The organism is Ruminococcus albus 7 = DSM 20455 (assembly GCF_000179635.2).
GTDB lineage: Bacteria > Bacillota > Clostridia > Oscillospirales > Ruminococcaceae > Hominimerdicola > Hominimerdicola alba.
In genome coordinates, this window is the sequence record NC_014833.1 from 3,303,569 (window position 1) to 3,418,911 (window position 115,343).

Consider the following 115,343-nt stretch of genomic DNA (forward strand, 5'->3'; position numbering starts at 1 on the left):
CCAAAAGGCGCGGCAATAAAAGAACTCGGAGCGCGGACAAACAAACGTTCACGCTCTAACTTTGTGCGTATATATTGCCGCGCCCGTCATCGGACAGCGAAGCGCTTCCGATGACTCGCCCCGTAAGGGGCGACCTTGTCCATCGCAGTACAAAGGATAAGAATGAAGCACTCCGGCTGTTAGTAAGCAGATGCCTGTATGATAATATAGCTCGGGGATTGCTGGCTGGTCGACGGTTTGGTTCTGGGACATAGCTTTGTGAGCTTTCGCCCCTCGTTCCTCGGGTCAAGCCGTCAAAGACGCTTCGCTGTTTGACGGCGTGCGCGGCAATAATTTACGGACAAAGTTTGTGCGGGTGGATTAGTTTTGCACACGCTCGGAATTTTGTTATTGCCGCGCATTTTTGACAGGACGGTTAGTTTGCTGTGCTCTTATAGATCGCTATGTATTTTTGTTTTGCGCCTTGATGCGAGGGCTCTGCCCTCGCGCTCCCGCAAGCTTTTCGCGAAAAGCTTGACCAAAAGCTCGGTTCGCGGCTCGGTTTGTCTGATGCGTCAGTTTGTTTCCGCGCCTATATCCGATAATTTATCCATCTGTGTCTTTACTTTTATAAAATAGTATGGTATAATAAATTTATCTGATGCCCCATGCACCTGTCAATTAGTTTTTTACAGTCATATGCATGGGTGTTATCGCGGTAAATATTTTTTCACCCGAAATTATTTGAAAGAGGTAATGACTATGTCAACTAACAGCTATGAATCCCCCTTCTGCACAAGGTATGCCAGCAAGGAGATGCAGTATATCTTCTCCGCTGACAAAAAGTTCACCACATGGAGAAAGCTCTGGGTAGCACTGGCAAGGGCTGAGATGAAGCTGGGTCTTAATGTAACTCAGGCACAGGTGGATGAGCTTGCCGCTCACATCAACGATGTTGATTACGCTAAGGCTGCTGAGTATGAAAAGAAGTTCCGCCACGATGTTATGGCTCACGTACATACCTATGGTGAGGTTTGCCCCAACGCCAAGGGCATAATCCACATGGGTGCGACTTCCTGCTATGTAGGTGACAACACCGATGTCATCATCATGCGCGATGCTCTGACTATCGTTAAGAGAAAGCTTGTTAAGGTAATTGACCAGCTGGCTAAGTTCGCTGACAAGTACAAGAACCTGCCTTGTCTGGCTTACACACACCTCCAGCCCGCACAGCTGACTACCGTGGGCAAGAGAGCTACTCTCTGGTGCAACGAGCTGGTAATGGACCTTGAAGACCTTGATTTCCAGCTCGGCAGACTGAAGCTGCTGGGTTCAAAGGGTACAACAGGTACTCAGGCTTCATTCATGGAGCTTTTCCACGGCGATACCGACAAGGTAAAGGAGCTTGAAAAGCTGATAGCTGAGGAAATGGGCTTTGATGCAGTTGTTCCCGTATCGGGTCAGACCTATTCCAGAAAGGTCGACTTCGCTGTATGTCAGGTACTGGCTGCTATCTCACAGAGCGCTATGAAGTTCGGCAACGATATAAGACTTCTCCAGTCCTTCAAGGAGATAGAAGAACCGTTTGAGAAGACCCAGATAGGTTCTTCCGCTATGGCTTACAAGCGTAACCCCATGAGAGATGAGAGAATCTGCTCACTGGCAAGATACGTTATGTGCGACGTACTGAACCCTGCATTCACAGCAGGTACACAGTGGTTCGAGAGAACACTGGATGACTCCGCTAACAAGCGTATCTCCGTAGCTGAGGCTTTCCTCGGTGTTGACGCTATACTCAACATCATGCTGAACGTTACTGACCCCGAGAACGGTCTGGTGGTATACGACAAGATCATCACCAAGAGAGTTATGGCTGAACTGCCTTTCATGGCTACCGAGAATGTAATCATGGACGCTTGCGAAAAGGGCGGCGACAGACAGGAGCTTCACGAGCATATCAGAGAGCTTTCCATGATAGCAGGTGCTCATGTTAAGCAGGACGGTCTTGACAATGATCTTGCTGACCTCATCGCGGCTGACCCGATCTTCAAGGTAACAAGAGAAGAGCTGGCTGAGATAATGAAGCCCGAGAACTACATCGGCAGATGCCCTCAGCAGGTAGATGAGTTCATAGCTAACGTTGTAAAGCCAATCATCGATGCTAACGGCGTATCGGACGATGTTGCAGAGATAAACGTATAATATAAAGACAAATATTCAAAAGCTGAAAGCCTCCCCTGCCGAGATAATGCTCACGGGGGACGGCGCTGCTTTTTATAAGATATGAAAGACAGTACTTATTTCGATAGTATAACTCCCTGCGGTGAGAACTGCACCGGATGCAAAAATAAGCAGAATGGCAGATGCAGGATATTTGCTTGTGCAACAGAGCACGGTGCCGTGTTCTGCGGTGTGCGGAAAGTTTCCGTGAGATAAATTTCTCACATGGAAACATGACCCCGTATCGGAATTGAAAAAACTTGCAAAAGAATACAGAAAATATACATGAGAACCAAAATGAGAAGAAGATACGATAACAACGGCTATTATGGCGGAAAGGTCTGCCCGAAATGCGGGTATCCAGGCTGTCAGATAGTAAATGAAACCACCACAACAGGTGGAGATTACGGCGTTTGCAAAGGTCTGTGCGGTTTTATGCTGCTTCACAATCCCGTGGGACTGCTGTGCGGTCTTTGCGGAATGAAAACCAAGACAACTACCCGCGCTTACTGGGCTTGCCCAAGCTGCGGAAAGAAATTCAAGGTATGACCGAGAACAGAAAGCAGGAACTCTGGGTGAAAGCCATGGAGTGCGGTGCGATGTACGGTTGTCATCAGCGGGCGGACAGAAGCTTTTTTCTGGGGCAGTGGCAGTTCCCTGTGTGTGCGAGATGCACGGGGGTAATGATAGGTCACTTTATCGGATTTCACCTTGCTTTGAAAAAGCGGAAATCCTCATGGGCGGCGGTATGCTTTTGCGAAGTCATGCTGGCGGATTGGGTATTGCAGGCAATGAAGATAAAGGGATCCACCAACACAAGGCGGCTGGTGACAGGTATTGCAGGCGGTCTCGGGACAGCTGTGCTGTACTTCAAGGTATGGCGGAGGATACTTTCAGCGGTACACATTCAATTTTCTACTAAAGAGTGATATAATGGATATAACTAAATATCAGAAAGCGGCGGACGAGATACTTGACCGCCTTATAAATGCCATGCGTGGCGGCAGGGCGGAGATACACCCTCAGTCGCTGATATGTGCGGTGGGCGCACTGGCGGGATACTCCTGTCAGAAAGATGTGCGCGTGATGTTCATGAAAAAGAACGGTCTTTCGGAGGACAAGGTGTTCATGATAATGACCGACAAGCAGGGCAGGAAATTCTATTTCGGAGACCTTATAAACGAACCTCTCGTCAACGAGAAGTATTCGGTGTGGTCGATGATAGGCGGCGCTGTAAAACAGCACGGCGGTAAACTGCCCGATGTGAACGACATATTCCGCTACATATCCTACACCGTGGGTGGCGAGAATTTCGGAAAGCCCCGCGCCTGCGAAATTGGCGATGATATGGGCATCTACCTGAAACAGCTGTGGCTCCCCCTTAATGAGATAGCAAGCAGGTATGCCGAGGACGGCGAGCTGCATATCATATACGGCATTGCTCTGCAAAAGGCGGTATACGCGGCAGGCAAGCAGATGGACGTCACCGAGGCGGCGCGGATAGCTATGGAGAGCGCCGTCAGCATGAGCAAGGTGGATTACAACAGTTATTGCAAGTAAAAAATTTCAGACCCGAACTTCGGGACTGACTTATTATAGTAAACGAAAGGACAGATACTAATGAAGATCGAAACTAAATGTTTGCATGAGGGATATACCCCCAAGAACGGAGAACCCAGAGTTGTGCCCATAGTACAGAGCACTACTTATGTGTATGACTCCACCGATGCTGTGGCTGCGGTATTTGATGACCCCACCCTCAGCCTTATTTACGGACGTTTTGAGAACCCCACTACTGACGCAGTTGAAAAGAAGATCGCTGCTCTCGAGGGCGGTGTGGCAGCTATGTGTACTTCTTCCGGTCAGGCTGCTTCCCTCTGCTCGATACTGAACATCTGCGAGAGCGGTGACAGCTTTATCGCTTCTACCGCTATATACGGCGGCACTATCAACCTGTTCAGCATAACACTGAAAAAGCTGGGCATCGAGTGCATATGGGTAGACCCAGACTGCACAGAGGAAGAGCTTATGGCTGCATTCAAGCCCAACACCAAGCTGGTATTCGGTGAGACAATCGCTAACCCCTCACTGACTGTACTTGATATCGAAAAGTTCGCAAAGGCTGCACACGCTAACGGCGTTCCGCTGATAGTTGACAACACCTTTGCTACACCTATACTTTGCAGACCTATAGAGTGGGGTGCTGATATCGTTATACACTCCACATCAAAGTACATGGACGGCCATGCAGTACAGGTAGGCGGCGTTATCGTTGACAGCGGCAAGTTCGACTGGACAGCAAGCGGCAAGTTCCCCTGCATGACTGAACCCGATGAGAGCTATCACGGCACTATTTACACCGAGAAGTATCCTTTTGCACCTTTCATCGTAAAGGCTCGTATGCAGCTGATGAGAGACTTCGGCTGCTACCCTGCTGCTAACTCCTCTTTCCTGCTGAACCTCGGTCTGGAAACACTGCCTGTACGTATGAAGCAGTATGTTGAGAACGCTAAGATCGTAGCTGAGTACCTGAACAATAACGACAAGGTCGAGAGCGTGTTCTATCCCGGTCTGGAGGGCAACAAGTACTATCCTCTGGTACAGAAGTATCTGCCTCTTGGTGCTTCTGGCGTTATCAGCTTCTCTATCAAGGGCGGCAGACCTGTTGCTGTCAAGTTCATGGATAGCCTGAAACTTGCTTCCAACGAAGTTCACGTTGCAGATATCCGTACCTGCGTACTGCACCCCGCTTCTGCTACACACAGACAGCTGACCGATGAACAGCTGGTAGCCGCAGGCATCGACGGCGGTATGATAAGATTCTCCGTTGGTCTTGAAAACGTTGAGGATATACTGGACGATCTGAAGCAGGCATTTGCGGCTATCTGATCGATAGTTTAACTTATTATTTTGGGGAGACCATGAAAGAATTGATATTCTATCTATTAACATTATCTTCTCTGCTATTATCTTTGCCCGGAAATTATAAGCACTATAAAAACAACAACAAAAATATGTACAGATATATAATTATTTTTCAGGTCATTTTTATAATAGTAAATATCTTGTTGATAATTAAGACTTTGTTTTCCCGAGCTTTTTGATGAGGAGATAAAATGAGATATTTTATTATGATTTTTATATTATCATATCCCCGTTATTTAATGTCATCTATAATACGTATTCTGTGCGTTGGCATTATTCACTATTTTGCGGCAAAGTATTTTTGGGGCATAGATAGTATTGTTTTTACTGTGGTCATAGCTCTGCTGGCAACAATTATTGTACACGGTGTTTCAACATTTCGCGGAGTGAAAAGTACCAAGAAAGAATATGAATTAATGACCAGAATAGAAGCAGAAGCAAAAAATGGCAGTTTATCCGCTGAAACAATGAAAGAACTTGAAGAACATCTGAATAATATGGAGCCCAGCGGCATCAATATACCTTTTATAAATACGTTTGTTGTCGTTCTTGCCGGATATTATCAGAAAAATGCAGAGTTTAACAAGGCAATGGATATACTGGATAAATTCAGCAAAGCCACACTTGATGACCCAAGCATCACCGATACGGGCATAATGGAGTACTATTCTTTTCGTATCACAGCTTGCAGTTATCTGAACGAAACAGATAAGCTTGAAAGCTACTATAACGATGCCATGAAGTTCATTGACAGCAAAAAGAAGAAAAATGATCTAATAAATGTATCCATAAAATGTTTTAAGATAAATCGTGCGATCGCAAACGGTGATATCGATGAAGCAGAAACTCTTACATCACCGCTGCTTGAAAGCGATAAAAGTGATGATGTTGCAGGGGCTTACATTTTTATGGCGCGATGCGCCGCAAAGCGCGGTGACAAGCAGAAAGTCTGCGAGTATTTAGACAAAGCCGCAGAACTCGCTGTCAAAGGTATGGACAAAAATACTCTTGAACTGCGCAAAGAGTATATCCTATCCCAAATGGACTGAGGGAACATGACCTCATCAAACATGAAAAAGGCTGTTGAGATCACTCAACAGCTTTTTTGTATACTGTGCACAGAAACAGCACAAGATATTTACACAGCTGTCCCAAAAAGCGAACATCAAATCTGAAAGTTATTCAGCGAATAACTGAAATAATGCGATGATACTTGAATAATCCGACAGAATATGATATAATGTTATTTTAGAATGTTATAAATTAACGATCAGATTCTATATAATAAAAAGGATGTCATATATTGGAAAATATCACTAAAAACCGCGAACAGTATAAGCGGCTGCTGAACTTTATCGCTGCACTTGTGATAATCCTGTTCTTTGTAATGGGCTTTTCATATGTGTGGTATAACCATTATAACAACAAGATGCATGACCCGTTCTGGAGGTACGGCAACTTCCTGATGATAGGCATCTACTGTGTACTGTACACGACATTCACAAGTCTGTTCAACGGGTTCAGGCTGGGATATTCAAAATTCATAGGACTTTTCGGCTCACAGGTGCTGGGCATAGTCAGCACCAATGCCTTGGAAATGGTGCTGATCGCACTTATAGGGCGTAACCGAATGGATCTATCCCCCATGGCGGTGCTTGCTGCGATACAGCTTGTATTTGCTTTTCCGTGGAGCTTTGCATTTACGATGATATACACCAAGATGTATCCGCCGAGACGGCTGCTGATAGTTTACGGAAATTCCAACGCAAAATACCTTGTAAACAAAATGGCGCAGCGTACTGACAAGTACAATATATGTGCGGCTGTAAGCTGTGATGAGAGCCTTGAGGAGATAGAACGGCGCATACTCAGGTATGAGGGCACTATAATAACCGATATCCCGGGTGATCTGAGAAACAAGCTGGTGAAATTCTGCTTTGAGCATTCCATACGCACCTATATCAACCCCAAGCTTTCTGATATAATAATCCGCGGTGCTGACGACTTCCACCTGTTTGATACTCCCCTGCTGCTTTCCAGGAATGACGGTCTGAAATTTGAACAGCGCATGATGAAAAGGTTCTTCGATATAGCACTGGCAGGAATAATGCTTATAGTGCTCATGCCCTTCATGCTGATAACCGCCCTGATCATAAAGCTGTATGACGGCGGTCCTGTGTTCTACTCACAGGTAAGGCTCACCACAGGGGGACGCAGATTCAAGGTACTGAAATTCAGGAGCATGATAACCGATGCTGAGAAAAAGGGTGGTGCAAGGCTGGCATCCGAAAACGATGACCGCATAACCCCCGTGGGAAAGATAATCAGAAAGATACGCTTCGATGAACTTCCGCAGCTGATAAACATACTCAAAGGCGATATGTCCTTTGTGGGACCCCGTCCCGAACGTCCCGAGCTGGCGGAGAGATATGAGCTGACAATGCCCGAATTCAAGTACAGGCTGAAAGTAAAAGCAGGGCTGACAGGCTATGCTCAGATAATGGGCAAGTACAACACCACCCCATACGACAAGCTGAAGCTCGACCTTATGTATATCGAACACCAGTCGATCAGGGAAGACCTGAGGATAATACTGAGTACAGTACGTACTGTATTCGTACCCGATGCTACGGAGGGCGTTGACGATGACAAGCCCATAGAAACAAGGCGTGATCTCATAGGACATGATTTCAGCAAGGATCTGGGCATGACCGAGGAAGAGGTCGTTGAATACGAGGAGGAGAACGGGCTCCCGAAAAGATAGACTATAAACGGCGGAACGCACTGGCGCTCTGCCGTTTTTGGAGGACAGATATGAAAGAACAGTATTCACGAAGCGAACTGCTGCTTGGCAGCGAAGCTATGGATAAACTTAAAAACAGCCGCGTGGCAGTATTCGGTGTAGGCGGTGTAGGCGGTTTTGCCGTTGAGGCACTGGCACGCTGCGGTGTGGGCACCCTTGACCTTATTGACAATGACACCGTAAGTATCACCAATATCAACCGTCAGATAATCGCACTGCACAGCACCATAGGCAAGCTGAAAACAGAAGTCGCCGCAGAGAGGGTGCATGACATCGACCCCGATATAAAGGTGAATGTCCACAGCTGCTTCTTCATGCCCGATACGGCTGACAGCTTTGATTTTACACAGTATGACTATGTAGTTGACGCAATCGACACCGTTACGGGAAAGATAGAGATAATAATGCGTGCAAAGGCTGCAGGTGTCCCTGTGATATCCGCCATGGGTGCAGGCAACAAGCTTGACCCTGCCGCATTCAGGGTGACTGATATATACAAGACCAAAGGCTGTCCCCTTGCAAGGGTAATGCGCCGCGAACTGAAAAAACGGGGTGTTGAAAAACTGAAAGTGGTATACTCCGAGGAAGAACCAATCACACCCCGTAAAAACTCCGAAGAACCGCAGAACGGCAGACGTTCCGTTCCCGGCTCGGTATCATTTGTCCCCTCCGTGGCAGGACTGATACTTGCAGGCGAAGTGATAAAGGATATCATCGGCTGAGAAAAAAATTCAAAAAAAGGCTTGCATTTTTTTTCGATATGTGGTATAATAATTAAGTTGATAAGTCGCTGTAGCTCAGCTGGATAGAGCGGCCGCCTCCTAAGCGGCAGGCCGGAGGTTCGAATCCTCTCAGCGACGTTTTCCCCGGAGTTTTTGCTTCGGGGATATTTTTTTGCCCACATAAAATGCCGGGGAAAACATCTTCCCCGGCATTATTTGCTATTTATTGAATTCTCCGTTCATAAACTCCACCCTGGCTGCCAGCCATTCATGGAGATAGTCGGCTGCCTCCTCCTGGGTCTTGCAGTTCTTTGCTCTGTCGGTGAGCTCGTTTGCAAAATCATCGTTGTGGACAAGATTGTCCCAGCGGGAGTAGTTGCGCACAAATGCATCCTTGTATTTTGTCTTATCACTGTTTATGGTATCAAGGGCATCGGTGAAGACCCCTGCATCATAGGCTGTCTTCCATTTCTCCTTTATGATATCGGTGAACCAGTCCTCGTACATCAGCACAGCCAGCCACGGATTTATGGTATCATACGCACCGCCGCCGCTTGCTCCGCCGTTTACATCGGGTACTATATTTGCGGCATAATAGCCTGTACCGTCAGCGCATCTGTCCTTATTGCCAAGCCCCGAATCGAAATCCCACGGTGCTTCAAAGGTCAGTTTCTTATCGCCCTTCTCTCCGAAATCAGCATCCATGAAAAAGCTTGACCAATAGATATCCGCATCGCAGGTAAGCTCGCTGACGATGTACATATCAGCAAGAGAATCCACATTGACAACCTTTTCTACAGCCTCGCGGGGAGTTAGTTCATCTGACTTTGTGATCTTGGAGAAGCTGTCATCGAACACCCATGCTTCGTCATCATAAGCAGCGCGGTACATTATGTTGTATACATTGTTGGTGAAATTTGCTATGAAATCGTGCTGTTCCTGAGAATAGATATCGCTCTTGATAGTGATGCCCACATCCTCCTTGGGATCCTCAGGATCTCCGCTGCCGAGTGCCTGCATGGTCCTGCCGCTGCCGCCTTTGCCGTCATAGGGTGTGAGCGGCGCGTTATCGTTGTAGTCAACAAAGAAGCTGTGCAGCTCGTCCTCGTTGTAGAAATAGCCGTCGAACTCCATAAAGTAGCCGATATCTGTGCCCTTGTAGTCCTTCTCGGCTTCGGTGATATCAACTCTTTCAGGTGATATCTGCTGCTGTTCGGTCAAAAGATACACGCCCCAGTAGGTACCGTTGATCATCACATCCACAAGCTTTGCATCAGCCGCATACAGCCCGTCCTTTTCAAGTATTCCTCTTGCCATTTGCAGCGATGCCTTGTCGCGCAGCATTGAGCCGTCCTTGTATCCTGCCATGAGGAGCCAGTTCTTCATTTCAGCACCGTCATTGAGCCCGAACAGGGACTGCTTTTCATCGAACTTTATCCTCAGAGGCTTTTTATCGTATGTGGTCGTCCAGTTGCCGCGAACCTTGACATTACCTCGAATACCTTCGGATACAGGCTTTGCATCTTCATCATACAGCGTTATGGTGCATTCCTTGTAATAAGGCTCGGGAGGTATCTTGTAGCCAGGTGTCCAGCTTGCTATCAGCTCGGAAACATGGGGTGCCACAGGGTCGGTCACGAAACCAAGTGAGCCTTTTTCATCACTGTCATCGGTGACTATGGATATAGTCGCTATACCTGCGGCAGCATCCACCTTCGGCTGCTCCTCGGCTGCCAGTGCAGCAGAAGATGGCTCTTTATCCTTTGCATCAATGCCCGAGCATCCTGCCATTGACATAACTATCATCAGAGCTGCAGCTGCGCTTATGAGTCTTTTCATTCCTGTTCCTCCGTTCTATCGTTATTTGTCAGCTTCCATAGTTTACTGCGGGAGCGTTTTCCGCATTCACTTATGATATCCAGTACCGCCAGAGTGCGTATGCATTTTCCTGCGGTATCTTTATTTACACGGCATAGCTTTGCAAACTCAGCCGATGTAAAGCTTTCGGGTAGTCCGTCGGGCAGAAGGGGCATTATATCCCCGGGGCAGGATATGACTATCTCATCTGTCATATCCACGGGAAGCTTATCCAGCTTTTTCACCCGTCTGCCTGCGGCGGGTATGCGCGTTTCCTCAACAGTCAGCACTGGGAAACGCACTGTGATATTTTCATCTTTAAGATATTTGCGTATACCGTACAGCTCGGCTATGCCATGCCATACATTCTGCTTTTTAGGGGATAGCCTGCGGGATATGAGTTCACCGCTTTCGGGGTCGATAGCCATAAGGTACTTCCTTTCCTCAATGGGGTATACCACCGTTACCCTGCACAGGGGCAGAAAGGCTTCCAGCTTGCGTTCAAGACGGTACAGCGCCCTTGTCTGTATCTCGATGACTCCGTCCTCGGAAACTGCATCTGCCACAAATCCGCCGATAGGTATCTCCTTGCTTTCATCACCGCCGCCGTAGTACTCTTTGAGTACTGCATGGAGGGTCTTTTCCGAAAGAGTGCCTATACCGTCACGCCGATGTTCATCAAGAAGTTTTTTTCTAGCGGCGGCAAAGCGAAGCTTATCCACGATACTCACCGTTTATAAGCTTACGGTAAGCCCCGGGAGCTTTGCCTGTACGTTCCTTGAAACGGTGCATGAAGCAGACCTCGTTCTCATAGCCGCAGAGGTTCGCTATCTCACGCACAGTAAGTGCAGTGGAGGAAAGATAGTACTGTGCTGTCCTTATCTTGGCAGATAAAAGATCCTCATAACTGCTTATACCGAATCTGCTGCGGTACAGCTGCTGGAAATGTGAGGGGCTTAGTCTTACCCTTTCGGCAAGCTGGGCTACCGAGGTGAACTGCCCCGGATTTGCATACATATCGGCACGCAGACTGTCAAGCAGCTCTGCATGGGGATCAATCTGTGTGCCGCGGGGTTCATCCGACTGCTCGGATATCTTCATCAGCAGCATCTTTATAAGCGCAGAAGAATAATCATCCTTGTTCGGTGAGGTGGAAAGCTGCTCACGGCTCAGCATACGCAGCAGTTCCTCCGCATCCCCTATCCTGCGCGGAACAAGCAGCTTATCGTATATTATACGGCTGTCGCTGTCAATATCATCCATATCATAGTGAAGAAAATGATTGACATAGCTGCCGCATATCGCGCGGTAATACTGAGGGCTGCCCTTGCTGTAAATTATAGCGGTATCCGGAGATACGGTCATATCCCTGCCCCCAAGGGTGAGTAAGGCATCAGTTTTGAATATGATAAGTAAGCAATCCCCCGAGCCATTGGGGCGGTCTATTGAAAAATCAGCTGTGTGATGCATATCTAGTCCGATATTATGAAGTCTGTACAATGTGTGTCGCACCTTTCTGAATAAATACAAATAGTAGGATAAGTAAGTACAAAAATATTATACATCATTGAAATCATTTTGTCAATATGTTATATTGTAATTACTGAATACGATGCGCGGACGTTCGCGAATACAGATAAACAGGAGGTATACCGACATGAAAAACTTCAAGATGCTTATCAATGCCGACGATAAGACAGGTCATATCAAGCCCGAGATATACGGACATTTTTCCGAACATCTGGGAAGATGTATTTACGGCGGTATCTACGTGGGAGAGGATTCATCAATACCCAATATACATGGTATAAGAAAAGACGTTATCGAGGCTTTCAAGCAGATAAAGATGCCTGTTCTCCGCTGGCCCGGCGGATGCTTCGCTGATGAGTACCACTGGAAGGACGGCATAGGCGAGAAGTCTACCCGTAAGAAAATGGTAAATACCAACTGGGGCGGAGTCGTTGAGGATAACAGCTTTGGAACCCATGAGTTCATGGAGCTCTGCGAGCTGGTAGGCTGTGAGCCTTATATCGCAGGCAACGTAGGCAGCGGCACCGTTCAGGAAATGGCTGAATGGATAGAGTATATGACCTTCGACGGCATATCCCCCATGGCTGAGCTCAGAAGAAAGAACGGCAGAGAGAAGCCCTGGAAGCTGAAGTACTTCGGCATAGGCAACGAGAACTGGGGCTGCGGCGGAAATATGCGTCCCGAGTACTACCTCGACCAGTACAGACAGTACCAGAGCTACTGCAAGAATTACAGCGGCAACGAGCTGTTCAAGGTAGCCTGCGGTCCCGGAGGCGGCGGAGAAGACTGGTACCACTGGACTCAGGTGCTGATGAAGGACCTTAATCCCGATCAGGTACAGGGCATATCCTTCCACGCTTACAACGTGCCCAACTGGGTAGACAAGGGTTCGGCTACCGAATTCAACAATGACGATTACTATACCATACTCAACCTGGCAAACTACGTTGACGTTATGCTGACCAGACATACCGAGATAATGAACCGCTACGATCCCGAGAACAAGATCGGTCTTATCATGGATGAATGGGGCAACTGGTTCAATGTTGAGCCCGGCACAAATCCCGGATTCCTCTACCAGCAGAACACCATGCGTGATGCTATCGTTGCGGCTATACAGCTGAATATATTCAACCGCCACAGCAAGCGCGTCATCATGGCAAACATCGCACAGGTAGTAAACGTTCTGCAGGCTATAATCCTCACCGAGGGCGAGAAGCTGATAAAGACCCCCACATACCATGTATTTGATATGTTCAAGGCTCATCAGGATGCAGACTGCGTATACTGCTACACCGAGAACGAGAACTGCTGTGACGGCAAGCTGACACCTATGATCTCTTCATCCGCTTCCGTTAAGGACGGCGTTATGACCATCACTCTCGCAAACTGCTCTATCGACGGTGATGCTGAGATAAGCTGCGATATCTGCAACTTCGATGCTAAGAAAGCAAAGGCAAAGATACTCACCGAGGATGTACACGCTTTCAACACCTTCGACAATCCCGAAAAGGTATCTATCAAGGCTCACGATGTCAAGCTGGAAAACGGCAGGATAACTGTAAAGCTCCCTGCTTGCTCGGTAGTTGAGATCACACTGAACTGACTATTCTCCAAACTACATATAAACACTACACAAAAAAAGCAGGTGCATCAGGCATCTGCTTTTTTTGTAGGTAATGCTTTTTTTACAGGGATCCTCGGGAGCTTTGGCAGCTCCTTATCAGCCAGTACCTCCTCAAGACCCGAGATAACTGCCCTTTTGCCGTATGAGGCAAGCTGCGACAGCGCCTTCTTTGCCACAGAACGCTGCTCCGGGGGCAGACGTTTCAGTGCACCGAGTATAGCTGTAATGGATCTGCGCTTGTTGCTGCTGAGTTCGTTGAAAGTTTCACCCTCAGCCGCTTCAAGCACTGAAAATACTGCATCCACGAATCCGTGGCGTTCACTTTCATCCAGTGATGATATCCAGCCTGTCATGGTCTTGTTGACGAATACGCCCAGCTTGGACAATTCCTCGGCATATTCAAATCCGCATCGGTTGACCTGCCATGTATAGGCGATATGCTGTGAAAGTCCGCCTGCACTGCTTTTGACTATGCGGTTCTCGGAACTGCATGAAAGCAGCTGTCCCACCAGAGAGGACTGGGGTATCACGCTTATCACACGATCGGTGACAGCAAGGTATTCCTTTGAAGCTGCTACCTCCTCTACGAATCCGGGGCTGTCAAAGGCGAATATCGCCCTTACCCTTTTGCGCACAGTCTCATTACAGAAGGCGGTGGAATATATAGCGAGATTTCCTCCCTTTGAATGTCCGCCGAAAACGAGTACAGCATCACCGTCAGTAAAATTATCGTTGATATACTTTACCGCCATGCTCTGTGAAGCTGTTTCCTGCATAAAGCTGAAATTCATATCCTCCTTCCAGCCTGCAAGGGTACTGTCGGTACCGCGGAAAGCCACATAGGTGAAACAGTCAAATATACAGGTAAGGGCTGCAAACTGAAGATCACGCGAGGAGTCTACCTTGTTTACATAGCCGCACAGCCGCATACCATCGAATCTGCGTGAAGCTGCCAGTTTTTCAACAAGCTCCACGTCCTGATCGTAGCTGACTATACGAAGCTCCTGCGGTACCTTTTTTGCATCAAAGCTGTCACGCAGCTCTGCAATAGTTATGGTCTTATCTATACCCGCCGGGATGATACCCTCCGCGGGGAAATAGCTCAGCTCAGCAAGAATAAGGGCATCTACTGCATTGAAGGACGACGCCGAAAACGGCAGATCGCCGCGCCAGTCAAGATAATCAAGAATATTTGCCATGCCGATCACCTCCGTTATTATTATAACATATATTGTTCAAAATGTAAAGATAATATGTATAAAAAATCGCCTCCGAATTACCGGAGGCGAAATATGTAAATATTTTTTATTTCAGCGATTTTACTGCAGCTTTCCTGTCCTCAACCCCGAATATATAAGTACCCGAAACAAACACGTTGGCACCTGCCTCGCGGCAAAGCTTTACGGTCTGTCCGTTGATACCGCCGTCGACTTCAATATCGACCTGCGGACGTCCCATACTGTCGAGCAGATAACGTATCTCGCTGATCTTTTCAAGGGTATCGGGGTTGAATTTCTGTCCGCCGAATCCGGGTTCAACCGTCATAACAAGTACCATATCCACGCTTTCAAGATAAGGCTTTACTGCCGAAACAGGTGTCCCGGGCTTTATGGATATGCCTGCACTTTTTCCGTGGGCATGGATCTTGTCGATGACTGCCTGCGGATCGCTTGCAGCTTCAAGATGGAAGGTGATCATATCCGATCCCAGCTCCGCATAATCGTCGATATAGCGAATGGGGTCGGTTATCATCAGATGAGTGTCCAGCGGTATTCCTGCCGCTTTTTTTACACATTTCAGCACAGGGGTGCCGAAGCTTATATTGTTTACAAATACGCCGTCCATGACATCACAGTGGAGCCAGTCAGCGCCTGCCTTTTCAATGCTTTCTATCTCGTTTTTCAGGTCTGCCAGATCGCAGCCCAGAAGAGAAGCCGATACAAGATCTTTCATATTTACACAACCTTACCTTTTTAATTCGTTTTTTATAATACTCCCTTTTTACAAAAGTGTTCCTTCAGGATCTATCACAGAAAAACCATACGCTTTTAAAAATTTTACAACGCGATTGACTGCACTGTCTTCAGATCCGCTTGAATAACCCAAAAGTCCGCTTTTTCCACCGCTTGAAACAACTTCAACAAATATTTGATCGATAGTTTGTTCAACAATTACTGTCAAAGTAAGGGTAGAGCTTATTCTGTGATAATAATCTTCAGCTATAAAGATCATTACTTTCCGTTTTGGTTCAATGATCTTTTTTATAAAAACACCGTCTCTGGAATCAGTATTTGAATAAAACCAATCAGTCAAAGTTTTTTCTATGTCAATGCTATACTGTGAAATCAATTTAGTTTTTTTCATATTATCCTCCAAAGAATCCCAATGTCATATTAACGGCACAAAAGTCAAAAGGGAATTATATTACTTTCCAAAAGAGATGTCAAGCACCGAAAACGTCTGCTGACTTATCCCGAATTATTTTCTTATCTGACCGTTGCCTGTTACGATGTACTTGGTTGTGGTCATCTCACGCAGACCCATAGGTCCTCTTGCGTGGAGCTTCTGAGTTGATATACCCAGCTCAGCACCCAGACCGAACATCTCACCGTCGGTGAAACGTGTGGATACATTTACGTATACAGCCGCAGCGTCGATACGCTTGGTGAATTCCTGAGCGGAGAACAGGCTCTCGGTAACTATGCACTCAGAATGTCCTGTGCTGTACTTTGAGATATGCTCGATAGCCTCAGCCAGATCATCAACTACCTTTATGGATATGATGTAGTCAAGGAACTCGGTAGCATAGTCATCCTCATCAGCGGGAACTACGCAGTCGCCAAGTATCTGCCTTGTCATCTCACAGCCGCGTATCTCAACATTGTGCTCGTCAAGACGCTTCTTCAGCTTGGGCAGGAACTGTTCGGCAACATCACGGTGTACAAGACAGCTTTCCACTGCGTTGCATACCGAGGGGCGCTGTGTCTTTCCGTTATCAACGATATCAACAGCCATTTTCAGGTCAGCGGATGCATCAACATATACGTGGCAGTTGCCTGTACCTGTTTCGATAACAGGAACAGTAGCTGTCTGTACAACAGCCTTGATAAGCTGTGCGCCGCCGCGGGGAACGAGTATGTCGATGTACTTGTTAGCTGTCATCATATCGTGAGCGATGCCTCTGTCGGTATCCTCAACCAGCTGGATTATATCGGGATCGAAACCTGCCCTCTTTACTGCAACACGCATGAGGTCAGCCAGACATTTGTTTGAGTTTATAGCTTCCTTGCCGCCGCGGAGGATAACTGCGTTGCCGCTTTTAAGGCTGAGTATAGCCGCATCAACAGTAACGTTGGGGCGAGCTTCGTATATCATGCCAACAACGCCCATAGGTACGCGGACTCTCTCTATCTTCATGCCGTTGGGACGAGTGCTTCCGTCGATCACCTCACCCACGGGATCGGGATACTTTGATAGTGCTTCGCAGGCATTTGCCATGCTTTCTATCCTTGCATCGTTCAGTGCAAGTCTGTCCAGCAGGGATTCGCTCATCTTGCGTATCCTGCCGTTTTCAAGGTCAACTGCGTTAGCCTCGATTATCTCCTTCTTGCTGTTGCGGAGGATATGTGCTATCTCCAGCAGTGCATCATTTTTCATGTCAGATGAAGCGAAAGCGATAGTACCCTTGGCTGCCTGCGCTCTCTGACCCAGTGTGTCGATGTAACCCATAATTAACGCTCCTTTCAAGCATCATTTATTCTGTTTTTCAGCGATATCCGTATATACAGTACACGCCGTTTTCTTCTTCGTAAGGTATGGAATACTTTTTCAGTATATCTTCAAGTTCTTTCCCCGCATCAATTATCTCGGGGGCAATAAGTTTACCGCGCACCTTTTGGGTGCATGGTCGTATCTTCACCCATTCAAGTGCAAAGGCACCGTTGAACAAGCCTTCGTATAAATACGCTTCATACCAGTTTATTTCCTCGGTGCATGGCTCTTCATCTGTGATAAATTTCACTGTATACGGCGGCTGAAACGGCATTTCGTTCATCATAGCCTGCCGCAGTATATCCCACTTTTCCTTGCTCAGACAGTTTTCAAGACCTTTCGTCTGTGCCGCCCGAAAAGCTTCTGATTTAAGTTCGTCAGCAGTCATGATACACCTCGGTTCAAAGTCCCAGTATCGTAAAGCACCCGCAGTTCTCAAATGCGTCTTCCACCCAGATGGCAGCTTCATCGGTTATCTCTTTGACTATTCCGCCTTTCTTTTCGGCAAGACGGCAAACTTCCTCCCACTTTTCGGGATAGATAAGGTTCTCGCCGCAGTCATCGTAATCAGGCAGGACGTTTTTCAGTATCTCTTCCAGCCCGCAGGTATACATTATATCGTCATGCAGGAATATGGAACCGTCGTTATGGTAGCGGTCGCCCTTATCCCAGTCCCATTCGCCTTTGAAAAACTCATAATATACAGTGCTGACGCGCTCATTATTATGGACGAAATACTTCATGCTATCCCTCCTGTGCGGTGCTTTTTGTTTTTGTGTTCCCGCCGCGCTTCATATGCCGAAACAGTGCGTATATCCCGTAACCTGCCATAACGCCTGCGGTGTTCAGAATAAGGTCGTCGATATCGCTCGCCCTTACCGCAAAGGGCAGCTGCAATATCTCTATGCAAAGTGACATCCCTGCACCTGCCGCAGTTACTTTCCAAAAGCTGTCAAGACGTTTGAAAAGTATGGGCAGTATTATTCCGCTAGGTATGAACATCATAACGTTGCCTGCGATATTGAGAAGTATATCAACAGGGTCGATGTAATCGAGGATATTCACGAAAGGGATCATATTTATCCTCAGAGGTAGGATATTCGCGGTATCGAATTCCAGCGGCAGCACCCTGCCGTTATTTATCTGCATCGGAAAAAATGTTATCCTCAGCAGCACAGCTAAATTCACATACATCAAAAGCATCATAAGTTCGCGCTTGATACCGAACTTCTTGTTCTTTAAAGCCAGCACCGCTCTTATGATGACCCACAACACCGCGAATACTGTCTCGGTTGGTATAAACGGTATGTATATCACTATTCTTCAACTATATCGCTGTCACTGCTTTCATCGACAGCAGGCACTTTTTTCTCGTCAGGTGAACCCTTAGCCTTGAACCTTGTGCCCAGACTACCTGTTTCAAACAGGTAGTACAGATTATCGGGGTTCTTGCCGTTTAAGATTATCATATCTATGCCGCTGTTCACAGCGATCTCGGCTGCATTTATCTTAGTTATCATACCGCCTGTACCCATCTTGGTGCCTGCACCGCCTGCCAGTTTCCTGATATCGTCGGTCAGTTCTTCAACTACGGGTATCAGCTTGGCATCGGGGTCAAGGCGCGGATCGGCATCGTAAAGTCCGTCGATATCGGACATTATTATCAGCAGATCTGCATTTGCTATCTTAGCCACGGTAGCCGCCAGAGAATCGTTCTCGCCTACTTCGAGTTCAAGTTCGTCTATAGCAACAGTGTCATTCTCGTTGACTATCGGTATAGCGCCCAGCTGTATAACTCTTTCCAGAGCGTTCTGAACGTTCTGTCTTCTGTCCTCTAACAGCACGAACTTTGTCAGCAGAAGCTGTGCCACATTTATGCTGTATTCAGCAAAAAGCTTGTCGTAAAGATACATCAGCTCGCACTGACCCACAGCCGCACACGCCTGCTTTGTGGGGGTATCCTTTGGTCGTTCCACCAGACCTATCTTGGACATACCCAGACCGATAGCGCCGCTTGACACGAGTATTATCTCATGTCCCGCATTCTGCAGGTCTGCCAGATTCTTTACCAGACCTTCCACACGCCTTATGTTAAGTCTTCCCGTACGGTGTGTAAGTGTGGATGTCCCCACCTTTACGACAACTCTTTTCTTATCTTTTAAATATGACATTTATCTCTACCTCTTTCGTCGGTATACTCAAAGTATCTCCCCAAGATTCTCGTATACGAATTCCTGTGCCGTCCTCGGGAAAAGAACGGTCTTGTAAGTCCTGTTGAGGGATGAGATCTTCTCCCTCTCGATTATACCTGCCTCATCGGAAAGTATGGTGGCAGCCAGACGCTTCTGTCCGTTCTCCACCTTTTCCGTCAGGTAGTTCTCGTTTATCAGCCAGCTTTTTATAGCCTCACTGACAGGCTTCTTATCGGCGCTTAGTCCCAGCTGAGTGAGTATCTCATCACACATCTGCGGCAGCGATAACTCCTCATCGGTGCCCTGCAGACCTTCTGCGCCGTTCTTTATCATATCAGCCAGACTGCCTCCTTCGGCATTATCTGACTGCATATCTTTTCTTTCAGGGTGTTCGCGGAGGTACTTCTGTATCTCTACGATGAAGTACATACCGTACCTTTCCTGCTTTACCTTGCCCACACCGGGCACTTCAAGGAAATCGCTCTGCGTTACGGGCATCTTCACGCACATCTCACGCAGTACGGAATCTCCGAAAACTATGTATGCAGGCACAGATATCTCCGCCGCCAGTTTCGCACGCAGCTTTCTCAGACGTTCAAACAGCTCTCTGTCGAAGGCTGTAACACCGTGTTCCTTCTTCTTTATAACAGGTTCTTCCTTGCTGTGCTTAGGCAAACGCATACTTACCTTTTTATTCTGCATCAGCACCTCGGCTGACTTTCGTGTAAGCACAAGGGTATTGTGCTCGCCCTCAGTGAGATAGCCCTCAGCCTGTAAATACTGTATCTCCGAGCGTATCTGCGCTGTGGATACATCTTTCATTATCGAATAGGTGGAAAGGGTATCCAGTCCGAACTGCTTTATCTTTGCATTTGCTGAACCCTTCAGCACCGCCGATACCACCACCGCACCGAAGTGCATATTCCTCTGGTGCAGTCTGTATACGCAGGAAAGTATCTTCTGCGCATCAACGGTTATATCCGTAAGTTCTGTCTCTCCCAGACAGTTAGAGCAGTTTCCGCAGGTACACTTACGCTTTTCTCCGAAATAATCCAGTATGAACTGACGCAGGCATCTGCCCGTGTTGCAGTAGTCCGTCATACTGCGCAGCTTCTGCAGGTCACGCTTGCGGACAAGTTCACTGGTATCATCATCAAGCTCTGAATTATCCCTTGAATTTTCTATAAGAAATTTATTTGTTACTATATCCTTTGCGCTGTAAAGCAGTATACACTTTGCCTCGCTGCCGTCACGTCCCGCACGTCCTGCTTCCTGATAATAATTTTCAATATTCTTGGGCATATTATAATGCAGTACAAAGCTGACATTGGATTTATCTATACCCATGCCGAATGCATTGGTCGCCGCTATGAGGTCTACGCGGTCATAGATGAAATCATCCTGATTCTTTTTTCTCTCCTCCGCCGAAAGCCCTGCGTGATAGCGGGTGCATGGTATGCCGTCAGCAGTGAGTTTTTCACTGACCTCATCCACCGCTTTTCTGGTGGCGCAGTAGATTATCCCGCAGCTGCCCTTGTTTTCAAGCACTATCTTTTTAGCGGCAGCATACTTGTCCTTAGCGTGTGTGACCCCGAAATACAGGTTCTCACGGTCGAAGCCCGTGGTCACACATACGGGATCGTCAAGTCCCAGCAGCCTTGATATATCAGCCCTTACCTGGTCCGTCGCCGTCGCCGTGAAAGCGCCTACCGTCGGACGGTACGGCAGCTGTGAAAGAAACTCCGATATCCTCAGATAGTGTGGTCTGAAATCCTGTCCCCACTGTGATACGCAGTGAGCCTCATCAACAGCCACAAGGGATATCCTGACATTTCTTGCCAGTTCCATAAAAGAAGGCGTACACAGCCTTTCGGGGGCAACATAGATAAGCTTATACATTCCCCTTGAAGCATTGGCAAGAGCAGTATTGTACTGCTGCATCGTCAGGGAGGAATTCAGATAAGCCGCCCTTACACCGGATTGTATAAGGCTGTTGACCTGATCCTTCATCAGTGATATCAGCGGAGATATGACAATCGTTATGCCGTCAAGCATCAGCGCGGGTATCTGATAGCACATGGATTTTCCTGCACCTGTAGGCATGATACCGACAGCATCATGTCCGCTGAGGAGCGCATCTATAAGGGGAAGCTGTCCCCCGCGGAAATCCGTATGTCCAAAGAAGTCGCGCAGCACGCTGTATTTATCCGAAAAATCGGTCATTGTATCATCAGCTCTTTCCGGGATTGGCTATAGTGCCGCCTGCATTAACAGGAGCAGCTATACTTATAAATATACGTACACAGTATATTATATCACAATCAGAATAAAAATGCAAGATATAAGAAAGCACAAGGAAAGGTATCGTAAATGCTGATAGTTTTTATACGTTCATTAATACTTTATTTTGTCATCATGGCGGCTGTCAGGCTGATGGGCAAGCGTCAGATAGGTGATCTTCAGCCGTCCGAGCTGGTGATAACCATGCTGCTGTCAAATGTGGTAACACTTACAGTAGAGGATATAAGCATACCCATGATGATGGGCATAGTCCCTGTATTCACTCTGGTCAGCATAGATGTGATAATATCCTTCCTGTGCCTGAGGTACCGCAGGATACGGCGCACTGTCAGCGGTTCGGCAAAGCTTATCATAGCCGACGGAAAGATAGACCAGAAAGTCATGCGTGAGCTCAGGTTCACCACAGACGATCTTATGGCGGCACTTCGCGCCCAGCAGGTGTTCGACCTGAAGGATGTCCAGTTCGCTGTCGCTGAAACTACAGGCACTATATCTGTGTGTCCGAAGAAGACCGCCTCGCCACCCACAGCCGAGGATATGGGCATACACCTGAAAAACAGCGACCCTCCCGTTATGGTGATAAGCGACGGTGAGATATCAATGTCAGCGCTGGATCATCTGGGGCTTGATGAGGTATGGCTTGACAGAGTGATAAAGACACAGGGTACAGATATGGGAGAGATATTCATAATGACAGCTGAGAGCGCCTCGGATTATACCATCATAAAAAAGGAGATACCGAAATGAAAAGACTGGTGATAAGCATACTGCTGCTCACACTGATACTGGCAGCAGGGATATCCTCCGCAGTATATGTAAACAGCTTCGATAAGAGCATTCAGCTGCTTTGCAGCAAGATCAGAGCAGAGGCAGTCATGGGAGAGGACACCGTAAATGATACGGCAAAACTTTGCAGTATGTGGGGAAGCCACAGTAAGGTGCTCGCTTTTATAGATAATTCCTCGAACGTCACGGCAGTATCAGCTGAGATATCAAAACTTCCCGCCCTGGCAGAAACAGGTTCCGAAGACCTTATCGTGCAGATAGATAATGTATCAGAACTATGCCGCCGGCTTTCTGAAAGACAGATACTCCATATACGATCGCTGCTGTAAATTTCAGAAAAACAGAATATTTCAAATTAAAACACAAATCTATCACATAATTGTTTTATAATGTATCATGTGTTATTGCATAATTATTTTGAATCAATAGGTTTTCAGACCCGGTGAGGAAAGGATAGATAATATGATAAAAAAGATGACAGCCCTTCTGCTGGCACTGGCTATATGCACAAGCGCTATGGCAGGATGCAGCAATAAAAAGGATAAGGACAAGAAGTCCGCAAACGATGCCGATACTACCGCAGCAGAGGATGAAGCAGCAGGTCCCGCAAAGGAAGAGGTACTGCCTGAGCCTTCGCTGACCATAGACGGCGAGAAGATAGATACCACAGATTATGTTATGTGCAATATCGCAGGTATTGATGTTACCTTCGATGAATTCAGGTTCTACTATTTTACGAACCTGGCTCAGTACAAGCAGTTCGGTATAGATGAGAATGACCTGAAAAGCAATCCCGAAACTTATCAGAAGTTCCTGGATTACGTCATAAGCGCTATCAAGAATGAACTTGTTACCGATAAGCTTGCTGCAGACAACGAGATAGTTCTTGACGAAGAGGATCAGCAGGTAATTGACGGAAACGTAAACAAGTGCAAGGCAGATTACGGCAACGAGGAGGAATTCCAGAAGGAGCTGAAAAGATCATACCTTACCTATGATGTTCTGCAAAAGATGTTCGTAAGAGCACAGACCTACAACAAGGTCATGGATACACTGTTTAAAAATGGCGGAAAGTACGCAACTACCGAGGAGGATTTCCTGAAACTGGTACAGGATCCCGAGCAGTATGCACATGAAGTTCATATCATGATACCCTTCTATTCACAGGTAGACCTTGATGACAGCACAGCTGCCACCTTTGATGATATGACACTTTCCCAGAAGGTAAACGCCAAGAACTCCGCATACAACGCACTCGACGCAGAGGCCAAGACAGCTGCCAACGAAAAGGCAAAGGCAGTAGCTGAGGAAGTTCTGAAGCTTGCTCAGGACGGTGAGGATTTCACCAAGCTGGTAGAAGAGTACAACTGGGATAGCGGCATGGAGGAAGATCCCAAGAGGGGCTACTACATGAAGCGCGACAACACAGGAGATTTCCCCAAGGAGTTACTTGAAGAAGCTTTCTCCCTCAAACCCGGTCAGATATCTGACAAGGTGGTAGAAAATCCTACTTACGGTTATTTCATAATAAAGCGCCTTGAGCCTGATATGAACTATATAAAAGAAAACATCGACAGCCTCATAGCAGCCAACGATAATCCTGCTATACAGGCGAAGTTCAGCGAAGTGCTCGAAAGCATGAACGTGACCTACTGCGGTGTATGGGACAAGCTCACATTTGACAGCATAACCTGATGATACTTTACCGCATAAGGCGGTACTTATACATAACTTTATAACATTGAACGGGGGATAGCTTTTCTGAAGAAAGGTTATCCCCCGTAAACGTATCCGCCAGAAAAAACAGGGGGCAGCCGTGTTTGCTGACACAGCTGTCCCCTGTCGGTAATTATATACGTATCAGTACCGCCCCTATAGTCTTTATCAGTGATAATAGGAATCTATTCCAAGATATTCTTCAAGGCAAAGTCCCGATTTTGTGATCTTCTTTGCAAGATCCTTGCCCACGTATCTTACGTGCCAGGATTCATACATAAAGCCCGTTTTCTTCTCCTTGCCCTTCGGGTAGCGCAGTATGAAGCCGTACTCGGCACAGTGGGCGGCTATCCACTTGGCTTCACGGGTACCGTTGAATGAGGTGCTCGCGTTGTTGATATCTATGGCAAGTCCCGACTGATGCTCGGAGTGACCAGGCCTTGCGGAGTATGTATCAGCAGCCTTCTGACCGTCGCGGTTCACATAGCTCCAGTAAAGATCGTACTGTGTATTGTAGCTCCGGAAGCCCGAGCATATCCACAGAGTTATGCCGTCATTCTTGGCACCTGCCTGCATGGCATTGAATGCTTTCTGTGTTGCAGATGTAAGACCGTTCCCATAATTTCTTGGCAGTGCATAGCTCTTGTTCACTATGAGTATGCCGTCAACATAGGTAACACCGTTTTTCACCGTGATAACAGGGCCCTTCGGCTCGGGCTCGGGTTCAGGCTGCGGCTCGGGCGGCACGTAACCGCTAAGTGAGCGTTTTCCCTTTATATGTGCCGCCAGCTTGGTTATGTCTGTTGCGGTGATACTTCCGTCACCGTTAACGTCTGCTGCAGCGGCAGCATTTTCCGAAAGGACGCGTTTACCCTTTACATGAGCACCTATGCTTACAACATCGGTGCTGGTCACCTTTCCGTCACCGTTAACGTCACCGTTGCCTGCTGCAAATGCGCAGACAGTGCCTGTGACGACCGCAGCCGCAACAGCAATAGCTGCGGATGTGATTTTTCTGATGTCTTTTTTCATTTGTTTTTCTCCTTTACAAATACAATGTTATTTATATCAGAAGACAGTATGTCCTCTGTATAGGCAATTTAACATGATATTTATCGTTTTTTGTTTCTTATGTTCTTTATATTTATGTTATTTTACAGCATTATAGCATAAGCCTCCGCCAATGTAAACAGTTGAGAACTTAATAAAATATCTATTGAAAAATTATTCAAAATGTGGTAAAATAAATCCAAATACAGATTACAGGTGGTAAAATATGGATCTTAATGATATCAGGGCGGAAATAAATGATGTAGACAAACAGCTTCAGGAGCTTTTCAATAAGCGCATGGAGCTTTGCGGGCAGGTAGCAGCCTACAAGATAGAGAAGGGTCTGCCTGTTTTTCAGAAAGACAGGGAAAAGGAAGTCATAGCACGTGTGACTGACAGTGCCCCCGAAGGACTCCAGGGTGCCACAAGGGTATACTTCCAGACCATGATGGATATATCAAAATGTCTGCAATACCGCAGAATGTTCGATAACGCAGGGTTTATCCCCTTTAAAAAGCTTGACCTCTCGGGCAGGCACAGGGTAGCTGTGCCGGGCACATACGGTTCCTATAATCATATTGCCTGCGGCGAGCTTTTTGAGGATGCCGATACCATGTTCTTTGACAGCTTCGAGGAGATATTCAAGGCTGTATCCGCAGGTGCGGCTGAATTCGGCATACTGCCTATAATCAATTCTACAGCAGGGTCTGTTGTACAGACCTACGAACTCATGCGTCAGTACGATTTCAAGATATGCGCACAGACCAAGCTGAAGATATCCCACTGCCTTGCCGCAAGAAAGGGCGTTAAGCTTGAAGATATCCGCGATATCTATTCACATGAACAGGCACTCAGACAGTGCTCAGACCTGATAAACAGAGGCGGATATAAATCCCACAGCTTCTCCAATACCTCACTGGCAGCCTGCTACGTTAAGGACAGTCAGGAGCCCTGTGCCGCTATTTGCTCTGAAAAATGCGCCGAGGAACTGGGACTTGAGATACTCAGGCACAGCGTTCAGAACGCTGCCGAGAATTATACAAAGTTCATACTCATCTCTCACGAAACCTTCAAGGCGGATAATGCGGATACTATATCCGTGTGCCTTGCACTCCCCCACCAATCATCATCCCTTTACAGGCTGCTGACAAAATTCTCGGTGGCAGGGCTGAATATGACCATGATAGAAAGTATGCCCATAGCCAACACGGATTTTGATGTTATGTTCTACCTTGATTTCAAGGGCGATATCGGCAAGAAGGAAGTTACCACACTGCTCAGCGAACTTTCACAGGAGCTAAGCTATTTTAAATTTCTCGGTAACTACAAGGAGGTATAAGATATGCGTATCGGTCACGGATATGATGTACACAGGCTAACCGAAGGCAGAAAGCTGATACTGGGCGGAGTAGAGATACCCTATAAGTACGGTCTTGACGGTCATTCGGATGCTGATGTTCTCGTGCACGCACTTATGGATGCCATTCTCGGTGCACTGGCACTTGGTGATATCGGTCAGCATTTTCCAGATACCGACCCTGAATACAAAGGCGCCGACAGTATGAAACTGCTGGACAAGGTCATCGAATTTGTAGATGACAGCAACTATGTTTTCTCTAATGCCGATATGACTATATGCTGCCAGAACCCCAAGCTTGCTCCTTACATAATGGATATGCGCAACAATATCGCCATGACTATCGGCTGTGATATCGACCAGATATCCATAAAAGCAACTACTGAGGAGAAACTCGGTTTCACAGGTGAGGGACTGGGTATATCGGCTACAGCAGTGGTACTGCTGGAGGATCTCTGATGCATCTCAGACCGTACAAGCCCTGCGATGCTGAAAAGATAGTCAGCTGGATAAAGGATGAAAGGTCATTCAGGCTGTGGTCATCGGACAGGTTCGGTGATTTCCCGCTGACAGCAGACGCACTTAACAGCTACTACTCCGAATACAGGGACAATGACCGCCATCTGGAATTTACGGCATACGATGATAAGGGTATCTGCGGACACATGATAATGCGCTTTACCGATGTAGAAAGAAAAACAGTGCGTTTCGGGTTCGTCATAGTGGACAGCGAAAGGCGCGGACACGGGCTCGGCAAAAGTATGCTCGCTATGGCAGAAAATTACGCCTTTGATTTTCTCGGCGCTGAAAAGATAACTCTCGGGGTGTTTGAGAATAATCCCGCGGCACTGCACTGCTATCTCGCGGCAGGTTTCAGCATGATCGGTACTGAGGACGGTTATTACAGCTTTCACGGCGAAGAATGGAAATGCACCGAAATGGAGCTTATCCATAAAGAATGATATTATAGCTACAGACTGACAAGGTGGAAATCTTCCCCCTGTCAGTTTTTTTAACGGCTGTTTTTATTGAAAAAAATTTTTTTCAAAAAAGTGTAACTATTAAGTGAGTTCTTCCGTCTAATATTATGTAAGGCAAAAACAATGACCCGGGTAAAATGAAAAATAAAAAACGGAGGAAATTACAATGAAAACAAGAATTATCATCGCAGCCGCAATAGCAGCAGTTTCAATGGCAGCATTCACAGGATGCAGCGGAACATACTCAGTAGATGAAAAAACAGGTGCTGTGAACATCACCCCTGCAGAGGCATCAAATGAAAAGCAGGGTGCTCCGGCAGGTGATACAAAGATCAAGGAAGAGATCTCTGTTGAATCTTCATCGGCAACCGAATCCAAAGCAAAAGATAATAACGTTTCAAAGGCTGAGGACAACTCTGAGCCTGCTCAGGCTGAAGATTCTGTAAAGAATGATATGCCTGTTCAGTCACAGGCTGAAACAGCTACCGCGGTGAACAATGCACAGGAAAACAGTGTGGACATGGATACATCGGCACTTTATCAGTACGCGCTCACAGCAGTGGAAGTATTTAATAATGCAGGCTATAATGCCAGCGGACTTCAGGTAAGGTGGGCTCATGGAACCAGTGACGAGAATTTTGAACCCTGTGAAAGAACTCTCGGTTCGTTTAGATATTATGATTTAGGTGAGTATAGTGAAGATTACCTGCAGGAGGTAAGGGATAATCTCTACGGCGGATATCTGAGTGAGAACATTTGCAACACATATGGCTTGTACAAAGCAGAGAACGCTATAGTTGAACATGATGGACAATATTATTTTGATTCTCACTATATGGGAACAGGCAATTATGATCTGTTTGAGTGTATCGAAGGCAGCGTCAATGTGATAGATGCTGATACCTATACTGTAGATGCTATGCACAAGGACGGTATGAATATTTCAGGTGAGGGCAGAAAGTGCGTGATAACACTGAAGAAAGTAATCGGTACTGACAGCTGGCAGATAGACAGCGTTCAGGATCTGTAATATAAAACGTTGAGCAGACGCGGAAACACAGCTGCTCAGTCTGTTGAAAAACCTATAATTAGATATAATCAAGTGGACGCCCTTTGTTACAGGACGTCCACTCTTTTATTATAGATCTCCATTGTGGAGCGCACTCATTTGGATATCTTTCCGCAGCGGTGATCATCAGGATTTCTGCTGTAATTTCAGGCATAAAAACAGCCCGCAGAAAAATCTGCGGGCTGAACGTATTAGCATATTAGTCCTGATACTTGCCTCTCTTAACGTAGGTAGTATGCAGATACTTGTGAGCGTTGTGAGCGCCGGGAGCTTCAAAGAATTCCTTGTACAGCATATCGCAAACAGGGCTCTCGTGAGACATTCTCAGCTTCATGCTGCTGTCTGCATCGTACAGAGCCTTAGCTCTGATAGCCTTGAGGTCAACGAAGTTTCTAACTGCGTCGCTCTGAACAGGCTGACCGCCGCCGTTGATACAGCCGCCGGGACAAGCCATGATCTCAACGAACTGGTAATCTCTCTCGCCGGAGAGTATGCCGTCGATGATCTCTCTTGCGTTAGCAAGACCGGAAGCAACTGCTACCTTTACGGTAACGCCGCCTACTGTGTAGGTAGCTTCCTTCAGACCCTTTGTACCTCTTACATCGTGGAACTCCAGAGGCTCGCACTTGCCGTCCAGCTTAACAGCTGCGGTTCTGAGAGCAGCCTCCATAACGCCGCCTGTTGCGCCGAAGATAGCGCCTGCACCGGAAGCGATCTCGAAAGGATCGTCAAACTTCTCGTCAGGCAGAGCATTGAAGTCGATACCAGCTTCTCTGATCATTCTGCCCAGCTCACGGGTCGTGAGTGCAACATCAACGTCATCATAATCGCCGTTTCTCTGCTCTTCTCTTGTTACCTCGAACTTCTTAGCAGTACAAGGGATAACGCTGACTACGAACAGGTTCTTGGGATCGATGCCGTTCTTCTGGCAGTAGTAGCTCTTGAGCAGTGCGCCGAACATCTGCTGAGGAGACTTGCAGCTCGACAGATGAGGCAGGAAATCAGGATAGAAGTGCTCACAGAACTTTACCCAACCGGGGCAGCAAGAGGTGAACATAGGCAGAGTGCCCTTGTTCTGGATCCTCTCGATCAGCTCGTTAGCTTCTTCCATGATCGTGAGGTCGGCAGTAACGTCCATGTTGAAGATGTTAACGTCGCCCAGTCTTCTGATAGCAGCGACCATCTTGCCCTCAACGTTAGTACCAACAGGGTTGCCGAACTCTTCGCCCAGAGTAGCTCTGATAGAAGGAGCGGTGAAGAATACGACCTTCTTCTCGGGATCTGCGATAGCGTCCCAAACTTTCTTCTCGCTGCTCTTCTCGGTAAGAGCGCCTACAGGACATGATACGATACACTGACCGCAGCCTACGCAAGCGGTAGATGCCAAAGGCATATCGAATGCGGAACCAACGTGAACGTTGAAACCTCTTCTGATGTTGCCGATAACGGAAACGCTCTGTACATTCTTACAAGCAGCAACGCATCTCATACACTGTATGCACTTGTTGTTATCTCTTACGAGGAAAGGAGTGGAGTCGTCGATAGGCTTGTTCATTTCCTCGGGCATGAATCTGTCCTCATCTGCGCCGTAAGCAACGCTGAGCTTCTGCAGCTCACAGTTGTTAGCTCTTACGCAGGACAGACACTTCTTCTTGTGGTTTGAAAGGAGAAGTTCCAGAGTAGTCTTTCTGGACTTTCTAACCTTAGGAGTATTTGTGAATACCTCCATGCCCTCTGCTGCAGGATGTGTACAAGCAGCAACAAGACCTCTTGCGCCTGTGATCTCAACTACACAGATACGGCAAGCGCCGATGCAGTTAACGTCCTTCAGGTAGCAGAGTGTAGGTATATCAACATTAGCAGCCTTAGCAGCTTCGAGAACGGTAGAACCTGCGGGAACTTCAACAGGTATGCCGTTTATTTTAAGATGAATCATTTCCATAGTTCTATACCCTCCTCTTACTTCTTGATGATAGCGCCGAACTTACAGTTGTTCATGCAGACACCGCACTTGATACACTTGGTTGTATCAATAACGTGAGGATTCTTGACAGTACCTGTAATAGCGTTTGCGGGACAGTTTCTAGCGCAGAGCGTACAGCCCTTGCACTTGTCAGCGATGATCTCATACTGGAGCAGGTTCTTGCAGACGCCTGCAGGACATTTCTTCTCCTTGATGTGTGCGAGATACTCGTCGCCGAAATACTGAAGTGTGGAGAGTACAGGGTTAGGAGCAGACTGACCCAGTGCGCACAGTGAAGAAGACTTCATGTGTGTAGCCAGATCCTGGATCTTCTCCAGATCCTCCATCTCGCCCTTGCCGTCAGTGATCTTCTCCAGCAGCTGGAGGAGCTTTCTTGTACCAACACGGCAGGGAGTACACTTACCGCAGCTCTCATCAACAGTGAAGTTGAGGTAGAACTTGGATACATCGACCATACAGTTGTCCTCGTCCATAACGATAAGTCCGCCTGAACCCATCATGGAGCCCAGAGCAGCGAGGCTCTCGTAGTCGATAGGAGTATCTATATGCTGTGCAGGGATACATCCGCCGGAAGGACCACCTGTCTGCGCAGCCTTGAATGCCTTGCCATCGGGGATACCGCCGCCGATCTCTTCGATGATCTCACGGAGAGTTGTACCCATAGGTATCTCAACCAGACCAACGTTGGTGATCTTGCCGCCCAGAGCGAATACCTTAGTACCCTTGGACTTCTCAGTACCCATAGCAGAGTACCAAGCAGCACCCTTTCTGATGATCTGTGCGATGTTAGCGTATGTCTCAACGTTGTTCAGCAGAGTAGGCTTGCCGAACAGACCCTTAACAGCAGGGAAAGGAGGTCTCGGACGAGGCTCACCTCTGTTACCCTCGATAGAGGTCAGCAGAGCAGTCTCTTCGCCGCATACGAACGCACCTGCACCCAGTCTGATCTCGATATCGAAATCGTGGCCTGTGCCAAGGATGTTCTTGCCAAGCAGACCGTACTCTCTTGCCTGATCCAGAGCGATCTGGAGTCTGTTAACAGCAACAGGGTACTCAGCTCTTACGTATACATAACCCTGATGAGCGCCTACAGCGTAGGAAGCTATTGTCATAGCCTCGATAACAGCGTGGGGGTCACCCTCGAGGATAGATCTGTCCATGAATGCGCCGGGGTCGCCCTCGTCTGCGTTACAAGCAACGTACTTTACATCGCCGGGAGCGTCCTTTGTGAACATCCACTTTCTGCCGGTGGGGAAGCCTGCACCGCCGCGTCCTCTGATACCGGAATCGAGAACTTCCTTAACTACCTCATCGGGAGTCATGGAGGTCAGTGCCTTATACAGTGCCTGATAACCGTCGGTAGCGATATACTCCTCGATATCCTCGGGGTCGATAACGCCGCAGTTTCTCAGTGCGATTCTCTTCTGCTTTCTGTAGAAGTTTGTCTCATACAGAGATATGATGGAACCGTCCTCGTGAACAGTCTCCTGATACAGCAGATCCTTGCAGATCTCACCGTTCACGAGATGCTCGTCAACGATCCTCTTGATGCCCTCGGGAGTAGCCTGTGCATAGAAAGCACCCTCAGGGTAAACGATAACAATGGGTCCGAGTGAGCAAAGGCCGAAGCATCCTGTTCTTACTACAAGTACTTCATCAGCTATGCCCTTAGCAGCCAGCTCTTCCTTCAGTGCCTTCAGCACGTCCATGGAATGAGAGGACTGGCAGCCTGTACCGCCACAGACAAGTACCTGCTTGCGGTAGCCTGTTTCCTTAGCGAGCTTTTCGCCCTCCTCGGCAATTATTGTCCTGACTTTAACGATATCCGCTTTAGCGGCTTTGATCTTATTCAGTTCTTCGATGGTCATACTGCCTTACCTCCTTACTTGTAGCTATCCAGGATCTTTGCGACCTGTTCGGGTTTCAGCTTGCCGTAAACGTCCTCATCTACCAGCATTACGGGAGCCAGACCGCACGCACCTACGCAGCGGCAGGAATCGATAGAGAACATACCATCAGCAGTGCACTCACCGCTCTTGATGCCAAGCTTTGCCTCAACAGCCTCCAGTATTTTATCGGAGCCCTTAACATAGCAGGCAGTACCGAGACAGACACTGATCCTGTGCTTGCCCTTGGGGGTAAGTGAGAACTGGCTGTAGAACGTAGCAACGCCGAATACCTCCGACAGTGATACGCCCAGTCCGTCAGCGATCATCTTCTGGACCTCGATAGGAAGATAGCCGTAGATCCCCTGAGCCTCCTGCAATGTAGGCATCAGTCCACCGGGCTGGTCATGGTGCTTTGCAATGACTTCCTTAAGCTGTGCCTCCTGCTCAGGAGTACCCTGAAAAGGAATAACGGTTTTCTCAGTCATAAAATAACCTCCTTAATTGATTTTGCATAACAAAATATACTGATCATGCGCTGTACATTTATTTTTGGGTATAGGGGATATAAGTGCGTATATGCCCCTTTTATCAACGTGCAGCCAACATTATTATTATACATTATTTCGACACCCTTTTCAAGCATTTTAGAAAAATTAATACACAAACTTGACTGCATTTTTTTATGCATTTTTACGCAAAATGTTCGGTTAGTTGTATTTAATTCGGTTAGTTTTACCTAACATTGCGATAATCCTGCATTTTTCCGACCTCCTGATTAAGTGTGTTCTGAAATGTCCTATGTGTTTTTTTATATGACTTCAGACTCTTGCAGGATTTCTTTCATTTCATTAACAATCCCAGTTATGAATAAAATATGTCAATTGGCTAAATGCACAAAATAATTTGACCAATTTTGTGAAAGATTTTTCGTAATTTTTGTATACAAAACACAAAAAATATGCTATAATATAATCAGTCCAAAGGAAGGGAGCGATGTTCTATGAAGTCTATCATAACCATCAGCCGTGAATTCGGCAGCGGCGGCAGAGAGATCGGCAGAACTCTGGCAAAAGAACTTGATATACCGTTTTATGACAAAGAACTTCTGGAAATGGCTTCCAAGGAAAGCGGGATATGTGAGGAGCTTTTCGTCAAAAACGATGAGAGCTATACCAACAGTTTCCTGTTCTCCCTTGTTATGGGCAGCTATCCGGTATCACCCGACGGCAGGATAAATCCCGATCTTCCACTGAATCACAAGATATTTCTTGCTCAGTTCGATACTATAAGAAAGCTGGGAGATAAAGGTCCCTGTGTAATAGTCGGCAGATGTGCAGATTACGTGCTGAAGGATCACCCCAATGTCATAAACTTCTTCCTGACAGGGGAATTAGCCGATAAAAAGGCAAGGATACTCGGCAGATACGATATTGAAAAGGACAAGGTGGAGGACTTCATAAAGAAGACCGATAAACGCCGTGCTTCCTACTACAATTATTATACCGACCAGAAGTGGGGCGCAGCGCCCAACTACGACCTTTGTATCAACACGTCCAAGACGGGCATACAAGGTGCGGTAAAACTCATGAAGGAGTATATCCCCATCAAAGAGGGATTCAGATCCGAGTGAGTTCATTAAATAATGACATTCATGTTTTTAATTCATTTTACTTTCCTTACTACAAAGAGACACCGAGCCGGGAGGTCGGTGTCTTTTTGTTTTTGCTTATTTTGCTTTCAGCTGTCCTCTTTCATGCACCTTCAGATGATGAGTATCGTTAAAAGCACATATCCTGAAATTCGCCTTGCCGCCGTATCTGTCATCGGTGCAAAGCTCCGTTACCGCCGTCATGTCCGCGTTGAATCCCTGCCATACTATCATCGGTGATATATTCAGCAGATGCGCCGTTACCGCACACATCGCCCCGAAATGACAGAACATCGCTATAGTGTCATCACACTTGCGCTCCACCTCGTAATGTCTGCCTTTTCGTATAAGCCCGTACTTAGCAAGAACTTCGTCCACTCCTGCATCCACAGCTTTTATCCGCTCCCCCATGCCTGCCGCTTTCATGGCAGGGTGCTCATACCAGCCGTCCTTTTCATACAATCCCGGTATCTCCGTCCAGTAATCCGGCGGCACATCCCAGACCGTTTCTTTCCTGCCGCTCTCGGGATTTTCCCACATAAGGTCGAACTCATGCAGCCAATCACATACCACTGCCCGCTTTCCGTGAAATTTTCTAAGCGTTATATCGCAGGTCTCCCGCGCCCTGCCCATAGGCGAAACATAAAATTCCTTTATGTCCTCCCCTGCCAGCCTTTCCGCCAGCAGACCTGCCTGTTCAATGCCCTTCTCTGTAAGACAGTCCTTAACGTAATCAGGCTCTCCGTGTCTGAGTATAAGTATCCTCATGTTTTCCTCCATATGGTGTGTTTTCCGTTTTTTCTTTTCTGATGAGAATTATAAGCGATACCACGAACATCACTGCATACGCCGCAGATACGTTTGTCCTTCAGCACTCCCATACCATTATATACTCCTCTTCATTTTCATCTGCTATTTTAAAGCCGACTTTCCTGTACATCTTAACTGCGTAATTCGCTTTCTGCACCGCCAGCGATGCTCTTGAAAATCCTGCATTTTTCAGGACTTCAAGCATCTTCATCATAAGTTCGGTGCCCATGCCCTGTCCGCGGTACTCCTTGTACAGCGATATCGCAAAGGAGGGTGTTTCATCATCGATATGACCGTAATCATCCATTATCCTCGTCCATACTGCCCCGACTATCCTGCCGTCACATTCGGCGCACAGCGCAAAGTCGCCCCTGCGTGTTCCGAAGTTTTCAACATATACCTGCAATTCGGGGCGCTTGATTATATCCTTAGAAGGCGGTTCTACCCCCTCAGTTATAAATATCGCCTCATACAGAAAATCTTCAAGGACAGTATATTCGCTTTTTTCAAGAGTTCTGATCTTGTATGCCATCGTACCTCCGCATAGTTTTTTATCTGAGTATCTCTCCGTTCACACATTCCACCATTACCGTGAAAGGTCCGTCGTTTTCAAGGCTGACTTTCATATCCGCCCCGAATATGCCCTTTTCAACCTTACCGTTTATGCGGTCATCACAGCACTTGCAGAAATACTCGTAAAGTTCATTCGACCTCTGCGGTTCTCCTGCATTCACGAAAGACGGACGGTTTCCCTTGTGACAGTCCGCATACAACGTGAACTGACTGACACAGAGTATATCTCCCCCCACATCGTTCAGCGCAAGATTTGTCTTGTCGTTCTCGTCCGCGAATATCCTCAGCTTGCAGACCTTGTCCGCCAGCTTTTCACAGTCATTTTCATCATCCCCGTGACCTGCGCCCATAAGTATCAGCAGACCCTTGCCTATCTCACCGACTACCTTGCCGTCTACCTCTACCCGCGCATGATTCACTCTTTGTATCAGTGTCTTCATCACTTCACCTCTATCTCATAACCATAGCTGAATACTTCCCCTGCGCCAAGCTTTACAGCGTGAGGCTTTTTCTCAATATCGGGATAAGCATCATCAGCATACACAGGCACAGATGTCCAAGGTTCAAGGCATACGAATGCCGCCCTGTCATCTCCCGTAGGTGACCACACTGCTATGCACTCCGACTGCGGATACTTAACCGTCACCGCCCTTTCGGACTTTCTGCTTTTCAGCGTAACAGCCTTTGACTCGGGCTTGTCGATAATTATAGCATCATTGTCGAACAGCGCCCTTGTCACCGCAAGCACATTTCCGTTCTCCGCAAGGACATTTCCTGCGGCATCGAATATATGCTCATTCTTTTCGTATACTATATCATAGTCCTCAAAGCTTTCGCCCTCTTCCAGCGGACAGTTGAACGCAGGGTGTCCCCCGATATAGAAATACATATCCCTGTCACCTGTGTTCTTAACAATATTTTCCACCCTTACACCGCTTTCCAGTGCCGTGTAACGGACGGTCAGTTCAAACTCATAAGGATACTGTGCAAGCGTATCCTCGTTTTCACGCAGCACGAAACTTATGGTATCCCCGTCCGTACCTGCATACTCAAACTCCATATCCCGTGCAAAGCCGTGATTGGCTTTCATCCTGTAGTCCTTTCCGTCAGCGCGGTAAGCCCTGCCCTCAGGCGAGCACACAAATGGGAAAAGCACAGGCGCATAACGCTTCCATGCATCACCGCACTGCCAGAGGTATTCCCTGCCCCCATGTTTTACAGAATGCAGCTCTGCCCCGAATGTATCCGCCGATATCTCGGTATTTCCGTTCTTTACTGAATATAACATAGTTATATACCTCCATTCATTACTGTTAATAGTTTACCATATTCTCCCCCATAATGCAAGCGCATACCACCGTTTCCCCACGCATAAAAACGCCCTTGTGTGATGCGACGGTACTCATCCCACAAACCCGTATCCAAACAGAAATTTAACTCTTTCGGGCAGCGCGGAAATTTTTATAATATGGTCATCCCGCTGATGTACCATATTAATCGGTCTTGTATCGAAGCCTTAATCACCAGCACAATGTTTCATTATTATATTTGATTATCCCGTTTACACACCAATTGATTTGGTGTAATATCAGAACCAGAAATGCTCGGCGGTTATCCTTTGTTATATAGCACTTTGCGGTGTTGCGTCAAAGGGATGACCATGTTTTATAAAGAAAGAAAAAACAGAGGATAGCTACGTTTGCAAACATAGCTGTCCTCTGCCCAATAGATAGCATAAATTTTCTGCGTCATATCCCGCAGATCTGTCAGTGTCGAATTAATGCTCAACTCTGTTTTTGCCGTTGTTCTTGCCGTCGTACAACCTGTCATCAGCAAGACTTATAATCTTTTCAATATTGTCATGGGGTTTGCCCTTGCATACGCCTATCGTCATCGTAACAGAGAATCTTTTTGCGCCTGCCCTGAATTTCTCTCGGCTCACCCGGTTTATGATCTCCTCAGCACAGGCTATACCACCGTCAAGCCCGGTCCCGGGCAGGATAAACAGGAATTCCTCTCCACCCCATCTTGAAACATATCCGCCTTCGGGTACATTTTTTCTGATGATATCAGCCACTCTCGAAAGCACCTCATCGCCCTTTGTATGACCGTAGGTGTCATTGATGCGCTTGAAGTCATCAATATCCCCCAGCCCGATAACATAGCCTCTTCCGCTCTTTTTGCTTCCTGCAGAGATCTCCGCCAGCTTTTCATTCATCTGACGTCTGTTGTTCAGTTTTGTCAGCGGATCGGTAGATGCCATTATCCTCAGCTGTTCTGTCTGCACCCTCAGCTTGCAGTCCTGATACATACGCATCCTGGTGAATATCAACGCAACATATACCAACACGAATGAACCCACAATTATATTTATCACATAAAATACCGTGTTATATGACTGCTCCGCCATATCGTACTTCTCGCGCCCCGGGGTAAGGTATAAGAACCTCAGCAAACCGTAGATAGGCACCGATATGGACATGACTATAAACGGTATCACCCTGTTTTTGTTCGGCATCAGGAACGCCAGCGGTATTATCATCAGCAAAAACATACAGAAATCGGGCTTCAGCCCCACATATACCGTAGCCGTCGCCGCGTGTATTATTATCTCCGCCATTGTGGCATATACCAGGTTCAGCTTTTCTTTGACTTTTTTTGCCAGTATTATCAGCATCACATAAAATCCGACACTGAACACATTGAATATGACCATAGCCCATATCTTTGAAAACGCAAACAGCGTCAAATAAAGCGCATGAGCCGCAAGGCACGCAACTAGGGGCAAAAAATACATCAAGAAAATAGCTTTCTCAGATAACCTGTTATCCATACGTTCTATAAACGCAAGATCTTTTTTATATTGCTGTTCGCTGTACATACTCTCACTTCACTTTCATAATGAGATCCTTGATTTGTATAATTATAACATATCAAACCGATTTAGTCAATGATTTCATGCAATGTAATTAAAAATTCATATTGTTATCTGATAAAACAAAAAAATGCCGTAAATCGGTTGATAGCCATTCATATAAAGTATAATAAAATGCGGAGGACATCCATACTATAATAGTACGGCTATCCCCCGCAAATTCCATATAAAAGTTTTAGGTAGTGGGTTCAGCATAGCGAAGCTGACGCTTAGGAAAACCCTTTTTCAAAAGGTTTTTCCCCGAGAGAATGTCCCGATACACGTAGTACAGCCCTGTGAGCCAAGTCATTCAAAGGAGCGGAAAAAGCCGAGGGCTCGCATTGAGGTGACTTCATTGTTGGTGACGATGAGGTGATCCAGGAAGCAGACCTGATCATCGAGGAGGTTACGGAGTTTGCGCGTGAAGATCACATCCTCATCGGAGGGTATGGCAGAGTTGCCGGGGTGATTATGGGCGAGGATGAGGATATCGGTGCAGTTAAGGGCGATGAAACTTTTAAGCTCATCCACGTCGAAAGCGATACGGTCAGTGATACCTGCGGAAAGTACGGCAGAGGCGGTAAGTCTGCCTGCTTTGTTGATGCTGAATGCGCATAGCCTTTCTGTGGTATCGCCTTTGAAGAAATTTAGAAGATAGCGGCTGAGTGAATCAAAATCATCAGCATGGACGGACACGAAGCTTTCTTTTTCGGCACGCAGGAAGACCTGACCCAGGAATAACAGCTGTTCGGCGCACCTTAGCCCTATGCCTTTAACCGCGGTGAGGGAGTCGATATCGGCGGAAAGGACGGTACGGAGGTTGCCGAATGTATCAAGGAGCGCGTGGGCTGCTGCAGCGGTATCGGCGCGGGGGATGATATTGTAAAGCAGCATCTCCAGCACCTCATGGTCTGAAAAGCCGTTAAGGTCGAAGCTTTGTCTGAAGCGTTCACGCATACGTTCGCGGTGACCGCTGTGTATAGATTCATCAGCCATACTTTCCTCCGTTTCTATGTATACAGCAAAGCCCCGCCGTGATGACGGTGGGGCTTAGTTACGTACTTATCAGTCTACAGTTTCAAGACCTTCAGCCTTGAATGCCTGTCTGAGATCGTTTATAAGGTCGTTCTTGTCCTCGATGCCGATAGCCACGCGGTAGAATCCGCCGTGGAATTCCTGTGGATAGAGGTACATTCTCTCGTCGTCCTCACCGAGGAATACTATCAGGCTGCCTGTGTTGCCGAGGGATACAGCTGATGTGAAAACATTCAGGTGAGTAACAACTCTGTTGTAGAGGTCGTGCTCGCCTTTAAGACCGAAGCTGAGTACGCCGCCGAAGCCGTGTTTCATCTGCTTTACTGCCAGCTCGTGACCCTTGAAGCTCTTCAGACCGGGGTAAGCCACGAAGCTTACGCAGGGCTGCTTTTCAAGCCATTCTGCTACTGCAAGAGCGTTGTCGTTGTGTACCTGCATACGCAGGGGGAATGTTGCAGCACCTCTCTGTATCAGCCATGCGTTGAAAGGGCTGATGCAGCCGCCGATATTTACCTGTGCCTGATAGCGTATAGCTTCGCAGGTCTCGTGGTCGGTGATGATAGCGCCGCCCATGGAGTCGCCGTGGCCGTTGATGTACTTTGTAAGGCTCTCAACAACGAAATCAACGCCGTATTCCAGAGGTCTGGTATTGTAAGGCGAAGAGAATGTATTATCAACGGATACCTGTATATTGTTCTCGTGCGCCAGCTTGACTATTGCTTCGATATCGCAGATACAGCAGGTAGGATTGCCGGGGGTCTCGAAGTGTATCAGCTTGGTGTTGGGCTTGATTGCAGCCTTTATCTTTTCGATATCGGTGCAGTCAACTATGCTTGTCTCGATGCCCCACTTTTCGCACCAGAGTTCGTTGAATATACGGTAGGTAGCGATATATGTAACAGTTGAGAATATAACATGGTCGCCCTTTTTGAGCTTGGTGAAGAACAGTGCGGAAAGTGCTGCAACACCGCTTGCGAGAACTACGCAGTCCTCACCGCCGTGGAGGTTAGCTACTTTCTTTTCCAGCATACCCTGATTAACGCCGCCGTTTCTGGTATAGATGTTTGCTTCGGATGCAGACCAGTTCATGGTAGAGGGGTCATAGGGCAGCAGGAAGCTGTTAGCCATATAGATAGAAGGCTCGATAGCGCCGCTTGCGGGGTCGGGCTCGGCACCGACATGGATAGCGCGTGTGGTAAAACTCATTTCTTCAAGATTCTTGTCACTCATTATTTTACTTCCTTTCAGAATAATGCTTTATCGCAATAAAATACTAAATCTTATTATACCATATTCATTTTTGAATTTTGTAAATTTAATGTGAATTTTTGCCGAAGTCAGGTATTGTTCTTGTCGATAAGCTCGAAGCCGTAGCCAGAGATAACTTGTCTGAGGGTGCTTACATAAAGCTTTGCGGCGGCGGAAAGACCTGCGCGGACGTTCTCTATCCAGCCGATGAGCATATCCTCATCGGTCTCAAGAGGGACTGCGGTTATGGTACCGCTGTTGATATCGCCGCCCAGCACACCGCTTGATATGGTATATCCGTTAAGCCCGCCAAGAAGGTTGAAAAGTGTGGCGCGGTCGCTGACGTGTATCTGCTTTTTAAAGGTACGGGTGCTGAGTATCTCCTCGGAAAAATAGAAAGAGTTCAGCTGACCCTGTTCAAAGCACACGAAGGGGTAGTCCTCAAGCTGGCTGCAGGTGACGATCTTCTCGCCGGCAAGGGGGTGATCCTTGCTTATGAAAACATGGGGCTCCACTCGGAAAAGCGGGTGGAAGGTGAGTCCGTTCTCTTTCAGCAGTTTCAGTATGACCTTGCGGTTGAAGTCGTTTATAAACAGTACACCGACTTCGCTGTTGAGATTTTTCACATCATCTATGATCTCGCCTGTACGTGTTTCGCGCAGGGTGTATTCATAGCTTTCGCGGTCAAGCTCGGAGAGCATTTTTACGAAGGCTTCAACGGCGAATGCATAGTGCTGGGTGGATATGGAGCATATACGCTTTATCTTCTGTCCGCTGGAATAACGGGCTTCAAGGAGTTCAGCCTGCTCGACCACCTGTCTGGCATAGCTGAGGAACTCGCTTCCGTCTGAGGAGAGGGTCATACCTCTTGGGGTGCGGCGGAATATCTCGATGCCGAGTTCTTTTTCAAGCTCCTTTATGGCATTCGATAGGCTAGGCTGGGATATATACAGCTGCTTTGCACCCTCGCTGAGGGAGCCGCAGTTGACCACGGTTATAACATATTTCAGCTGTTGCAGGGTCATAGGTCACACTTCCTTTGCGGTGAGGTTTATGATCACGGGCAGTATATACACTGCCGCGAACACGGCTGCGCTTGCAGCCATTACAGCCCACATTAGCACTTTTGCAGGCTTTTCGGGGACTTTGAGTTTCTTGCTTATGACGAAGTGCCACAGTGCGCAGAGGACTGTACCGATAAGGGTAAGGATAAGCCCCGGTACAAAGCCTTTGGGCATGGCGGTAACGGTGATATCGTTATTGCCTTCGGAAAGCTGTACTGCGGTAAGGTCGCCAAGTACTTTTACACAGGGGACGGATCTTCCGTTGATACGGACTTTCAGACCGTCGGTATAGGGGACGTTTATCAGGCAGTACTCTCCGCCGCGGGCATTGATGCTGCCTGTGAGCATACCGCCTTTTCGGGTGAAGTTCACGGTATGTGCGCTTTCGGCGGCAGCAAGGAGTTTATTGGTATTTATGGCGGCAACACCCAGCGATCTCAGGGTAATATCCTTTTTGGCACGGGCTTTTACGGTGACGGGTTCGTTCTCGAATTCACCGAGCTTCAGCAAGCCGTTGAATTCACCGTCAGGATAGCTGCCCGAGATCGTCTTGCCATTTACTAGCACTTCAAAAGTACCGTCGATATAGCTGCCAAGGGAAACCTGCGGACGGTCAAAGGCATCGAAGTAAAGTGCAGTCCTGTCAAAGACGTCGATAGTCATTTCGTAGGTGGTATCTGCAGTGACGGTATAGCTGCCGCTGCCGTTTTCGGTGTCTTCAAAGGTGCTGACGGATACCGCATCGGATGAGAGGGTATTATCGCATATGAACTGCTGTATATCACAGCGCGGGATATCGGGGAGGTCACCTTCGATCGAGGATATGTCATCAAGTATAAGTCCCGACGGCAGGTAGTTCTCATTGGGCACTATGGAGTAATCATCGTTGGAGTATACGGCGTTATCGGCTTTGCCGCGGACTATACGGTACTTTATGCTCATTAGCATATCCGTGAGCCCTGTGCCGCCGCAGCTGCCCACATCCATCCAGTTTGAGGATACTCCCATGCGCTTCATCATGTACATATAATCCTGGTCGTTGAGTGAGGTATAGTGGCTTACAGAGCCGTAGCCGAGAGCGCCGACGAGGTTTACATAGAACAGCTTGCCGTCCGTATTTACGCGGAACATATCGGTATCGTCTATCCTGTCAGCAAGGTCATAGACCTTGTTCTGTTCAGCGGCGCGTCCGGGGTTTATATATACGGGAGAGGTAAGATATATCCTGGTGTTTATAAGTGATTCGCAGAGGATAAGGGCAGTACAGAACAACGCGAGGGTCTTTGTGCTGAGGACACCTTTGCGGTAAAGGATGAGCAGTACCGTACTCATTACAGATACCATAAGGAATATTGTGATGCATATTTTCAGCGATTCCCTGTCGCCCCAGAGTGTTCTTGCATACGCACAGGCATCATCACGGTGACGGTCTGCATAGTCAGAAAGTATCTTTATGAATATATACAGTACAGCCAGCAGGGGTATTATGACAGCTGTGTGGTCGGTCAGCCTGTTTTTCGGGGGACATCTCTGAGCGTCCTTGTCTTCGAGATACATAGCTGTGCATACCGTCAGCATGAACTCAGTCATAAAGGCGAACCTTGAGGGGAAGGACATATAGCTGCCTGTGTGCCACATAAGGTTCACGGGCTCGGCTATTATAGGTATGAGGGTCAGTAGGGAAAGGAGGAGCAGACGGTTCAGCTTTTTGCTGCGCGGTCTGCCGTCACAGGTGAAAAATACCGCTGCCGTCAGCACGAATGCGGAGCAGAGTACGGTGGGGAGGGTGGTCTCATAGGTGGTTATGAAGCCTGCGCTTTTTACAGAACTGAAAAACTCCTCCTTGACCCTGCCGCTTTTTGTGTACTGCAGAAGGCTTGGCAGCCATACCACAGCTGTCATAAGGGCTGCCGTGAAAGAACCGAATATAAAGCGCACTGCTGTATCTCCGCCTGTTTTCTCACGGCGCACAGCGGTAAGGGATATACCTGTGAAAAGCATGATGAATATGACCGCCATATAGCCGATATAATAGTTTATTGTCATCATGGCTGCCAGTACAAGTGTGTAGGGGGTAACGCGCTTTTTCTCAAACAGCATATCAAGGCTCAGGAGCAGCAGAGGGAAAAGGTACATCATATCCAGCCATATCACGTTCTGGTAGTACATGAGCCCGTAGCCGCTGAGACCGTAAAGTATGCCCAGTGCCGTCACCCATACCGGGGAGAGTTTTCGGAAAGTCTTATAAAGGTACAGGGAAGCGGTGCCGCCGCATACCATAAGCTTCAGCATTACCAGGATATTTGCAAAGTAAAGCATATCCGTCTTTTTTACAAATGCCGCAAGGAACGAGAAAGGGCTTGCGAGAAAGAAGAATATCACCGCCCACATATCCATGCCTGCGGCGTTATTGAGATTAAGGAAGACTCCGTCCTTGCCTGCCAGGATATCCTTGAAGTCGATGAGCAGAGGTATTACCTGCTGCACCATATCACACCATGCCACAGTGCCGTGTCCGAAAGGATAAGCACCGTCGAGTTTATATGCGTAAAGTATTACTGCCATTATAAGCAGCGGTGCTGACAGTACTGTCAGCAGGGCGGCAGGCAGTTTTGGTTTTGTTTTTTCCATAGTGACCTCACATTAAATTATCTGTTTATCGCTTATGCGTACTGACGTTTTAAAGCGCTGTACGCATACTATATAATTATAATGCCGATGCAGAGAAAAGTCAACCGCAGCGGGGAGTAATGATGAAATTTCGGTGAAATATACAGCATTGTATTGATTTTTGAATTGAAGGGTGATATAATTGAGAGGTCAGGATCAAATACGGAAGGGAATGAGTGATCTGAAATATTACGGTATGATCTCAGCGCTGAAAGCTATGGCGCTGACAGTGGCAGTGACACTTGCCTGCGGTGCGTTCGCATCCTGCGGCAGCACAGACACTGATAATGGCGCTAAGGCATCTGACAGAAAGGATGCTTCGGTACAGACTATCGACAGCAGCGCTGACACAGTCACTACAGGTGACGAGGATATCTCGGAGAACAGCTTTGTTATAACCCTGCGTGAGGACAAAGCACCTATCACCTGCAAGAATTTTAAAAAGCTGGTAAACAGCGGTTTCTATGACGGACTGACATTCCATAGGGTGATCGACGGGTTCATGGCACAGGGCGGTGACCCCGAGGGCAACGGTACAGGCGGCTCGGGTGAGAACATCAAGGGCGAGTTTGACAGCAACGGTGTTGAAAACGACCTGAAGCACGTAAGAGGAACGGTATCCATGGCGAGATCACAGGATCCCGACAGCGCTTCGAGCCAGTTCTTTATCTGCTATGATGACTGCGCTGCACTTGACGGTGATTATGCTGCATTCGGACAGGTGACGGAGGGCATGGAGGTAGTTGACAGGTTCCTGAACGTTGAAAGGACTATGGGACAGGATGGACAGATATCTTCTCCCGTAACACCCATAACCATAACCGATGCGGAAATGCTATCTTCAGATGCTGACGGTCATGACAGAGCGATATTTACTGTGGAATTTTCAGAGGAGCAGTAAAGGGATACGTAAAACTTGATAAGAAAGGAAATGAATGATTTGAAAAATAACAGGATCAGAAAAGCGCTGAAAGTAATGGCGCTGACATTGGCTATGACACTGACCTGCGGTGCGTTCGCATCCTGCGGGAACACAGACAAGAAGAATGACTCGAAGGCAGCTGACAAAAAGGATGCTGCGGCACAGACAGATGATAAGGGCGGTGACGCAGTTACTTCCGGCGATGAGGATGCTTCGGAGGACAGCTTTGTGATAACCCTGCGTGAGGACAAGGCACCCATAAGCTGTGAGAATTTTGAAAAGCTGGTAAGCAGCGGTTTCTATGACGGAGTTACCTTCCACAGAGTAGTGGCAGGTTTCATGGCACAGGGCGGCGACCCTGAGGGCACAGGTGCAGGCGGCTCGGGTGAGAACATCAAGGGCGAGTTCAGCGCGAATGGTGTCGAGAATGACCTGAAGCATCAGAGAGGCACCGTATCCATGGCGAGATCACAGGACAACGACAGTGCTTCAAGCCAGTTCTTTATCTGCTATGATGACTGCGATTTCCTTGACGGCAACTATGCGGCATTCGGTGAAGTATCACAGGGCATGGAGGTAGTTGACAAGTTCCTCAACTGCGACAGACAGATGAATCAGAACTATGAGCTGGCTGAGCCCGTAAAGCCCATTACAATAACCAAGGCTGAGATGATAGATCCCGATACCGACGGCCATAAGAGAGCGAAGTTCACAGTAAACTTCACAGAGAGAGAGTTCAAGGAAGGCGAGTTCACCATAACTCTCCGCGCTGACAAGGCTCCCATAACCTGTGAGAACTTTAAAAAGCTGGTAAAGGAAGGCTTCTATGACGGACTGACATTCCACCGCGTCGTTGATGACTTCATGGCACAGGGCGGAGATCCTGAGGGAACAGGCATGGGCGGTTCTTCTGAGACTATCAAGGGCGAGTTCAGCGAGAACGGTGTTGAGAATGATCTCAAGCACGTAAGAGGCACAGTATCCATGGCAAGATCAAGCGATCCTGACAGCGCTTCAAGCCAGTTCTTCATCTGCTTTACCGACTGCGCTTTCCTTGACGGACAGTATGCGGCTTTCGGTGAAGTAAGTGAGGGCATGGAAGTTGTTGACGGCTTCACTACCGTATCACGCGGTTACTCACAGTCTTCAAACCCTGAGCTTTCCGCACCCGGAACACCTATCACCATAATCAAGGCTGAAATGGCTGATCCTGATGCTGACGGAAATGACAGAGTAAAATTCACAGTTAAATACTGATACAAAAAGGCACTCCCGGAAATATCGGGAGTGCCTTTTTCGGTAATGATCGTATAATTATCAGGAGATAGACTTTTTGCCTTTGATGTGAGCAGCTATCCTTGAGATATCCGAAACGGTAACAGAACCGTCGCCGTTAACATCTGCGCGTGCAGCTTCTTCTGCTGACAGAGTCTTTTTGCCCTTTACAAGTGCCGCTGCCTTGGAGAGGTCGGTAACGGTTATGCTGCCGTCGCCGTTGACATCGCCGCGGAGGCCGTTATGATCGGATGTACTTGTGATGTACTTGATAGTGACATTTTTACCGGGCATGAAAAAGCTTGTTTCGATGTCTTTTGGGTCTACGAAGGTGACACCTGAGGCAGCGCTGTTCCAGCTGACAAATTCTCCGCGTTCACCGAGGTAGTATACATAGAATTCATCGCCTTCTTCGGCGGTGCGTGACAATGAGGATATTGTCATATTGTAGAGATATACGTTCTTGTCGGCTGTCACGGTGTAGATCTTCTTGGTAGTTGGTATAACACTGAATGAGTAGCTGCTTATGCCTATGTTGTTGCTGTATTTCGCACTGATCTCGTATACATTTACGTCTTTGCCGTCAAGCTCGATCGAGGTTGAAGCGGGGTCAAGTTCCTTTACGAATTCATCGTCTGCATAGAGTGCAAGGTATATAGGCTTGAAGTTTGTTTTCCACTCTACCTTCAGCTTCTTGCCGTCAGCAACGTATCCGCCGACGGGCTGTACAGTGAATTCGGGTGCGACACAATTGAATACCGAGCTTTCGATATAATCCTGATCACCTGATCCGTAGTATGTCCTTACCCTGTAATAGCCGGATCCGTAATCAGACATGAACTCTTCGGCACCGATGAAGTTCTGTGTGGGTTCATCAAGAGGTGTATACATACAGCTTTCAAATATTATTTCGGTCATGACGGGGGCAAAGTCAACTTCCCAAGTAAGATCGGACAATTGGTTATTTGTTACGTCGATATCATTCGGCTGCTTGGTGAAGTGATAGTTTGTGTTTGCCCTGACTAAACGGAAGGGGGAAGAATCCACATAGCCCTCATAGCCGTAATCGTTTGTATAGTAGGCTCTCATGAAAAGATCCTGACCGATGTACTCATCGGATATAGTTGCAACAGGTGCCCAGGTCAGATAATCGTTTGCCGGGCTTGCATAGACCACTTTATCGCCGCAGAATACCTTGATCTTATTGCAGCTGAAAGACAGCATACCGCAAACCTTGGCTTCATGCTCGTTTTCGGGTATGACGGTGTTGAATACAGAATCTACAAACTCGTAATCATAAGCCATTGATACGTAGGTTGAAGCGCTGACATAGTCATTTTCGCCGGAGCCGTAGTACATACGCACAAGTACGTTCAAGTCCGCATCGTTTTCTGTCATGGTGACACTGGCGGTATTTCCGCTGACGTTGCAGCTGCGGTCGAATTCACCGTCTACGTATACATCAGCGTGGAGCGGAGTGAAGCCTGCGGTGTATGTGGCTGTTGCTGTTTTGTTCTGACCGGAGAGGACTACCCATTCGGAGTAATTTATGAGCCTGTATGCCATAACATGGAATATCTCGGTATCGACATACCCTGTTTCGGAGTAGTACACCCTCAGTTTAAGATCTCTGCCTGCAAGGGATAGAGGTATATTTGCATTTACGATGTTGGGGTCTTCGGTATTAACGGGCAGCTCGGAGAGAACTTCTCCGTCACTCTCAATGAGCTCAGCCTTGATATAATCAAAGGATACGGCAGCTGTTGCCAGACCTGTCTCGGAATGATCTTCGATTATAACATCAATGGGCTGCACGATGACGGTGTTGGAGACCGACAATACTGTTTTGGGAGACCCGGCAGATGCAGCGCTAGCTGTGAATGCCGTTGAAGGCAGCAGGGTCATCGTCATGGCTGCTGACATTGCTATGCTGATTACGCGGTTTGTGATCGGTTTTTTGTTTGATTGCATTTTTCATACCTCCTTGAAAGTACATATTATTTGTATAAATATTAATATTTAACGGAATTGTTTCAATTTCGTTACAACTTACGTTTAAAGTATAGCATGAAGAAGATGAAAAGTCAATGAAAGACAATTATTTAACAATGCTTGACAAATTGTCTGCTATATGATATAATATATTATCTGAAAGTGACCTTGCGCTGAGCGCAGGGTTATTTTGCTGTTTGGGGCAGTTCGTTAAATTGCACTTTACATTGTGCTAAGAACAGTCCTGAATTATGAAAGTTAAGGGTAAATTAAAAAATTGGGAAAAAACAGGCAAACAATAAGCAATAAACTTCTGTAATGAAAATGGGAGGAAGAAAAATGGTAAGAGAAGATCTGCGTAATGTGGCGATAATCGCCCACGTTGACCACGGCAAGACCACTCTGGTAGACCAGATGCTCAAGCAGAGCGGTACCTTCAGAGAGAATCAGGCTGTTGAGGAGAGAGTCATGGACTCCAACGATATCGAGCGTGAGAGAGGTATCACCATACTTGCGAAAAATACATCTATCAAGTACAAGGACGTTAAGATAAACGTCATCGACACCCCCGGCCATGCTGACTTCGGCGGTGAGGTCGAGCGTGTACTGAAGATGGTAAACGGCGTTCTGCTGCTGGTAGATGCTGCTGAAGGTCCTATGCCCCAGACCCGTTTCGTTTTGCAGAAGGCTCTGGAGCTGGGTCATAAGATAATAATAGTTGTTAACAAGATAGACCGTCCCGATGCGCGTCTTAAAGAGGTAGTCGAGGAAGTTCTCGAACTTCTTCTCGACCTTGACGCTACCGATGAGCAGCTGGACAGCCCTGTACTGTTCTGCTCAGGCAGAGACGGTACTGCTTCGCTTACCATGGACGGCGGTACGGATATGATACCTCTGTTTGACATGATACTCAACTATGTACCTGCTCCCGAGGTCGAAGAAGAGGGCGGTATGCAGTATCTGGTATCCGCTATCGACTATAATGAGTACGTCGGACGTATAGCTATCGGACGTATAGAGCGCGGTGTGATGAAGGTAAATCAGGACGTAAGCATCGGTGATTTCCACAACACCAAGCAGGAATACCGCGGCAAGATAGTTACCATGTATCAGATAGAGGGTCTGAACAGAGTTCCCTGCAACGAGGCTAAAGCAGGTGATATCGTATGTATAAGCGGTATCGAGAACATCACTATCGGTGATACTATCTGTGAAGCCGGCAAGTTCGAGCCTCTGCCTTTCGTAAAGATAAGCGAGCCTACTGTCGAGATGACATTCTCGGTAAACAACTCGCCTTTTGCAGGCAGAGAGGGCAAGTTCGTTACTACCCGTCACATCAGAGACAGACTTTTCAAGGAACTGCTGAAGGACGTATCCCTGAGAGTATCCGAGACTGATAATGCTGATACCTATCGTGTTGCAGGCAGAGGTGAGATGCATCTTTCCATACTCATCGAGAATATGAGAAGAGAGGGCTACGAGCTGGGCGTATCCACACCCCGTGTGCTGTACCGCGAGATAGACGGCAAGCTGAACGAACCTATCGAGAGAGTTGTAATAGACGTTCCCGAGGACTGCGTTGGTTCTGTAATGGAGAAGCTGGGCAGCCGTAAGGGCGAGCTTCAGGCTATGAATCCTATCGGCAGCAGAATGAGACTTGAATTCCTTATCCCTGCAAGAGGACTTTTCGGCTACAAGAGCGAGTTCCTGACCGATACAAAGGGCGAGGGCATTATGAGCTCGGTATTTGAGGGTTACGAGCCTTACAAGGGCGATATCCCCAAGAGAGCACAGGGTTCACTGGTTGCATTTGAGACAGGCGAGGCTGTTACCTACGGTCTGTACAATGCACAGGAGAGAGGCGAGCTGTTCATAACAGCAGGTACTCAGGTATACGAGGGCATGGTAGTAGGCGCATCACCCAAGTCTGATGACCTGGTAGTAAATGTCTGCAAGAAGAAGCATCTGACCAACACCCGTGCAAGCGGTTCGGACGATGCTCTGCGTCTTATCCCTCCGAGAAATATGTCCCTGGAGGATGCACTGGAATTCCTGGCTGATGACGAGCTGCTGGAAGTTACTCCCAAGAGCATACGTATCAGAAAGAGAACACTGAGCAATCAGCAGAGAGCTAAGGACAGGGCTAAGATGTAAGCCTGATCCGGCATTATTGAAGTTTTATGCTGCATTGTTTGTAATACAGATCATTGGTATGGGCGGACAGCTTTCGGGCTGTCCGCTTTTTGCTGATGAAAAAACACCCCTGCGCGTAAGAACGGTACGCATAAAGAAGTACTATGGCGTTTCTATTGACAGTACAGAGATGATGTGCTACAATTGTTACTGACAAAAATCGGAGTTTATAGGCAGGTGCTTAGATTGGACGATAACATTATATCCAAATTATGCAAAAAGTGTTTTTCTGAAATTCCACAATCAATTGAACGATGTTCGGTAGGACAAGGCAACTATGTCTTTATTGTTCAATTAACTGATACAACGTATGTCATTCGGTGCAGTCCCGAAAAGAACGCTTACAATGATACAGTATATTGGTTGGAGAAATTGGCATTTATAGAAATACCTATCCCTAAAATCGTTGCCAAAGGCGTATTTGAAGATACCGAATATATTACCCTTACATATTTTGAAGGAAAGGATATCGGACTTGTATATTCACTTCTTAGTGATGAGGATAAGAGGACTATTGCAAGTGAAATTGTGTGCATTCAGGAGCGTGTCGCAGCATTGGAATTAGAAGATATTCCTTCCGAATGGACATGGCACTCCGAAATTAATTATATGCTTGACCGAGCTGAAGAGCGTATTGCGGCAAACGAATATTTTGATATTGAAAAAGTAGATAGACTTCGCAAATCAGCAATAGCTTTAGATAAGTATTTTGACAGAATAGAGCCAATAGCATATTTAGATGATGTAAGCACTAAAAATCTATTGATACATGACGGGCATATATCCGGGATAGTTGATATAGATTGGATAGGCATCGGAGATAGGCTTACTTATGTTGCACTAACAAACATTGCTCTCCTGAACATGGGATATGATACAGATTATGTAAAATATATTCTGAAAGAAATGAATTTGAGCAGTATTCAGAAAAAAAGCATTTTTGTTTTATTCACTTATGTACTGTGTTGATTTTATGGGCGAGCGCGGAATGCAGTTTACGGATAAGTATATAGAGGTAAACGAACAAATTATTGACAGACTTAACAGTATCTATGACTTGCTTTGGAAAGAATTTGAGGAACACGGTCATTGAAATATAGTGATAAATTCTGATTTAGCTTAGCAACATAAATATGCACAATGCCCCTGAGTGCTTTGTAACACTCAGGGGCAAAACTTCTATATAGGTATCTGTCTTAGGGTGTTTATAAAGAAGTATATATTGTTTATCGGTGGATCCCCCTACACACATTACACACCTGTGCGTGTTGTCATTTGAATATGCAGTAGAGGATGCCGTAAGCTATACTTGCCAGGGTACCGTAAAGGATGACAGGTCCGCTTATGATAAAAATTTTCGCACCGATACCGGTGATAAAGCCCTCTGTGCGGAACTCAACAGCAGGTGCACATACGGAGTTAGCGAAGCCTGTAATAGGCACGAGGGTACCTGCACCTGCGTGTTTGGCGATCTTTTCGTAAAGCCCCAGACCTGTCAGCAGGGCTGAAATAAATATCAGGGTAATGGATACAGCCGAAGCACCAGCCTTTTCATCCAGTCCCAAAGCGCGGTACATTGAATCCAGCGCCTGACCGGCAGTGCATATCAGTCCCCCTATAACAAAGGCTTTCGGCACGTTTTTGTACCACTTGCTGCCGCGTGATGCGGCGGTATACATCTGCTTGTACTGTGCCTTGGTTATAGCAATTTTTCCGTTATTGCCCCTCATGGTATGACCTCCTTCAGATCCGCAGCGAAATTTTTCGGACAAATGCCGCCCTTATCCACAGCAATATTCGCCCTATATCTATTATAAACAAACAATGTACAGCTGCTTTATTTATTGTTACCGAGCAGCTCTTATTTATACATTTTTCTGTCCATTTATTAATGATCTTTGTCTATATGGGAATTATTTCCACCAAATTTTAAGCATTCTTGCTAATTCACCTATTAATAAAACGTTTCCATTGTTGTATTATACAATTTGAGTTAAATAGTTTAAACAATCGACCGCCGACCATTTTTAGCTCACGCTCTTATCATCACCGCAATTTTCAGTCATCCCCCGACGAAAACCATTACCGAAAATTTGCGTTCCGAATCTCATCATAAACCTTCGCTCCAAAAATTATATACAAAAAATGTACGTTTTATCACCCTCTCATGTCATAACAGAGGTTGTTTGTACTTGTTTTTTATCGTTTATTAATGAAGTATAAACTTCTTCCATATTTTTCCACTACTTTTTATCCTTCTTTGCTTAAACCATAGTTCAGAAAACGTTTTCGATGGCATTTCGCACAATCGCCCAAAATGCCCTTTTTGCCCCATTCCGACCTCTGAAATTTGTGTACAAAAATTGTATAGTCCTCTTCAAAAGTATTACCTCGCAAGCCTTATTTTATACAGATTTCTTCCTAATTATTAAAGGATTTTTACCTATTGTAAGATTTTTCCAGTAGTTTTTAAGCATTATTGCTAATTCATTCGTTCAGATAACCATTCTATTGACACAATCTACAATTCAAATTGTGAACACCACTTCACAATTTTCTCCGCCGATTAATTAACCGCTCGACGGGGAAATTACATCCAATGCACCAGGACTTCATATTTTCACTGCTCCATTAATTGACACCTCCCGACCGTATCTTCACCATATCATATCCCCCTCTATATAATAGAAGCCACCGCGCACACAATACCAAAGTCACCCGTTTATCGCTTAAATGAACTGCCTTGTTGTGCAAAATATCCTACTTCGTGCAACAAAATGTCTTTTCGGTTGTGCAATCACACAAAACATTTTAAATCTTGCAATATTATATTGACAAATGATATTATACGTCGTATAATATCATCAGAGCAAAGATATTGCACAACTCAAAATACTGTGAGAGAAAATATATTACACAGTATACTGCACTGCAGAGCAAAAGAGACGAGATGACACAAAACAAAAGAAACGCCTTAGGGCAAGGAGAATGACTTATGCACAGAGTAATTAAAGAAAGGAGCAGAAATATGGGATTTCCGGTCAATGCAGGATTGCTTGATGCTATGGTGCTTTCAGTGGTCCGTAACGACGATACCTACGGATATGAGATAACCCAGTTTCTCAGAAAAGCCGTTGATATCTCCGAATCGACCCTCTACCCCGTACTCCGAAGGCTCCAGAAAAATGAGTTTCTGGAAACATACGATAAGGAGTTCATGGGAAGGAACCGAAGATATTACAGAGTCACCCCGAAAGGGAACGAGGCACTGGAGGAATACCGCCGTGAATGGCAGGCACATAAAGAGAAGGTAGACAGTATATTGATGAACAAGGGGGCGGACGACAATGAACAGACTTGAATTTCTTACAAGCCTCAGATATAACCTTGAAAAAGGCGGGCTGCCCCGCGAGGATATCGAGGATGCGCTCAGCTATTATGAGGAGATTTTCCTTGATGCAGGCTACGGCAGTGACGAACAGACAGCTCAGACTCTGGGTGACCCCGAAACACTTGCCAAGGAGATACTTGTTGAAAACGGCATCCACCCCGACGGTGACGCCGCCTTTGAAGTAGGCACTGCAAAAAGAGCTCCCTTTGAAGACGTTCAGGATGTTGCATTTGAAGAAGTCGGCAAGGAGAATACCACCCAAAACAATACCGGCAATTACAATTACGGCTACGGCTATACAGGTGCCGAAAATACCAACACCGCAAATAACGGTCCGTACGCTTCTGCTGCAGCCTCCGGTATATTCTTTGATGCAGCCACAAAAGCAAATCAGGCGATCAGCAGTGCTATCCACGATGCTAAAAACGCTTTTGAAAAAGGCTTCAACGATTCCAAAATGACATCAGAACAGAAAACACAGCGCAACAATAATTTCGCCAAGATACTGCTCGTAATACTTACCTTCCCCTTGTGGATAGGTCCGGTGGTAGGCTTGTTCGGAGCACTCATTGGTCTGGTGGCTGCACTGTTTTCCGTAGTCATAGCCCTTATCGCAGGCGGCGTATCACTTCTGGCAACAGGTATAGCCCATCTCTTCATAGCTCCGCCCATCGGTATAATGATGATAGGCGGCGGTCTTATCGCCATGGGCATCTTCGGTCTTGTGGCAAGACCCGGCTTCACAGGCATCAGAAAGCTGGCAGGCGCTTTCATAAACGGCATACGCCGCCTTTTCGGAAAGTTATTCGGATGATAAGGAGGACAACATTATGAATAATATAGATCTTGAAGAAAAGACATATACCACCACCCGCAGAGGTTTCCCCGTTTTCTCCCTAGGAATGATAGTCGTCGGTGCAGTCATGCTGATCGGCGGTGCAGTGTTCTATAAAACATCTGACAGATCAAAATACACCAACGTCAATACCATATCCGTTTCCGAGGAGATCGACCTAGGCAAGACAAGATCCGTGGATATCAAAGCCTCCGCAGGCAAACTGGAGATACGCAGAAGCAATGACGATAAGGTACACCTTGAAGGTAATGTACCCAAGGACTACGTCCTCAAAGAAAGCGGCGGAATTCTCCGCGTCGGACTCGAACGTGATTTTTATATCAGCTTTGATTTCATGCAGCTGGGCGCCGTCATAGACGCAGTCCTCTACCTCCCCGATACCGAGTACAATAATATTAAGCTGGATGCAGGCGCAGGCGAGATAACCGTTTCAGAAGTAAAGTGCGATACCGCTTCCCTTGATACGGGAACAGGTGAACTGAACATCAGTGATATTGAATGCAAAGGCTTGCTTGATGCCGATATCGGCACAGGCGAACTGGATATCTCCAACGCAAAAACAGGCGGTCTGAAGGTAGACCTCGGCACAGGCGATTTCACATTCAACGGTGAGGTCAACGGCGATATAAATGTTGACTGCGGTGTAGGCGACTGCAATATAAACCTCACCAACGATAAAGATGAATTCAATAAGAAATACTCCATAAAAACCGATACAGGTATAGGCGATGTCAAAGTCACCTTCAATAACTGACAGATATCTCACAGAATAAAAGTAAAACGTATCAACATAAATACACGGAGAACAATTTATGACCAAAGATATAAAAAAAGAGCGCGTATGGAAAAAAGGCAGAACAACAAGCGCGGCAAGTCTGGCAAAACAGCGTGAGAATGACATCGTAAGCCTTACTATGGGCGCCATGGGCAGCATTGTAGGTGTGTTCATGCTGTATATGTTCAACACAAAAATAGCAAATATGCCCGTCCCGCTTCGCGCCCCTCTGATGTTCGTCCTTTACTGGGCTGTCGCTGTGATACCGATAATAATTATCCGTCAGGATAAAATGCGCCCTGCCGACCTTGGATTTGAAAAGGAAGGTATCATCAGACAGATACTTATCGGCATCGGACTGGGTCTTGCGACCTCACTTGTGCTGACAGGCATACCTGTTCTCGCAGGCTTCGGAGAGTACGTAAACAGCGGCAAGTCCTATGACGAATTATGGAAGTTCGTATACGAATTCGCTTACTGCATACTTTCGGTAGGCGCCGCAGAGGAACTGGTTTTCCGCGGCTTTATATACAGTAAACTGAAAAGCCTTTTCGGCAAAGAGATATATGCCGTCGTAGGTTCGTCCCTCCTCTTCGGACTTTTCCATGTATTCAGAGGAAATATAGCACAGATCTTCGTCACCGCAGTGATAGGCTTCATATTCTGCACCTACAAAAATAAGATAAAGGGCTGTACACTCCTGTCACTGATGATATGCCACGGCGTATACGATGCCATGATAACCGTATGGGCATTGTACAAATAAAAATATAGGCATCCTGCTGATACACCAAATTAACCGCAGTTATCCTTTACCCGCCGCAGGCGGGGAAAGGATAACATAAACACGACGTTCCCTGGTATATAGCACTTTGTGGTGATGTGATAAAGGGATGACCGTAAATAAAAATAAAAGCGTCCTGCAATAAATAAAGAGAATGCAGGCATAATAAAGGAGAAAACAAACATGAGCAAAGCAGCAAAGGCAGCCGGCAGGATACTGCGCATCATCGGCAGGATCATCCTGTGGATATTCATAGTCCTCATATCACTTCTGGTGATATGCGGCGTGGTCAATAAAATAATGCAGCAGGGCGAAAAAGACCTGCTGAAGGATGACCGCTGTCATATGGTGGAAGTAGACGGAAAAAATATGAGCATATACACCGAGGGCAGCGGCGAACACACCATAGTACTCATGTCAGGCTGGGGAACACCCTCACCCATGTACGATTTCAGACCCCTGTACGAAAAACTCAGCGATGACTGTAAGATAGCAGTCCTCGAAAAGTTCGGCTACGGCTTCAGCGATAAAACAGACGGCGAAAGAGATATAGATACCCTTGTCCGTCAGGACAGAGAAGCCCTGCAGAAGGCTGGCATAGAAGCCCCATACGTACTTTGCCCCCACTCCCTTTCGGGTCTTGAAGCTACCTACTGGGCTCAGATGTATCCCGATGAAGTCGAAGCCATTATCGGACTTGATATGAGCACATCGGTGCTTATGGAGCTTGAAAGCGACAATATGCTAACCTTTGAAAAGGTGCTCGGCAAGACCGTAGCCCTTTCGGGCATCAACAGACCCATGCTTGCTTTATCGGATCTGCCCGAGTGCCGTAACGCCGAGGAAAAGAAACAGTATATAGCCGTATATTCCGCCAACGACGGCAACAGTACCGTCCTGAGAGAGGCTGACAGCCAGAAAGCCAACTGCGAAAAGATAAAAAGCCTGCCCCTGCCCAAGACTCCCACTCTGCAATTCATATCAGGCACTAACAGGGATAACGAACGCTGGGTAGATTCTCACCGCGAGATGACAGATGCTTCTTCCCACGGCAGAATGGTACAGCTCGACTGCGGACACTACGTCCACCACTACGAATCCGAAAAGATAGCCAAAGAGATAAGATCTTTCCTGAGCGAACTGAAAAAATAATACACCCTATGAAACCGTGGGTCCACCCACGACCGAGAGGAACGACAAATGAAAAAACTGAAAAAATACGCAAAGACCATTCTGCAGATACTTCTGGTACTGGCAGCGGTCCTGCTGATATGGTCATTAGCCCTCAGGGCAGCCAAGCCCAAAAGCAGTACCTCACTGATGGATCCGCCTTTCAGTATGTGGCGGCTCACCCCCAATGTCCGAAAATGATTATTTTACAGATATTAGTTTCATAACATCGACCGCTCAGATATAAACAGACAAATAATAAGGAGGATACAAAATGAACGAAAAGAAATTTTACAGAGTAAGAAACGGTTCCATGATAGCAGGTGTGTGCTCAGGACTCGGCGCATATCTCAACATCGACCCCAACCTCATAAGGATAATATGTGTAACAGGCTGCTGCATAGGCGGACTTCCCATTATCGCATATATACTGGCAGCACTCTTTCTCCCCGAACTTCCGACCGCTCAGGATATGCCATCTGAGGTGACCTTCACAAGCATCACCCCCGATAACACCTGTAACACCGATACCACCGACAGCGGAAAAGATATTATCTGAGCGTATTGACAAACCTTCAGAAAAATAGTATAATTTCGTTAAACACAAAAACACCGTAAGGAGGATGACCATGAAAAGACTTTACAGAATAAGGAACGGCTCCATGATAGCAGGTGTATGCACAGGTATTGCAGCATACTTCGATGTAGATGTAAATATCGTCAGGATAGCAGCTGTTATCCTCGCCTGCATGGGCGGTATAGGAGTTATCCCATACATCGTTGCAGCCCTTATAATACCCGAGGGCTGATATATCAAAGGATACAAAAAGGATAAAGAACGCAAAAGGCTTTCCGCCCGACGGTTCTTTATCCTTTTTCATTATGTAACATGGTTATCCATTTAACACACCATTATAAAGGACTATATAACATCCGAGTATTTCCAGTTCTGATATTACACCAAATTAATTGGTGTGTAAACGGGATAATCAGATTATGTAAAGCATTACACTAATGAGGATTCAGCATAAATTTGTTATTTTTATAAAGCCATAGTTGTTTATATCGCTAAAACTTTGTATCTCACGCTTTACAAGTATAACGAATAGTGCTATAATGTATAGGCAATACTGCCAAGATACAGGAGGTGCAGCTATGCTGTCCGAAAACGTGCTTAATGATTATACCGAAGACTGGGTGCTGCGCTGCACAAAATCAGACTGCATCCGTTTTGATATACTCAAACGCCGCGGCATAATGCTTTTCTGTGAAGATAAACAGATAAAGCATACCTTTGAAAATATATTTGAAAAAAAGGACGTGTACTGCACTGATGTCCCTCTTTCGGGTAATGAAGAAGTGCTGTGCTGTCGCTTTTCTTTTTGTGAGGGCACTATCCCACATGAAGACGTTTTCCCCCATATCCTCATAACGGATATCCCCGAAGAAGCCGAAAAATACAGGGATAAATGCGCAGTCCTCTATACGGGCAGGATATTCGGTGCAGGATTTATCCACAGCCGTACTCCCCGTGAGAACAGTTCGTCAGTTATACACGATGTTTTCACCGCCGCACTGTTCATGGCTTCAAGAAAGGGTCTGAAAAACGGTGTGTACTACTGCGGCTTCGGCGGATGCAATATAAAAGCCAAGTCCCTTATATCCGGCGGATTTGAACATATGCTTTCATACGAAGACAGCCTGTTCATGCTGGAATACTCTCATAAACACGGGGATAAGCTGTTCTGCTTTGATAATACCTACGGCGGAAAACTCTCGCTGCTGCACGAAACACTGTTCCTGTGCCTGAATGAGTTCGACAGGATATGCAGAAAGCATGGTATAAAATACTATCTGGGCGGCGGTACTCTGCTTGGGGCAGTACGTCACAGCGGTATGATACCATGGGACGACGATATGGACGTAATGATGCTGAGAGATGACTACAGACGATTCATCTCGGTGGTTGAAAGCGAGATAAACAGCGATGAGTTCTTTTTCCAGTCTGCCGATACCGACAGCGAATACCACAGCATATTCACCAAGATAAGACTTAACGGCACCGAGTTCAAAACACGGTTCTCGTCCCGTTTCGGCAATATGCACCAAGGTATATTCATAGATATATTCGTGCATGATAAAACAGCGGATATCAAAGCCCTGCAGAAGCTCCATGTGTTCCTCACCCTTTTCGTGAGGTCAATGGTATTCCATAAGTGGGAGGGCACACCCATGCACTTCTACGGTAAAATGAAACTCCTGTGCAGGCTGACTACCCTTTTCATCAGGCATACCGATATACGTACCCTTGAAAAAATACAGGAGCGCACAGTCACATTCTTTGATAAGTTCCCCACCCATAGTCTTTACGACGGTACAGGCGAACATCTTCGACACGGGGCATTCCCCGCAAAGTGGCTGGGCAGACCGAAATATCTCCGATTCGGAGACCGCGAATACCCCGTACCCTCAGACTATGACAGGTATCTGGATTACTCCTACGGTGATTATATGAAACTTATACCCGCCAGCCTGCGCAAGGCAGGTCATGACGTGGTCAGTGTTGATTTTGGAAAATACGGGGATTGAACCCGTTCAAACGGAGGAAATATAAATGAGTGAGTATAAAGTAAAAGGCAAGCTGGGTCAGATACAGCGCCGCGCTGCTGAAAAATCTTTCTTCAAGTTCACTTTCATGCGCGCAAGACAGAAGACCGACCTGCTGATATCCTATCTGATGAAGAAATATATATCTTACAGCACCAGGGATAAGGTCGAAAAGAATAAGATAGTGTTCATGCATTATAATAATGTATATGAGTGCAACCCCAAGTATATCTGCGATGAGATAATCAGACAGGGTCTTAAATACGATATCGTGTTCGTCACCACCAAAAAGATAATGGACGAATTCCCTCTCCCATTCCCGCCCGAGGTAAGAGTTGTCAGAAGAAACTCCCTTGAACATTTCTATGAAATGGCTACCGCAAGGGTATGGGTGGATAACGCAGTAAACTTCCCCTGGAACTATGTTCCCAAAAAGGGCAACCAGATATATATAAATACCTGGCACGGTTCTATGGGTCTTAAAAAGATAGACCCCGATGCCGTAAGCGATAAACACTGGAGAAAATGCGCCGAAACAGCAGGCAGGATAACCAATTTCATGATATCCAATTCTTCATTTGAAACCATGGTATACCGTACTACCTACTGGAAAAGCAAAAGGGTAAGGGTACTGGAATACGGTCATCCCAGAAATGATATACTCTTCTGCACCGATGAGGAAAAGAAAGCAATCAAGGCTAAGATATGCGATTTCTTCGATATAGATGAGGACTGCAATCTTATCCTCTACGCGCCTACTTTCCGTGATGCAAGAAACCTTGATTGCTACGATATCGACTATAACAGAGTGCTCGAAGCCGCAAGAAAACGCTTCGGCGGCAAGTGGAAGATAGTAAACAGATATCACTTCAAGGTAGCTAACAAGCTGGCAAATGTCAAGGCAGTAAGAAACAACCCCGATATCCTTCAGGGCAACCTCTACCCCGATATACAGGAACTTATGGCTGTATGCGATATAGGTATCACCGATTACTCCAGCTGGATATGTGATTTCGTTCTCACAGGCAGACCGGGCTTCATATATGCCAACGACCTGAGATCCTACGACAAGGAAAGAGGATTCTACTATCCCCTTGACTCCACACCTTTCCCCATCGCTGAGAACAATCAGCAGATGGAAGCTAATATACTGGCATTTGATGATAAGAAGTATGCCGATGACGTTAAGCAGTTCCTTGCCGACAGAGGAAGCAAGGAAGACGGCAAGGCAGCCGAGCGCGTAGTGGGTCTTCTCAAAAAGTATATGACCGAAAGCAAGTAACGGGAGGAATAATATAATGAATATAGCAGTAATTTTCGCAGGCGGAAGCGGCGTAAGAATGGGCGCTGGCATACCCAAGCAGTTCCTTGAGATAAACGGCAAGCCCATAATCGTACACACACTGGAACTCTTTGAGAACCACAATGATATCGACAAAATATATATCGTAATGCTGAAAGACTACATCCCCTACATGAACAAGCTGGTGAAGAAGTTCGCCATAAGCAAGGTTTGCGGAATAGTCGAGGGCGGTGAAACAGGTCAGGATTCTATCTACAACGGTCTGAAAAAGGCACAGAGCGAGAACCCCGATGATTCTATCGTACTCATACACGACGGTGTTCGCCCATGGGTAAGCTATGATACTATCTGCAACAATATCGAGGGCGTTAAGCAGAACGGTAATGCTATCACCTGCACACCTTGTTATGAAACTATCCTTATGAGTACCACAGGCAAGACAGTTGAAACTGTACCCTACCGTAAGGATACCTACGCAGCACAGGCACCCCAGAGTTTCTACCTCGGTGAGATAATCGCCGACCACGACAAGGTAAGAGCTACCGAGAACCGCTATGATAATCTTGTAGACTCCTGCACACTCATAAAGAGCATCGGCAAGGAAGCCCACATGGTAGAGGGCAACCGCGGAAATATCAAGGTGACCACCCCCGAAGATGTCTATATGTACCGCGCACTTATCCAGTACCGCGAAAACGAACAGGCTTTCGGTATAGGCTCCACCCCCGATATCCTCAAGCAGAAATAATAACCGCACCCGCCGTAAGGGCGGCGCTGATATAGAAGTTTTAAGCCATGGTATTTCTGATGCAAAGTCAGAAGTACTATGGCGTTTCTATTGACAGTGCATAGATGACGTGCTATAATGGTAACTAACATAAACCAAATCGAAATTTAAAGGTGAAAAACATGATTAAGGAAATTGATCGAAGTGATATACCGAATTGTGTCTCTGTTATTAAAGACAGCTTTATGACTGTTGCTGATGAGTTCGGATTCACTTCAGAAAATGCACCCCGATTTACAGCATTCGCTATATCGGACGATAGACTGTACTACCAATTGGATAATGAAAATAGAATAATGGTTGCATACTATTTGGATAATAAGGTAGTAGTTGAATATTATTCCTTACTTTTGCAGGAAGATAATCAATGTGAGCTGAATAACCTAAGTGTCCTTTCCGATTATAGACATAATAATATCGGTACCGCATTGTTGGATGATGCTATAATTCGAGCAAAAAAATTGGGGTGCGTTAAAATCAATATCGGAATTGTTGAAGAGAATAAGATATTACGAAAATGGTACGAGGATAAAGGCTTTACTCATATTGGTACAAGGAAATTCGATTTTTTCCCATTTACTTGCGGCTATATGGTAAAGACATTATAATCTAAATTCTGGTTTGGTTTATCTTAGCAGTTGTATAAAATACAATGCCCCGAAGCACTTTGAAGTGCTTCGGGGCAAAACTTCTATATGAGTATCTGTTTTACGGCAGGGGCGGTATTTTATTTGCTTGTGTCACCGATGCCGTATTTATCTTTCAGCCTTACGAATATTCTTTCTGCGGGCTTTACGAACAACACGAGGAATATGCAGTTCGATACCATATAGCTAACCGTGAACCATGCTGAGGTGAGGGTCAGCCCGAGAAATCTTTCGGGGGTGAATCCGCCGCCCAGCCATAACACGCTGCATATATCCATAAACACTGAATAACACGCACCTGCAGCCACGCCGAACACGCACAGCAGCAGGGGCTTTTTTTTCAGTTTACTTCCCACAAGACCTGCCAGCAGACCTATTATACCCCACACCATCATCTGGAAAGGAGTCCATATCCCCTGGGTAAAGAAGAAATTTGATATCAGTGCTGTAAGTGCACCTATCATGAATCCCTGTTCAGCCCCTAGGTATATACCTGCAAGTATTATCACAGCCGCGCAGGGTTTGAAAGCGGGCAGAGGTGCGAATATTATCCTTCCTGCCACAGAAAGTGCCGTCATCACTGCTGTCAGTGCCACCTCGCCCGAAGCCGCTTCTCTCCGCTCGAACCTTGCGAAGAATATGCCGCATACAGCCACCGCAGCCGAACCTATCAGCCAGACCGCAGCCCTGTCCCTGAATATCACGCAGCCACCTGCGATAAGTGCCATTGATCCTGTCAGCAAAGCCGCCTTCACCGACCTGCGCATCATTCAACTCCCCCTGCCGCCAGCCGCAGCATCTCTGCAGTGTATGCATTTTTGACCTCGCCGCGTGCTATCCTGCCTGCAGCGGTACTGAGATATCCTGCCTTCGCGAAAAATCCTGCCGCAGGCATCAGGCTCTCCACACGTCCGCCGCACAGTATACCACAGCTGTCTGCGGTTTCTGCCGCGTATTCCATATCATGGGTCACAGTCAGCACTGCCCTGCCCTCAGCGCAAAGCTTTCTGACCATATCCCCTATACGCCTGCGTGCCTCAGCATCCAGACCCTTTGTGGGCTCGTCCAGCAGAAGTATCTCAGGCTCGCATAAAAGCACCCTGCCAAGACCGCACAGCTGCATCTCACCGCCGCTGAGGTCATATGGGTGCATATCCCCGAGGTGTCCGCAGCCCATACGCTCAAGCATCTCATCAGCCCTGTCCTCAGGCTTTCCCATAGCCCTCAGTGCATAGATATAATCCTCGCGCACCGTCGGCTGAACAAACAGGTCTGCCGCCTCCTGCGGAAGCATCGCAGTAACAGCACCCTGCTTTTTCTGCCGTTTCCCGAAGACTTCCACCTTGCCCGAGTAAGCCCTGCAAAGTCCTGCAAGACACCTCAGCAGAGTGGTCTTGCCGCTGCCGTTAGCCCCGATGAGTGCCAGATGCTCTCCCCTGTGCAGAAGTATATCCGCCCCTGCCAGTATATCATCATCCTTGCGCCCCCACGCGAACCTTACTCCCTCAGCACGCAAAGCATCCTCCCCGAAGGTCTTCCTTTCACCAAGAGGCACCTCTCTCTTATGAGGTATCTCAGCCAGCAGCCGCCTGCCCTCACGCACCGTCAGCGGTACAGGCTCATACCCTGCAAAAGCCCTTGCTGCCGCAGGCATAAAGCTCTCTGCCGCCTTTACGGCTGCTGTTTCACGGGGTGTACCGTCCGCAATTATCCTGCCGTCTTCAAGGAATATCACCCTGTCACATTCTGCAAACAGCAGTTCGGTACTGTGCTCCGCAATTATCACCGTCATACCCGTTTCACGGTTAAGCCGAAGTATCAGGGCGCTCATATCCTCAGCCGTCACAGGGTCAAGTCGGCTGAAAGGCTCGTCAAGCAGAAGTATCTCAGGCTGCATGACAAGTGCCGCACAAAGGCTCACCAACTGCTTTTCACCGCCCGAAAGCTCACTCAGTTTCCGCTCCGCAAGCTTTCCCAGCCCGAAACGGGTTATGGTTTCCGCCGCAAGCCGACGTACCTCCGCCGCATCAAGCCCTGCATTCTCAGGAGCAAACATTATCTCACCGCGCACCCTGTCACTCACAAAGCCGTCCTCGGGGGACTGTGCCGCATACCCGACCTTCGGCTGAGGGCTCACTGCCTTCTCCCCGAATATCCTTATCTCCCCTGTCATATCGCCCCTCGGGGATATCTCAGGCTTCAGCAGTTTCAGCAATGTGGTCTTGCCGCAGCCCGAATGCCCCATAAGCATCACAAGCTCGCCCCTGCCTATCCTGATATCTATGTCCTGCAGTACAGGTGCATCAGCACTGCTGTAACGAAACGTCAGTCCCTTGCAGTAAACAGCGTCCATTGAAGCCTCTCCTTTCCCAGTATAATAAGCGGCAGCATACATTCCGCAAGATATACCGCCGTCATAACGAGCTCATATCTTCCGAAGTCTATCGTCGGGAAAAACTCCGTTGCTCCGCCCATTGACGAAAGCACCAGACCTGCGGCTGTAAGCAGTACCACCGCACCAATGGATACCATGTCCTTAGCCCTCAGTGCCCTCCTGTCAGAAAATCTCACGGGATGCGTGCCGTATCCACGGGCATTCATGCTCTGTGCCGCACCTGCAGCCGCCTCTGCCGACCAAGCCATGCAGGCAGTAAATACCGCCCCGACTTCTCCCAGCCGACCTGTAGGACTGTTCTCCCTGAAAAGCCCTGCACCGCGCTGCGCCTCGCTTATCCTTCTGTTTTTCTGTATCAGCCGCGGTATGAACCCGAGGGTCATACTGATAGTCATGGCAAGCCTCGGAGAATATCTCCCGAATATGCCCAGCATCTCACGCTCGTTCACAATACTTCGCATGACCGCCAGCCATACCCCCGCACCGCTCAGCGAAAGTCCAAGCTCCAGCCCGTAAAGCATGGATTCCAGCGTGTAGGGACGGTCATTCACAAAGAGCAGGACAGTCATTCCCCTGTGTGAGAATATGGGGTCAATAACAGCCGTAGCCGCACATATCACCAGTACACCTGCCGCCCATTTCAGCCCCCTGCGCCAGCCGTCATACAGCGCCATGCACATAAGCCCCGTCACTGTCCCGACACCTGCCGCGCAAAGTGACCTGGGGAACATTATCATCACCAGTATACCCACTACAGCCGCTATACGCGTCAGCGGCGCAAAACTCTTCATCTGTCCGCCTCCCCGATAAAGCTGTCAACATATGTGAACACTATCTCGTCACCGCACTCGGGCTGATACTCGCCGCAGTTGATATCGGGGGCTGTACCGTTCACGGTGTATATCCAGCCGCTCTCAGCACCATAGTCAAATTCTTCCAGACCGCCTATACCGCTTATGTATACTGCCCTGCCGCCCTTGGTATCAAGGTCTATGCCCTCATACCTCAGCACTCTCGCGGCAACATCATATACGCTGTCACCGGAAACCAGTGCATATCTTCCCTCAAGGGAAATTCCGCCGTTCACCGCAGAGCTGTCCACCTTTATAGTGACATACTCTCCGTCCTCTGTGACCTCAGTCGGGTGGAGCGCATAGTACTCCTCAGGGGTCTTTATATCCACAAAGAGGACAGCCGCTGTCAGTACAGCCGCCGCACCGCCTATTAATATTATATCCCCTGTTCTCATGCTCTCAGCTCCCGTCCATGATCAATACAGCCCTCGCAGCCGCCGTATCAGACTTTTTATGCGCCCCTGTTTTTTAGAAGCCCTCAGTGCTTCCTCATAGAATCTCTTTGCCTTTTCCAAAGCCTTGTCATCGGGGGCTTTGTCGGAAAATCTCAGTTCCTCATAAGCCCTCTCGGATTCAGCGAACCGTGTGCCAAGCAGACCCTCTGCTTTCTCTGCCAGTACCTCGGGGGGAAGTCCGTGTAGTCCCAGCACCTCCTCCATAAGCTGTCTGCCCTGAAAATGATCAGCCTTCAGCGCCGCAGTATCATCATGCTTTCTCCGCAGTGACCACCTGTATGCCGCCCTTATCCTGCCTGCCGCCAATGCCGCCGCAAGTATGCCAAAGGGCATCAGCATAAGCCTTCCCGAGGTTTTTGTGGTTTCCTTTTCGGCACGTATCTCTGCGGCTGTACGCGGCGGTGCCGAACGGTATATGATATCCTCCGCCGATGAGGTAAGTCCGTCACTTTCCTCACCGTCCGCGGAAGTCCCCTCGGGAAGAAGCGGAGAGCTTTCTTCATACTCCCGTGAAGCTTCAAACACTGACCAGCCTGCACCGTCGATGTATACCTCTGCCCATTCACGTTGCTCGCCGTCTGCAAGCCTTGCTTTGCCGCCTTCGGGCATACTCTTAAAATATATGCCCTTTACTGTTCTCGCGGCTATACCGCAGCTTCTCGCAATATCCACTGTCAGCTGCGCATGATCGCTGCTGTCAGCCGCTTTGTCCGAAAGCTCATTCCTCACAGCCGTCCTTACAGCTGCAAGTTTAACATCAAGGGGCTGTGTACCGTCCACAGGGTACTTCTCACGTAGCTTTTCTTCCTCATCAGCTGTCAGGCTGCCGTAAGCAGAATACACATACTCGCGGTAAAGTCCCTCGCGGTCAAGATATTCGCCTTCTTTCAACTGTGTCATCAGCCTGAATATCTCCTTATCTGCCTGCGGACACACCACGTATCCGCCTTCAGTATATTCCGAACATACTCCTGCAGGGATAAGATCTTCACCGACATTAACTTTCTCCATCGGCAGTACAGCGCCTGCAGATCCCATAAGCTGACCTTTCTGTGTCATCTCATCGAAGCCTGCTTCACGCAGGGTTTTCATTATCGCTGAACCTCTTGCATACTGCGCCTTGCTGCAGTGCGGCTCCTCGTAGCTCTCTGCCAGATAAAGGGTCATACCCTCTGCTGCCGATACTTCGCCTGCAGGCGGCAGTTCGGGCAGCCTTATCAGCACCGCAGGCAGGGCTATTACCGCCGCCCCCAGTGAAAGCACAGCACGCCTCATATCCTTTGCACCGAGTATAAGCACCGATACCGCCAGTGCGACCGCACCGCAGACAAGCAGGCTGCTGCCGCCGAAAAGCACGCTCCCCGCAGCAGCCGCTATCCCCCACAGTACCGCTGCCGCTCTCACTCCTGCGGCTGAATACACCGCACAGGATATGCCGCAGAAGATAAGCACTGCAATATAAGCACTGTCAGCCGCCCCTGCCACAGGCACATACATCAGACCGCGCTTTATCGTATACATATACTCAGCACTGTCGGCACAAAGGGCAAATTCTGCCCTAGCCCTGTCATGGAGGATACCTGCCGCCAGCCCGCCGCATAAGGCAGGCAAAAAGCCCCATATCCGTCCTAAACGCTCAGCGAGATATGCCGTCAGCACACACAGGAACAGAGCTGCCGCTCCAGCGTACAGCCCACCCCATATACCTACTGTCAGTGCCGTCCCCACCCCGAAAACTACGGGTGCGGAGATATACGTTCTCTTTTCTTCCATTATCGCTTATACTCTCATATACCGTCTATTATCGTGATACGCTCATCGTTTATGTCCGTATTTACGGCGAATGCGATGATATTACCTTCATCCGCCCTGCTGCAAAGCTTTTCGAGAAAGCTCACGCCAACAGACTTATACATCGGGAAATGCAGTACCTCATACATCACAGTTTCACTGTCCGCATTCTCCGTATATCTGAAGTCATCCTCACCGTAAGGCAGTACCAGTCCGTACTCCACCCCACGCAGGGACAATACCTGTGCCAGACCGCACATAGCCTCTGCCAGTACTCCTGCCCTGTCACCTGCGCCATAGTCCGCAAACAGCCACAGCTTGTCCGATCTTTCGGGGATATAGGTGTTTATGTACGGCTTGCCGAAACGGTGTGTAAGTTTCAGGTTTACCTTGCGCAGCGGCTCATCGGGACGTGCCTCTCTTGCACCGTCAGGTTCATTCTCCCCCACAGCAGCCTCCAGCATATCGTACACCTCAGCCGCAGGAGGATCGGGCATAACAGTTACATAGCCCTCCGCACAGCATACAACAGACCGCTTTGTTATACCGGGTATATCCTTTCTGTAAAAGCTCATATACCTTATCAGCAGACCGCCGCAGTTATCCTGCGCAGGCAGCACATATCTGCGTTCATCTCTTATGTCCACATCAAGGGCTGTCCTTTCACCTGTGACTATATTCTCGCAAAGCACCCTGCCGCGCAGACGTTTCTTTCCTGCGAATATCAGTACCGGAGATCCGCCCTTGTTTATGCATACCCTCTCATAGCTGACATTTACTTCGCCCTTGTCCGCCAGATTTTCAGCCGCAGCCGCGATCAGCACTGCCAGCATACCTGCCGCGAAGTACAGACCTATTTCATTGAAAAGACCTGCCGCCAGCGCCGCCGCAAAGCACAGCGCGAATATCAGCGTCCTCACAGGTTCTCCTTGTTTTCGGGGTAAGGCAGTTCTTTGAGTATTTCTTCTAGTATCCCCTCGGGAGTCTTACCTGAGGCACGTGCCTCCCTTGTCAGCACCAGTCTGTGCGCACATACGGGTATAAAGCAGGTACGTATATCACGGGGCACCACATGATCTCTGCCGTCAAGATAAGCCCCTGCCTTTGCCAGCCTGAAAAGTGCCAGCGCACCTCTCGGGGATATGCCGCCCTCGGTGTATCTGCTGTCAGCCGCCTTCTGAATAAGGTCACACAGATAGTCCGTCACTTCTTCACTGACAGTCACCTTGTTTATCTCAGCCCTGATAGCATCGAGGTCTTCCGCATTACACACCTGCCTGACACTGTCCAGCGGGTCGGAATCCTTTCTATCCGTAATAAGCCTTTTCAGTGCTTCCCTGTCAGGGGCACCAAGCCTGAGCCTTTCCATGAATCTGTCAAGCTGTGAAAGCGGTATAGCCGAGGTGCCTGCTGTACCCGTAGGATTCTGGGTAGCTATCACCGTAAAGTAAGGCGAAAGCTCATGGGTAATGCCGTCTACCGTAAGACCGCGTTCTTCCATGGCTTCAAGCAGTGCCGCCTGAGTCCTGCCGGATGTCCTGTTCAGCTCGTCTGCCAGCAGAAGGTCTGTCATAGCCGCACCCTCATGGTACACGAACTCGCCCTTGCCCTCATCGTAAGCCGAATAACCCGTTATATCCGAAGCTGTAGTATCAGGTGTCATCTGTATCCTCCTGAACCTGAGACCCATAGTCCTGGTAAGCGCCAGCGCAAGGGTAGTCTTGCCCGTACCGGGAGTATCCTCCAGCAGCACATGACCGCCTGCCAGCACACCTGCTATCAGCAGTTCAACGGTATCGTCCTTGCCGATTATGACCTTTGTCAGTTGTTCCTTTATTTTCAGGGGAATGGTCTTCATCTGTTCTTTTCCTTTCTTCTTCGCATAAGGATGCCGCCCGATACAGCCGCTATCCCGAAAACAGCTATCACCGCAGATACAGAAGCCGTAACTTTTTTCCCTTTCGCAGAGCTTTTTTTCACAGCAGGCGCTGTGGTGTTCCTGTTTTTAGCGGCAGCCATAGCATCAAGCGTTGTCCTTTGAGGCTTTACTGCACTTCCTTCGTTCATATCGTACACAGACCTTTCGCCCGACCTCAGTCTTTGCAGGCTGCAAAGGGCTATCAGCGCCTGAGATGATGCAAGCTCGCTGCTGCTTTCGCCCTTTTTGTGAGCGAAGCCGCCGTCATCATTGGCAAAGCTTATCATAGCATCTGTAAGCCATGCGAACCTTTCATCAGTGTCGGGGTCTATATCAAGGCAGCACAGCGCACATATCATCTGCGCTGTACTCTCACAATTGTCGGCACTGCTTTTGTTCTCAGCCAGATATCCAAGGGCTGCAGCTATGGTGCCCTCAGCTTCCTCACAGTTTCTGTAAGGTGAAAGCGCCTGAAGTGCCATAGCAGTTATGTCGATATCGCTCCTGCCGTCACCTGCCGTGAGCGAATAGCCGCCGTCGGAGTTCTGTGCAGAGATAATGGTATCTATCATATCTTTCCTGTCGGGGTCTGCTCCCTCGGGCATCTTCCAGTCACAGCTGTCAACAGCTATCAGTCCCCATATCCATGCGTTCAGCCCCTGCTTGTCCAGTGACCTGTTCTCTCCGCGGAGATAGGTGCCGCACCCCAGCAGGTCAACACCCGATACATCAGCGGGGTCAGCCCCGAGGCAAAGCCCTGTGAGCACTGCCCTATGCCAGTCCGTAGGGACTATCTTCCCGATGCTTTTCTCGTCCGAATAATCCTCCTGTATACGTTTCTCCCATGCCGCACGGTACTCGGCTGTATCATCCTCCAGCCCTGCTCTTACCGCGCCTATCGCCAGCCAGTCGGAGCTGTCGAACCCGGCATCCTCTGCTATACTGCCCGAAAGAAGGCTGTCCTTTTCGGGTATACCGTTCTTATTCTTTTCAAATGTGATGATGCCCCTTGCATAGCCCTCTGCCTGACCGGTCTCCAGTGCTGATGCACTTACAGGCACAAGCAGCATCACTGCTGCCGCGGATAATGCCGCAAGTCTTTTCAACATCATTCACCTCCAACATCATTTCCAAGGTCAAGGGAGAATGCCAGCGTAACACGCTCGCCGTCGGCAAATACTGCCGAGGACATAGCGTATGAAGGCTTTCTTCCGTTGCGGCTGTAAAGCCAACCCGAGCCCGGTGCAAAATCAAATTCACCGAGAGAATCGGCATCACTGCTGTTGTTGGGCGTTACTCCCGCAGCTGCAAGATATGCCCTTGACTCCTCCGTCAGTGCAGCATCTGCAAATCTGCCCTGCATACGTATCCTGTCAAGATACCTGCTGCTGTCACTGCCACGTGAGGATACCTCAAAACCGTTTTCTTCAAGGAACCTCAGCATTGTATCAAAGCCGTTTTCGCCCTCCAGTACGGGAAAGCTGTCATCTTCACAAAGCGTACCCAGCCCGACGGCATCAGCTTTTACGGATACAGCTATCCTGCCTACCTCAGTACCTTTCTCAACAGCATCGCAGTTTATTTTATAGAAGAACTCTGATATCCTGCCTGCCCTGTCTTTCAGCTTTACAGTTACAGCATTCTCACCTGCACGCAGGGAAAGTATATATCCCGTACAGGTGCTGTCCTCCCATTTCCGCGGTACCTTTGTGCCGCCGCATATCACCTCGGCACTGTCCGAATACAGCCGCACTCCGTCGCAGTCAACTGCCCTGAAAGTCAGTGTATACGCACTGCCCTTTACCGTTATACCGTCGGTAAGGCTAATGCTTTCAAACCGCGGAAGTCTTTCCTCTGCTGCCGGCGGAAGAGATATTACGGTGAATGTCTGCTCAAAACCGTCTTTTCCGTCACGTACCCACAGACGTATCTTATTGTTGCCCTCATTCAGTTTTGCGGTATAATCGCTTTCACCGCGAAGTGCTTTGTCGTTTACCAGCACTATCAGCTTCGGGGAATTCCCTCCCACTGCCTTTGCGCTGAAGGTGATACTGTCGGAATACACTGTGATATCAGAAAGGTCTGTTATCAGCGAGAGTTCTCGTACAGGTATATATGTAACAGAAAAATCAAGGACAGTATCCCCCGAGGACAGTTTTATCATGTTCTCGCCCTCGTTAAGGTTAACGGTGAATACATCCCTGCCTTCGACTGTCCTGCCGTTCAGCCATACCTCCATGCCGTCTTCGCAGGAGGCTGTAAAGGTGAATACGGGATCGTAAACATCGCAGTCTTTAAGGTCTGTGACTATCTCCGAAGCAGGAGATGACAGGTACACCGTATAATCGCGGAAAGCCCTGTATATCCTGTTTTCGCCGTCCTTATAGGTACAGCTTACCCTGAGGGAGTTAGCACCCTCTCTCAGGCGCACCCTGCCTGCGAACCCTGTCATAAGAGAACCGTTGACCTCAACATCACAGCGGACAACTTCAAGATCATCTGCAAGATGAGTTACAGTGAAAAAGTAGGTACTGTCACTGACGGTCTCACCGTCCTTTATCGAGGCAGTGAAGTACTCACGGTCGGCTTGTCTGCCGTCGGGGGTCACCTTTGCAGGTTCGGTGGCTTCGTCGGGGACCTGCACTGTCTGTACCGAGGCTTTGCTGTCATCCGCAGAAGATGTATCATCCTCTCCCGTGACGATGAACGATGCAGGTACATCTGCCGAAGAAGCATCACTGCCGCTGTCAACGGGTGCTGTATCGTTATCGGGTATGCTGTCGGGCACTGAGCTTTCATCGGTACGGGAGCTGGTATCTTCCCTTTCGGAGCTGCTGTCCCTGCCCTTCAGCCCTTCGGCTGATATCTCGGGCAGCATGACTTCACGCTGAGTTATGCCGACAGATATATCCTCACGGGGAGCACTGCGGTAAAAGTGCGCAGCAAAGCAGACAGCCCCTGCTGTAAGCACAGCAGCTGCCGCAGATACTATCAGACTTTTCCGCTTTTTTTCCACGATGAGCTACCTCCCGAAAAAGCATAAAGACCTGCGCCCACGGTCTGAGAAAGTAAACAGTCCATGTGACGCAGATCTGTTTTTTATAGGTCAAAGTTTATGACATACCCCTGAACGGGATGTGCATGACAAAGAGAGATCATCTCTCCTTGTTTATAAGCTTCTTGCCCTTTATATTTGCTGCTGTTAACGTGATATCACTGACATTCACCTTGCCGTCTGCATTCACATCAGCCGCATTGAAGCTGTACTTATCTATCACTTTCCTGCTCTTTATATTAGCTGCAACTATTGCCAGATCAGTGATATTCACTTTGCCGTCACCGTTGACATCGCCTTTATGAGCAAGTGCGCGCTTATACTGATCATCATTTTCTGCAACGAGAACGTCTATATCCTGTGATACAGAAGGTGCTTTGCCGTTACCGTTATACAGACCGTAACTGAAGCTTGCTGTGAGGACTTCATCATCGGCACTGAACTTATCAACGCTGAATGTAAGATCCTTGCCTGTGATATCTCCTATGGTCTTCACGGGACCGTTTTTGATATCAACAGTATACTCCTTATCGGCAGGTGTTTCATCTGCCTTGAAGACGAAGGTCTTTACACCATTGGGATGTATGGTGATATCGGGGCACTGGATATCGGGATCGGATATTCCGCTGCCTATTGCAAGGATATTGAATGAATCGTTGCGTATATAGAGAAGTCCTGTTTCCTCGTCATATACAGGATCAACTGCGCAGTACTGTGCGTGCTCACCCTGGGGTCTGAACACAACAGGAGGACAGGTATGCTTTTTGCCTGCAAGGTCTGTTTCCTCTACAGTATCGGCAGGAGCGGTCATGCCTGCTTTATCCCTGAGCATACGTACAACGCCCGAAGTACCGTTTTCAACATAGTATATAACATTATAGCCTTCCTTGTCAACGCCTGCGAAAACGCCCTTAGCCTTGCATTCTGCGGAAGTTTCAACGGCATAAGCAGGTTCAAGCTTTATCTTGCCTTCGGCCTCAACGATATCGAAAACACCGATGTGGGAACCGTTATAATCGTCCCAGCCTGTTCCCTGGAAAGTAACGTATACCCTGCCGTTTTCAACTATCGGGGTCGAGGTGCAGGTGAAACCATTCGGGCCAAGAAGAGAAGCTGTGATCCCGTAGCCGTAGACCTCACCGTTAGTGTCGATCAGATGCACACCGCCTTCACGCGAGGTATAGTAGATCACACCATCCTTGAGTACCAGCTTGCTGCGGATATCATCATGTGCGGTACCGAGCTTACTGATGAGCTCGCCTGTTGCATCGTCAACGGTGACGGTGCGGTTATTTTCGCCTTCCTCGTTAGCGCCTTCTTTGCCGTTCTCGACACCGAAGGTCACCTTACCGTCGTATACAACAGCGCTTGTCCAGTAGAAGCCGCCCGCATTGGTGTACTCCCATTCTGCAGTCTTTTCCTCATCTGTCTTTTCGGTATCCCCATCGGCTGCGCTTACCTTTACGAAATCGGCATCTGCCTCATCGGAGTTCCAGAAGCCTGTATAGAGATAGCCGTTTTCAACTACGATATCGCAGGTGGGCTTGCCGCCGTTCTTGTTTGTGTATACCCACAGTGATGTAAGGGTCTCGGCATCGAAAGCCTGTATCTTGCCGCCGTCGAGAGCCATGAACACTTTGCCGTCAGCATAAACGGGGCCTTTGGTAGCGTACATAGCTTTACCTGCCATTTTGCCGTTCAATACCTCTTTGCCTGTGAACTTATCTATCTTCTTGATATTATCTGCCGAACAGATATAGAGATATCCGTTATCAGCAACAGTGAAGCCTGTGGGGGAATCCGACCACATCATCTTGTCTTCGCCTATCTGATCCGCCCAGTACAGGACATTGTCATCAGCCTTGGTGAGATCGGGCGAAAGTGTCTTATCGGCAGCAAACACGTTTAATGCCGCTGCATTTACAGCCAGTATAGATGCGCAGAACGCACTGAGTATTTTTACAGTTGTTTTTTTCATTTTTCATTCTCCGTTCTTGTTTAAGATTTCAGCATTTTTTAAATGCCGATGATAAAGTAATTATATCACATAGCTTTTATTTTTTCAATAGTATATACCACCCAAACAACACGCGCGGTATATCAATAAGCTATGTGCAGGTATAGTTTTAAGCTATGCCGCAGATGATCTTACGCTGTCTGATGTGCTTTACCGTGTGTAAAAATTTAATGTCTATTCAGTTGTCAAGATGCAGATATCCCCTTATACAGTATGACACGTCACTTCATATCCCGCAGTCATAGTCAGCATCAGCCTGCCATCGTGCGCACAAGGGGACGATATATGTAAACGGCACTTATGAGGTGCCGGGATCTTTGGCTTTATACAGAGGGGCATTTCGGAAAGTATCTGTGTACTTACCAAAAAGGTGATCGGCGGGTCTGCCTGATAAACCCCTTCTATATACAGCGAAAAACTGTCAAAAGTTGTACGTTTTTGTACAACTTTTGCAGAAATATGTCCGAGTTAAAAGAAAAATCATTTGTTTATACAAAACGGACGAATGATGTCAGGCAAAAATGACGATGATATGACCGGATATTGGTGAGTGCCGAAAAATCGGGGCAGCGCAGGACTTTTCAGATTTATCAGAAAAAGGTATTGAAAAACAGGGAAATATGTGCTATAATAATTTTAAGTGTTATCGGAAGGCGGTGACTGCAATAATGAACGGAATGAAGATCATCTCAAAGGATGAATTTATCACTGACAAAGCATCCACCTGTTGTTTCACGGGACACCGTCGGCGCGACCTGCCATTTGGCGGAGATACCTCAAAGCAGGGAGTCAGGAATCTGATAAGCACTATACATCTGCTTTGCCGTGAGGCTTACAGCAGAGGCATCCGTACATTCATAACGGGAATGGCGGAGGGCGCTGATATGATCTGCGGATCGGTCATCATGGACATAATAGGCAGCGGAGAATGTCCCGGGACGAGGCTAGTATGTGCACTGCCCTACGAAGGACACATCAGGGAGATAAAGCTGCCGCGGGACAGGTATGTTTACAGTCTGCTGATGCAGGCGGCATCTGCCGTAGTGGTGACCGGAGATATCGGTGACAGCGGACGTTACCGTGAAAGGAACAGGTTCATGGTGGAGAATTCGTCGGCGCTGATAGCAGTATACAAAGAAAAGCAGCGAGGATCGGGCACTTTGCAGACCATAAACATGGCAAAGCGCAGCGGTCTTGATATACACATTATAGACCTCGACAAGAACCCGCAGTTCTACTGCGGATAGGACGGGTATACAAAATCAAAAACAGTAAGGAGAAAATATATGTCATCTGCCGTAAAGAAAAAAAGAAGAAAGAAAAGGTCACAGGCTCCGGTCGCCCTTGTATACGTGGTCACGGTACTGATATTCATGGGACTGATCTCAATGCTTGCGATATATATGCTAAGATCCTACGGACTGATAGGCACCGAAGAAAAGGAAGAAACTTCCGTTTCTGTACAGACCTTCAACGATCTGTTTGCGAGGGTGAACAGCAACGGTGATCTGGCAGACATGGTATTCATGAGGATAGACCCGGTGAACAACAGCATACTTGTAGTTCCCATGCCTGCGGAAACGCTCAACAAGACGAATAATATGAAAATGGGTGATATATACAAGATATCGGGCATGGCAAGCGTAAAGACCGCTGTGGAAGATACTCTCGGCATGAGAGTGGACAACTACGCTTCGCTTTCAAACGATTCTTTTGAAAGAGTGTTCGATATGTACGGCGGCATAACCTACAAAGCACCCGAGGAGCTGTACTATCTATCAAAGAAAAACAACGATAATGACATCTCGATACTGAAGGGTGAGCTTGCTACGCTTGGCGGCAGACAGATCAGGCTGCTGACTCAGTACCCCGTATACTCAAACGGAAAACAGGGCAACAACGAGTTCCTTGGCGAGGCTGTAGAATCACTGATTAACACTATGTTCCAGCAGGATTACATAACCAAGGACAATCTGGACAATATATACAACATCGTTACAACAAACAGCGACACTGACATGAACCAGGACGACTTCAAACTGCAGAAGTCCTACATCAAGGATATGCTCACAAGCAAAAAGTCACCTGCAGAGAAACTGCTTCCCACAGGAACATGGGGCGATAAGGATTCGTCATTCAAGATAAACGAAGACTTTATCACTGAACTGAAAGAGAAAGCAGCAGAAACGATACCTGAAGCCGGAGCATCTTCCTCCGAGGGTGCTGCAGAATCAAAACAGTAAATGACGGCACAGCAGATATACTAAGGATAGTGATGACGAATGAAGCTCATGGTCTTGATACTGAATAAAACAGATGCGCTGGAATACCTGCTTGAAGGACTTTCGGCGGCAGGCATAGGCGGTGCTACGATAATACCTTCTTCGGGCATGGCGATGACGCTTTCAAAAATGAATTCGAGCTTTCTGAGTTCTTCGATACGCAGTATGTTCAGCGGCGAAGAGGACGACAACAAGACCATAATATCTGTTATAGAGGATGAGCAGCTGGAACTTGCCAGAAGAGTGGTATACAACACCGTGGGCGATCTTTCACAGCCGAACACGGGAATAATGTTCACTATACCGCTGGATTTTGTCGAGGGCAGACGCAAGCGCCGCGCATCGATACCGACGGAGGAGAGCATTAAGGATAACAAAGGATCCAAGGAAGAAAATGGCAAAGATAAAGGCAGCAAGGGCACGTAAACGGTAAAAAGGACGGGCGATTGTAAATTTCCTGTTAATATTCCGGGCAGCCCTTGCAATAATATACAATTTGTAGTATAATATATGCAATAGGCTTGACGAAAGACCGGAATTTAAAATTCACGGTCTTTTGTGTTTGTATAGACCAAAGTTAACAGTGACCCGACCCCCGGAAGGGCGTTGACGGTGCTGTATACTGAACGATCGGGAGGGCAGATGATTTGAGTAAAAGCAAGGGCGGAAGCTCAAAAAAGAGTACGGCAGACATCGTTGCCGGGCTTGCACAGCCTCTGGCAGACGAACTGGGGCTTTTCCTCTGGGACGTAAGGTTCGAGAAGGAGGGCGCGACCTGGTATCTGCGGGTACTTATCGACAAAGACGGCGGTGTGACTATGGAGGACTGCGAGAATTTCACGAGGCCCTTCAACAAGATACTTGACGAGGCAGACCCCATACCGCAGAGTTATGTATTTGAATGCGGAAGTCCCGGACTGGGGCGCGAGCTGAGGAAGCCGATACACTTTGAGGTATGCATAGGCGACGTTGTAAGAGTAAGGCTGATACGTCCCGATGAGAACGGTGAGCGTGAGTTCATCGTGGGGCTGGTGGGCTATGACGAGGAAGAAAAGCTTATAGCCTGTCAGACACTGGACGAGAACGGCGACGGTGCGGCAAATGTACAGTTTAATCTTAACGACTGCGCTTTTGTAAAGCTTTACGATGACGGCGATCTGGAGGAAGAGCTGGCAGGTGCTAAGTTTGATTGATGCTCAAACGGCTAATGCAACGTGCAAAGTTTTGTTAGAATGGCAAACAGCGAGAGCCCACAGCCGACGCAGTCGCTGTTAGCGCTCTCTTGACCGAGTACGCGGAGTGAGGAACGAACGGAGCGCACGGAGCGTCAAGACTTTCAGGAGCGCGAAGGTCGAGCGTCGGGGGTATGGGGGGCTTCGCCCCCATTTAAGATAATTATCACGAGGCAAAAGTTTGTCAGAATATTTAGTTCGCAACAAACGTTTGTGAGAATATAATTATCACGCGGCAAAGTTGCTGAACGCAACACGCAAGTCCCGCGGTTAGAACAGGCGGAACTTCACAAAAAGCAATAAGCAAACAATTGGACGGTTAGCCGTCCGTCAGGGATAAAGTTAAGAGAATATTTTCAGAGAGGAATGGTCATAAAAGATGAACGAACAGTTTTTTAATGCGCTGGCAGATCTGGTCAGCGAGAACGAGATCGACAAGGACGTACTTATCGAGAAGATCAGAGAAGGCATCATCAAGGCTATAAAGAAGGAAAATCCCGAGAGCGAGCATATCAGAGTTGATATTGAGCCTGCTACCGGCAAGCTGGAGATGTGCATACTCAAAGAAGTAATGAAGGTAATGTTCGTGGATGACCCAGCTAACGAGATATATATCGGTGAGGCACAGACCTATGACCCCGATATAAAGGTGGGCGACTGGGTAGAGATACCTGTTAACCCCGCTAAGATAGGCAGAGTTGCGGCACAGTTCGCAAAGCAGTCCATAAAGCACGATATCAAGGATTTCGAGAGAAACAAGCTGATAGAGCAGTACAAGGACAAGGAACACGAGATAGTTACCGCTACGGTACAGAAGGTAGAGCCTGCTACAGGCAACGCTGTTATCACCATCGACAAGAACGAGCACTACTTCTACCGCAGTGAGCAGATACCCGGCGAGGTCCTCAAAGAGGGCGACAAGATCAAGGTATACATCGTGAGCCTTGGCGGCGGCGAGAAGAGACAGCCTGTCGTTAAGCTTTCGAGAACTCACAAGGATCTGGTAAAGAGACTGTTCGAGCTGGAAGTTCCCGAGATCGCTGACGGCACAGTTGAGATAAAGTCCATATCCAGAACAGAGGGCGTAAGAAGCAAGATCGCTGTATGGTCCAAGGACAAGAACGTTGACGCTGTGGGTGCCTGCATAGGTCCCAAGAAGTCCAGGATATCCGCTGTGGTACAGGAACTGAAGGGCGAGAAGATAGACGTTATCAACTGGGTAGAGGACGAAGCAGAGTTCATCGCAAAGGCGCTGGCACCTGCTGAGGTACTCAGCGTTGAACTGCTGGAGCCTGAGGTAAGGATCGAGCACAAGGGCGAGGAAAAGGAATTCGAGAGAGTTATCAAGAAGTGCCGTGTCATAGTTCCCAACAGTCAGTTCTCACTGGCGATAGGAAACAAGGGTCAGAACGCAAAGCTGGCGGCAGGACTCACAGGCTACAAGATAGACATCGTCCCCGAGAACGCTCCCGAGAGTGCGGAGACAGAGGAAGAATAATATGCCAGTAAAGCCGAAGAAGATACCGATGAGAATGTGTCTCGGCTGCGGCGAGATGAAGCCCAAGAAAGAGCTTGTCAGGGTGGTACGTTCAAAAGAAGGCGAGATAAACCTTGACCTGACAGGAAAAAAGGCAGGCAGAGGTGCATATATATGTGCAGACGCTGAATGTCTGAAAAAGGCACGCAAGGGCAGAAAGCTGGAAAAGAGCTTCGCGTGCAGGATAGATGATGAGATATACGATTCTATGGAAAAGGAGCTGAGCGGTAATGAGCAGTAACGGAAAATCAGGTATACTTTCAATGAGCCGCAAGGCAGGCAAGATCGTTATGGGCATGGACATGGTAAAGGATGCTTGTTCCCTCGGGAATGCCAAAGCGGTATTCACTGCGGCGGACATCTCTGAGAAATCGCTGAAAGAGGTAAGATACACCTGTGCGAGATACGAGGTGAAGCTTTACGCACTGGGCATGACTATGGACGAGGTAGCCCTGGGTCTGGGCAAGCGCGTAGGCGTGGTGGCGATGACCGATGCAGGTTTCGCAAAGAGCTGTGCCAAGGGACTTGAAGAGATCGTGATCGACAGGAACGAATTCGGTATCTGATAAATAACGAGAAAAAATATGAGCCTTTTACGCGACGCGGAAGGCTATGGAAGAAAAAATATGTTCATCGTAAACAGAAGGAGGATATCTATTGCCTATGAGTACGAAAGCAACTAAGAAGATAAAACTGGGCGACCTGGCTAAGAACCTGTCGCTGACCAACAATGATATAGCGGAGTGTCTTGAAAAGCTGGACGGTGTTACCAGAAAGACACAGGCTTCACTGACACCGGAAGAGGTAAGCTACGTATTTGAATACTTCACCCAGAATAATCAGGTGGAGAACTTTGATGCATACTTTGCAAACACTGTAAAGCCTGCTGAGGAGCCTAAGCCCAGGAAGGCCGAGAAGAAGACCGCGGCTAAGGCAGAGGAAAAGAAGACTGCTCCCAAGACGGAGGAGAAGAAGGAAGCTGTTAAGGCTGAACCCAAGGTCGAGGAGAAAAAGCCAGAGGTCAAGGTCGAAGAAAAGAAACCCGAGCCCAAGGCAGAAGAAAAGAAGGAAGCTGTTAAGGCTGAACCCAAGGCTGAGGAAAAGAAGCCCGAAGTAAAGGCTGAGAAGAAGCCCGATAAGAAGAAGGAAAAGAAGGAAGCCAAGAAGCAGGAACACGGTGTGAAGATGCAGCTGGGCGGCGGAAGTTCCTTTGGCGGCGATGACAGCAAGGGCTATACTGTATCTGAGAGCACCGACGATCATTCGGACGGCAAGAGAAGAACTGTCGATACACGCGGAAGCTACATCGAGCTGGACAAGTACAACGAGAAGTACGACAATATGGCTACCAGCAAGCAGGGCAACAAGAACGACAACTTCCGCAAGAAGCAGAAGATAACCCAGAAGTCCCAGCAGTACAAGAAGCAGCAGCACTCCCACAAGAAGGAGACCGAGCAGGATAAGCTGAACAGACTGGCTCTTGAAAAGGCAAGAAAGCAGCAGCTGAAGGTAATGATACCCGATGAGATCGTAGTATCCGAACTGGCAAGCAGACTGAAGGTAACTGCTACCGAGGTCATCAAGAAGCTGATGGCACTGGGCGTATTCGCTTCAATCAACGAGGTAGTTGACTTTGATACAGCTTCACTGGTAGCTGAGGAGCTGGGTGCAAAGGTAGAGAAGGAAGTACACATCACCATTGAGGAAAGACTTATAGAGGACGAGGCTGATGCTCCCGAGGATCTGGAGGATCGCTGCCCTGTAGTAGTTGTTATGGGACACGTTGACCACGGTAAGACTTCCATACTCGACAGAATAAGAAACGCTAACGTTGCAGAGGGTGAAGCAGGCGGTATCACACAGCATATCGGTGCTTACCAGGTAAAGTGCAACGGACAGAAGATAACATTCCTGGATACCCCCGGTCACGAGGCATTTACTTCCATGAGAGCAAGAGGTGCGAATATCACCGATATAGCTATACTCGTTGTTGCGGCTGATGACGGTATCATGCCACAGACTGTAGAGTCTATAAACCATGCAAAGGCAGCAGGAGTATCCGTTATAGTTGCTATAAACAAGATGGATAAAGAGGGTGCTGACCCTGACAGAGTAAAGCAGCAGCTGACCGAGCATGAACTGGTAGTTGAAGAATGGGGCGGTGACGTTATCGCAGTTCCCGTATCTGCAAAGACAGGCATGGGCATTGACGAACTGCTTGAGAACGTACTGCTGGTAGCAGAGGTCAAGGAGCTTAAAGCTAACCCCAACAGACTTGCTAAGGGTGCTGTTATCGAAGCACGTCTTGACAAGGGCAAGGGTCCTGTTGCTACACTGCTTGTACAGAACGGTACTCTCCATGCAGGCGACGTTATCATCGCAGGCACATCTGTCGGCAGAGTAAGAACCATGACAGACTACCGCGGCAAGCCTATCACTGAGGCAGGTCCTTCCACACCTGTTGAGATAACAGGTCTGGGCGAAGTTCCTACCGCAGGTGAGACCTTCAACGCAGTTGAGGACGAGAAGCTGGCAAGAGAACTGGTAGAGCAGCGTAAGCACGAGGCTAAGGAAGACGAGTTCAAGAAGTTCCAGAAGGTAACACTGGACAATCTGTTCTCACAGATATCCGAGGGCGAGATGAAGGAGCTGCCTATCATCGTAAAGGCAGACGTTCAGGGTTCTGTGGAAGCTGTAAAGCAGTCGCTGGAAAAGATATCCAACGAAGAAGTAAGAGTAAGAGTTATCCACGGTGCTGTCGGTGCGGTAAACGAGAGCGACGTTATGCTTGCTAATGCATCCAACGCTATCATCGTCGGATTCAACGTTCGTCCCGACCCTGTTGCAAAGGCAAATGCTGAGCAGGACGGTGTCGAGATAAGACTGTACCGTATAATCTACGATGCTATCGAAGAGATCACCGACGCTATGAAGGGTATGCTTGCACCTAAGTACAGAGAAGTTGAGACTGCTCGTGTTGAGGTAAGACAGGTATACAAGATCAGCTCTGTTGGTACTGTTGCAGGCTGTTACGTACTGGACGGCAAGATCGGCAGAAACGACCTTATCAGAGTCGTTCGTGACGGTATAATCGTGGCTGACGACAAGATGAGCTCCCTGAAGCGTTTCAAGGACGATGCTAAGGAAGTCAGCGAAGGCTTCGAGTGCGGTATCACTCTGGAGAAGTTCTCCGATATCAAGGAAGGCGACATCTTCGAGGGATACATCATGGAAGAGTACCGCGACTGAGCCCTCGGGCGGGCGGCTCGTTTCCGCCTATTATCGGAAAGCTATAAAGGATAGTATAGCGTGACGGCGGGTCGAAAGATCTTGATAAACGAAATGAACGATACTAAGTTTGAATTTACGAATAAACTGAATGTTGAGGACTATCTGCGATTTCGGGAGGAGGCGGGCTGGAAACGGCTTGCCGCCGAACAGGCGCAGGCAGGACTTGACAACAGCTATGCAGTCATAGCAGCGGTGTCGGGCGGTGAAACTGTCGGCTTTGCCAGACTTTTATGGGACGGCGGATATGTGGCTTACCTCGCGGAGGTATACGTTATGGAGGAATGCCGTCATCAGGGACTGGCTAAAGTGATGGTAGAAAATCTCATAGAAAAGCTGAGGGCTGAGAAAAAAGAAGGCTGGGAGATAAAGATACATCTTCTGGCTAATCTCGGCAGAGAAAGCTTTTACGAGCCTTTCGGATTCAGGACAAGACCTGATGACAAAGACGGCGCGGCTATGGATATGTGGCTGTAAAAGATAAAATAAGGAAGGAGCTATATAAATGGCATCACACAAGGCAGGACGTATGTCCGAGGATATAAGACGTATAATCTCGGGAAAAATGGCAGACCTGAAAGACCCGAGGATAAACGGAGGAGAGTTCCTGACAGTGGTACGCTGCGATGTGGCAAGGGACGGCTCTTTCTGTAAGGTATATATATCCAGCTTCAGAGGGCTTGAGGAAGCAAAGAAGGCTGTTAAGGGCTTTGAATCGGCTACGGGGTATCTCAAAAGGGAGATATCAAATGTGCTGGGTCTGAAAAAGTGTCCCGAGCTGAAATTTGTGGCTGATGATTCGATAGAGCATTCGGCTGCTATAACAAAGAAGCTGAGAGAGCTGGTAAAAGATGAGCGTTCCGAAGATGAAGAGGGCGCTGAGGAGTCCGCAGAGGACTAAGGTATAGAAAGGGCTATTGTATGGAATACGGCGAGATAAACAGGATTTTTGAAGAAAACGACAAATTTCTCATATTGACACACAAGAGCCCTGACGGTGATACGCTGGGCAGCGGTTTCGGGCTGTGCTATTTTCTGAGAGATATGGGCAAGCTGGCTAACGTGGTGAATTCTGACGGATTCCCCGAAAGGTATGACTTTATGTACGCAGAGTACACGGCGCAGGATTTCGAGCCCGAGTACATCATAGCTGTGGACATAGCCGATGTCACACTTATGGGCAGCGGACTTGCTAAATATCAGCAGGAGGGCATGGTGGACCTTTGCATAGACCACCACATATCGAACAAGCATTATGCAAAGCTGACCCATGTTGAGGGGCAGACAGCTGCTGCGGCGCATATACTATATAAGATATTCAAGGAATCCGGCAGGAAGCTGAGGGACATCACAGCTAAGTGCCTGTACACGGGCATCGCTACGGATACAGGCTGTTTCAAGTACGAGAACACAACTCCCGAGACCCACATGGCGGCAGCGGAGCTTATGGCTTACGATATCGACTTTGCCAACGTAAACAGGAAGATGTTCGATGTTAAGAGCAAGGGCAGGCTGAAAGTCGAGCAGGCTGTTACGGGTGCTATGGAATACTACCTGAATGACAGATGCGCGGTGATAAGCATAACCACAGAGCTTATGGAGCGCTGCGGTGCTGACCCTGCGGAATTTGACGGACTGGCTTCAATACCACTTTCGGCTGAAGGTGTAATCATAGGTCTGACCATAAAACAGAGGCACTCCAACGTATACAAGATATCTGTGAGGACCACCGAGGAAATGGACGCTTCGGAGTTCTGCAGCTATTTCGGCGGCGGCGGACATATCCGCGCTGCAGGCTGTGAGATAAAGGGCACCCTCGAAGAAGTCAAGGAAAAGCTGCTTGAAAGAGCAGGACAGGTACTCGGTATATGACGGATAAGGAAATAAGCGGTGTTATAGCGGTATACAAGCCCGCAGGCTGGACATCTTTCGATGTCGTGGCTAAGCTGAGGGGTATACTCCATACACGCAGGATAGGTCACGGTGGTACGCTCGACCCTATGGCGGAGGGCGTGCTGCCTGTATTTGTAGGAAAAGCCACCAAGGCTTGCGATATACTTCCCGATGTAAAAAAAGGGTATCATGCGGGGTTCAGGTTAGGTATAACTACTGATACGCAGGATATCACTGGTACAGTGCTCAAAGAGGACGGCATGGCTGTGACGGCTGAGGAATTCAAAACGGCAGCTGAAAAGTTCATCGGAAAGATAATGCAGGTGCCGCCCATGTATTCGGCGGTGAAAGTTGACGGCAAAAAACTCTACGAGCTGGCACGCGAAGGAAAAGTCATCGAGCGCGAGGCGAGGGAGATAACTGTGCTTTCACTGGTGACAGATGATTACGATGAGGTGACCCGAGAGGGACACATGACAGTGCTCTGCGAAAAGGGCACGTACATACGCACACTTATAAATGACATAGGCGATATGCTGGGCTGCGGCGGAGCTATGACCTCACTGGTGAGGACGTACTCGGCAGGGCTGGCGCTGGAAGATTGCCTGACCATAGAGGATATACAACAGAGAGTCGATGAGAACGGTGCAGAAAGTGTACTGACACGGCTGGACAAATGCTTTGAGGTATACCCCGAAGTCAGACTGGGAGCGCGGATAACTGCGCTTTACAAGAACGGTGTGAAGCTGAGAGCTGACCAGGTGGATGCGCATGAAGGTACTGTATACCGCGTATACGGCGCCGACGGAGGATTCATCGGGCTTGGCAGGATGGCTGACGGAGGATTCAGAAGCGTTAAGAATTTTTTCGTATGATCGAGGAATGATTTGAATTGAAGGAGATCGACAAGGGCTTTTCGCCCGACAAGGGAACTGTCTGTGCGCTGGGACTGTTTGACGGTGTACACAGAGGACACAGGCTGGTCATAAACAATGCGCTGTCGCTGGCGGAGAAACTTGGTGTCAGGTCTGCGGTATTTACATTCAGGACCGACACAGTGACTTCAAAGGGACACGACGGCAGGATAGAAATGATACTCAGTGATGCTGAGAAATGCAGACATTTTGAGGATATGGGAGTAGACCTGTTGTATTCACCCGATTTTAACGAGCTTAAAAATATGTCTGCGGAGGCTTTTGTACGTGATATACTGTCAGGTCTGCTGGGATGCAGGGCTGTGGTGTGCGGCAGCGATTTCCGTTTCGGAAAAGGTGCGGAGGGCGACTGCAACACGCTGGAGCTTTACGGCAGGATATACGGCATAGACGTAATGGTATGCGACAAGCTGAGCTACAAGGGCGAGGAAGTAAGCTCTACGGTGATACGCGAGTGCATACGCACAGGTCAGATAGAAAAGGCAAACGAACTGCTCGGGTACATATTCGGGCTGAAACTGGTGGTAGAACATGGCAGGCAGCTGGGCAGGACCTGGAACTTCCCTACCATAAACCAGACGATACCGCGCGGGCAGATACTGCCGAAATTCGGGGTATATGCCACAAGGGTCATGATAGACGGCAAAAGCCGTTTCGGCGTGACGAACATCGGTGTCAAGCCTACGCTCAAAGCCCATGATGCGCCTCTGGCAGAAACCTATATACTCGATTTTTCAGGTGACCTTTACGGCAGAGAGATAGAGATACTGTTAGATAAGTTCATACGTCCCGAAAAAGGATTTGACAGCATCGACGAGCTGAAAGCGCAGATAGGTAAGGATACCCTGAAAGTTAGGGAGTTTTACGGAGTTGACAAGGAATGAAGAAAGAAAGGAAAGAAATAACATTTCCGATACTCAACAAGATGATAGAGAACGGAAATGACCGTGTATTTTCGGTGGTATTATTTCTTGCGTCATTACTGGTCAGGGCGAACACTTCGTGGAATATCATAAGGAATATAGGCATACATTACGGCGGAGATTTTGTTAGATTCCAGGAATGGGAACTCGAGCTTGACCGACTGGGAATGAAGTTTTTCTCTGAATACAATGACATTCCATATTACTGGGGATTTACGCTGTTACTTCATGCAGTTAAGAAGCTCACTGGCGGATACAGCGGGATCATAGTTGTGAATGTGCTGATGACATCGGCGGCGGTGATATTTCTTTACAAAACAGCAAAGATAGTAACTAAAAGCAAAACGATCGCACTGTTGGCTGGGTTAGAGTATGTATACTGTCCTAAACTGATGGAATGGAACAACGCGTTGACAAGCGACGCGATAGCGATATTTATCGGGGCGGTATGCTTTTACTATTATTACAAATACACAAGGGTCAGCAAGGCGCGAAAAGATCTTGTGATACTGAGCCTGATATGTCTGTTGTATTATTTTGAGCGCACGACGGCTGTTATAACCATAATATTTATTTGTGCGGGGCTGATAAAGCAGAAATTCAGTAAAAACAGGAAAATGATACTGATATTATCTGTCGCAGCAGCAGTCGGAATGCTGGCGGTGGGTATAATTCTGCTGAAGGTGAGTCACGGCGAACATGGGGTTGTATCGAGGATAAAGTATTATATCGGACTGTTTGAGAGCGGCACGATAGTATACGAAACAAACACATTTGTGTACAATGCAGATCCATCACACTTCGGCAAGCCTATATTTGCTCTGGACATACTGGCGATAATCGCACTGAGGGCAGTATTCTTCTGGTCAGTGGCATTCATCAGGGAAAACTCCATATTTGAAGTAGTGATGGGATATATAACGTTCCTGCCGCTGATAGTGACAGGTTTTCTCGGCATTATCACGTCTTTCAGAAAAAAGAACAAAGAGCTGTACTCAATGTTTGTGTTTATACTTATGACAAACCTGACACAGGCGTGCTTTGAGATAGACGGCGGATTAAGGTACAGGATGCCTGTACTGCCGTTTATGATAGTATTCAGTTCATATTTTGTGTTTACAGCTGCACGATTGTTCTCTGAGAGAGCGAAAAGCAAAGATACTGCCGAAGCTGACAGTAAATGAGAAAAATGATTTATTTGACATCGGACATATATTATAAGTGGTAAAAGTCCGAGGTTTTCCGCAAGCTGTCACAAAGTGTACACAGTAAGCGGTTATACTGTATAATGCATAAATTTTCCTTACAGGAGGAAAGTAAATTGATAGAAGTAGTTAATTTATCAAAGCATTACGGCGACAAAAAAGCCGTGAACAATATCAGCTTCAAAGCCGAGGACAGTGAGGTGCTGGGTTTTCTCGGACCTAACGGTGCCGGAAAATCAACAACGATGAATATTCTTACCGGATACATCTCATGTACCTCGGGCAAGGCACTGATAGACGGGATAGACATACTCGAAGATCCCGTAAAGGCAAAGAAGAACATAGGGTACCTCCCCGAGATACCGCCCCTTTATGTTGATATGACGGTCAAGGAGTATCTGTACTTCATATACGATCTGAAAAAGTGCAAGCTGCCTAAGATATCTCATTTGCAGGATATATGCAGCCTTGTGAAGATAGACCATGTATACAACAGGCTTATAAAGAACCTGTCAAAGGGTTACAGGCAGAGAGTAGGTCTTGCGCAGGCACTGGTGGGAAATCCCAAGGTGCTGATACTTGACGAGCCTACTGTCGGACTTGACCCGAAACAGATAATCGAGATAAGAACGCTTATACGCAAGCTGGGAAAGAATCATACGGTGATACTTTCATCGCACATACTTTCCGAGGTACAGGCTGTATGCGACAAGATAGTTGTTATCAACGAGGGAAGAGTCGTTGCAAACGATACGGAAGAGAACCTTTCACACAAGCTGACCGGCGACAACAAGTTCATATGCAAGGCGGACGGCAATAAGGATTCTGTTATGCGCCTTATACAGGGCATCGACGGTGTGGACAAGGTGTACTGCGATGCAGAGCACAAGAACAACATCTGCGATTACCGCATTGAGGCAGCTGAGGGCAAGGAGATACGCTACGAGCTGTTCAGAAAAATGGCGGACAACGGTTTCACTATACTTGAACTGAAGAGCACAGAAATGAATCTGGAGGATATCTTCCTGAAACTGACTATGGGCGAGAATATCCCCGCTCTTGAAGAGAACAATAATGAGGAGGCTGATAACTGATGGGCGCTATTTTCAGGCGTGAGGTGCGCAGCTATTTCACCTCCCCTATCGGATATATATTTATTGCGGCATTTTTTGCCTATGCGGGACTTATGTTCTCAATGGACAGCCTGAACAGCGGATATGCAAAGCTGGACAGTATGTTCTCATCGCTGCTGACGATACTCATAGTACTTATACCCATACTCACCATGCGTACAATATCAGAAGAAAAGCGTACCAGGACTGACCAGTGTCTGCTGACAGCACCTGTAAGTCTGGGCGGTATAGTTGCAGGAAAATTCTTTGCAGCATTTCTGGTATACACGGCTGCTGTATCCATTACAGCGGTAATGGCAGTTGTAGTATCGGTATACGGTGACCCCGACTGGAACGTTATAGTAGGTAATATAGTTGCTTTGCTGCTGCTGGGCGGTGCGTTCATATCCATCGGCATATTCTGCTCGTCATTTACCGAGAATCAGGTAGTGGCTGCAGTAATTAGTTTCGTGGTACTGATAGCGGTATCATTCCTTTCCATCATCGGCGGACTTCTGCCTGCACTGGACGAAGGACACTGGTACACCAAGGTCGTCGAAGGAATAAGGACTGCGCTGGAGAAGATATCCTTCGGTGAGAGGTATATGGAATTCACCTACGGCATATTCAATTTTTCAAATGTTATCTTCTTTATGAGCGCTGTGGCGGCTTTCCTGTTCCTGACGGTGAGAGTGCTTGAAAAGCGCCGCTGGAGCTAGGAGGTGTCTGTAATGGAAAACAAGGAAGAAAAAGTCACCTCAGGCAGTGAGGAACTGCTTAAAAAGAAAGCTGACAAGGATAAGAAGCCAAAAGACAAGAAAGCAGGAAGCGGAAATACAGCCAAAAAGCTGAAACACGGCACTATGGCTACGGTGCTGACCTGCGGATTCCTGGCAGTGCTGGTACTGCTCAACGTAGTAACTACGGTACTGTTTGAGCGTTACCCAATAAATATCGACCTTACCAAGGACAAGATATACTCCATGACCGATGAAACGGAGGAGTACGTAAAGAATGTGGACAGGGATGTACTTGTATCCATATTTGCAGACGAGGAAACATACCTGAACTATTCTGCTTACAACAAGCAGGCGATAGAGCTTCTTAAAAACTACTGCAAGATGAATCACCACATATCCTACAGATTTGTGGATATAGATTCAAACCCTGATATCATCAAGAGCTACAGCGATACGATATCAAACTTTGATATCATATTCGAGACAAGCAGCGAAGTCGATGGCGAGACCGTCAAGAGGACAAGAAAGCTGGGTATGGTCGATTTGCTGTCTTTCAATGATGAGCTGGTGTCCAACCTTTCACAGTCGGGTTACAGTATAGATATGCTGAGAGAACAGGCAGGCGGCGACATGAATCTGCTGGCTTACTACGGCAGCTATGTTGAGTCATCAAATGCCGAACAGGCTTTCACATCGGCACTGATGACAGTAACAGACCCGAATCCCGTATATGTTACTTTCCTGAACGGTAGAAATGAAGTAAGCGATATTACATCGAAGACTTCACCGTTCTCATATTTCAAGACACTTCTTGTGGCTAACGGATACAACGTAAATGAGATAGACATCACCAAGGATGAGATACCCTCAAATACGGATATAGCTGTTATCCCTGCACCAACGGTGGATTATCTGCCCGAGGAGGTACAGAAGGTCAGCGATTTCCTGAACAATGACAATAAGCTGGGCAAACAGCTTATCTATGTGGCTTCATACAGCCAGGGCAAGACACCTAACCTTGATGAGTTCCTGGAGGAGTACGGTCTGGCGGTAGGTGACGGAGTTATATGTGAAGCGTATGGCGATAACTACATCAACTACCCCTACTACACACTTTCCACCGATCTTTCTTCGGACTTCAATCAGGATATACTGAACAAGAACTTAGTTATAAGCTCCATGTACACAAGACCTGTAAATACGCTGTTTGACGAACAGGGCAAGATATCCACACAGCAGTATGTAAAAACCACCGACAACGCTTATACAGCCACACTGAAATACAACAATGAGTACCAGCTGGTACCTTCCGAAACACTGACCAAGGGTCAGCAGTGCTTGTTTGCTATAGGTTCAAAGGCAAAGTTTGCAGATGACGGCAGCGGTGACACAGCATACAGCAACGTGCTTTGCTTCGGTTCGGAGTACCTGCTGCAGTCGAATATACTTTCTGCACAGCAGTACGGAAACAGCGAATACTTCTTCAGTGTCATCGCAGGCATAAGCCACAAGACCGACGGAGTATTCATCAAGCCCAAGACTATCAAGGGTACAGCTTTTGATATCGACCAGAGCAAAAAGACCGCACTGATGTGGACATTCTGTCTGATAATACCTGTAGCGGTACTTATCGTGGGACTTGTTGTATGGTTAAGGAGAAAGAATAAGTAATGAACGGCAAGGTACAAGGCATAATAATCTGCGGCGTTATAGCGGCAAGTCTGGCAGGAATGCTGGTATTCCTCAACGCCACGGACAAGGACAAGAACAAGCAGGCTGACAGTTCTGCGGCAGATAAAAAAGTATCCTCGGCGGCTGAGATGGAGCACATATTCGTGCTTGACAAGGAATCGGAGGAAATAAGCGCCATAAAGGCTGAAAACGAGAACGGCGGCTTCACTCTGGATAAGCCTGCATCCGGCAAAAGCTCATGGACTATCGAGGAGATAAGCTCGGTGAACCAGAACAGGGCGATGAAGGACAGCCTGATATCCGACTGCGGTCATCTGGAGGCATCCAAGATAGCCGAGGAGGATGCACAGGATCTTTCAAAGTACGGGCTCGATAAGCCGAGAGCAAGCTTTGAGATAAGCTACACCGACGGCACAAAAAGCAAGGTGCTCATAGGTGATGCTGCACCCGAATCCAAATACACCTACATCAGGATCGAGGACAGCAGCAAGGTATATATGATACTTACCATACACATATCTGATATGCTGAAAGCTGCCAAGGATTTCGCAAACCTTTCGCTGATAGCAAAGCCTGTCAACAATGAAGACTGGCCCGACTACGGCAAGGAAACGATCACAAGGAGCGACTGGGACTATCAGGTGGTATTTGAAAATGACCCGAATGAGAACAGCAATATGCTTTCAAGTCAGGTAATAAGCGAGCCTATATTCTCGTACCTAAATATCACAGGTTCAAGCGATGTTACCCACGGTATGTGGGGACTGACAGCATCAGGCTGTGAGGCAGTAGCACCTTCCGATGAACAGCTGAAGGAGTACGGACTTGATTCACCAAGGTGTGTGGTGAACCTTAAAGGCGAGGACTATGACTATACGCTGAAGATCGGCGGAGAATCCTATGCGGAAGCCGCTGAAGGCGAGAATGCTGCACTGCTGGGCTACTACTGTACCCTGGAGGGCGTAAAGGGCTGTAACGCAGTGTACGTGATACCGGCAGAAAACCTTCCTTGGGTAACTTTCAAGATAGAGGACGTTATATCTAATCTTATTACATCCAACTATCTGGTCGATCTGGCCGGTATGTCGGTGACGGTAGACGGCAAGGAAGATCTCTTTGAAATGACTACCAACGGCGGAAGCAACGACAAGGACGAAAACGGCAAGCCTGCAGACATAACCTCGGTAAAGGCAGGGGGTAAGGATCTGGATATATACCAGTACAAGAGCCTTTATCAGTTCATAATGTCCTGCCCCACCAACGAGATATGGTTTGAAGAACCTGAGGGTCAGCCCGAAGTCATCATCAAGCAGGTCCGCAAGGACGGCGGCGAGGATGTTATCGAGTTCTATCAGGACACTTCAAGGCGTTACATCGTAAAGCTCAACGGCAAGACTTCCTACAGGATACAGAGTACCTGGATAGACAGTCTGAAGACCAATGTTGAGAATCTGAAAAACGGCAAGGAAATAAACACTAACTTCTGATACAACAGTATCAAACAAACAGAAAGGCGGAGAGATAAATGAGCGAAGCAGTAAAGAAATTTTTCACATACAAGGGTCTGCCCCTGGTAAGAAAAGGCAATCAGCTCTATTACGGCAATATGTATGACGATTTCGTGGTATGGATAGAAATAAAGCACACCAAGAAAATGGGCGATATCGAAGTGGCTGACAAGGTCAAGATCAGAAAGATGTCCACAGATCTTACAAAGCCTAATATCGACAAGCAGGCAGACACAGACAGCCTTTATGATGCACTGGATATAGCTTGTGCATGGCTGAAAGTAAAAGCGTAAATTTAATTTATGAAACATGGCGGAGATCACTTTTAGCGGTCTCCGCTTTTCGGGAGAAAGAGCATGGAATATGTTAGCATCGGTGGAGTGAACGTCGAAAAAACTGCGGCACTTGCGCCTATGGCATCAGTGGCGGATAAGTCCTACAGGCTTCTTTGCAGAGAATTCGGGGCAGCTTATCTGGTCAGCGAGATGATATCATCAAAGGGACTTTGCTACAATGACAGAAAGACAGGCGAGCTTTGCGAGATAGAGGACGAAGAACGTCCCTACGCTTTGCAGCTATTCGGTGAGGACCCGTATTTTATGGGCAAGGCGGCATATCTTCTTGGTAAGCACAAGCCTGATATCATAGATATCAACATGGGGTGTCCTGTGCCAAAGATAGTCGGCAACGGTTCGGGCTCGGCACTGATGAAGGATATCCCGCGTGCAGTGGAGATAGCTAAAGAAACGGTGAAGAATGCGTGCTGTCCCGTGACGGTCAAATTCCGTGCGGGGTGGGATGACACTTCAAAAAACGCGGTAGAATTCGCTAAAGCGCTGGAACAGACAGGTATCGCGGCTATGGCGGTACACGGACGTACAAGACAGCAGTTCTATTCGGGAGAAGCTGACTGGGAGATAATACGTCAGGTGAAGCAGGCAGTGAGTATACCCGTATTCGGCAACGGCGATGTAAAGGACGGCGAAAGCTGCAAAAGGATGTACGAAGAAACAGGCTGTGACCTTGTTATGCTGGCAAGGGGCAGCTACGGCAGACCCTGGGTCTTCCGTGAGATAAAACATTTTCTGGAAACGGGAGAAAAGCTCCCCGAGCCCGATATAAAAGAGCGAATGGAGATAATGCTCAGGCATTGCAGGTATCTTTGCAAATACAAGGGCGAGGTACGCGGCATGAAAGAGGCTCGTAAAAATGTAGCGTGGTACGTCAAGGGTCTGCCGAATTCAGCTAAGCTGAGAGCGGAATGCGGTGAGCTTTCGACCTATGAACAGGCAGAGGAAATAGCGGCTCGGATAATACGGTCAGAGAGCGACTTATAATAACAAGGGAGGACTAATAATGAAGCTTTCGGATAACAGGATAATGCAGGAGGACGTTGAGCGTGCTTCTGCGGCTGAATTTATAGAATGGGACAAGCTGAAAGGCAAGACGATACTGGTAACAGGTGCGACAGGTCTTATCGGCGGACAGGTGGTAATGACACTGCTGAATGCCAATGCAGAGAGAGGTCTCGGGCTGAAAGTCATCGCGGCGGTGCGCAATAAGGAGAAGGCTGAAAAGCTGTTTAAGTATGCTGATAAGGATGCACTGGAATTTCTGGTGCAAGACGTAACTGCGCCTTACAATTATGACGGCGGCATCGACTTCATCATACACGGTGCGAGCATAACAAGCTCAAAGGCATTTGTTGATACCCCTGTGGAGACTATATTCACGGCGCTTGACGGCACAAAAAATCTGCTGGAGCTGGCAAAGGCTAAGCAGGTCGAGGGCATGGTATATCTGTCATCGCTGGAGATATACGGCGTTGTAGACCTCAGCATGGAGAGCGTTGACGAAAAGACCTTCGGAAGCATTGACCCCATGAGTGTAAGAAGCAGTTATTCCGAGGGCAAGAGGATAGTGGAGACACTGTGTTCATCTTATGCCCACGAATACGGCGTGCCTGTAAAGGTCGCAAGACTTTGCCAGAGCATGGGTGCAGGTGTGGGCTACAACGACGGCAGAGTATTCGCACAGTTTGCAAGAGCAATAATCGAGGGTACAGACATCGTGCTGATGACAGACGGCTCCACCGAAAGAAATTACTGCTACATCAGCGATGCTGTAACAGGTATACTGACTGTTATGCTGAAAGGCGAAACTGCACAGGCTTACAACATCGCCAACAAGGATACCCTCATCAGCATACGCGGAATGGCGGAGATGCTTATAGAGAATTATCCCGACAGCGGCACGAAGCTTGTTTTCAACATAGTTGAGGACGTTACAAAACTGGGATACAATCCCAAGGTAAAGATGAATCTTGCTACAGACAAGGCTGAATCGCTTGGCTGGAGAGCGGAGATAGGTCTGAAGGAAATGTTTGACAGGCTCATCACCAGCATGAGATACGATAAGAACAAGTGACCGCAGGGGTAGATTCATACTAAGGGTACACACATAACATACTAAACTATTTACAGCTATTTATCAGGATAGGGGAATAAAATTGAAAAAGGACTTCGTAAGGGGGATGTCACACGGTGTACCCATAATGCTGGGATACCTGTCCGTGTCCTTCGGATTCGGTATACTGGCAGTAAGCAAGGGTCTCAGCGCTTTATGGGCAACCGTGATATCGCTTACCAACGTTACCAGCGCAGGTCAGGCAAAGGGTGTTGAAATGATAGCGGCAGGCAGTACACTGCTTGAAATGGCACTTGTGCAGATAACAATAAATATCAGGTATTCGCTTATGGCGCTCTCGCTTTCGCAGAAGCTGGACAAGAGGTTCACAACACCTCACAGACTGGCAGCAAGCTACAGCATAACGGACGAGATATTCGCAGTATGCTCGGCACAGGAAAAGCCGCTGACACCTGCATATATGTACGGCATGATATTTGTGGCTGTTCTCGGCTGGGTCAGCGGTACGGCTATGGGTGCTGCTGCAGGTGAACTTCTGCCTGCGGCGGTATCAAACGCTATGGGTATCGTACTGTACGGTATGTTCATCGCGATAGTTATACCGCCCTGCAAAAAGGAACGGGGCGTGCTGGCAGTATCACTGACGGCTGTAGTGCTAAGTCTGCTGTTCAGGTATTTATTCACATCTGTATCGGGCGGATTCGCTATGATCATATGTGCGGTAGCAGCATCACTTGCAGGGGCATGGTTCTTCCCTGTCAAAGAAACAGAGGAGGGCGGCAAGGAATGAGTATAGCGATATACGTACTTGTAATGGCAGGTGTCACATACCTGATACGCATGGTGCCCTTCACCTTCTTCAGAAAAAAGATAACATCAAGATTCTGGCTGAGTTTTCTGCATTACATTCCTTATGCAGTACTCAGTGCTATGACTATACCTGCCATATTCTACAGTACAGGCAGTATGGTCACTGCCGCCGCGAGTACAGGCAGTATGGTCACTGCCGCCGCGGGAACGATAGTAGCGCTGGTCATGGCGTATTTTGAACTTCCGCTTATAGCTGTGGCACTGGGCGCTTCGGCAGCCGCATTCATCACCGGACTGATACTATGACATAAGGAGAAGACCTTGGAACAAAACTCAAAAAGGACTTATTTTGAAAAGCAGTATCTCAGGCTTTATAACAAGCTCTACTACTGTGCACTGGCTGTGATATGCAGCAAGAAAGAAGCAGAGGAGGCTGTACGCGAAGGCGTGCTCACCATGTACTCGCGGCTTGACGATAATTGCAGCAGCAGGGAGTTCGATGTAAGGATATTCGCGGCACTTACCGAAGCCGCTGAAAGACTTCGTCAGACAGGAGGTTTCTCACGGAGCGAAAAGGTCAGGGGCGACGATGATACTCAACTGCTTGCTGAACTTGGTAAAATATCCCACAAGGAAAGACTGTGTACTGCCCTGAACGGTATCGCAGGGCTTTCAGCTGCGGATATCGCAGAGATCACTGATATAAGGGTATCTGAGGTTCGGACAAATATCTCGCTGGGTAAAGGCAGGCTGAAAAAAAGCGGCTTGAAAGCTATGCGGAGAGGTATGCTGATCAAAGGGCAGGAGGATATGTTCCCGCTGCCCGAGAAACTTCGTCCCGAAAATATAGGTGATATGCTCGATAATGGCAGCATGGTCATGACCTCAGCGGCTATAGAAGCAGGCTACAAGGAGGTCAGGGAAATACACAGGCGCAGAACTATCCCGAGATCGGTGATAGCTGTGGCTGCTGTACTTGCTGTAGGCGGTACAGGTCTGTGGCTGCACAGCAGAAATACCGACGAAAAACCACGCACCGAAGACACGGCTGTTGTACAGGCGGAAAGCAAAGATACAGGCTTCAAGGGTCTGAGGCGGGGCTCCTACAAATCACTGCACACCTTTCTGTCAGCTGATACTAACGATAGAGATTCTGCTGAAACGATACCCGACGGACGGTATTTTTTCAGCAAAGATCCTGACTCGACAGTTAGATCCATATCACTTGAGATGAGATCTTTTTATGAAAGCCTGTGCCTTTACGACGGCAGCAGCGATACAATACCGCTGACCGAAGACCGTCTTGAAAAAGATAAAAGAAGTGAAAGAAAGACTCTGAATGCAGTAAACGAAGAAAACGGTATCGCATACATAGCAGATAGGGCAGAGTTTAACAGATGCAGGCTGGACAGCGGCAAAGCAGTGTATGATGAGAATGACCTTATGAGCGGCACTTATCTTGTTAAACAGCTTGCAAATGAGCATATCCGAAATGACAGGAAACCATTTCCTTTACTCCTCGGAGCGACGTTTGACGGAGATCATATCATAGCAGCCTATGACTTTCATCTGCCTGAGGAGTTGAATGAAAAGGCGATATATCATGAGTACTGCGGTATATGCATTTTTGACAAGAATAGCGGAGAACTGCTTTACGAATACGAACAGCCGGGCATACTGGAAGATCTGATATTCGGAGAGAACGGCAGGCTTACGCTTATAAGCGAATACTCTGCAGGAAGAAATGCTGCCAGGGCGGAGATGTACAATTCGGGTGATCCTGCTTTTCTGCCAAAGACCTATGAGAACGGTGAAGGCTCCCTGATAGCTGAGGATGACATATACATAGCCGCCAAGAGTCAGAGCGCTGTACTTACTATAATGAGCAGTATAGATCCCTCTGATGATGTAGGCTGTACCGACATTATGGCGCTGACTGCTTATCCCAGCAGCATACTTGAATGTAAAGATGAAGTACTGCTCATATCGAATTCAGATGACAGAGCACAGATCATCAAAATAGATATCTCTGACGGACAGGAAATTACGGCGGTGAACTATGCCCCCGAGGAATGCATGATATCCCTATACGATAAGCCCGATTCCTTCAGCAAGGAAAACGGTATATACTACATATCCGATCAGTATTCAGCCGTCGCATTCGATGAAGAACTGAACTATCTCGGAGGATACGAACGCACAGTATACAACGAACAAACTGAAAACGATGAAGATTTGTGGAATATTCCCAAGCTACGGAGCGCACTGGTCGGTTCGACTGTCTATTTCGCAGATATCAACGAAGGATCATATCTTCCCGAACATGATGTGAGGATAGTAGAATCTGCCGATCTGAGCGATATAGATTCACCAAAGGTGACAAAATATCTGGACGATCCCCTTTCCGCACCTGCAGCGGATTATTTTGAATCAAACGGAATGGATTTCTTTCTGAACGATGAACAGCTTTTTCATTTAAAAGAATATTATCAGGATGATTCCACATATAAAATCACACCACAGCTCATCAGTCTTCGTCCCGAGGATACTGCCGAGGGATCATTGCGCTATTACAGTGTGGACTGGTCGGAAGAAGAAGAAAGATCCCTGTTCGAGATCATTGATGAGATACCGATAAATAAACCTGGAACGCTTTCCGAGTTTGACATCGGAAAGATGTTTATTCTTTGGGGTTCCGATTTCTGTCTTCACAACGGAAGATATATCTGCTTGCCGCTGGAAACGGAGTATGACTACGACAGCAAAGAGATAACCTTTGAAGAGTATGAAAAGCTTTATGACAGCGAAAATAGCGAAAATTTGGACCTTGACTACGATGAGGAAAATGGCCGCGAAAGATATCTGTACTACAACAGCGTCACCGCAAAGCAAAGCTATATCCTCCTGGATACCGACGGCGGAAAGCTGAATATGGTATGCACCACACCGCCCTCCGAAAGAGTATTCACCGACCTGAGCTCACAAGATATTTATGAGACCAGCTCCATAGGCTTTGTTGTCAAAGACGGATATATCTATATATTCAATAAAGACAGATCCGCGGATGCCTACCCCATAGCATAAAGCACTCCCCGCCACAAGGCGGGTGCCCATATAGAACGTTTGTGATCATTATTTTCAGCTTTGCTGAAAATAATGATCATAAATATTCTGTATAAGCACCCACCTTGCAGCGGGGAATGTTTTTGTATCAGAAGTTTAGTTTGGATATTTTATCCATAGCCAGCTTAGCTTCCCTGTTGATATTAGCGCCTTTATAGTGGATACTGTAGACAGAATCCATATAGATATCTATGAGGCTGCTATTCTCCATAGTCGGGCACATAGTCTGCAGTCTTGCTTCGCTCATCATCTGGCGGTTAGCTTCATACTCAATGCCTTTCAGTAGACCTCTTGCCTCCAGTGCTTCTGATGCGGCGCTGCTTATGGGGGTACCCTTGGTCATTTCAAGGTTTGCCGCCATATCCGCACTGTTTATAAGATAATTCACCAATTTACCTGCGGCTTGCGGATATGCAGTATCCTTTCTTATGGCATAAAGACCTGTGGGCTTTTCGTACCAGCCGTAGCTGAGATAGCTGTCGGCAGTAATATACGGACCTATTGCGATCTCCATTTTCATATTTTTAGCAGCGTCCTCAAAATACCCGGGATCGGATGTCCATGAAACCGTGCCTGCCGTTCTCAGCATAGAAAAATCACGTCTGTCATACTCGCTGCCCAGCTTTGAAACTTTCTCATCAATTATCCTGGTGCTGAATTCCAGCATAACAGCAAGATCCTCCTGAGTAAGCAGCGGTTTTCCGTCTGTACCGAAAGGCTTATGACCTGTTGTCTGTTCCATATATGCACAGGCGGTGAGCCAGTAGAATTTTTCATTCATAGAAATGGGATAAACATTGTCAGTACGCATAACAGAGGCTGCCGCGAAAAGGTCATCCCATGTCTGAGGCACTTCCAGACCATAGCTGTCAAGCAGGGTCTTATTGTATAAGAAAGTTACTGCATTGAACCCATATGGTACAGCCTCCAGCTTTCCGTCCACCATGCCGCAGTTAAGCGATGCTTCGGGATAAGTTGAAAGGTCGATATCCTCAAGTTCGGAAAGATCATAGAACTCATCACCGTTTCCGGTATACTCATACAGCCAGTCATAGTTCAGCTGCATAACATCTGCCTGAGTACCCGAATACATCTGAACATCCATCTGGGATTTATAGCCTGTGAATTCGGAGTACTTGGGATGTACATTTATACCGTTCTGCTCAGTAAAAATATGCAGACCGTTGAGGGTCTTCTCGTTCCTTTCATCAGTTCCCCACCATGAGAAAGTGATCTCCACAGGTTCATCATTATCTTTAAGCGTTTTTTCATGGCAGCCGCAAAGCACCAGCATTACAGCGGCAGTCATTACCGCTGCCGATCGTTTTAAAATATGCTTAATCATTTGTGTGCGCTCTTTTCCTTTTTATATATGGCATAGCTCTTCTCATCATCGTTTATCGCTTCCTGAAGTGCTTTTTCAGCCATTGAATAAAGCTCGTCATAGTCGGTACTGTTATTTGGATATACCGCTGCGCCTACACATATATGTATATCATCCGGAGTTGCCAGGTATACCGAATTCAGCGCCTCGCTCAGTTCAACAAGACCTTTCTTCAGTTCATCATTAGCCTTGAAGAGATCATACTGGGTATAGTCTGCCATTATAAGGAATTCGCCCTCACCTGTACGTCCCAGTATATTTTTAGAATCTGCGGAATCAGTACCGAGATATTCCGCAAGACCGCGGTATGTTTTTATGATAGTACCGTTATACCCCGATGTACGGTACTTACGGCGCACCTCATCGAGATTGGTTATACGCGCTATAGCTATCATCATAGTTGCACCTGTCACACAGGTCTCCAGCTTATCAGCTATGATATTCTCAGCTTCCTCGGCATTGATTATACCGGTGAGCATATCGACCTCCGGCGCAATAGAAGCAACGGCACCCAAAGACGGATCGTTCCTGAAATTGATGAAAAACAGTGTCAGTGTCATTATGAGTACCAGCATGAGAGCCACAGCTGTTTCCAGTTCAAGCTTTTTATAGAACTCATTCACCTCTGACATATCCTTGACTATCACCAGATGCCAGCCGTTACTAAGTGTCTTTTCTGCCTGGATAGCGGTATCCTTTATCACTACACAGCTGTCGCTGCTGGTGGTCTCTATTTCAAGTTCCTTTTTGGTATTGCATATAGTCATTACATCTCTGCCGCTGTCGGACATGAGCACCAGCTTTGAATCCTTTATCCGCTGAGCATCTTTTACAAGGTATCTGAGCTCCTCGGTATAGAATCCGCCAAGGAATACCACGTTATCGTTAGCTTGGCTGATATAGAATACCTTAGCAGGATCATCCTTTATACCCGTTACCCACACTCTGCGCTTGTCCCCAAGCTGATCTTTCAGCAGCGGGTACACCTTGCTCTCCTTATCACAAAGGAGCTCCTTTGTACCGTCAGACAGTCTGCCTGCAGCAGCATCGTTGCGGTATATCAGCGTAAAATCGCAGTAGTTGTCAATAAAACTGAGAGCTGTAACATTCTTTTTAAGGTCTGCCAGCCTGAGTGAATTATCATATTCCGAGCCTGTGGAGAAATTAGCCGCATCAAAGCTCATAAGTCCCTCATCGGCAAGAACTATAACACTGGCATCCTCCAGCTTTTTAAAATGCATATCCAGAACCGATGCCGACTGTTCTGCGGAATTTCTCAGCAGTTCTGCTTCATATTCAAGCTGCTTGTCATAGTGCACATAGCTCATATAGCCCAGGCACAGCGCACATACCGCCGCCATTATCAGGATCATTATTATGATCACAGACCGAGTCGAGTGCTTCAGCTTTTCCTTACTTTCTTTTTCCAAGATATATACCTCTAAACATTATAAATAATGATACTTGACTGACCAAGTCAAACCTATACAGATTAATTATATCAATACCGCCGCCCGAATTCAATTATCAATTTGTAAATTATCGCACAAAATAACAGATTTTCATGAAAACCGACAATTGCCGACAAAAAAATACCCGGACATATCTGCCCGGGTATATAGCAAGCATATACTTTTATATATTATTTGAAGTATCTGTCATACAGACCCTTGAAGCCGCAGCCGTGTCTTGCTTCGTCCTTAGCCATCTCATGAACTGTATCGTGTACAGCATCATAACCCAGCTCCTTAGCCTTTCTTGCCAGCTTCATCTTGCCTTCGCAGGCACCGTTCTCAGCCATATATCTCATTTCCAGATTCTTCTTGGTGGAAGGTGTAACTACCTCGCCCAGCAGCTCTGCAAACTTAGCAGCGTGCTCAGCCTCCTCCCATGCAGCCTTTTCATAGTAAAGACCTACCTCGGGATAACCTTCTCTGTATGCAACTCTTGCCATAGCAAGATACATACCTACCTCAGAACATTCACCGTTGAAATTCTCTTTAAGACCTGCTACGATCTCAGGATCAAGACCCTGAGCTATACCAACTCTGTGCTCATCAGCCCATGTAAGCTCTGCAGCCTCCTTCAGTTCATCGAACTTGGAAGCGGGGGCATTACACTGGGGACATTTTTCGGGAGCAGCCTCGCCCTCATAGATATAACCACATATAGTACATACAAACTTTTTCATACGGATGATCCTCCTTATTTTTATATCAGTCCAATTGTTAACGTCAGACAATAGTCTTTATTAAATTATCTCACATTAAGTGCAATTTGTCAAGACTAACTCCCTGAAAATTCCAGAGATTTGTCGGGGTTAATTTATACCATTTTTGTATACTTTGCTGATATAAGATCAGACCGTGTTCAATCAGTATCTATCCCCTTTTTTCGTGTTCACAGAATATTGACAATCCAATATCTTAGTGATATAATATAAGTTAAAGGTTTTTCGGAAACTTAGTAATTTTTGAAAAGAGGTCAATCACCATGCTTACACTCGATAAAGTGTTCGACGCATCAAATGTACTCAAAGAGGTCATCAGACCTACTGCCTGTATCTCTGCTCCTCAGGTAAACCCCAACTGCAACGTTTTTCTGAAAACAGAGAACCTTCAGATAACAGGCTCTTTCAAGGTAAGGGGTGCTTATTACAGGATATCCCAGCTTTCAGATGAGGAAAAGGCACACGGTGTTATCGCGTGCTCTGCAGGCAACCACGCACAGGGCGTTGCGCTGGCGGCTGCAAAGAACGGCATACGTTCCATAATCTGCCTGCCTGACGGTGCACCCATATCCAAGGTTGAGGCTACAAGAAGCTACGGTGCAGAGATATGCCTTGTACCGGGTGTATACGATGACGCTTATGCAGAAGCTATACGTCAGCGCGATGAGTGCGGCTATACTTTCATACACCCCTTTGATGACGAAAATGTTATCGCAGGTCAGGGCACTATAGGTCTTGAGATACTCAATCAGGTGGCTAATGCCAATGTCATCGTTGTGCCTGTCGGCGGCGGCGGACTTATATCGGGTGTGGCTTTTGCTGTAAAACAGCTTAACCCCCGTGTGAAGGTATACGGTGTTCAGGCTGAGGGCGCACCTTCCATGGTGAAATCACTTGCTGAGGACAAGATACTCTGCCTCGACAGCGTACACACTATCGCAGACGGCATACAGGTAAAAGAACCCGGCGAGAACACATTTGAATACTGCAAACAGTACGTTGACGGCATAGTTACCGTTACCGATGACGAGGTAAGCTCGGCTATACTCCACCTTATCGAGAAGCAGAAGCTCATCGCAGAAGGCGCAGGTGCTGTATCTGTTGCGGCTGTTATGTTCAACAAGATACCCGATATCAAGGGCAAGAACGTTGTATGTCTGGTTTCAGGCGGCAATATCGACGTTACAATACTCTCCCGTGTTATCAAGAGAGGTCTGCTGAAGTCCGGCAGATCTGATACACTTACAATACAGCTGGATGACAAGCCCGGTCAGCTGAAGGATGTATCTGCTATCATCGCAGATCTTGGCGCGAATGTTGTATCTATCCACCACGAGAGAGCAAGCGAGGACAGCGACATCACCGAATGCCTGCTAAGACTCGTTCTCGAAACAAGGGATTACAACCATATCCGCGATATCCGTGCAGCACTTACTGCTAAGGGCTTCAAGATAGTAAACAAGTAATGAAGCTTACCGACTGCCCAAAGCCGCATCTGTACAGGGGAACAGTGCTAAGGTTTATCGGCACATACCCTTTTGACAAAGAGTATGTTGACTTTATGATATGCGAATACCATTCAGCCAAAGAAGATCGCTGTCCTCTTGCGCTGTACTGTGTATCGGGCTACCATGCAGGCTACCTTGAATATGTATTCCCGAAAGAAGCGCAGGCAGAGGATGCAGTTGCCATAAGCACCGAATGGCTGAAAGAAAGCTGGCAGACAAAGGTCTATGACGGCTGTACTGCCAATAAGGTGACAGTTATAGGGTAAGCAGAAAGGCACAAACGCAAATATTATGAGTGCAGAAAACGAAAAGGATAACGACTGGGGCAAATCCGCGGCAGCAGTCGTCATAAAGGACGGCAAGGTTCTTCTGGTAAGGCACACCTACGGCACAGGCAAAGGTCTGCTGATAATCCCGGGCGGTTATATACGCAAAGGTGAACTTCCCGATACGGCTTGCGAAAGAGAAGTTCTTGAAGAAACAGGAGTTACCGTAAAGGCTGAAAATCTCATAGGCGTAAGGTTCAGCGACAAGGACTGGTACAGCGTGTTCACCGCAAGCTATATAAGCGGCGAGGCTCGTTCCGATAATGACGAGAACAGCGAAGCTGTATGGATAGACGCTTATGAAGCCACAGAAAGGGATGATGTCCCTGACCTGACCAAGTCAATGATACGGAGCGCCTTGAAAGAAACAGGTTTTGTTCAGACAAACTTCGTATCACGTAACAAGGACAGGATACAGAGGCTATACACTATATAGATATAACACGGCAGGCGCCGTGCTCATAAATAACCATTATCTAAAAGGAGTAATCAATTATGGCAGAGACAGTTTATACCAAAACAGCACCCGATGCGATCGGACCTTACTCACAGGCAAAGGTAGTAGGCGGACTTGTATTCACATCGGGACAGATAGCAATAAACCCTGCAACAGGCAACGTTGAAGCAGCAACCATCGAGGAGCAGACACATCAGGTGTGCAAGAACCTCAGCGAGGTACTGAAGGCTGCAGGCACTTCGATAGACAAGGCTGTAAAGACAGTATGCTTCCTGAAGAACATGAGCGATTTCGCAGCATTCAACGGTGTATACGGTGAGTACTTCACCTCCAAGCCCGCTCGTTCCTGCGTAGCGGTAAAGGAACTCCCCAAGGATGTTCTTGTTGAAGTTGAGGTAATAGCAGAGGTATAAAGCTACCGAACTACCCACACAGCCGCCCGATAAAGGCGGCTGATTTTTAAAATGATACGGAGGTAAATGCTATGAAAAAGGTAACAGCGATCGCTGCAGCGATAGTACTTTCTGCAGGTCTTGCAGTTGCGATAATCCCCTCTTTCGGTGCACTGGCAGAAGGTGATGATGTGATCGAGCTGCCTATCCTCCCCATCGGAAACAGCTCCGCTGCCGATGATACGAGCAGAACAGATATACCTGACAGCTCATCACCAAACAATGAATGCTCTGAGATATCGACTCCCGAAAGTCATCCGTACGATGACGGCGGATCGGGAAATGATAATCTCGCTGATTCGATATTTGATTCCGAGATCGACGATAAAAAAGAACCCGTAAAGGGTGATCTGAACGGAGACAGGATCGTAAATGTAACCGACCTTTCCAGGCTTGCAGCGTATATAAAGGGAAAAAAGGATCTTCCCTTCCCCGATGCAGCAGATATCAACAACAGCGGAAAGATCGATGTTACCGATCTTTCAAAGCTTGCAGCACATATCAAGGGCAAGAAGTTTTTAGGTTAAATTTGCTTAACAAATTTTCCGATAATTATTGACATATTTTATCAGTAAATATGCTATAATTTTTTTAGTGGAGTGTTTCTCCCCCGTTTTCGGACGGGGGATTATATTTGCGCATTTTTTAGGGGGTAATGATTTGAAGGCATACGAGATACTCATGGATCTCTCGCTTATAATGATAAGCGCTAAATTAATGGGGCTGTTTGCAAGAAAAATTAAGGCACCAATGGTAGTCGGTGAGATAATCGCAGGCGTCATCATAGGGCCGTGTGTGCTGAACATATTGCAGCCGTCAGAATACCTGAGCATTTTCTCAGAGATAGGTGTAATACTTATAATGTTCTCGGCAGGTCTGGAAACGAATCTGCAGGAACTGAAAAAATCAGGGCTAATAGCCTGCATCATCGCCTGTGTGGGCGTATTCGTCCCGCTGATATGTGGAGCGGCGCTGTATACGGCGTTCTACGGCTTTGACGGTTTCGGGAGCGAAAAATTTTTCAAGGCGCTTTTCATCGGCTGTATAATGACAGCAACATCTGTGGGCATAACCGTTGAAGCCCTCAAGGAAATGGGTGTGCTGAAAGGCCGTGTCGGACAGACAATACTTTCGGCTGCCATAATTGACGATATCATCGGCATAGTAGTGCTTACCTTCGTACTGAGTATGAAGGACCCGTCCAGCAAGATGAGTGTGGTCACACTGAAGGTAGTGGGATTCCTGGCAGCATCATTCGTCCTCGGTTTTGTGATATACAAGGTGTTCAAGTACATAGATGACAAGCACCCCCATACAAGGCGAATACCCATTATCGCGCTGAGCCTGTGCTTTATACTGGCTTATGTGGCAGAGGAATTCTTCGGCATAGCAGATATCACAGGTGCATACATCGCAGGAATAATACTCTGCAACGTTCGTGATGCGGAGTACATCGACCGCAAGGTGAACGTGAACGGATATATGTTCTTCGCGCCGATATTCTTTGTTTGTATCGGATTGAAGACCAGCTTCAAGGGTATGAACAGTGAGATAATAATATTCTCACTTGCATTCGTTGCAGTGGCTATGCTTTCAAAGCTTGTGGGCTGCGGACTTATATCGAAGTGCTTTAAGTTCAGGAATATAGACTGCATAAAGATCGGCGCAGGCATGATGACCCGAGGCGAGGTAGCGCTGATAATCACAAATAAGGGACTCAGTATGGGTGTTATCCCCGCAGACTATTCCACTGCGGTGATACTGCTGATAATCGTAAGCAGCATCGTCACACCCGTATTCCTGAAATTCCTTTACTCAAAGGCACCGGACACCGCACCGACAGCAGAATAAAAACGATAATATATGATCAAAAGAGGGACAGCACACTTAACTGTCCCTCTTTTTAGTATCATATCAAACAAAAAAGCGGACAGGTCATTTCCTGTCCGCTTTTATCAAGCCTTACTTGGCATACTCAACTACTCTGCTCTCTCTGATAAGGTTTACCTTGATCTGACCTGGATAGTCCATCTCTGTTTCTATCCTCTTTGCGATCTCCCTTGCGACCAATACCATCTTCTCGTCATTGATCTTTTCGGGCTGGATCATTATCCTTACCTCTCTGCCTGCCTGTATAGCAAAAGATTTCTCTACGCCGTCATAGGAAGTACAGATCTCTTCAAGCTTCTGCAATCTCTTGATATAGTTCTCATAGTTCTCGCTTCTTGCACCCGGTCTTGCCGCGGATATAGCATCTGCCGCCTGTACCAGTGCCGCAACGACTGTCCTTGTTTCAACGTCACCGTGGTGTGCTTCGATAGCGTGTATAACATCAGCGTTCTCTTTGTACTTCTTACATACATCTACGCCGATCTGAACATGAGAGCCTTCTATCTCATAGCTAAGCGCCTTGCCTATATCATGGAGCAGTCCTGCTCTTCTAGCGAGATTTGCATCAACGCCCAGCTCACTTGCCATCATGCCTGCCAGATGTGCTACCTCTATAGAGTGGTTCAGCACGTTCTGACGGTAGCTGGTACGGAATCTCAGGCGACCCAGCAGCTTGATGAGCTCATGGTTAAGACCGTGAACATTGGTCTCGAGTACTGCTCTTTCGCCTTCCTGCTTGATCTTCAGCTCAACCTCGCGCTTTGCCTTCTCTACCATTTCTTCGATACGGGTGGGGTGGATACGACCGTCCTGGATCAGCTTTTCAAGTGCTATCCTTGCGACCTCACGCCTTACCTGATCGAAGCAGGAAATGGTGATAGCCTCGGGTGTATCGTCGATGATAAGGTCAACGCCTGTGAGAGTTTCAATGGTACGGATATTCCTTCCCTCGCGTCCGATTATCCTGCCCTTCATCTCATCATTAGGCAGTGCCACAACGGATACAGCAGTTTCAGATACCTGATCTGCCGCACATCTCGCGATCGCCAGTGAGATATACTGCCTTGCCTTGGCATCACATTCATCCTTGATCTGTGCATCATAGTTCGCTATCTTGACAGCCTTCTCGTGTACCAGATCTCCCTCCAGCTGTGCCAGCAGATATTCCTTAGCCTGTTCAACTGTAAGACCCGATATCTTCTCCAGCATATCCAGCTGTGAATGCTTGATGCGTTCAGCCTCAGCCACCTTCTCGTCGGCGGACTTCAACTTCTTCTGAAGCGTTTCTTCCTTCTTCTCCAGATTGTCCAGCTTTTTGTCGATGCTTTCTTCCTTCTGCTGGATACGCCTTTCCTGTCTGGATACCTCACTTCTTCTTTCCTTCAGCTCTTTTTCAGTTTCCTGGCGGGACTTATGTATTTCGTCCTTTGCTTCCACCAATGCCGATTTTTTCAGGGTCTCCGCGTTTTTCTTCGCTTCCTCCACTATCTTTTCAGCTTCCGCTTCGGCAGAACCTATTGCTGCCTCGGCTGTTTCCTTTCGATAGTCGATACCCTTCTTAAAACAAATGTAGCCACTGATAGCTGCGCCAAGAACAAGAGCCGCTACACAAAGTGCTATTGCCAATCCGACACTCATTGTATAGCATTCCTCCTTCTTGAAAGTACAGAGCCTTTTTCCTTACGGACACCCTTGTATCCATGAAAAAAGCCTCTGCCCGATATTAAATTGTAAAGATACATTTAGCATGAATAGTTTTATGGTAAACCGCCTCCACTGGCTTGCTTCGGCAGACCGATAAAAATTTTAATGCATAATATTATTGTATAACAAATCGCTGAAATTGTCAAGGTGTTTTTTATATATTCTGCCAAAAAAAATTATTTTTTTTGGCAGCCCATAAAAATCCCCCTTGACAAACGGTTTAAAGAGTGCTATGATTATTTTATAATATTATAAATCGATGACGGGGAAGCCGTTTGGCACAAAAAGCGCATCACAGAGAGTATGGCACAAGCTGAAAGCCGTACATCGCAAAGCTTCACGGATACCGCCCCAGAGTGCGTCCAATACACGCCGCAGATCTGCGTTAAAGACTAAATGAGGTACAGTGCCGTGATATCGGTATTGTGCGAATCAGGGTGGAACCACGTTTATTACGTCCCGTGAGAGTGTTATGCTCTCATGGGGCTTTTTATTTTGCCGTCCCGATATGAGGCGGTGTCATTACAGATAAACCGATAAAAGTTAAGGAGAACAAAAAACGATGAACAAAAGATCTTTCGCACTTATCTGCTATTTCGTAAGCATACTTGCCTGCCTGGGTGCCGCGGCAGTATCCTTTCTGGCATTCAGGAACACGATAACCTACACCTTTGGTTTTCTGTTGTTTGTGCCGATATGGATAATTGCCTACTGGTTCCTTGGATTTTTCAACGCACTGGCACGCGAGAAGGACGGCAGAAAGACGAGATTCTTAATAAAAAAATCGCTTACCAGGGGTTTAAGCACAGCCGCTAATATATTAAGCGTACTGCTTTTGTGCTTCTGGGTATACGCTTATATATTCATGGTACTTCCGGCGAGCAGGGCTGACAGCAAGGCGAAAGCCGGCACTCAGCAGGCAGCATCATGGAGCGCGGCAGGCGATAAGATAAACTGAACTTTAAAAATGTGAACGGAGGGATACCATGAAAGTCGGAACACCTGAGGCAAGCGGCTGGGATGCTATCACAGCAGAATTTGAAAGAGTATATCCGGGACAGACCGAACCTTTGCACTATGCCACCATCGTGCCTTTTGAGCTTGGCGGCAACGATCCGCTGAACGGCATAAGCATCTATGACGGCGGTGATTTCTGGCACTTTGTCAGCTACGGACTTACGGAGCTTTATGAAAAGGAGTGCGAGAACAAGGAATGGAGCGGCTACGGTTATGAGCTGACATTCAAGCTGAAAAAGAGCTGCTACGATCCCGACAACGAGGAAAACGAGCTGAAATGTGTTGCGGGGATCCTTCAGCAGATAGCAAGGATAACCTTCAATAGCGGCGAGATATTCCAGAACAACGAATACCTCTACACCGGACAGACTGCAGGTATTGATCATGAGCAGAAGTCTGCGCTTACAGGATTCATCTGCATCAACGACCCCACAGTCAACACACTTGAAACACCAAACGGACGTGTGGAATTCATCGAGCTTATCGGCATGACTGATGCTGAGCTGAAAACTCTCGGCTCACATGACAGCGTGGCTGAGATATACAAGCGTCTTGGCAGCGATGTCACCGATTATAAGAGAAGTTCGTTAGTATAACAGCAAGAACAGCAAAAGTCTGCGGGTGGGCGGGCGGGGCTTACAATGTATGTAAGAAAAGCCATTCGCCCCACGCAGATCTCAGATACTGAAAGGCGGAATAGATATGATAAAGCTAACATTAAAAGACGGCTCTGTTCGTGAGATAGAGTCTGCAATGCCCGCAAGCGAGATAATCAAGGGCATAGGCATGGGTCTTTACAAGGCTGCCTGCGTTGTAAAGATCAACGGTGAGATCAAGGACCTGAGAACAGTCATAGACAGTGACTGCGAGTTTGAGGTACTGACTTTCGATTCAAAGCAGGGCAAGGAGACCTTCTGGCACACTGCTTCACACCTGCTGGCACAGGCAGTAAAGAACCTCTATCCCGATGCTAAGCTGGGCAGAGGTCCTGCAACCGAGAACGGTTTCTACTACGATTTCAAGGTAGAAAAGCCTTTTGCTCCCGCTGATCTGGAAAAGATACAGGCTGAGATGAAAAAGCTTGCCAAGGAAGGTTTCGAGCTTGAAAGATTCGAGCTTTCCCGTGATGAGGCCGTAAAGCTCATGGAAGAAAAAGGTGAGAATTTCAAAGTAGAGCTGATCGACAAGCACGACAGCAAGGGTGAGAAACTCTCATTCTACAAGCAGGGCGATTTCGTTGACCTGTGTGCAGGCCCCCACATCATGAGCGTTGCACCGATCAAGGCAATCAAGCTTACACAGTGTACAGGCGCATACTGGGGCAAGGCTGAGGACGGCATACAGATGTCACGTATCTACGGAACTGCATACCCCAAGGCTTCCATGCTGGAAGAGCACCTGAAGCAGATGGAAGAAGCTAAGCTTCGTGACCACAACAAGCTGGGACGTGAGCTGGAATACTTCACAACAGTTGATTACATCGGTCAGGGTCTGCCTATCCTGCTGCCCAAGGGCGCTAAGGTTATACAGACTCTCCAGAGATGGATAGAGGACGAAGAGTACAAGCGCGGCTATCAGCTGACAAAAACTCCTTTCATGTCCAAGAGAGAGCTTTACAAGATCTCGGGTCACTGGGATCATTACAGAGACGGTATGTTCATACTGGGCGACCCCGATGACGAGACAAAGGAATGCTTTGCACTCCGTCCTATGACTTGTCCTTTCCAGTATCAGGTATTCCTGAACAGAAAGCGTTCTTACAGAGATCTGCCTATGAGACTGGGCGAGACTTCCACACTGTTCCGTAACGAGGACAGCGGTGAGATGCACGGTCTTATCAGAGTTAGACAGTTCACTATCTCCGAGGGTCATCTGATACTCCGCCCCGAACAGCTGGAAGAAGAATTCAAGGGCTGTCTTGATCTTGCAAAGTACTGTCTTGAAACTATCGGTCTTGCAGAGGATGTAAGCTACCGTTTCAGCCAGTGGGATCCCGCTAACCCCAACAACAAGTACGAGGGTACTGCTGAACAGTGGGAAGAAGCACAGGGCGCTATGAAGAAAATACTGGACGATATCGGTCTTGATTACGAAATAGGCATAGATGAAGCTGCATTCTACGGTCCTAAGCTGGATATCCAGATCAAGAACGTATTCGGCAAGGAAGATACACTTATCACAATACAGATAGATATGCAGATCGCCAAGAAGTTCGGCATGGAGTATGTTGACAAGGACGGCAAGATGAAGATGCCTTACATCATCCACAGAACTTCTGTTGGCTGCTACGAGAGAACTCTCGCACTGCTGATAGAGAAGTACGCAGGCGTACTTCCCCTGTGGCTTGCACCCGAGCAGGTGCGTATACTGCCCATCAAGCCCGAGCATAACGACTACGCTTACGATCTTGCAGAAGAGATGCGTGACCTCGGCATGAGAGTTGAAGTCGATGCAGAAGATGACAACATCGGTCCCAAGATCAAGCAGGCAAGATTTGACAGAGTTCCTTATATGTTCATCATCGGTGATAACGAAGTTAAGGACGGCACAGTAACTGTACGTTCAAGAAAAGAGGGCGAGCTTCCCGCTATGCCCGCAGCTGATGCTATCGCCAAGCTGAAGGAAGAGATCGACACCAAGGCAAAATAATACTGAGATACAGATGCGCTCACGGAGATTATCCGCGGGCGCATTTTTTATTACAGATCTGCTTGTCGGATATTGTTAAGACAGGATACTTCGCGGGCGGGTGGGAGGGGCGTGCATTCCCCGGAGAAAACAGCGGCTCTCTGCGCAGGAACAACATACCGAAACACCACGCAGATGAAAGCTCGCCATGATAAAAAACGGTATTGCAATTCGCGGCAGAATATAGTATAATATGTATACCACGAAACAGACAGGAGGTCAACACTATGAACGGATCATTAAAGCAGGATCTTTCGCAGCAGGCAGAATTTGCAAATATGCTTATGATACATCTGCTGTTTGAGGAAAAGCCACAGCTCCTAGACCACGGTATCGTCAGACAGGCTGCTGAGGATACATTCGGTGACATCGAAGACGTAAGCAACGATAATAAGCTTCTTACCTTTGCAGTCAAGAAGTATACTGCACATTTTCAAGACGGCGATATCCCCCCGTTGGTACTGCTGGCTCAGGGCATCGACTTTGACAGCGGAAATATCAGCGAGCTGGAGCGTTCCCAGTTCTGGGATATGAAGAACGGCGAAGAAGTCATTGACCGCTGCAAATACAGTGTGATGATCTCCGACATGATGAGCGGCGCAGCCATGGACTACAAAGAAAGATGTGAAATGGTCATGGACTGGCTGGAATGCATACTGGATCTCTATCCCTCATGCAAAGCTGTATGGACACCCACAGGCAGCAAGCTGATAGATCCCGATTCGCTAAAGCATCTGAATCTTCCGAGGGATCAGAGATTTATATATACCTGTGTCAATGCAAGATTTTTCAACGTCGAAGGTTCAAGCGGCGAGTATGTTGTAGATACTCTTGGTATGTACGCAATAGGTCTGCCTGATACACAGCTGCATTTCAAAGTTCTTGAACCCGGCACTGTTACGAACTATGCCTACAATATATGCATATACAACTACGATGAAAATGCCCCAATAGCAAGCGGTGAGACCATCGACGGACTTGACAGCAAAGGCAATTTCAGCCGCAATGAACAGTGGACGTGCCAATACGAGAACGCACTCATCCAGCCCGCAAGAACAGTACTTGATATCGCT

General features: G+C 47.5%; 109 protein-coding genes, 1 tRNA gene and 1 pseudogene (1 of these 111 cut by a window edge). 70 read left to right on the plus strand and 41 right to left on the minus strand.

Going from position 1 to position 115,343, the window contains the following annotated elements; genetic code table 11:
* Positions 1-741: 741 nt before the first annotated feature.
* The 9 genes from purB (at position 742) to RUMAL_RS14935 (ending at position 8,787) form a co-directional block, all read left to right on the plus strand.
* Complete coding sequence (purB, locus tag RUMAL_RS14895) at positions 742-2,181, plus strand: adenylosuccinate lyase (protein WP_013499510.1); 1,440 nt, start codon at positions 742-744, stop codon at positions 2,179-2,181.
* A 315-nt stretch (positions 2,182-2,496) separates the two neighbouring features.
* Positions 2,497-2,748: a hypothetical protein gene (locus tag RUMAL_RS14900; RefSeq protein WP_013499511.1), complete on the plus strand. Its 252-nt coding sequence runs from the start codon at positions 2,497-2,499 to the stop codon at positions 2,746-2,748.
* Entirely contained in the window at positions 2,745-3,128 is a 384-nt protein-coding gene (locus tag RUMAL_RS14905; protein WP_013499512.1) for a DUF2085 domain-containing protein, read from the plus strand. Before RUMAL_RS14900 ends, RUMAL_RS14905 begins: the two co-directional genes overlap by 4 nt.
* Positions 3,129-3,132: 4 nt before the next feature.
* Positions 3,133-3,759 (plus strand): hypothetical protein, encoded by a 627-nt coding sequence (locus tag RUMAL_RS14910; protein WP_013499513.1) that lies wholly within the window; start codon positions 3,133-3,135, stop codon positions 3,757-3,759.
* A gap of 60 nt (positions 3,760-3,819) precedes the next feature.
* The gene (locus RUMAL_RS14915) at positions 3,820-5,088 is read left to right on the plus strand and encodes an O-acetylhomoserine aminocarboxypropyltransferase/cysteine synthase family protein (RefSeq protein WP_013499514.1); all 1,269 of its coding nucleotides are present in this window, start codon (positions 3,820-3,822) and stop codon (positions 5,086-5,088) included.
* 227 nt (positions 5,089-5,315) lie between these two features.
* Positions 5,316-6,173 carry a tetratricopeptide repeat protein gene (locus RUMAL_RS14920; protein ID WP_013499515.1) on the plus strand — a complete coding sequence of 286 codons (858 nt, stop codon included), beginning with the start codon at positions 5,316-5,318 and terminating at the stop codon, positions 6,171-6,173.
* A 254-nt stretch (positions 6,174-6,427) separates the two neighbouring features.
* Positions 6,428-7,888: a sugar transferase gene (locus tag RUMAL_RS14925; RefSeq protein WP_013499516.1), complete on the plus strand. Its 1,461-nt coding sequence runs from the start codon at positions 6,428-6,430 to the stop codon at positions 7,886-7,888.
* A gap of 50 nt (positions 7,889-7,938) precedes the next feature.
* Positions 7,939-8,649 carry a tRNA threonylcarbamoyladenosine dehydratase gene (locus RUMAL_RS14930; RefSeq protein ID WP_013499517.1) on the plus strand — a complete coding sequence of 237 codons (711 nt, stop codon included), beginning with the start codon at positions 7,939-7,941 and terminating at the stop codon, positions 8,647-8,649.
* A gap of 64 nt (positions 8,650-8,713) precedes the next feature.
* Positions 8,714-8,787 (plus strand) — tRNA-Arg (locus RUMAL_RS14935).
* A gap of 81 nt (positions 8,788-8,868) precedes the next feature.
* Here the strand turns inward: RUMAL_RS14935 and RUMAL_RS14940 are convergent.
* From RUMAL_RS14940 to RUMAL_RS14950, 3 genes are read right to left on the minus strand one after another with little or no spacing between them, the layout of a single operon-like run.
* A complete protein-coding gene (locus RUMAL_RS14940) occupies positions 8,869-10,488 on the minus strand; it encodes a CotH kinase family protein (protein ID WP_013499518.1) in 1,620 nt (539 codons plus the stop codon).
* Positions 10,485-11,228 carry a DUF8091 domain-containing protein gene (locus RUMAL_RS14945; RefSeq protein ID WP_013499519.1) on the minus strand — a complete coding sequence of 248 codons (744 nt, stop codon included), beginning with the start codon at positions 11,226-11,228 and terminating at the stop codon, positions 10,485-10,487. The genes RUMAL_RS14940 and RUMAL_RS14945 overlap by 4 nt, the downstream gene beginning before the upstream one ends.
* A complete protein-coding gene (locus tag RUMAL_RS14950; protein WP_154662719.1) occupies positions 11,221-12,006 on the minus strand; it encodes an AraC family transcriptional regulator in 786 nt (261 codons plus the stop codon). The genes RUMAL_RS14945 and RUMAL_RS14950 overlap by 8 nt, the downstream gene beginning before the upstream one ends.
* A gap of 157 nt (positions 12,007-12,163) precedes the next feature.
* On the opposite strand from RUMAL_RS14950, the gene RUMAL_RS14955 reads away from it, so the two are divergent.
* Complete coding sequence (locus RUMAL_RS14955) at positions 12,164-13,642, plus strand: alpha-N-arabinofuranosidase (RefSeq protein ID WP_013499521.1); 1,479 nt, start codon at positions 12,164-12,166, stop codon at positions 13,640-13,642.
* Positions 13,643-13,689: 47 nt separating this feature from the next.
* Here RUMAL_RS14955 and RUMAL_RS14960 read toward each other — a convergent pair whose 3' ends face one another.
* The 9 genes from RUMAL_RS14960 to recQ all read right to left on the minus strand — a co-directional run bounded on the left by RUMAL_RS14960 (position 13,690) and on the right by recQ (position 21,849).
* Positions 13,690-14,862, minus strand: a complete 1,173-nt coding sequence (locus RUMAL_RS14960) for an Mbeg1-like protein (RefSeq protein ID WP_013499522.1) — start codon at positions 14,860-14,862, stop codon at positions 13,690-13,692.
* A gap of 106 nt (positions 14,863-14,968) precedes the next feature.
* Complete coding sequence (gene rpe / locus RUMAL_RS14965) at positions 14,969-15,616, minus strand: ribulose-phosphate 3-epimerase (protein ID WP_013499523.1); 648 nt, start codon at positions 15,614-15,616, stop codon at positions 14,969-14,971.
* A gap of 48 nt (positions 15,617-15,664) precedes the next feature.
* Positions 15,665-16,027 (minus strand): DUF6054 family protein, encoded by a 363-nt coding sequence (locus RUMAL_RS14970; RefSeq protein WP_013499524.1) that lies wholly within the window; start codon positions 16,025-16,027, stop codon positions 15,665-15,667.
* 114 nt (positions 16,028-16,141) lie between these two features.
* Complete coding sequence (locus RUMAL_RS14975; RefSeq protein WP_013499525.1) at positions 16,142-17,392, minus strand: glutamate-5-semialdehyde dehydrogenase; 1,251 nt, start codon at positions 17,390-17,392, stop codon at positions 16,142-16,144.
* A gap of 37 nt (positions 17,393-17,429) precedes the next feature.
* Positions 17,430-17,822 carry a DUF6678 family protein gene (locus RUMAL_RS14980; RefSeq protein WP_013499526.1) on the minus strand — a complete coding sequence of 131 codons (393 nt, stop codon included), beginning with the start codon at positions 17,820-17,822 and terminating at the stop codon, positions 17,430-17,432.
* 13 nt (positions 17,823-17,835) lie between these two features.
* On the minus strand, positions 17,836-18,177 hold the full coding sequence (locus RUMAL_RS14985; RefSeq protein WP_013499527.1) for a hypothetical protein: 342 nt from the start codon (positions 18,175-18,177) through the stop codon (positions 17,836-17,838).
* Position 18,178: 1 nt separating this feature from the next.
* Positions 18,179-18,751: a VanZ family protein gene (locus RUMAL_RS14990; RefSeq protein ID WP_013499528.1), complete on the minus strand. Its 573-nt coding sequence runs from the start codon at positions 18,749-18,751 to the stop codon at positions 18,179-18,181.
* Positions 18,751-19,605 carry a glutamate 5-kinase gene (gene proB / locus RUMAL_RS14995; protein ID WP_013499529.1) on the minus strand — a complete coding sequence of 285 codons (855 nt, stop codon included), beginning with the start codon at positions 19,603-19,605 and terminating at the stop codon, positions 18,751-18,753. The genes RUMAL_RS14990 and proB overlap by 1 nt, the downstream gene beginning before the upstream one ends.
* A gap of 27 nt (positions 19,606-19,632) precedes the next feature.
* Positions 19,633-21,849, minus strand: coding sequence for a DNA helicase RecQ (gene recQ, locus RUMAL_RS15000; RefSeq protein ID WP_013499530.1), 2,217 nt, complete (start codon positions 21,847-21,849; stop codon positions 19,633-19,635).
* A gap of 147 nt (positions 21,850-21,996) precedes the next feature.
* On the opposite strand from recQ, the gene RUMAL_RS15005 reads away from it, so the two are divergent.
* From RUMAL_RS15005 to RUMAL_RS15015, 3 genes are all read left to right on the plus strand, one after another.
* A complete protein-coding gene (locus RUMAL_RS15005) occupies positions 21,997-22,674 on the plus strand; it encodes a DUF421 domain-containing protein (protein WP_013499531.1) in 678 nt (225 codons plus the stop codon).
* A complete protein-coding gene (locus RUMAL_RS15010; RefSeq protein WP_013499532.1) occupies positions 22,671-23,042 on the plus strand; it encodes a DUF4363 family protein in 372 nt (123 codons plus the stop codon). Before RUMAL_RS15005 ends, RUMAL_RS15010 begins: the two co-directional genes overlap by 4 nt.
* Before the next feature lie 133 nt (positions 23,043-23,175).
* Complete coding sequence (locus tag RUMAL_RS15015) at positions 23,176-24,408, plus strand: peptidylprolyl isomerase (RefSeq protein ID WP_013499533.1); 1,233 nt, start codon at positions 23,176-23,178, stop codon at positions 24,406-24,408.
* Positions 24,409-24,597: 189 nt separating this feature from the next.
* Here RUMAL_RS15015 and RUMAL_RS15020 read toward each other — a convergent pair whose 3' ends face one another.
* Complete coding sequence (locus tag RUMAL_RS15020; RefSeq protein WP_013499534.1) at positions 24,598-25,461, minus strand: D-alanyl-D-alanine carboxypeptidase family protein; 864 nt, start codon at positions 25,459-25,461, stop codon at positions 24,598-24,600.
* A gap of 244 nt (positions 25,462-25,705) precedes the next feature.
* Between RUMAL_RS15020 and RUMAL_RS15025 the strand changes: the two genes are divergently transcribed.
* The 4 genes from RUMAL_RS15025 to RUMAL_RS15040 all read left to right on the plus strand — a co-directional run bounded on the left by RUMAL_RS15025 (position 25,706) and on the right by RUMAL_RS15040 (position 28,846).
* Entirely contained in the window at positions 25,706-26,818 is a 1,113-nt protein-coding gene (locus RUMAL_RS15025) for a bifunctional chorismate mutase/prephenate dehydratase (RefSeq protein ID WP_013499535.1), read from the plus strand.
* Between the two features lie 3 nt (positions 26,819-26,821).
* A complete protein-coding gene (gene ispF, locus RUMAL_RS15030; protein WP_013499536.1) occupies positions 26,822-27,295 on the plus strand; it encodes a 2-C-methyl-D-erythritol 2,4-cyclodiphosphate synthase in 474 nt (157 codons plus the stop codon).
* Positions 27,295-27,798 carry a GNAT family N-acetyltransferase gene (locus RUMAL_RS15035; RefSeq protein ID WP_013499537.1) on the plus strand — a complete coding sequence of 168 codons (504 nt, stop codon included), beginning with the start codon at positions 27,295-27,297 and terminating at the stop codon, positions 27,796-27,798. Before ispF ends, RUMAL_RS15035 begins: the two co-directional genes overlap by 1 nt.
* A 184-nt stretch (positions 27,799-27,982) precedes the next feature.
* A complete protein-coding gene (locus RUMAL_RS15040; protein WP_013499538.1) occupies positions 27,983-28,846 on the plus strand; it encodes a hypothetical protein in 864 nt (287 codons plus the stop codon).
* Between the two features lie 238 nt (positions 28,847-29,084).
* Here RUMAL_RS15040 and RUMAL_RS15045 read toward each other — a convergent pair whose 3' ends face one another.
* The 3 genes from RUMAL_RS15045 to nuoE are packed head-to-tail and all read right to left on the minus strand — an operon-like array spanning position 29,085 to position 33,243.
* A complete protein-coding gene (locus RUMAL_RS15045; protein WP_013499539.1) occupies positions 29,085-30,827 on the minus strand; it encodes an NADH-dependent [FeFe] hydrogenase, group A6 in 1,743 nt (580 codons plus the stop codon).
* 17 nt (positions 30,828-30,844) lie between these two features.
* A complete protein-coding gene (gene nuoF, locus RUMAL_RS15050) occupies positions 30,845-32,731 on the minus strand; it encodes an NADH-quinone oxidoreductase subunit NuoF (RefSeq protein ID WP_419247558.1) in 1,887 nt (628 codons plus the stop codon).
* Positions 32,732-32,751: 20 nt separating this feature from the next.
* Positions 32,752-33,243 (minus strand): NADH-quinone oxidoreductase subunit NuoE, encoded by a 492-nt coding sequence (gene nuoE, locus RUMAL_RS15055; RefSeq protein WP_013499541.1) that lies wholly within the window; start codon positions 33,241-33,243, stop codon positions 32,752-32,754.
* Between the two features lie 515 nt (positions 33,244-33,758).
* Between nuoE and RUMAL_RS15060 the strand changes: the two genes are divergently transcribed.
* On the plus strand, positions 33,759-34,388 hold the full coding sequence (locus RUMAL_RS15060) for a cytidylate kinase-like family protein (RefSeq protein ID WP_013499542.1): 630 nt from the start codon (positions 33,759-33,761) through the stop codon (positions 34,386-34,388).
* Between the two features lie 96 nt (positions 34,389-34,484).
* Here the strand turns inward: RUMAL_RS15060 and RUMAL_RS15065 are convergent, their stop codons facing one another.
* The 9 genes from RUMAL_RS15065 to RUMAL_RS15105 form a co-directional block, all read right to left on the minus strand.
* Complete coding sequence (locus RUMAL_RS15065; protein WP_013499543.1) at positions 34,485-35,174, minus strand: histidine phosphatase family protein; 690 nt, start codon at positions 35,172-35,174, stop codon at positions 34,485-34,487.
* A 100-nt stretch (positions 35,175-35,274) separates the two neighbouring features.
* Entirely contained in the window at positions 35,275-35,748 is a 474-nt protein-coding gene (locus tag RUMAL_RS15070) for a GNAT family N-acetyltransferase (protein WP_013499545.1), read from the minus strand.
* A gap of 19 nt (positions 35,749-35,767) precedes the next feature.
* Entirely contained in the window at positions 35,768-36,229 is a 462-nt protein-coding gene (dtd, locus tag RUMAL_RS15075) for a D-aminoacyl-tRNA deacylase (protein WP_013499546.1), read from the minus strand.
* Positions 36,229-37,077 (minus strand): aldose 1-epimerase family protein, encoded by an 849-nt coding sequence (locus RUMAL_RS15080; protein ID WP_013499547.1) that lies wholly within the window; start codon positions 37,075-37,077, stop codon positions 36,229-36,231. Before RUMAL_RS15080 ends, dtd begins: the two co-directional genes overlap by 1 nt.
* 489 nt (positions 37,078-37,566) lie before the next feature.
* Positions 37,567-38,577, minus strand: coding sequence for a GGDEF domain-containing protein (locus RUMAL_RS15085; RefSeq protein WP_157865484.1), 1,011 nt, complete (start codon positions 38,575-38,577; stop codon positions 37,567-37,569).
* 432 nt (positions 38,578-39,009) lie between these two features.
* A complete protein-coding gene (locus tag RUMAL_RS15090) occupies positions 39,010-39,699 on the minus strand; it encodes a JAB domain-containing protein (protein WP_013499549.1) in 690 nt (229 codons plus the stop codon).
* A gap of 69 nt (positions 39,700-39,768) precedes the next feature.
* Entirely contained in the window at positions 39,769-40,968 is a 1,200-nt protein-coding gene (locus tag RUMAL_RS15095; RefSeq protein WP_013499550.1) for a trans-sulfuration enzyme family protein, read from the minus strand.
* Positions 40,969-41,075: 107 nt separating this feature from the next.
* Complete coding sequence (locus RUMAL_RS15100) at positions 41,076-42,011, minus strand: LysR family transcriptional regulator (protein ID WP_013499551.1); 936 nt, start codon at positions 42,009-42,011, stop codon at positions 41,076-41,078.
* 3 nt (positions 42,012-42,014) lie between these two features.
* Entirely contained in the window at positions 42,015-44,681 is a 2,667-nt protein-coding gene (locus RUMAL_RS15105; protein WP_013499552.1) for a YfhO family protein, read from the minus strand.
* 211 nt (positions 44,682-44,892) lie between these two features.
* Here RUMAL_RS15105 and RUMAL_RS15110 point away from each other — a divergent pair, with 211 nt between their 5' ends.
* The 3 genes and pseudogenes from RUMAL_RS15110 (at position 44,893) to RUMAL_RS22590 (ending at position 46,899) form a co-directional block, all read left to right on the plus strand.
* Entirely contained in the window at positions 44,893-45,621 is a 729-nt protein-coding gene (locus RUMAL_RS15110; RefSeq protein ID WP_013499553.1) for a peptidylprolyl isomerase, read from the plus strand.
* Positions 45,622-45,714: 93 nt separating this feature from the next.
* Positions 45,715-46,320, plus strand: a pseudogene (locus RUMAL_RS22585) (peptidylprolyl isomerase); the annotation flags it as partial.
* A gap of 78 nt (positions 46,321-46,398) precedes the next feature.
* Positions 46,399-46,899 (plus strand): peptidylprolyl isomerase, encoded by a 501-nt coding sequence (locus tag RUMAL_RS22590; RefSeq protein ID WP_419247559.1) that lies wholly within the window; start codon positions 46,399-46,401, stop codon positions 46,897-46,899.
* 60 nt (positions 46,900-46,959) lie between these two features.
* Here RUMAL_RS22590 and RUMAL_RS22595 read toward each other — a convergent pair whose 3' ends face one another.
* Positions 46,960-48,888, minus strand: coding sequence for a dockerin type I repeat-containing protein (locus tag RUMAL_RS22595; RefSeq protein WP_013499555.1), 1,929 nt, complete (start codon positions 48,886-48,888; stop codon positions 46,960-46,962).
* A 360-nt stretch (positions 48,889-49,248) separates the two neighbouring features.
* On the opposite strand from RUMAL_RS22595, the gene typA reads away from it, so the two are divergent.
* Genes typA through RUMAL_RS15135 form a run of 3 tightly spaced genes read left to right on the plus strand, consistent with a single transcriptional unit; the run spans position 49,249 to position 52,071 of the window.
* Positions 49,249-51,063: a translational GTPase TypA gene (gene typA, locus RUMAL_RS15130; protein WP_013499556.1), complete on the plus strand. Its 1,815-nt coding sequence runs from the start codon at positions 49,249-49,251 to the stop codon at positions 51,061-51,063.
* Positions 51,064-51,079: 16 nt separating this feature from the next.
* Positions 51,080-51,256 carry a hypothetical protein gene (locus RUMAL_RS21895; protein WP_154662720.1) on the plus strand — a complete coding sequence of 59 codons (177 nt, stop codon included), beginning with the start codon at positions 51,080-51,082 and terminating at the stop codon, positions 51,254-51,256.
* Positions 51,257-51,288: 32 nt separating this feature from the next.
* The gene (locus RUMAL_RS15135) at positions 51,289-52,071 is read left to right on the plus strand and encodes a phosphotransferase family protein (RefSeq protein WP_157865486.1); all 783 of its coding nucleotides are present in this window, start codon (positions 51,289-51,291) and stop codon (positions 52,069-52,071) included.
* Positions 52,072-52,373: 302 nt separating this feature from the next.
* Here the strand turns inward: RUMAL_RS15135 and RUMAL_RS15140 are convergent, their stop codons facing one another.
* Positions 52,374-52,832 (minus strand): SpoVA/SpoVAEb family sporulation membrane protein, encoded by a 459-nt coding sequence (locus RUMAL_RS15140; RefSeq protein WP_013499558.1) that lies wholly within the window; start codon positions 52,830-52,832, stop codon positions 52,374-52,376.
* 1,298 nt (positions 52,833-54,130) lie between these two features.
* Between RUMAL_RS15140 and RUMAL_RS15145 the strand changes: the two genes are divergently transcribed.
* The 12 genes from RUMAL_RS15145 (at position 54,131) to RUMAL_RS15195 (ending at position 63,383) form a co-directional block, all read left to right on the plus strand.
* Positions 54,131-54,463, plus strand: a complete 333-nt coding sequence (locus RUMAL_RS15145; protein ID WP_013499559.1) for a PadR family transcriptional regulator — start codon at positions 54,131-54,133, stop codon at positions 54,461-54,463.
* A complete protein-coding gene (locus RUMAL_RS15150; RefSeq protein WP_013499560.1) occupies positions 54,450-55,307 on the plus strand; it encodes a DUF1700 domain-containing protein in 858 nt (285 codons plus the stop codon). Before RUMAL_RS15145 ends, RUMAL_RS15150 begins: the two co-directional genes overlap by 14 nt.
* Positions 55,308-55,323: 16 nt before the next feature.
* Positions 55,324-56,103 carry a DUF4097 family beta strand repeat-containing protein gene (locus RUMAL_RS15155; RefSeq protein WP_013499561.1) on the plus strand — a complete coding sequence of 260 codons (780 nt, stop codon included), beginning with the start codon at positions 55,324-55,326 and terminating at the stop codon, positions 56,101-56,103.
* A gap of 58 nt (positions 56,104-56,161) precedes the next feature.
* Positions 56,162-56,890, plus strand: coding sequence for a CPBP family intramembrane glutamic endopeptidase (locus RUMAL_RS15160; protein WP_013499562.1), 729 nt, complete (start codon positions 56,162-56,164; stop codon positions 56,888-56,890).
* Between the two features lie 201 nt (positions 56,891-57,091).
* Positions 57,092-58,060, plus strand: a complete 969-nt coding sequence (locus RUMAL_RS15165; protein ID WP_013499563.1) for an alpha/beta fold hydrolase — start codon at positions 57,092-57,094, stop codon at positions 58,058-58,060.
* Between the two features lie 48 nt (positions 58,061-58,108).
* Positions 58,109-58,279 (plus strand): hypothetical protein, encoded by a 171-nt coding sequence (locus RUMAL_RS21900; protein WP_013499564.1) that lies wholly within the window; start codon positions 58,109-58,111, stop codon positions 58,277-58,279.
* A 73-nt stretch (positions 58,280-58,352) separates the two neighbouring features.
* Positions 58,353-58,637, plus strand: a complete 285-nt coding sequence (locus RUMAL_RS21435; protein WP_013499565.1) for a PspC domain-containing protein — start codon at positions 58,353-58,355, stop codon at positions 58,635-58,637.
* Positions 58,638-58,707: 70 nt separating this feature from the next.
* Complete coding sequence (locus RUMAL_RS15175; protein ID WP_013499566.1) at positions 58,708-58,887, plus strand: PspC domain-containing protein; 180 nt, start codon at positions 58,708-58,710, stop codon at positions 58,885-58,887.
* Positions 58,888-59,233: 346 nt separating this feature from the next.
* Complete coding sequence (locus tag RUMAL_RS15180) at positions 59,234-60,667, plus strand: LicD family protein (protein WP_013499567.1); 1,434 nt, start codon at positions 59,234-59,236, stop codon at positions 60,665-60,667.
* A 25-nt stretch (positions 60,668-60,692) separates the two neighbouring features.
* A complete protein-coding gene (locus RUMAL_RS15185) occupies positions 60,693-61,967 on the plus strand; it encodes a CDP-glycerol--glycerophosphate glycerophosphotransferase (RefSeq protein WP_013499568.1) in 1,275 nt (424 codons plus the stop codon).
* Positions 61,968-61,983: 16 nt separating this feature from the next.
* Positions 61,984-62,736 carry an IspD/TarI family cytidylyltransferase gene (locus RUMAL_RS15190; protein ID WP_013499569.1) on the plus strand — a complete coding sequence of 251 codons (753 nt, stop codon included), beginning with the start codon at positions 61,984-61,986 and terminating at the stop codon, positions 62,734-62,736.
* Between the two features lie 161 nt (positions 62,737-62,897).
* Positions 62,898-63,383 carry a GNAT family N-acetyltransferase gene (locus RUMAL_RS15195; RefSeq protein WP_013499570.1) on the plus strand — a complete coding sequence of 162 codons (486 nt, stop codon included), beginning with the start codon at positions 62,898-62,900 and terminating at the stop codon, positions 63,381-63,383.
* Positions 63,384-63,502: 119 nt separating this feature from the next.
* On the opposite strand, the gene RUMAL_RS15200 is transcribed toward RUMAL_RS15195, so the two are convergent.
* From RUMAL_RS15200 to RUMAL_RS15245, 10 genes are all read right to left on the minus strand, one after another.
* A complete protein-coding gene (locus RUMAL_RS15200) occupies positions 63,503-64,192 on the minus strand; it encodes an ECF transporter S component (RefSeq protein ID WP_013499571.1) in 690 nt (229 codons plus the stop codon).
* Complete coding sequence (locus tag RUMAL_RS15205) at positions 64,189-65,775, minus strand: ABC transporter ATP-binding protein (protein WP_013499572.1); 1,587 nt, start codon at positions 65,773-65,775, stop codon at positions 64,189-64,191. Before RUMAL_RS15205 ends, RUMAL_RS15200 begins: the two co-directional genes overlap by 4 nt.
* Positions 65,748-66,608, minus strand: a complete 861-nt coding sequence (locus RUMAL_RS15210; RefSeq protein WP_013499573.1) for an energy-coupling factor transporter transmembrane component T — start codon at positions 66,606-66,608, stop codon at positions 65,748-65,750. The genes RUMAL_RS15205 and RUMAL_RS15210 overlap by 28 nt, the downstream gene beginning before the upstream one ends.
* On the minus strand, positions 66,605-67,066 hold the full coding sequence (locus tag RUMAL_RS20920) for a DUF4430 domain-containing protein (RefSeq protein ID WP_028504108.1): 462 nt from the start codon (positions 67,064-67,066) through the stop codon (positions 66,605-66,607). Before RUMAL_RS20920 ends, RUMAL_RS15210 begins: the two co-directional genes overlap by 4 nt.
* A 21-nt stretch (positions 67,067-67,087) precedes the next feature.
* Positions 67,088-68,899: a transglutaminase domain-containing protein gene (locus RUMAL_RS15220; RefSeq protein WP_013499574.1), complete on the minus strand. Its 1,812-nt coding sequence runs from the start codon at positions 68,897-68,899 to the stop codon at positions 67,088-67,090.
* A 14-nt stretch (positions 68,900-68,913) separates the two neighbouring features.
* Positions 68,914-69,837, minus strand: coding sequence for a DUF58 domain-containing protein (locus RUMAL_RS15225; RefSeq protein ID WP_013499575.1), 924 nt, complete (start codon positions 69,835-69,837; stop codon positions 68,914-68,916).
* A complete protein-coding gene (locus tag RUMAL_RS15230) occupies positions 69,834-70,775 on the minus strand; it encodes an AAA family ATPase (protein WP_013499576.1) in 942 nt (313 codons plus the stop codon). Before RUMAL_RS15230 ends, RUMAL_RS15225 begins: the two co-directional genes overlap by 4 nt.
* Positions 70,772-71,947 (minus strand): prenyltransferase/squalene oxidase repeat-containing protein, encoded by a 1,176-nt coding sequence (locus tag RUMAL_RS15235; RefSeq protein WP_242843394.1) that lies wholly within the window; start codon positions 71,945-71,947, stop codon positions 70,772-70,774. Before RUMAL_RS15235 ends, RUMAL_RS15230 begins: the two co-directional genes overlap by 4 nt.
* Positions 71,944-73,851 carry a hypothetical protein gene (locus RUMAL_RS15240; protein WP_013499578.1) on the minus strand — a complete coding sequence of 636 codons (1,908 nt, stop codon included), beginning with the start codon at positions 73,849-73,851 and terminating at the stop codon, positions 71,944-71,946. The genes RUMAL_RS15235 and RUMAL_RS15240 overlap by 4 nt, the downstream gene beginning before the upstream one ends.
* Positions 73,852-73,990: 139 nt before the next feature.
* Positions 73,991-75,868 carry an outer membrane protein assembly factor BamB family protein gene (locus RUMAL_RS15245; RefSeq protein WP_013499579.1) on the minus strand — a complete coding sequence of 626 codons (1,878 nt, stop codon included), beginning with the start codon at positions 75,866-75,868 and terminating at the stop codon, positions 73,991-73,993.
* A 707-nt stretch (positions 75,869-76,575) separates the two neighbouring features.
* Here RUMAL_RS15245 and RUMAL_RS15250 point away from each other — a divergent pair.
* The 24 genes from RUMAL_RS15250 (at position 76,576) to RUMAL_RS15365 (ending at position 100,575) form a co-directional block, all read left to right on the plus strand.
* The gene (locus RUMAL_RS15250) at positions 76,576-77,154 is read left to right on the plus strand and encodes an SLOG family protein (RefSeq protein WP_013499580.1); all 579 of its coding nucleotides are present in this window, start codon (positions 76,576-76,578) and stop codon (positions 77,152-77,154) included.
* 39 nt (positions 77,155-77,193) lie between these two features.
* A complete protein-coding gene (locus tag RUMAL_RS15255) occupies positions 77,194-78,150 on the plus strand; it encodes an LCP family glycopolymer transferase (protein WP_013499581.1) in 957 nt (318 codons plus the stop codon).
* Between the two features lie 48 nt (positions 78,151-78,198).
* Complete coding sequence (locus tag RUMAL_RS15260; protein ID WP_242843414.1) at positions 78,199-78,615, plus strand: hypothetical protein; 417 nt, start codon at positions 78,199-78,201, stop codon at positions 78,613-78,615.
* Between the two features lie 221 nt (positions 78,616-78,836).
* Positions 78,837-79,382: a ribosome maturation factor RimP gene (locus RUMAL_RS15265; RefSeq protein WP_013499583.1), complete on the plus strand. Its 546-nt coding sequence runs from the start codon at positions 78,837-78,839 to the stop codon at positions 79,380-79,382.
* Positions 79,383-79,800: 418 nt separating this feature from the next.
* A complete protein-coding gene (gene nusA / locus RUMAL_RS15270) occupies positions 79,801-80,919 on the plus strand; it encodes a transcription termination factor NusA (RefSeq protein WP_013499584.1) in 1,119 nt (372 codons plus the stop codon).
* A gap of 1 nt (position 80,920) precedes the next feature.
* Positions 80,921-81,199, plus strand: a complete 279-nt coding sequence (gene rnpM / locus RUMAL_RS15275; protein WP_013499585.1) for an RNase P modulator RnpM — start codon at positions 80,921-80,923, stop codon at positions 81,197-81,199.
* Complete coding sequence (locus RUMAL_RS15280; RefSeq protein WP_013499586.1) at positions 81,189-81,524, plus strand: L7Ae/L30e/S12e/Gadd45 family ribosomal protein; 336 nt, start codon at positions 81,189-81,191, stop codon at positions 81,522-81,524. The genes rnpM and RUMAL_RS15280 overlap by 11 nt, the downstream gene beginning before the upstream one ends.
* A gap of 97 nt (positions 81,525-81,621) precedes the next feature.
* Positions 81,622-84,207 carry a translation initiation factor IF-2 gene (gene infB / locus RUMAL_RS21440; RefSeq protein ID WP_037303713.1) on the plus strand — a complete coding sequence of 862 codons (2,586 nt, stop codon included), beginning with the start codon at positions 81,622-81,624 and terminating at the stop codon, positions 84,205-84,207.
* 81 nt (positions 84,208-84,288) lie between these two features.
* The gene (locus RUMAL_RS15290) at positions 84,289-84,723 is read left to right on the plus strand and encodes a GNAT family N-acetyltransferase (protein WP_028504109.1); all 435 of its coding nucleotides are present in this window, start codon (positions 84,289-84,291) and stop codon (positions 84,721-84,723) included.
* A 28-nt stretch (positions 84,724-84,751) separates the two neighbouring features.
* Positions 84,752-85,147, plus strand: a complete 396-nt coding sequence (rbfA, locus tag RUMAL_RS15295; RefSeq protein WP_013499589.1) for a 30S ribosome-binding factor RbfA — start codon at positions 84,752-84,754, stop codon at positions 85,145-85,147.
* 20 nt (positions 85,148-85,167) lie between these two features.
* Complete coding sequence (locus RUMAL_RS15300) at positions 85,168-86,118, plus strand: DHH family phosphoesterase (protein ID WP_013499590.1); 951 nt, start codon at positions 85,168-85,170, stop codon at positions 86,116-86,118.
* Positions 86,115-87,014 (plus strand): tRNA pseudouridine(55) synthase TruB, encoded by a 900-nt coding sequence (truB, locus tag RUMAL_RS15305; protein WP_013499591.1) that lies wholly within the window; start codon positions 86,115-86,117, stop codon positions 87,012-87,014. The genes RUMAL_RS15300 and truB overlap by 4 nt, the downstream gene beginning before the upstream one ends.
* 17 nt (positions 87,015-87,031) lie before the next feature.
* The gene (ribF, locus tag RUMAL_RS15310) at positions 87,032-87,958 is read left to right on the plus strand and encodes a riboflavin biosynthesis protein RibF (protein WP_013499592.1); all 927 of its coding nucleotides are present in this window, start codon (positions 87,032-87,034) and stop codon (positions 87,956-87,958) included.
* Positions 87,955-89,181, plus strand: a complete 1,227-nt coding sequence (locus RUMAL_RS15315; protein ID WP_013499593.1) for a glycosyltransferase family 39 protein — start codon at positions 87,955-87,957, stop codon at positions 89,179-89,181. The genes ribF and RUMAL_RS15315 overlap by 4 nt, the downstream gene beginning before the upstream one ends.
* A 137-nt stretch (positions 89,182-89,318) precedes the next feature.
* The gene (locus RUMAL_RS15320) at positions 89,319-90,296 is read left to right on the plus strand and encodes an ABC transporter ATP-binding protein (RefSeq protein WP_013499594.1); all 978 of its coding nucleotides are present in this window, start codon (positions 89,319-89,321) and stop codon (positions 90,294-90,296) included.
* Complete coding sequence (locus RUMAL_RS15325) at positions 90,296-91,033, plus strand: ABC transporter permease subunit (RefSeq protein ID WP_013499595.1); 738 nt, start codon at positions 90,296-90,298, stop codon at positions 91,031-91,033. The genes RUMAL_RS15320 and RUMAL_RS15325 overlap by 1 nt, the downstream gene beginning before the upstream one ends.
* Positions 91,034-91,045: 12 nt before the next feature.
* Positions 91,046-92,725, plus strand: coding sequence for a GldG family protein (locus tag RUMAL_RS15330; RefSeq protein WP_013499596.1), 1,680 nt, complete (start codon positions 91,046-91,048; stop codon positions 92,723-92,725).
* Complete coding sequence (locus tag RUMAL_RS15335; RefSeq protein ID WP_013499597.1) at positions 92,725-94,233, plus strand: DUF4340 domain-containing protein; 1,509 nt, start codon at positions 92,725-92,727, stop codon at positions 94,231-94,233. Before RUMAL_RS15330 ends, RUMAL_RS15335 begins: the two co-directional genes overlap by 1 nt.
* Before the next feature lie 38 nt (positions 94,234-94,271).
* The gene (locus RUMAL_RS15340; protein WP_013499598.1) at positions 94,272-94,547 is read left to right on the plus strand and encodes a hypothetical protein; all 276 of its coding nucleotides are present in this window, start codon (positions 94,272-94,274) and stop codon (positions 94,545-94,547) included.
* A gap of 63 nt (positions 94,548-94,610) precedes the next feature.
* The gene (dusB, locus tag RUMAL_RS15345; RefSeq protein WP_013499599.1) at positions 94,611-95,591 is read left to right on the plus strand and encodes a tRNA dihydrouridine synthase DusB; all 981 of its coding nucleotides are present in this window, start codon (positions 94,611-94,613) and stop codon (positions 95,589-95,591) included.
* Positions 95,592-95,610: 19 nt separating this feature from the next.
* Positions 95,611-96,681 (plus strand): NAD-dependent epimerase/dehydratase family protein, encoded by a 1,071-nt coding sequence (locus tag RUMAL_RS15350; RefSeq protein WP_013499600.1) that lies wholly within the window; start codon positions 95,611-95,613, stop codon positions 96,679-96,681.
* Positions 96,682-96,763: 82 nt separating this feature from the next.
* Complete coding sequence (locus RUMAL_RS15355; protein WP_013499601.1) at positions 96,764-97,471, plus strand: AzlC family ABC transporter permease; 708 nt, start codon at positions 96,764-96,766, stop codon at positions 97,469-97,471.
* A complete protein-coding gene (locus tag RUMAL_RS15360; RefSeq protein WP_013499602.1) occupies positions 97,468-97,797 on the plus strand; it encodes an AzlD domain-containing protein in 330 nt (109 codons plus the stop codon). Before RUMAL_RS15355 ends, RUMAL_RS15360 begins: the two co-directional genes overlap by 4 nt.
* A 15-nt stretch (positions 97,798-97,812) precedes the next feature.
* Entirely contained in the window at positions 97,813-100,575 is a 2,763-nt protein-coding gene (locus tag RUMAL_RS15365; protein WP_013499603.1) for a sigma-70 family RNA polymerase sigma factor, read from the plus strand.
* Positions 100,576-100,702: 127 nt separating this feature from the next.
* Here RUMAL_RS15365 and RUMAL_RS15370 read toward each other — a convergent pair whose 3' ends face one another.
* From RUMAL_RS15370 to RUMAL_RS15380, 3 genes are all read right to left on the minus strand, one after another.
* Positions 100,703-101,959 (minus strand): ABC transporter substrate-binding protein, encoded by a 1,257-nt coding sequence (locus tag RUMAL_RS15370; RefSeq protein ID WP_013499604.1) that lies wholly within the window; start codon positions 101,957-101,959, stop codon positions 100,703-100,705.
* The gene (locus tag RUMAL_RS15375) at positions 101,956-103,428 is read right to left on the minus strand and encodes a diguanylate cyclase domain-containing protein (RefSeq protein ID WP_013499605.1); all 1,473 of its coding nucleotides are present in this window, start codon (positions 103,426-103,428) and stop codon (positions 101,956-101,958) included. Before RUMAL_RS15375 ends, RUMAL_RS15370 begins: the two co-directional genes overlap by 4 nt.
* A gap of 212 nt (positions 103,429-103,640) precedes the next feature.
* Positions 103,641-104,189: an NADH peroxidase gene (locus RUMAL_RS15380; protein WP_013499606.1), complete on the minus strand. Its 549-nt coding sequence runs from the start codon at positions 104,187-104,189 to the stop codon at positions 103,641-103,643.
* Positions 104,190-104,491: 302 nt separating this feature from the next.
* Between RUMAL_RS15380 and ilvA the strand changes: the two genes are divergently transcribed.
* The 6 genes from ilvA to RUMAL_RS15410 all read left to right on the plus strand — a co-directional run bounded on the left by ilvA (position 104,492) and on the right by RUMAL_RS15410 (position 108,822).
* Positions 104,492-105,694, plus strand: a complete 1,203-nt coding sequence (gene ilvA, locus RUMAL_RS15385) for a threonine ammonia-lyase (RefSeq protein WP_013499607.1) — start codon at positions 104,492-104,494, stop codon at positions 105,692-105,694.
* Positions 105,694-106,002, plus strand: coding sequence for an Imm45 family immunity protein (imm45, locus tag RUMAL_RS15390; protein ID WP_013499608.1), 309 nt, complete (start codon positions 105,694-105,696; stop codon positions 106,000-106,002). The genes ilvA and imm45 overlap by 1 nt, the downstream gene beginning before the upstream one ends.
* A 25-nt stretch (positions 106,003-106,027) precedes the next feature.
* On the plus strand, positions 106,028-106,498 hold the full coding sequence (locus RUMAL_RS15395; protein ID WP_013499609.1) for an NUDIX domain-containing protein: 471 nt from the start codon (positions 106,028-106,030) through the stop codon (positions 106,496-106,498).
* Between the two features lie 59 nt (positions 106,499-106,557).
* Complete coding sequence (locus tag RUMAL_RS15400) at positions 106,558-106,932, plus strand: Rid family detoxifying hydrolase (RefSeq protein WP_013499610.1); 375 nt, start codon at positions 106,558-106,560, stop codon at positions 106,930-106,932.
* 71 nt (positions 106,933-107,003) lie between these two features.
* Positions 107,004-107,498 (plus strand): dockerin type I repeat-containing protein, encoded by a 495-nt coding sequence (locus tag RUMAL_RS15405; protein ID WP_013499611.1) that lies wholly within the window; start codon positions 107,004-107,006, stop codon positions 107,496-107,498.
* Between the two features lie 133 nt (positions 107,499-107,631).
* Positions 107,632-108,822, plus strand: coding sequence for a cation:proton antiporter (locus RUMAL_RS15410; RefSeq protein ID WP_013499612.1), 1,191 nt, complete (start codon positions 107,632-107,634; stop codon positions 108,820-108,822).
* A 111-nt stretch (positions 108,823-108,933) separates the two neighbouring features.
* On the opposite strand, the gene rny is transcribed toward RUMAL_RS15410, so the two are convergent.
* The gene (rny, locus tag RUMAL_RS15415; RefSeq protein ID WP_013499613.1) at positions 108,934-110,499 is read right to left on the minus strand and encodes a ribonuclease Y; all 1,566 of its coding nucleotides are present in this window, start codon (positions 110,497-110,499) and stop codon (positions 108,934-108,936) included.
* A 628-nt stretch (positions 110,500-111,127) separates the two neighbouring features.
* Here rny and RUMAL_RS15420 point away from each other — a divergent pair.
* The 4 genes from RUMAL_RS15420 to RUMAL_RS15435 all read left to right on the plus strand — a co-directional run.
* Positions 111,128-111,523, plus strand: a complete 396-nt coding sequence (locus RUMAL_RS15420; RefSeq protein ID WP_013499614.1) for a hypothetical protein — start codon at positions 111,128-111,130, stop codon at positions 111,521-111,523.
* Between the two features lie 28 nt (positions 111,524-111,551).
* Positions 111,552-112,178, plus strand: a complete 627-nt coding sequence (locus RUMAL_RS15425; protein WP_013499615.1) for a suppressor of fused domain protein — start codon at positions 111,552-111,554, stop codon at positions 112,176-112,178.
* A gap of 106 nt (positions 112,179-112,284) precedes the next feature.
* Positions 112,285-114,231, plus strand: a complete 1,947-nt coding sequence (gene thrS / locus RUMAL_RS15430) for a threonine--tRNA ligase (RefSeq protein ID WP_013499616.1) — start codon at positions 112,285-112,287, stop codon at positions 114,229-114,231.
* Positions 114,232-114,497: 266 nt separating this feature from the next.
* Positions 114,498-115,343: the 5' portion of a DUF4261 domain-containing protein gene (locus tag RUMAL_RS15435; protein WP_013499617.1), read on the plus strand. It continues 30 nt past the right edge of the window; the window shows 846 of its 876 coding nt (coding positions 1-846); it begins with the start codon at positions 114,498-114,500; its stop codon lies beyond the right edge, outside the window.

Coding starts and splice junctions, on each gene's coding strand:
- RUMAL_RS14910 (WP_013499513.1), top strand. CDS start 3,133: ATGGATATAACTAAATATCAGAAAGCGGCGGACGAGATACTTGACCGC.
- RUMAL_RS14940 (WP_013499518.1), bottom strand. CDS start 10,488: ATGAAAAGACTCATAAGCGCAGCTGCAGCTCTGATGATAGTTATGTCA.
- RUMAL_RS15060 (WP_013499542.1), top strand. CDS start 33,759: ATGAAGTCTATCATAACCATCAGCCGTGAATTCGGCAGCGGCGGCAGA.
- RUMAL_RS15420 (WP_013499614.1), top strand. CDS start 111,128: ATGAACAAAAGATCTTTCGCACTTATCTGCTATTTCGTAAGCATACTT.
- RUMAL_RS14975 (WP_013499525.1), bottom strand. CDS start 17,392: ATGGGTTACATCGACACACTGGGTCAGAGAGCGCAGGCAGCCAAGGGT.
- RUMAL_RS15180 (WP_013499567.1), top strand. CDS start 59,234: ATGCTGTCCGAAAACGTGCTTAATGATTATACCGAAGACTGGGTGCTG.
- RUMAL_RS15370 (WP_013499604.1), bottom strand. CDS start 101,959: ATGATTAAGCATATTTTAAAACGATCGGCAGCGGTAATGACTGCCGCT.
- RUMAL_RS15220 (WP_013499574.1), bottom strand. CDS start 68,899: ATGGAAGAAAAGAGAACGTATATCTCCGCACCCGTAGTTTTCGGGGTG.
- infB (WP_037303713.1), top strand. CDS start 81,622: ATGAGTACGAAAGCAACTAAGAAGATAAAACTGGGCGACCTGGCTAAG.
- RUMAL_RS15200 (WP_013499571.1), bottom strand. CDS start 64,192: ATGATGCGCAGGTCGGTGAAGGCGGCTTTGCTGACAGGATCAATGGCA.
- RUMAL_RS15425 (WP_013499615.1), top strand. CDS start 111,552: ATGAAAGTCGGAACACCTGAGGCAAGCGGCTGGGATGCTATCACAGCA.
- RUMAL_RS15325 (WP_013499595.1), top strand. CDS start 90,296: ATGGGCGCTATTTTCAGGCGTGAGGTGCGCAGCTATTTCACCTCCCCT.
- RUMAL_RS15335 (WP_013499597.1), top strand. CDS start 92,725: ATGAACGGCAAGGTACAAGGCATAATAATCTGCGGCGTTATAGCGGCA.
- RUMAL_RS15395 (WP_013499609.1), top strand. CDS start 106,028: ATGAGTGCAGAAAACGAAAAGGATAACGACTGGGGCAAATCCGCGGCA.
- RUMAL_RS15110 (WP_013499553.1), top strand. CDS start 44,893: ATGAGTGATCTGAAATATTACGGTATGATCTCAGCGCTGAAAGCTATG.
- dtd (WP_013499546.1), bottom strand. CDS start 36,229: ATGAAGACACTGATACAAAGAGTGAATCATGCGCGGGTAGAGGTAGAC.
- rpe (WP_013499523.1), bottom strand. CDS start 15,616: ATGAAAGATCTTGTATCGGCTTCTCTTCTGGGCTGCGATCTGGCAGAC.
- RUMAL_RS14930 (WP_013499517.1), top strand. CDS start 7,939: ATGAAAGAACAGTATTCACGAAGCGAACTGCTGCTTGGCAGCGAAGCT.
- truB (WP_013499591.1), top strand. CDS start 86,115: ATGACGGATAAGGAAATAAGCGGTGTTATAGCGGTATACAAGCCCGCA.
- RUMAL_RS15185 (WP_013499568.1), top strand. CDS start 60,693: ATGAGTGAGTATAAAGTAAAAGGCAAGCTGGGTCAGATACAGCGCCGC.
- rny (WP_013499613.1), bottom strand. CDS start 110,499: ATGAGTGTCGGATTGGCAATAGCACTTTGTGTAGCGGCTCTTGTTCTT.
- RUMAL_RS15155 (WP_013499561.1), top strand. CDS start 55,324: ATGAATAATATAGATCTTGAAGAAAAGACATATACCACCACCCGCAGA.
- RUMAL_RS15150 (WP_013499560.1), top strand. CDS start 54,450: ATGAACAGACTTGAATTTCTTACAAGCCTCAGATATAACCTTGAAAAA.
- RUMAL_RS14900 (WP_013499511.1), top strand. CDS start 2,497: ATGAGAAGAAGATACGATAACAACGGCTATTATGGCGGAAAGGTCTGC.
- RUMAL_RS15190 (WP_013499569.1), top strand. CDS start 61,984: ATGAATATAGCAGTAATTTTCGCAGGCGGAAGCGGCGTAAGAATGGGC.
- RUMAL_RS15195 (WP_013499570.1), top strand. CDS start 62,898: ATGATTAAGGAAATTGATCGAAGTGATATACCGAATTGTGTCTCTGTT.
- imm45 (WP_013499608.1), top strand. CDS start 105,694: ATGAAGCTTACCGACTGCCCAAAGCCGCATCTGTACAGGGGAACAGTG.
- ilvA (WP_013499607.1), top strand. CDS start 104,492: ATGCTTACACTCGATAAAGTGTTCGACGCATCAAATGTACTCAAAGAG.
- ispF (WP_013499536.1), top strand. CDS start 26,822: ATGCGTATCGGTCACGGATATGATGTACACAGGCTAACCGAAGGCAGA.
- purB (WP_013499510.1), top strand. CDS start 742: ATGTCAACTAACAGCTATGAATCCCCCTTCTGCACAAGGTATGCCAGC.
- RUMAL_RS20920 (WP_028504108.1), bottom strand. CDS start 67,066: ATGAGAACAGGGGATATAATATTAATAGGCGGTGCGGCGGCTGTACTG.
- RUMAL_RS15360 (WP_013499602.1), top strand. CDS start 97,468: ATGAGTATAGCGATATACGTACTTGTAATGGCAGGTGTCACATACCTG.
- RUMAL_RS15300 (WP_013499590.1), top strand. CDS start 85,168: ATGGAATACGGCGAGATAAACAGGATTTTTGAAGAAAACGACAAATTT.
- RUMAL_RS15245 (WP_013499579.1), bottom strand. CDS start 75,868: ATGAAAAAAACAACTGTAAAAATACTCAGTGCGTTCTGCGCATCTATA.
- RUMAL_RS15065 (WP_013499543.1), bottom strand. CDS start 35,174: ATGAGGATACTTATACTCAGACACGGAGAGCCTGATTACGTTAAGGAC.
- RUMAL_RS15315 (WP_013499593.1), top strand. CDS start 87,955: ATGAAGAAAGAAAGGAAAGAAATAACATTTCCGATACTCAACAAGATG.
- RUMAL_RS15175 (WP_013499566.1), top strand. CDS start 58,708: ATGAAAAGACTTTACAGAATAAGGAACGGCTCCATGATAGCAGGTGTA.
- RUMAL_RS15015 (WP_013499533.1), top strand. CDS start 23,176: ATGATAAAAAAGATGACAGCCCTTCTGCTGGCACTGGCTATATGCACA.
- RUMAL_RS15165 (WP_013499563.1), top strand. CDS start 57,092: ATGAGCAAAGCAGCAAAGGCAGCCGGCAGGATACTGCGCATCATCGGC.
- RUMAL_RS15045 (WP_013499539.1), bottom strand. CDS start 30,827: ATGGAAATGATTCATCTTAAAATAAACGGCATACCTGTTGAAGTTCCC.
- typA (WP_013499556.1), top strand. CDS start 49,249: ATGGTAAGAGAAGATCTGCGTAATGTGGCGATAATCGCCCACGTTGAC.
- RUMAL_RS15100 (WP_013499551.1), bottom strand. CDS start 42,011: ATGACCCTGCAACAGCTGAAATATGTTATAACCGTGGTCAACTGCGGC.
- RUMAL_RS15035 (WP_013499537.1), top strand. CDS start 27,295: ATGCATCTCAGACCGTACAAGCCCTGCGATGCTGAAAAGATAGTCAGC.
- RUMAL_RS14905 (WP_013499512.1), top strand. CDS start 2,745: ATGACCGAGAACAGAAAGCAGGAACTCTGGGTGAAAGCCATGGAGTGC.
- RUMAL_RS15400 (WP_013499610.1), top strand. CDS start 106,558: ATGGCAGAGACAGTTTATACCAAAACAGCACCCGATGCGATCGGACCT.
- RUMAL_RS15005 (WP_013499531.1), top strand. CDS start 21,997: ATGCTGATAGTTTTTATACGTTCATTAATACTTTATTTTGTCATCATG.
- RUMAL_RS15235 (WP_242843394.1), bottom strand. CDS start 71,947: ATGATGTTGAAAAGACTTGCGGCATTATCCGCGGCAGCAGTGATGCTG.
- RUMAL_RS21435 (WP_013499565.1), top strand. CDS start 58,353: ATGAACGAAAAGAAATTTTACAGAGTAAGAAACGGTTCCATGATAGCA.
- RUMAL_RS15010 (WP_013499532.1), top strand. CDS start 22,671: ATGAAAAGACTGGTGATAAGCATACTGCTGCTCACACTGATACTGGCA.
- proB (WP_013499529.1), bottom strand. CDS start 19,605: ATGTCATATTTAAAAGATAAGAAAAGAGTTGTCGTAAAGGTGGGGACA.
- RUMAL_RS21900 (WP_013499564.1), top strand. CDS start 58,109: ATGAAAAAACTGAAAAAATACGCAAAGACCATTCTGCAGATACTTCTG.
- RUMAL_RS15020 (WP_013499534.1), bottom strand. CDS start 25,461: ATGAAAAAAGACATCAGAAAAATCACATCCGCAGCTATTGCTGTTGCG.
- RUMAL_RS15040 (WP_013499538.1), top strand. CDS start 27,983: ATGAAAACAAGAATTATCATCGCAGCCGCAATAGCAGCAGTTTCAATG.
- RUMAL_RS15250 (WP_013499580.1), top strand. CDS start 76,576: ATGAACGGAATGAAGATCATCTCAAAGGATGAATTTATCACTGACAAA.
- RUMAL_RS15080 (WP_013499547.1), bottom strand. CDS start 37,077: ATGTTATATTCAGTAAAGAACGGAAATACCGAGATATCGGCGGATACA.
- RUMAL_RS14955 (WP_013499521.1), top strand. CDS start 12,164: ATGAAAAACTTCAAGATGCTTATCAATGCCGACGATAAGACAGGTCAT.
- RUMAL_RS15105 (WP_013499552.1), bottom strand. CDS start 44,681: ATGGAAAAAACAAAACCAAAACTGCCTGCCGCCCTGCTGACAGTACTG.
- RUMAL_RS15025 (WP_013499535.1), top strand. CDS start 25,706: ATGGATCTTAATGATATCAGGGCGGAAATAAATGATGTAGACAAACAG.
- RUMAL_RS15340 (WP_013499598.1), top strand. CDS start 94,272: ATGAGCGAAGCAGTAAAGAAATTTTTCACATACAAGGGTCTGCCCCTG.
- RUMAL_RS15090 (WP_013499549.1), bottom strand. CDS start 39,699: ATGGCTGATGAATCTATACACAGCGGTCACCGCGAACGTATGCGTGAA.
- RUMAL_RS14960 (WP_013499522.1), bottom strand. CDS start 14,862: ATGGCAAATATTCTTGATTATCTTGACTGGCGCGGCGATCTGCCGTTT.
- nusA (WP_013499584.1), top strand. CDS start 79,801: ATGAACGAACAGTTTTTTAATGCGCTGGCAGATCTGGTCAGCGAGAAC.
- RUMAL_RS15140 (WP_013499558.1), bottom strand. CDS start 52,832: ATGAGGGGCAATAACGGAAAAATTGCTATAACCAAGGCACAGTACAAG.
- RUMAL_RS14980 (WP_013499526.1), bottom strand. CDS start 17,822: ATGACTGCTGACGAACTTAAATCAGAAGCTTTTCGGGCGGCACAGACG.
- RUMAL_RS14985 (WP_013499527.1), bottom strand. CDS start 18,177: ATGAAGTATTTCGTCCATAATAATGAGCGCGTCAGCACTGTATATTAT.
- dusB (WP_013499599.1), top strand. CDS start 94,611: ATGGAATATGTTAGCATCGGTGGAGTGAACGTCGAAAAAACTGCGGCA.
- RUMAL_RS14915 (WP_013499514.1), top strand. CDS start 3,820: ATGAAGATCGAAACTAAATGTTTGCATGAGGGATATACCCCCAAGAAC.
- RUMAL_RS15095 (WP_013499550.1), bottom strand. CDS start 40,968: ATGAGTGACAAGAATCTTGAAGAAATGAGTTTTACCACACGCGCTATC.
- RUMAL_RS15070 (WP_013499545.1), bottom strand. CDS start 35,748: ATGGCATACAAGATCAGAACTCTTGAAAAAAGCGAATATACTGTCCTT.
- rbfA (WP_013499589.1), top strand. CDS start 84,752: ATGGCATCACACAAGGCAGGACGTATGTCCGAGGATATAAGACGTATA.
- RUMAL_RS14970 (WP_013499524.1), bottom strand. CDS start 16,027: ATGAAAAAAACTAAATTGATTTCACAGTATAGCATTGACATAGAAAAA.
- recQ (WP_013499530.1), bottom strand. CDS start 21,849: ATGACCGATTTTTCGGATAAATACAGCGTGCTGCGCGACTTCTTTGGA.
- RUMAL_RS15405 (WP_013499611.1), top strand. CDS start 107,004: ATGAAAAAGGTAACAGCGATCGCTGCAGCGATAGTACTTTCTGCAGGT.
- rnpM (WP_013499585.1), top strand. CDS start 80,921: ATGCCAGTAAAGCCGAAGAAGATACCGATGAGAATGTGTCTCGGCTGC.
- RUMAL_RS15205 (WP_013499572.1), bottom strand. CDS start 65,775: ATGGACGCTGTTTACTGCAAGGGACTGACGTTTCGTTACAGCAGTGCT.
- RUMAL_RS15330 (WP_013499596.1), top strand. CDS start 91,046: ATGGAAAACAAGGAAGAAAAAGTCACCTCAGGCAGTGAGGAACTGCTT.
- RUMAL_RS15255 (WP_013499581.1), top strand. CDS start 77,194: ATGTCATCTGCCGTAAAGAAAAAAAGAAGAAAGAAAAGGTCACAGGCT.
- RUMAL_RS22595 (WP_013499555.1), bottom strand. CDS start 48,888: ATGCAATCAAACAAAAAACCGATCACAAACCGCGTAATCAGCATAGCA.
- RUMAL_RS15145 (WP_013499559.1), top strand. CDS start 54,131: ATGGGATTTCCGGTCAATGCAGGATTGCTTGATGCTATGGTGCTTTCA.
- RUMAL_RS15260 (WP_242843414.1), top strand. CDS start 78,199: ATGGTCTTGATACTGAATAAAACAGATGCGCTGGAATACCTGCTTGAA.
- RUMAL_RS15210 (WP_013499573.1), bottom strand. CDS start 66,608: ATGAAGAGTTTTGCGCCGCTGACGCGTATAGCGGCTGTAGTGGGTATA.
- nuoE (WP_013499541.1), bottom strand. CDS start 33,243: ATGACTGAGAAAACCGTTATTCCTTTTCAGGGTACTCCTGAGCAGGAG.
- RUMAL_RS15280 (WP_013499586.1), top strand. CDS start 81,189: ATGAGCAGTAACGGAAAATCAGGTATACTTTCAATGAGCCGCAAGGCA.
- thrS (WP_013499616.1), top strand. CDS start 112,285: ATGATAAAGCTAACATTAAAAGACGGCTCTGTTCGTGAGATAGAGTCT.
- RUMAL_RS15230 (WP_013499576.1), bottom strand. CDS start 70,775: ATGAAGACCATTCCCCTGAAAATAAAGGAACAACTGACAAAGGTCATA.
- RUMAL_RS15380 (WP_013499606.1), bottom strand. CDS start 104,189: ATGAAAAAGTTTGTATGTACTATATGTGGTTATATCTATGAGGGCGAG.
- RUMAL_RS14920 (WP_013499515.1), top strand. CDS start 5,316: ATGAGATATTTTATTATGATTTTTATATTATCATATCCCCGTTATTTA.
- RUMAL_RS15350 (WP_013499600.1), top strand. CDS start 95,611: ATGAAGCTTTCGGATAACAGGATAATGCAGGAGGACGTTGAGCGTGCT.
- RUMAL_RS15160 (WP_013499562.1), top strand. CDS start 56,162: ATGACCAAAGATATAAAAAAAGAGCGCGTATGGAAAAAAGGCAGAACA.